Below are 115,343 nucleotides of genomic sequence, written 5' to 3'. Positions count from 1 at the left end.
TCAATGGCTGCCTCGGTTCCAATTTGCTCGTTACCATGGATTTGCGTCGTAATTAAAATTCTTTTTTTGTTTGGATCCGCATCACCGAATTTCACCAAATACAAAGGATCGCCTTGATCGGCTTCGGTCTTATATCCATCTAATGTATGATTGGAATATCCTACAACCTCTAACTTCATTTTCCCTTTAGATGATGCTTCAAGTTTTTGTAGAGTTTTGGCTAGTTCCTCATTTGACATATAACTTGATAATGAGATGTTTTGTTCGTCCTCAATATAAGGTCCGTTTGGATTTGATTGAGGTTCGGCCATTGCTGGTGATGATAGAGTCATGGTTAGAGCCATTGCAGTTGGAATAATTGCCTTTGAAAACTTTTTCATAAAAATACCCTCCAGTATGTAATTGATCCCATTTTTGTTTGTTACTAATAGTAAAAGTTGGGAGTTATTCATTATATTACCAGATGGGGGATTGGTTATTAACTGAAAAGATAGTATATTTAGAAAATTAAATCAATAGTACTTGTATATTATTTCGTTTCGGTAAATATTACCCAATAATTCCTTTTGGAAATTCCAGTCTTTTTTCCTGTTCGTCCTTTTTTAAACAAAAAGTAAGAACTTACTTTCGGGTAAAAAATTGTCGAACTATTATTTTAATTTATGCTATATTAGAGAATAGTAGTTAAAAAAAACTAGAGTTAGTTTCTTATGGCGGTGATTGAATTGAGTGGTACGCATATTTTCCAAACTTCAATAGATTCAAAGTTAATAACTGTTTCCGTTATGAGTAACAAGAGTAACCTGGAACATGCTCATCGAGAAATTGAATTAATTTATATAATAAAAGGTCAACTCCAAGTGAAAATCAAAGGGAATACCTATCACCTGAACAAAGCTGATTTTATCTTAGTGAATTCAAATGATTTTCACTCCTTTCAATCGGAGAAAGATAATTTATTTATTGTTTTTCATTTTAATTATTTGGAATTAAGCTCCCTGCTGGCTCAAAAAAATCTTTTATTCACTTGCAACTCAATGGAACAGGGTGAATCTTTCAATCAGGAACTTAGATTGATCATTGAAGAACTATTATCCGTATATATGCAGCAACGACATGATTCCGAAGTTGAGTCTTTAGAGAAGACATTTAAATTAATTTCATTTCTAAAATTACATTACTTAAAAAGCACAAATCAGTTTGAAATACAGAGCTATTCGACTAGTAAAGGACAAAATGATCGATTATTAGAAATCATTGAGTACATGCAGAGCAATTATCGTGAGCCCTTAACGTTAGAAGAGGTAGCCGATCTGCATTACATTTCGGTTCCCTATTTGTCTAAGTTTTTTAAAAAACAAACAGGAAAAACCTTTTCACAATACGTAAATGAAATCCGTCTAGCCCATGCAGTTAACGAGTTAGTGTACTCCCAGAAGCCGATCACTCGTATTGCTTTAGATAATGGATTTCCAAATTTAGCGGCATTTAACAGAGTATTTAATGAAAGTTATCAATTAAAGCCAGTTGAATATAGAAAGAAAATGTCAGAAACAGCAGAGAAAGAAACAGAATCTACTAATGATATCAGCAATCTAGAAACCAATGAAGCACTTACTGAGCTGCGTCAATATCTTAAAAGTACCGAGGACAAAAGTGTTCAAGCATTACCTCAATCCAGAAGTACTGCGGATAATGAAATGATAAAAGTTGGAAAAACAGAAGCTTTTGTTAAGTATTGGAATCGATTACTCAATATTGGATATGCAAAAGATTTATTGAATTCAGATATGCAAGAGCAAATCAATCTTCTGCAATCGGAAATCGGTTTTACCTATGCTAGATTTTGGGGATTGTTCGGTGATGATATGCTTCTAGAAGATCGCTCTGGAGGAAGTATCACTTACAATTTTTCCAATGCTAACAAATTATTGGATTTTCTCATTAAAAATAAATTAAAACCCTTTATCGAAATGGGTCCTAAACCAAAAATCATTCAAAAAGCCATTGGGGAGACTCTTGTAATCCAAACGATAAGCAGTGAAAGGACACTGGAGGAATGGCATAATCTAGTGACGGCGTTTTTGCTGCAATGCATCGAGCGTTATGGTAATGAAGAAGTCGAGACATGGTATTTTGAATTGTGGCGACCAATGGATGAACTTAATAGTAAAGCAGAGGAAGAAAAAGATTTCTTAGCTAAAATGAAGAATAATCAAAATCAAGATCCTCAATTTGGTGAGTATTTTAAAATATTTAGTGAATTTAAAAAGACGGCACAAGAACTTGTACCTAATGCAAAGATTGGCGGTTGTGGGTTAAGTATGGACTTAGAGGGTGACAAATTGGATATGTTACTGGAACAATGGAAACAGGAAGAAATACAACCAGACTTTCTTTCCATTTATCTTTATCCAATTGAAATCGATCGTGATAAATACCGCGTTCCTATTAAAAATTTACATTCCACTAATCCTCATTATGTACTAAACAAGTTGAATGATGTGAGGAAATCTTTGAAAAAAGCAGGGTTTGAGAATTTAGAACTGAATGTGACTGAATGGAATATCTCAATCTCCAATCGTAACTATCTTAATGATAGCAGCTTTAAAGCATCCTACATGGTTAAAAATATTGTTGAAAATTTAAATCAAAATCAATTGAAAATGATGGGATACTGGTTATGTTCTGATATTTTTAGTGATTTTAGGGATTCGAAAAACATTCTTCATGGCGGCGCCGGGCTAGTGACGAAAAATGGTATCAAAAAACCGAGTTTCCATGCATTTGTCCTATTAAAACAATTAGGAGAGATCTTAGTGGCTAAAGGTGACAATTTTATTGTTACAAAAAAGTCAGGTGATCGCTATCAAATATTATGTTTTAATTATAAACATTTCAATTATTCTTATTACTTACATCCCGAGGGTAGTACAGGAATCCACGAGCAATATGATATATTTGAAAATAATGAGCCTCTAAACCTTTCATTGGAAATTCAAGGTATCGCGAATGGTAAATATCGTGTAAAAGAATTAAAACTGAATCGCATTCATGGTAGTGTACTAGATGAGTGGTTAAAATTTGGTGCGGTAGATGACATCAAATCGGATGAAGTGGATTATTTTAAGCAAATCTGTGTTCCTTATATGAAAGTAGAGCATTCCCTTGTTGAGAATCATTCGATTGTTTTGAGAGGGGAACTTCAACCCCATGAGGTGCGGTTATTTGAGCTAAATTTGTTATTTGGCGAGAGATGATTTTCGGTTATATGAAAAAAGAGGGTAAAAATCTTCTTAGATTTTTACCCTCTACCATTTTTTAAGCGATTTCGACAGTTCTAACTTTACGTCCCGCCAAGGGGACAGGTATATAGGCTGTACGAACAACTACATCTAAAGCTACCTCATGATTCCCCTTAGATAACCCACCTTCTTTGAGTACTCTTACTGTTAACGGTTCACCGTATTCCCATTTATAGGAAGTGACGGTTTCCATTTCATCTAAAGTAAACCAATCTATTTCATCAACTGAGCATACAATATGTTCACGTGCAATCTTTTCACCATCGACTGCAACGCCAATATCATTGACCATGCTTAGAGGAATGCCCCTGTAATAGGTAATATTGGTTTTCAATTCAAACCCAGTAACGTGACCAGTTTCTACTATATTTCTACAGGTATCTTCTAGGAAAACATTATTATCAAACATATCAATATACCTCCTGACCTTCTAATTTCTTAATTTCTTTTCGAATAAGCGCCTGGTGTGCCAAAACTTGCTCTTTTTCCTTCATTGGATTTCCAGGGAGTACCCAGCGGTTTCCTTCATATTCTGTAGAAACATAACCATCATAGCCTTTATCATGCAGATATCGCAGAATGCCTTTATAATCTATCGAATACTCTTCTCCAGTTTCTGTCATTTCAAATAATTTAAAGTGGAAATGTTTAATGTACGGCATATATTCATCTAACACAGTGAATGGATCATTTTCATATCCATCTGCCATATGTGCAAAGAAGTAATCAGCATCTGATTTTAATAATGGTTTTAAATCATCAGGGAATCCACCATTTTCAAGATATACTTTCCTTGGGTCTTTCCCTTGCTCGAAAATGTGATTGATATATTCAATTACTTCCTGGTTTGTTCCCAATTGCTTGCAATAATCAGCCATTACTCTTGGCAGCCTGCGGCAGAAAATCCCCGTATCGATTACCAGACCAACATAAGGAGAATTTAATCTCTTCATTTCTTTAATAAAATCTTGAGTTTTCTCAACATCAAAGCTTAAACCTGCATGAATTTCCAATGCTAACGTCACATTATATTTTTCCGCATACGGCAATAATGGTTCGATAACAAATGCTGGTACCATGGACACTAAACGTATCAGCCTAATCCCTAATCGATTGGCAAGCTTTATTTCTTCAATAAGTAGTTCAACACATTCTTTTTTCGTTAATTCGCGATTTTTGTATAAGTTTGTATTTAAGAAGACATCCGCAATTACTGGCTTCATTTTATAGGTAGATACTAGTCGATCCCATTCCGTTATAGTTTCTTCTGAAGGATGCGGAGTGTTATGCATCATTTGATCCGGAATAATTTCAATTCCTTCCACTGAATTCTCTGCTAAAAATTTAAAGATATCCTCTAGGCTCATCCGCTTATTTAAATATTCATCCTGCAAACTATACAAACTTACGCATGTTTTTATGTTGTTCATAAAAAATCTCCTTTGTTAATTATTTTCCTTATTTAATGTCGCTTACATATGTATCATAACTTGTGTTTCTCCTCATTCCTTTTCATTATTTATCATTGCAGATATAGATTTTCGTCTCCTTTTTGTGTCTATCTACTATTCATTAGCAGAGGTTAAGAATCGCATGTAAATTTTTAACCTCTTATGGTTATAGGTGTTTAAAAGAAAACAAATTGAATAAAAAACTGCCAATAAAGTGGTTAAGAGGTGGAGAGAAACTTATAAACGTAACCATTAAAATAAAATTGTAAGCGCAAATCAAAAATAAAAAGTTATATAGATTGTAAGCTCCAATAAATAAGAGAAGAGGTTTTTGAAATGATGCAACTTGGAATCATAGCGTCACCAACGGAGGAAAGTTTTCAACGTGCCAAGCAAAAAGGACTGGATTTTATTGAGGTTTGTGTGAATGAAGGGCAAGATGTGGATGCCTTTTATCAGAATAGAGGAAATTTACTAAAGTGGAAAAATGAATACGGTGTTTCAATTGAATCAATAGGCAGATGGAAGTCTTTACGTATTGATGAAAAGGGAAGTGTCAAAGAAGAAGAATTAGAGAGATGTTACAGATTAATCGATGTTGCTAGTGAATTAGGATGCACCAATTTTGTTAGCGGATGTAATTACGTCGAAGAATTATCCTTTTATGAAAACTGTACAGCTGCGATAACCTTTTTTTCACTGCTTATTGATTATGCTAAACCAAAAGGGGTAAAAATTTCTACTTACAACTGCCGAAAAGTAAACTTTGTCCATAACCCTGAAGTTTGGAAAATCGTTCATGGGCATTTAAAAGACTTGGGGATTAAGTTTGATCCATCTCACAGCAGATACTTCGGTGGGGATTATTTACAGGAAACGTTAGATTGGGGAGATCGTTTCAACCATGTTCATTTAAAGGGATCCATGATCATTAATGGCCAGAGAGTGGATGACCCGCCTGCAGGGCTGGATCAAACGGATTGGAAAACATTTATTTCTTTACTAAGAGTGAAAGGGTATTCTGGCGGTCTGAGTATTGAACCACATTCACCAGTTTGGACAGGAGAATTAGGCGAAAAAGGAATCGATTTTACCATCGAATACATGCAGAAACTTGCATTTTAAAGCAAAAGGAGAGGATTAAATGAATAACCGGAAATTAAGATATGGGTTAATTGGTGCGGGGAGTAACGCGGAGAGAAAACATTTAAATAATTATATGAATCTCCCTAATATTGAATTAGTCTCCATATGTGATGTGAATCTAGAAAATGCTAATAAATTAGCCAAAAAATATAATATCAACACCGTTTATAGCAATTATGAGGATATGATTACTACAGAAAATTTAGATCTTGTCAGTGTTTGTACACCGAACTATCTGCACGCAGAAATTTCTATTTACGCTCTATTAAAGGGTGTAAATGTTCATTGTGAGAAACCCCTTGCCGTTAATGCAATCGAAGCGAAAAAAATAGTGGAGGCAAAAAATAAATCTGGGAAAAAGGTAATGGTCGGTCTAAATAACCGATTTACAAATGAAGCAGTTTATTTAAAGAAGTATATTGATGAGGGGTTCTTGGGAGAAATCTATCATGCCAAGGCTGGTTGGATTAGACGGAGCGGCATACCAGGAAGGGGAACCTGGTTTACAAATAAAGATTGTGCCGGCGGCGGAGTAATGATCGATTTAGGGGTTCACTATCTAGATTTAGCATTGTATCTTATGGGTATGCCAGAACCTTCTTATGTGACTGGAGCTACTTATAATAATTTTGACCACACGACAAACCGTAATCGCAATGGATATAAGGGGAATCCGAAGGGAATCTTTAATGTTGAAGATTCTGCACTGGGCTTTATTGGTTTAAAAAATGGAGCAACTGTTAATTTCGAATTCAGCTGGGCATCTAATATTGAAAAAGACAAACAGTATGTAGAAATACTCGGAACAAAAGGTGGAGTTTCACTTATTAATGGGGAGCTGAAGATCCATTCTGAATTATTGGATACTTGTGTTGATATTTCTCCCATTCTAAATCCAAATATTAAATTAATGAATGAATTCGAACATTTTACAAATAGTATTCTATCAGGTGAGCCATTAATGGCTCCTGCAGAACATGGTGTTTACACGATGGATATTATTGATCGTTTTTATCAAGCAGCAAATCGGAAAGAACCCGTTTTTTTCGAGAAAGAAGATAAAAATAAAATTCTATTACTTTCTTCATCATTTTGAGGAAAAAGTACCCTTTAGGTTGGATAGAAACAAAATCTATCTATAGGGTACTTTTTTGCTTGAGTATAAAAAATAGAGAGGAATGATTTTGGCTATGGCAGAATTAAACATCCAGGAAAAAATGATAGTGGAGGATTACGAGAATAAGATCAATGAACTAATTGATAAAATGACGACAGAAGAAAAGGTTGGTCAACTAAACCAATCACTTCCATCTATTTTTGGTGCGTTTGGTATGACAAAAGACGAAATCATAGAGAAATTAGTAGAAGGTGAGATTTCCTATGAGGATTTTCAGGCCATGGAGAGAGATTATCATAAAGATGATGTTAGAAAAGGTTTGATTGGTTCTATGGGAGGGATCACCGGAGCTGAACTTTCCATTGAATTACAAAAAATTGCAATTGAGGAGTCTAGATTAGGCATTCCACTTCTTTTTGGTTTGGATGTGATACACGGTTATAGGACGATTTTTCCGATTCCACTTGCAGAAGCATGTAGTTGGGATATGGAATTAATAGAGAAAACTGCAGAAATTGCAGCCAAAGAAGCCTCAGCAGCAGGTATTCATTGGACTTATGCCCCAATGGTTGATGTTTCAAGAGACCCTCGTTGGGGAAGAGTAGCAGAAGGCGCCGGGGAGGACACTTATCTCTCTAGTGTGATTGCCCAGGCAAGAGTAAAAGGATTTCAAGGTGAGAAACTTTCTGATCCTGATAGAATACTTGCCTGTGCTAAGCACTTTGCTGCTTATGGAGCTGCTATTGGCGGCCGTGATTATAATACAGTGGACATGTCCCTTCAAACTCTTTATGAGGTTTATCTTCCTCCTTTTGATGCAGCTGTAAAAGCGGGTGTTGGAACATTTATGAGTGCATTTAACGATTTAAATGGTATCCCCTGTACTGTAAACAAGTTCCTTTTAACAGATGTATTAAGAGAGCAGTTTGGGTTTAAGGGGTTTGTTGTAAGTGATGCCAATTCAATAGCAGAAGTAGTGGTTCATGGGGAATCAGTTGATCGGAAAGAAGCTAGTAAGAAGTCTTTATTAGCAGGGCTGGAGATGGACATGAGTCAAGGTACATATCTAAAAGATTTACCTGAACAAATCAATAACGATGATATACACGAAGAGGCATTAGATGAAGCAGTTCGACGTGTTTTACGCATTAAGTTTCAACTAGGACTCTTTGATAACCCATATAGAACGAATAGTGAACTTGAAGAAAAAACATTACTTGCTCCTGAACATGTAGAGGTGGCAAGAAAGATGGCGCAACGTTCCATCGTTTTATTGAAGAATGAAAATAAGATCCTTCCATTAAAGAAGGATCTTAAGAAAATTGCTGTCATTGGGCCATTGGCCGATAATAAGAAGGAAATGTTGGGTACGTGGGCGATCACTGGTGAATCAGAAGATGTGGTTACTGTCCTGATGGGAATCCAATCAGCGGTCGATAAGGATACAGAAATCGTTTATTCCAAGGGCTGTGAAGTAACAGGTGATGAAGATTTAGACTTTAATACTGCCGTACAAATAGCAAACGAATCGGATGTCATTATTGCAGTTGTGGGTGAGAGTGCTGACATGAGTGGAGAAGCTTCGAGTCGTATGGATCTTAACTTGCCAGGTCGCCAGGAAGAGTTATTAAAGGCATTACATCAAACAGGTAAACCAGTTGTAGTTGTCCTAATTAATGGTAGACCACTATCAATTCCTTGGGCTGCTGAAAACGTGTCTGTCATTGTTGAAGCATGGCAATTGGGGATTGAGAGCGGTAATGCGATAGCGGATGTTTTGTTTGGGGATTATAATCCAAGCGGTAAACTAGTAGCTACTTTCCCATATTCAGTTGGCCAAGTCCCCATTTACTATAATCATCCTAAAACGGGAAGACCCGCTAGTAAAATAAAATTCACATCCAAATATATAGACGGTCCATCTGAGCCATTGTATCCTTTTGGCTTTGGATTAAGTTATACTACGTTTAAATATGAAAATCTGCTAATATCAGCTTCTGAAGTTACGAAGGAAGGTAAAGTTACAATTAGTGTAGATGTGCAAAATACAGGGGACCGGTCCGGAGAAGAAATAGTACAGCTTTATCTAACAGATGTTGTTGCAAGTAGAGTAAGACCGATTAAGGAGTTAAAAGGATTTAAAAAAATAGAGTTTATGCCAAGCGAGAAGAAAACAGTAAGTTTTGAGTTTGAGATCAGGAATCTTGGTTTCTATAATGATGCAATGGATTATATTATTGAACCTGGTTTATTTAAAGTAAGCATCGGTCCAAACTCGAAAGAAGGACTTGAAGGAGAATTTATAGTAGTAGATTATTAATCTTTTTTAACCGTTAGTGATCCTATAGACGCAGCTATTTAACTTATGTTAAATGGCTGCGTTTTTTATTGTTATTATCCAAATATTTATTATTCATCTAAGCTATTTAATAATGTGATAAAATAGCTAGAAAAGCGATTCGAATGGACTATTTCTAGTCAATAGTTTCTGAATTTTGAAACAAAAGATTAAGAATTACCATTAAATTTTTATCCTCATTAATATGAAAGCCCTTTAAATCTTAAAGAGGTTAAAATATTGAAGTTATATGTGTAATATTATGAAGGCGCTTGCATATTCGGTAAGTTAATATAATTTTAACAGTAGCTACTGTAATGAGAAATACTCAATTTGGGGTCAGTACTTTAAATTAGGAGGAGTAATATGGCAAATGCAGTGGTTCAGCAAACAAATGAGATAGTTGCACCTCAGAATACTGAAAAGCTTAGTTTTATAACAAAGTTAAGTTATGGATTTGGAGAGTTTTCTGCTAGCGTTGTGTGGAGCTTAGCGTCATCCTATCTATTATTCTTTTATACGGATGTTTTCGGTATCGCAGGTGGTGTGGCTGCTATCATTTTACTAGTTGCTAGGGTTTGGGATTGTTTCGTAGATCCAATACTTGGCCTAATCATGGAACGCACGAAAAGCAAACACGGACGTTTTAGACCATATATCCTTTATGGGGCATTTGCACTTTGTGCCCTAAATATATTAGCTTTTTACACCCCGGATTTACCAATGACGGGCAAGATCATCTATGCTGGAATCACCTATTTATTATTAGGTACTGTTCACTCGGTGGTTAATGTCCCATATGGTGCACTAGCAACCGTCATGACTAGAGATACGAATGAAAGAACAAATTTAAACTCTTATCGAGGAGTCTTTGGACAGGTAGCTGGTATTCTAACAGGTGCAGCGGTTATGCCTCTAATTACTCTATTAGGTAATGGTAACCAACAAAACGGTTTTTTCTTTGCAGCAATTGTTTTATCACTAGTTTCAGCACCACTTTTATACTTAACCTTTAAAAACTGTAAGGAAGTTATTGAGCCTGTTAATGAGGAAAGACCATCATTAAGGGATTCTCTGAAGGCTGTAAGTTCCAATAAACCGTTAATGTTGATTTTAGTAAATCTATTTACTGTTTTAGTGGGACTATTTGGAAGAATCGGTACGCTAACTTATTACTGTATTTATGTATTACATCGCCCAGATCTAATCGCTGTTTTATTTACTCTATTGTCTGTCTGTGGAGCAGTTGGGGCCATTATCCTTCCGTTCATAGCAAAGTTTTTAGAAAAGAAAACAATTATGATTACTGGCACAACCATTACAGGAATTGCCTTTATGGCCATGTATTTTACAGCGACTACTAATATCACAATGATCATTGTATGGACAATCATTGCAAGTTTACCAATTGGTTTTGCAAGCCCGATGGTATTTAGTATGGTTGGTGACTGTATCGATGAACATCAGGTGAAAACTGGAATTCGTGCTGATGGTGCAATCTATTCCGTTACAAGTCTTTCAACCAAAATTGCAAGCGCTATCGTAGGAGCTGCAGCTGCCTCTATTCTTGGAGCAATCGGTTATGTCGCCAATGCAGAACAAACCCCTGAAGTAGTGAACGGAATTAACGTGTTGGTAAACCTGGCACCTGGTATTATCTTTATTCTATCAACAATTCCGATGTATTTTTATAAAATTTCAAAGGCAAGGGCTATGGAAAATACAAGCGAACTTTTAAGAAGACGAAATGAATTATTAAATTAAGAAATTTATGCTTATAGGCTGCACAAATTGTGCAGCTTATTAAGCATTAGGAGGTTTCACCTTGGGACAAGCCGTACATGATTTAATCAATTATAATAACGAAAACTATATCTTACCTTTTCTTTGGATGAGAGGCGAAGAGGAAGAAGTAATTAGAGAAGAAATTGCTAAAATCTATGAATGCGGAATAAGGGCTGTTTGTGTAGAGGCAAGGCCGCACCCTGATTTTGCAGGTCCTGGCTGGTGGCATGACCTCGATATCGTCATGGACGAGGCAAAGCAGCGAGGTATGCGTGTTTGGGTGTTAGATGATGCCCATTTTCCAACTGGATATGCCAACGGCTTAATTGAAAACAAATATCCAGAACGAAAGAAAACCTATATAAATTTTAATACGTTGGATATATTAGGAGCCCAAAATGAGGTAACGGTACATATTCCGCCAATGTTAAAACCAAAGAGTTCATGGCTTGATATTGGTAAACCGAAAGACAAAGAAGAGCAGAAAAACAATAAGTTAATAAGTATTGTTGCAGCAAAGTTAGTAACAGACGGGATTATTAATGAAGAGTTAATTGATTTAACGGACAGTGTTGAAGGTGATTTCTTAACATGCACCTTGCCAGAAGGTCCATGGAGACTTTATGTCGTTTATGAAACAAAAACAGATGGCGGCAACCCGAAATATATTAATATGATCGATAAAGAGTCCGTTAGTACTCAACTTGAAGCAGTATATGAACCCCATTATGCACGTTACAAAGATGAGTTTGGAAAGACATTTGCCGGGTTCTTTTCAGATGAGCCAGCATTCGGTAATGTAAATGGATTTGACTTTAATGAATCAATTGGTAGAAAAGATATGCCATTACCTTTGAGTGAAGAGGCAAAAACTATGCTTTCCGATGCTCTTGGAGAGAATTGGCGATTGTACTTGCCCTATTTATGGAATAGCTCTAAAGAAATGAATCAAAGTGTCCATACTCGATATACCTATATGGATATCGTTACTCGTTTATATGAAAAGAACTTCAGTAATCAACTAGGAAAATGGTGTGAAGATCATTATGTTGAATACATTGGCCACGTTATTGAGGATAATGATCAGCATAGCCGATTAGGAAGTGGTGCGGGGCATTTTTTTAGAGCTTTGTCCGGCCAGCATATGTCGGGAATTGATGTCATTGGCGGTCAAGTGATTTTTGGCGGTGCCGGTCTGGAGAGAAGGGGAGTCTTCAAAGGGGATGGTGAATTCTATCATTATACATTAGGTAAGCTAGGTTCTTCCTATGGTCATCTCGATCCGAAGAAAAAGGGGAGAACCATGTGTGAACTTTTCGGTGCTTATGGATGGAAGCTTGGAGTCAGGGATATGAAGTATATTTTGGACCACTTGATTGTCCGTGGAATCAATTATCTTGTTCCACACGCTTTTTCGATGCGAGAATACCTTGACTTTGATTGTCCGCCGCATTTTTACGCACGTGGCCATAATCCGCAGTTCAAGCATTTTGCCCATCTCATGCAATATGCGAACCGCTTATGCCATCTTTTTAATGGTGGTACCCACGTTGCCCCTGTTGCTGTTTTATACCACGGCGAGAGTGAATGGACCGGGGAATATATGAAAATGCAAAAACCAGCTAGAGTGCTAACCGAAAATCAGCTTGATTTTGATTTTGTTCCAATTGATATCTTACATGATTTAACTTCCTATAACGGAAAGGTAGAAAATCAACAGTTAAAAATTAATGGTGAAGGGTTTAATTGTTTAGTGATACCGTATAGTCAATATATTACAAAAGAGTTGGCTTCTTTTATTAAAAATTCAGATGGCTTAGAAATTATTTTTGTAGATGGCAGGCCAGAAGGGATTTCTAATGTAGTAGACCAAACTGAAGCTGGAGAACTATTACGAGTAACGGAAGAATGTAAGGTGATACCATTAAGCAATTTGGCGAATGAACTGAAAGATTTAGGAATTTATGATATTCAATTAAAGAAGCCGTTTAAGGATTTAACTTATTTGCATTATGTGAAAGAGAATAATATTTACATGTTCCAAAATGAATCCGCACATGAGACCTTTAGCGGCGAGATTGAATTATCGCTTGGAGAGTCTGCCCTTGTTTATAACGGTCTTGAAAATAAATTTGAAAAGCTGCCAGTTAGAAAAGAAAATGGAAATGATATTATTTATTTAGAGTTAAAACCATATGAATCATGTGTTGTATTTGCAAGTTCTGAGGAACAAGCCGGCAATTTCGAAACATATATTCCATTCTCTACTAAACTTTCTAGTTGTAAAAATAGCCTAGATTTATCATCTGATTGGAATTATTCTTTGGTCAAGAACAAAGAATATCCGAATTTTGGTGAAGGAAATCTCATGAAGGAACTCATTCCGATTTCGAAACAAGATCCAACTTTTACGGGTATCATTAGGTACGAAAAAACCTTGGAAATAGAGGAAATATCAAAGCAGGGGATATTAGCTTTTGACCATATTTATGAAGCAGCAGAGTTATGGATCAACGATGAATATGTAGGTATAAAGGTTTGCCCGCCATATGTATTTGAAGTGGCAAAATACTTAAGGAAAGGTACCAATACCATTCGTGTCGAAGTAGCCACTACATTAGATAGAGATCGTTTCAATCATCCAGAACCACCATTTATTGTTTGGCACGACGCAATTGATCCAACAGGAATGTTTGGAAAAATATCTCTAAGGACGTAAAGATAGGTGAGGTGTGATACAGAGTGTATCGCACCTTTTTTCTGTTTCTATCATCGTTTTTCAAATAGATTAAAAATAACAGTCTAATATTTATCCTATTTATATTTTTGATAAAAGAAAATGATAAAAAAGACGAAAATCTATACCTGATAAGGTTAATTAAAGAAAGGGAACATCTGAGAAAAGAGGTTAAGATATATATGTAAGCGGAATCAATAGATAAAACTTGATAGAAACATAGGAGGAGGAACAGACAGCATGAAACTTGGATTCAACAGTGCGATTTTGAGTGAATGCAGCTTTGAAGAAGTAATTGATTATGCAGCTGAAAACGAATTTTCATGTGTGGAGATATGTGCATGGCCGATAGGGAAAGCAGCTCGGAAATATGCGGGTGTTACCCATATCGATGTTGATAACTTAGATGTGGATTACATCAGAAATTATAGCGAAGCAAAAGGAATCAAAATTTCCGCCATTGCTTATTATCCCAATGCATTAGATGAGGATCGAGAAAAAAGTGATTACTATGCAGTCCATATAAAAAAATGCATCGAAGCGGCTAAGAAGCTTGATATTAACATGGTAACTACCTTTATTGGCAGGAACCAAAAGAAAACAGTAGAAGAAAATTTGGAAATAATGACATCTGTTTGGAAGCCTATCGTGGAGTACGCTGAAGAACTGGGAGTGAAAATTGCGATTGAAAATTGCCCGATGTTATTTACTACCGATGAGTGGCCAGGCGGACAAAACTTAATGACGACACCAGCCATCTTCCGACGCGTGTTTGAAGCTATTCCAAATAAAAACTTCGGATTGAATTTTGATCCATCGCATTTTGTATGGCAGCAAATGGATTATATCAAGCCAATCTATGAATTCCAAGAGCGGATTTTCCATATCCACTTCAAAGATATAAAGGTATACGAGGATCGATTAAACGATGTAGGAATCATGGCAACACCGCTTGAATACATCTCACCTAAATTACCAGGTCTAGGGGATGTCAATTGGGGGAAATATGTATCTGCCTTAACAGATATCGGTTACCACGGATATGCCGTCATTGAAGTAGAGGACAAAGCATTTGAAGATTCACTTAAATCTAAAAAAGATTCTATTAAAATTAGTAAAAACTATTTGAGTCAGTTTTTTGCTTAAATAGCTTATCAATATATTAATCAAATAAATCAATTAATAATGAAGAAAAAGGAGAAGGATAAATTATGGGTAAATTAAAAATCGGTATTATTGGATGCGGTGGCATTGCAAATCAAAAGCATTTTCCAGCATTATCACAATTAAAAGATATGAATGAAATCGTTGCGTTTTGTGATATCGTCATTGAACGTGCTGAAATAGCAGCGAAAGAATTTGGAACACCAGATGCCAAGGTTTACGAAGACTATCGTGAGCTATTGAAGGATGAATCGATTGATCTTGTACATGTTCTTACACCGAATGTGAGCCATAGCCCAATTACGGTTGCAGCCTTTGAAGCAGGCAAGCATGTTATGTGTGAAAAACCAATGGCTCATACTACAGAAGCAGCTCAAAAAATGATTGATGCTTGGAAAAAATCTGGCAAGAAATTTACCATTGGTTATCAAAACCGCTTCCGTCCAGAGGTACAATCTCTTCATAAAGCTTGTGAAAAAGATGAGCTTGGAGATATATATTTTGCAAAAGCACATGCCCTACGCCGCCGTGCCGTACCAACTTGGGGAGTGTTTCCTGATAAATCTCAACAAGGCGGCGGTCCATTAATCGATATCGGTACACATGCTCTCGACATTACTTTATGGATGATGGATAATTACAAACCAGTTTCTGTAACAGGTTCTGTTTTCAATAAATTAGGTCATTTACCGGAAGCGGTTGAAGGAAATATGTTCGGTCCATGGGATCCAGAAACGTTTGAGGTAGAGGATTCCGCATTTGGATATATTAAAATGGAGAATGGAGCAACGATTTTCCTTGAATCGTCATGGGCGCTTAACGTTTTAGAATCTAGAGAGGCGGCTACTACTCTTTGCGGAACAAAGTCTGGAGCACAAATCAATTCCGGAATGAGCTTCCGTACCAATGAGTTAGTTTATAATTCTTCACGCAATGGTATGTTAACAGAAGAGAAAAACTCCGCAGGCGGTGCGATTGCGTTCTTTGAAGGCGGATCAAATAAGCCAGAAGTACTAGAAGCAAAACAATGGTTAGAGGCTGTTAAATATGATAAAGAACCACTAGTAAAACCAGAACAAGCATTTGTAGTAACGAAAATTTTAGATGCAGTTTATAAATCAGCAGAAACTGGTAAGGAAATTGTTTTTGAGGAAGAGACTGTATTAAGCTAATAGGAGGTGCAAACATGGCATTTAGTATGAAACTGCCATTCGTCGATGTCGTTTGTGGTGATAGTCTGAAAAACACATATGTGAATGGGAAAAAGCTGGGATATGAATTCCAAATCCGTTTAAGTAACTATCGTGGACATTATTTATCTTGTATTGAGGAGTTTGCTGTTACGGTAAATGGGAAGGAAGTAAATCCAGATCATCTAACTTTTTCTCTTAACGGCAAAGAATTTACCGTAGGACAACTTCCAAGTCTAGTTTCAGAGTTTTGGAATTTAATAGAACCAGCCACAATTAATGTTTACCAACCAGGGGGACTGTCAGAAGGGGAACATCAAATTGATGTAAAGTTGATGCTGCGGATCCCTTATATGGCAGTTCCAGGAAGAAAGATTGAACGCGAATATGCCGTACTAGATTCTTGTGGCAGAAAAACTCTAGCGATAAGAGAGGAGGTTATAGCCAAATGAGTAACATTAAGTTAGGTGTTTCTTTATATAGCTTCACAGATGAGTATGTCAAAGGCAAATTTACATTAGAAGACTGTGTCCGTACAGCAGCTGAATATGGAGCAGAAGGATTTGAATTGGTAGGGACCCAAATGCTGCCTTCTTATCCATATGTAAGTGACAAAGTGTTAAATGAATTTAAAGCGATGACGAATCACTATGGAATTGAATTTGTGTCTTACGGAGCAAATGCGGATAGGGGCTTGAGATCTGATCGCGATTTGACGGATGATGAATTACTGCAATCGGCCATTATTGATTTAAAAACTGCCAATAAATTGGGCTGTAAGATCATGCGTGCCCAGTACCTGTTATCGCCGTCCGCATTTGGCAAATTAGCTCCTTACGCTGAAGCTTATGGGATTAAGGTAGGAATTGAAATTCATAATCCTGAGACACCAACATCACCAAATATTCAAAAATATGTAGAAGTAATTGAGAAAACAGGATCTAAGTATCTTGGATTTGTCACTGATTTTGGAACTTTTGCAACTCGACCAAATAAACCACATTGGGATGAGGCATTAGCTAATGGAGCTCCTCTTGAATTGCTGGAAATGGCTGCGCAATTACGCTATGGTGGTGTGCCTAGAGAGGAAGCAAGACAACAGTTGCTTGATGCTGGCGCCAATGGTCCGGTAATGGGTGCACTTCAGGGAATGTATGGGTTTGTTACATTCTATAACGAGCCTGATTTGGATGGATTAAAGAAAATCATGCCATACAATATCCACTTCCATGGAAAATTCCATTATATTGATGAGAATCTTGAGGAAGCGAGTATTCCGTACCAGGACATTTTACCAATTATCCAAAATTCTGATTTCGACGGTTATATTATGGCAGAATACGAGGATCATTTATCTGGTAGGGCTTTACTAATGACGAAACGTCTTTTGGAAATGGAAAGAAAAATACTAGTTAAATAATTTGAGAGAATACAGGTGAATTTCACCTGTATTCTTTACTAAGGCGGAGAAAAATGAAGAAATTAATTGGAATCGATTTAGGCGGCACAACAGTAAAATTTGCCATTTTGACAGAAGAAGGAGAGGTCCAACAAAAATGGAGTATTGAGACAGATATTCAAAATGAGGGAAAGAATATCGTTCCTAGTATTATTGAATCTATTAATCACCGTCTTGAATTATATGGTCTTGTAGCGGATGAATTCCTGGGAATTGGAATGGGTTCACCTGGTACGGTTGATCGTGAAAGAGGGACTGTTATTGGAGCATATAATTTAAATTGGAGTACTTTGCAGCCAGTGAAAGAATTGATTGAAGCTGGGACAGGAATTCCATTTTTTATCGATAATGATGCGAATGTAGCAGCTTTGGGTGAGCGCTGGAAGGGTGCCGGTGAAAATGGTGCAGATGTTGTCTTTGTTACACTAGGAACAGGTGTTGGCGGCGGAATTATTGCAGATGGGAATCTGATTCATGGCAAGGTTGGGGCAGGAGGAGAAATTGGTCATATTAATGTAGAGCCAAATGGCTATCATTGTACATGTGGAAATCAAGGTTGTTTGGAAACAGTGGCCAGTGCAACAGGTGTAGTACGTTTAGCGAGAGATTTTTCAGAAAAATATGCTGGTGAATCTGAATTGAAGTGGTTAATTGATGATGGACAAGAAGTGACGGCAAAGACGGTGTTTGATCAAGCAAAGCGGGGAGATAAATTGGCTTTAATTATTGTAGACAAATTTTATTATTATTTAGGACTCGCTTGCGCGAATATTGGGAATGTCTTAAATCCTGAAACCATTGTGATCGGCGGGGGAGTTTCAGCCGCAGGAGAGATGCTGTTAGAAGGGGTGGAAGAATATTTCCTTAAATTTGCATTCCCAACGGTTAAAACAAGTACAAAATTAAAACTAGCCCAACTAGGAAATGATGCAGGTGTCATCGGCGCGGCATCGTTGGTTAAAGAATCCAGCAAGAGTTAACAAATAAAAGATGCCAACTATTCAGTAAAGAATGAATTGGCATCTTTTTTATTGTCTGATGCTAGGAAGTCCTCAGACAAAATTAGAAATAGTTATTAATGCATTGGATTCATCGCTGAATGGTTGACGACCACTCGGCGGATAAAGAAGGCTAGGGCGAGACCAACCAGTGTCACGATCATAGCAAACAAGAACACATGCTGTGAGCCCGCCGTCATAGCGTTAGCCATCTCGGTCTGTTGAGTCGGTGCAGAGGAGTTATGCAAATAGTTCTCCATTCCAGTCGTAAGAATGATGATTGCGATAGCTGTACCAATCGCACCCGCAACCTGCTGCAATGTGTTCATGACGGCTGTTCCGTGTGGGTATAGCGCAGGTGGCAGCTGGTTCAGGCCGTTAGTCTGTGCTGGCATCCATACCATTGAAATGCCGATCATTAATCCGATATGAAGGACGACGATAAAAGCGACCGATGATGTGGTCGATATGCTGGAGAAAAACCATAACGTTACCGCAACGACAACAAGTCCGGGAATAACGAGCCACTTCGGTCCATACTTATCGAATAAACGTCCCATCCGTGGTGATAAGATACCATTTAGCGCGCTGCCCGGCAACAACATGAGCCCGGCAGTAAACGCAGACAGTTTCATACCATTTTGAAGAAACATTGGCAGAATAATCATGCTCGACAAAATGATCATCATACACGAGAGCACCATAAGTAATCCTACATTGTACATTGGATACTTGAAGACGCGCAGGTCCATCATCGGGTCGCTCATAGTCATCTGCCGTAGTGTGAACAAAACGAGCGCGATTAATCCGATAGCAATCGAAGTAATCACGACTGTGCTGGTCCAACCCTCGGATCCTTCTCCTGCTTTGCTGAAACCGAAGACAATCCCTCCGAAGCCGATGGTTGATAATACAACAGACAGTAGATCAATCCGAGGCTTCGTTACGTCGGTGACGTTTTCCAAATATTTCAGCCCTACCAACAGCCCAATGATCAAAAATGGCAGCGAGAGCCAGAAGATGTAGTGCCATGTAAAATATTCGATTAGGAGACCAGCAACCGTAGGTCCGGTTGCTGGCGCGAACATGATGACAAGTCCGACGAAGCCCATCGCGGCTCCACGCTTCTCCGGTGGATACACGACGAGGATCGTATTGAACATGAGCGGAATCAAAAGACCCATGCCTGCCGCCTGTAGAACGCGAGCGACCATAAGCATTTCAAAGTTGAACGCGAGCGCCGCAATGACTGTGCCGACAATAGAGCTCACAAGCGACCCGATAAACAATTGCCTCGTTGTAAACCATTGAAGCAGCAGCCCCGTCATCGGCATCAGAATGCCGAGAGTAAGCAAAAATCCCGTCGTCAACCACTGTGCGGTCGCAGCCGAAATTTGAAACACATCCATTAAATTACTAATCGCAATGTTAAGTGCCGTCTCGCTGAACATACCAACAAAACCGCAAATGAGCAGCGACGCCATAATGGCACGCGTGTTGTATTGCTTCATTAACCATACCCCTTCTCTCTCTTGAAAAATTTCTATTTACGTTCCCCTGTAATCGGGCCGTTATTTGATACAATACAGGGCAAAATTCTCCTAGTCAATAAATGAGTTTGTAGCTTTTATTGTAAAAAAGTATCAATTGTATGGATAAGAATTATACATTAATTTTTATCCTATATTTTTAAATAAAGAAATGGACGATAAAAGAAACAAAAATCTACATCTATGAAGTTAATTTAACGAGAGGATTAAGTGATAACAAACGGTATGATTAAATGTAAGCGGAATCATTTATTGAATAATTAAAAAAGGAGAGACAGTTGAAATGACTAATCAGGTGGGGGTTAATAGGAAACCAAAACGAGGAGTTTCACTTTATAGTTATGCTGGAGAATATGGTGTAACGATGAGTTTGGAAGATATGTTTGCTGAAATGGATGATATGGGTGCAAGGGGATTGGAAATCCTAGCAAACTCGCATATTGAAGGCTATCCAAATCCTAGCGAAGAATGGTTGGAAAATTGGGACAGATTGATTAATAAATATAATATCGTACCGGTTGAATATGGACATTGGGTAGATTCCCGCCTATATCAGGGAAGAAATCTTACTCCAGAAGAATCATATGAAATGTTGGTGCGAGATTTCAAGCTGGCCAATAGACTCGGATTTACCGTTCTTCGTACAAAATTAGGTGTAATCGATGACGATCTTACTCCTGTAGAGAATTGGAGAGAGTTTATTAAAATGGCTCTTTCAATGGCAGAAAAATATAATGTGCGCATGTGTCCGGAAATTCATGCCCCTACGCTTCTAAAATCCAAGATGGTGGATGATTATGTCGAGTTTATTAACGAGACGGGAACTAAACATTTTGGACTGAACATCGACTTCGGTGTTTTTACAACCCAGACTATACCAGTCAGTGAATGGGGCCCGGACGAGTTTATCATGCCTGAGAGCGATCACAGCCCGGTAGAGGATATGATTCCGTTACTGCCTTATGTATATTGCTGTCATGCAAAATTCGTGAAGATGTCAGATGATTTCAAAGAGATGACGATTCCGTACGAGAAAATTATTAATACTTTAATAGAGCACAAATGGGACGGTTATTTGGTAAGTGAGTATGAAGGTCCAAAGAAAAATGTGACTGGCTATGCTGTTGAACAGGTTCGGAAACACCATGTCATGATGAAAAGAATATTGGGAGAATAGGAGAGAAGCGAATGTTAGAAAAACCTTGTATTCAATCGAGAGGATTTAAAAATGTGGAACGTGAGGGAGAAATCGTGGGCTTTCAGGTTAACATTAGATCCCTATATTATCGAGGACTCTGGCTTTCTCAACTGCGCCCAGCTACAGTTACTGTTAATGGGGAAACTTTTTTGGGAGAGCAAATTACCTGGACCATCAATGGAGTTACCTATGCACAAGCAGAAATGGCCGAACTCGGGGATGTTCACTGGGGGCTATTAGAACCAGCCACTCTTACAGTTGCAAAAGAAGGCGGTCTGGAATCAGGAAACCATGAAATTGAAGTCAACTATACCTATAGCTGCTCTTATTTTCCTCCAGTGGCGGATACTGTTCTTGGTGGAACGCATAAAAGAACTTTGATTTTGGTTTAATCAATATTAAGTGCTCTAGGTGACCAAAACAAGGAAACGGAACCGGTGCTAGGATTGTCAATAGGGCCATTGGCGACCGGAACGGGAAACGGAATCGGTGCTAGGGTCGTCAATAAGGGCCATTGGCGACCGAAACGGGAAACGGAATCGGTGCTAGGGTCGTCAATAAGGGCCATTGGCGACCGAAACGGGAAACAGAACCGGTGCTAGGGTCGTCAATAAAGACCATTGGCGACCGAAAACGAAACGGAACCATTCCCAAATCACCAATAAGCATACTTGAAAGTTTCATAGTTTATCATGTGTATTTTTCTGGGTCTTATTCTTTAATTCAAGAAACAGTATCCCGAGTAGAGGGTGTGAAAGTAGATGGAAATCGTACAAACAAAGTATGGGGGAATTTCAGGTTTAAAAGAAAATGGCTATACCGTTTATAAAGGTATACCATATGCAGAACCCCCGGTTGGAGAACTTCGATTTCGTGCACCAGTGGAAGTAAAACCGTGGGACGGTATTTATCAGTCAGATACCTTTAAAAGCAAATGTATGCAAAGTGAATTGCCGCCAGAAATCCATTTTTATATTAAAGAGTTTTATTCAAAACCAGAGTTTATGCCGGAATGCAGTGAAGATGGACTTTATTTAAATATCTGGACCCCGGCAAAGGATTCTTCTGAAAAATTACCCGTTGCCATTTGGATCCATGGCGGTGGTTTTTTAGGTGGTTTTGGTTCGGAAATGGAGTTTGACGGAGAAGCATTTTGTAACCAGAATGTCATTTTAGTCACGATTAATTATCGTCTCAATGTATTTGGTTTCCTTGCTCATGAATGGTTGTGCGAGGAAAATGACAAGGGTGTATCCGGAAATTATGGAATATTCGACCAAATCATGGCGTTAAGATGGGTGTACGAAAATATTGAGAGTTTTGGGGGAGACCCTGAAAATATTACCATTTTCGGACAGTCAGCCGGTGCAATAAGTGTGCAGACGTTAATTTCCTCAGACCTTACAGGCAACATGATAAAGAAGGCTATTATGCAAAGCGGCGGCGGCTATAAGAATCCACTAATTCAAGGCAAAAACCTGCAGGATGCCAAACAAATCGGAGAGGACTTTGTCCAATTTGGGAAAATAAACAGTTTGAAAGAACTACGTGAAAAAACAGCAGAAGAGTTATTGTTCCTAATGGATGAATTCTTAAAGCAAAAAAGGCAGGCCGGAGAAAAAGGATTACTTTTTACACCGATCGTGGATGGATATGTATTAACTGACGGATATGATCAACTGGTGGAAAAAGGAGAAATAAAAGAGATCTCGTATATGTTGGGATGCTGTAAGGATGATGTAACCGTTACAACTGAAGGTGGAGAAAACTCACCGATTTATCAGGGATGTATCGGCTTTAGTCATAAGTTAGAGGAAATCGGTAAACAACCAGCATATGTTTACTATTTTAATAGAAATCTTCCCGGTGACGATAGTGGTGCTTTTCATTCCGGAGAACTATGGTACATGTTTGGCACATTAAAAAGGAATTGGCGCCCAAATTCGGCAGCTGATTTTGAACTATCAGAAAGAATGGTTACCGCTTGGACCAACTTCATAAAAAATGGCGACCCTAACACTAACAATAAAATTGAATGGATGCCATATACCAGCAATAACCCATATGTAAAAGAATTTGATGTGAATTCAGACTAATCGCTTTTTAATATAGTTTAATAGATATCAAATGGCACAGTGGGAAAAATATAAAAGAGGCGATTTATATGGAGATAAAACAGTTAAAAAATCCAATTTTACCAGGTTTCTACCCCGATCCTTCCATCTGCAGGGTAGATGATGATTTCTATATGATAACATCAAGTTTCTCCCTATTCCCGGGGGTTCCCATTTTTCATAGCACGGATCTTGTGAATTGGGAACAGATTGGGCACATCCTTGATCGAAAGTCACAACTCCATACGACGGCAGATCATATGACAGCCGGAATCATGGCCCCAACACTTCGTTATCATGACGGCATCTTCTATATGATTACGACAAATGTCAGTGACAAGTGGAATTTTATTGTCACTGCTAAGGATCCTCGAGGGCCTTGGTCAGATCCGTATTGGCTAGAGGGCTGCCCGGGCATTGATGCTTCTTTATTTTTTGACGAAGACGGAAAGGCATACATCACCGGGACCAGAGGCGATATCAGTGAGGATGGAACACATGGAAATCAAGAAATCTGGATCAGTGAAATTGATCTGGTCAATCTGCGCCTTGTTGGCGAGAAACGGACCATATGGGGGGGAGCCTTAAATAATTGCGCTTCACCTGAAGCTCCTCATATTTACAAAAAGGATGGATATTATTATTTAATGATTGCTGAGGGAGGTACGGAACACTTCCATGCAGTCACGATCGCAAGAAGTAAAAATATTTTTGATTATTATGAGGGCTATGCAGGAAATCCGATTTTGACGCATCGACATCTAGGGAAACAGTATCCAATCTGTAATGTTGGCCACGCTGATTTCGTTGAATTGAAAAACGGAGAATGGTATGCCGTAATTCTAGCTTCCCGCCTGATTGAGGGATATCATAAAAACCTTGGCAGGGAAACCTTTATCGCACCAGTCGTTTGGGAGGACGGTTGGCCTGTCATAAGCCCTGGTACAGGAAAAGTAGAATGGAGTTATCCTGCCCCTGAATTGCCTGCTTCTACACCAAACCCAAACTTAGCAAGGGACGATTTTGGGAGCGAAGAGCTAGGAATGGATTGGGTTTTCTTTGGTACGCCTTATGATGATTTTCATACACTCTCAGACAGTAAGTTGTCTTTGAGATTACTGCCACGTTCCATGAGCCCTGAGCTGCGCAAAATTGACCTAGCTGCAACTAATATTAATAAGGACGTTCCTAGTTTGAGCTTTATCGGACGCCGACAATTGCATGCTAGCTTTCGGGTCTCTGTTAGATTGTGTTTTGAAGCATTAGCGGAGAACGAGACAGCAGGCCTTGTTGTAATGCAGGCGTCTAACCATCAAATCCGATTTGAGCGGTCATTTGAAAAAGGGAAACAAATACTGCGGTTGATCCAGTGTACTAGCGAGCTTAACGGATACCCGCACCAACCGCATTTTAAAGGTGTAACAACGGAAACTGAGCTTTCTACTACTGAGGTGGATGGTGGAGACATCATTCTCAGCATGATTGCAGAAGGACAAGCTTATAGCTTTTATTATGGCAAAGTGGATGGAAGCCTCGACTTACTTTACAAAAACGTAGACGCGAGAAAAATAAATCCGGAGATTGTTGGCGGCATGGTAGGGACAATGCTTGGCATGTTTGCTAGTTCGAACGGCCAGGAAAGCAACAACTATGCGGAGTTTGATTGGTTTGAATATAAAGGAGCCGAATAATAAGAGAAAAATTGTTAAAAAGAGAGATTAAAAATCACAATTAGATTTTTAATCTCTTTGTTTTTAAAAGAAATTTGAAAAAAACAAAGATAAAGATTGCACTATTAAGAGATTAAAAAAGTGAAATGAAATGAGTGAATAGGCAGGTAAAATAAATAAGTAAGGTTTTAAGTTTTTAGAACAGGAGAAAGTGAATGCAAAGGTTTAATTTGTTAAAGGCAAAAATGAATATGCCGTTACTAATTCTAATGATAAACACATTTATTGCTTTAGTAGGGGTTGGGTTAGCGATTCCGGTTCTTCCCAAATTTATTCTAGAGATCGGAGCCAGCGGTAAAGATATGGGGTACCTCGTAGCAGCAACGGGACTAACTCAGTTTCTTTTTTCACCTCTAGGTGGGAAGCTTTCAGACCAATATGGTCGGAAAAAAATTACGATTATAGGGTTAGCAATCATTATGGTGTCCCAATTTCTGTTTAGTGTAGGTACCGACCTATGGCTCCTCTATTTATCACGTTTCATTGGGGGAATCGGTGTAGGATTGCTTATTCCAGCTACTATGGCGTATGTGGCAGATGTAACAACAATAGAAAAACGCGGGAAAGGGATGGGGTTACTTGGTGCTTCCATTTCGCTGGGTTTTGTTATTGGACCAGGAATTGGTGGATTTCTAGCAGAATTCGGTATACGTGTACCGTTCTATGCTTCAGCACTAGCCGCTGGAATCGCCATGATCGTCTCTTTATTATTTTTACCTGAGTCATTGTCAAAAGCACAACAGCGTGTGTTTAGAAATTCATCGTTGGAACAAAACGGAATGATTCATGACATCAAAAGGTCTTTTAAAGTGTCTTACTTTGTCCTCTTACTACTTATTTTCACCATGACGTTTGGCCTGGCAAACTTTGAAACGATCTTTGGAATATATGTTAGTGAGAAATATGAGTATACACCTAAAGATATTTCCATCATCATGACTATCGCCGCTTTGACTGGGGTTATCATTCAGGCGCTTTTGGTAGATAAGCTTCTTCAACGTTTTGATGAGATTCGAGTAATTAATATTTGTTTCTTCTTATCTGCTGTAACCATGGTTCTTATTTTAATTTCTGGGAATTTTTTATTCATGTTATTTATGAATATTTTGTTTATCTTATTTACTTCCATTCTTCGCCCAGCCATTAATACCTTGTTATCAAAGATGGCAGGAAGTGAACAGGGTTTTGCTGCGGGTATGAACAATGCCTATAGCAGTTTAGGAAATATTATCGGCCCCTCATTAGCGGGAATTTTATTTGATGTATCATATAATGTTCCATTTATATTTGGTGCCGTAATTTTGTTAGGCAGTATTATCATGTGTGTGGCATGGAATCAGAGAGCAAGACAAAATTCTGACTTTGTTTCGATTTTAAGTGGACAAAAATAATCTCAAAAGGAGAAGAAAATATGACCATCGAAATTGGATTAAATTTATTCTCAGTATTTAAAGAACTAAACGAAGATTACTTCGGAACCTTGGAAAAGGTAGCAGAAATGGGATATAAAAATGTCGAGTTGATCACAGTAAATTTTTCTACAGGAAAGCGGTATACCGATACTTTTTCTCTTCCGGTAATTAAACAAAAGTTAAGTGAATTAGGGTTAAAAGCTTTTTCAGCACATGAAGGTGTTGCTCCAGGAAGTGCAATTATGGATGCCGATTGGGATCGGATTATTCAAGAAAATGCAGAACTTGGATGTCAGTCGATTGTTTTCCCAATGGCAATGATTTCAGGACGTGAAGACACACTTCACGCAGCAGAAGATCTAAATCTAATTGGAAAGAAGTGCAAAGAAGCGGGTTTAAATTTTTACTATCATAACCATGCACATGAGTTTAAGAGAATAGAAGAAACATCATTATTTGAACTGCTCGTAGAAAATACTGATCCAGCACATGTGAAATTTGAGTTAGACCTCGTATGGGTGATGAGAGGTGGACATGATCCGTTGGTATTACTTGAAAAACTGGGTAATCGTTGTGATATGGTCCATCAAAAGGACTTAGGTAAGCACGTAAATCCAGTTAAAATTTTTGTGTCTTCACCACAAGGAAACACTTTAGATACGATGAAAATCTACACAGAGTATGTGAAACCAACTGATTTTGTTAATCTAGGGACCGGACTTGTAAATTTTCAGGAGACCTATCAGAAGTTACATCAATTAGGATACATCCGTTATGCCATTGTAGAAAATGAGGGACAGCTTGGAGATAAATTCTCCAGTATTGAGAATGATTTAAAAGTCATGGAGAAATACGTACTTGGACTTATAAAAAATTAATTGCTTTAGACAACCTATTAGTGAGCAAGGTAACCGCAAAGTTATAGCAAAACCTTTTGCGGTTTTTTTAAATTTTTCCACATCTACTTTTTTATTAATAGTGGGGAGGACGCATGAAATATCCATACGAAAGTGTTGTTTTAAATGAGGAAATACCGATGTTTATTTTGATGAACAGTGTGAAATATGTTGCCATGCATTGGCACGACCGAATCGAATTTTTATTTGTTCTGAAAGGGCGAATTCATGTTTATGTCGGTAGAGAAGAGTATCATTTGCAAAAAAATGACTTGCTGCTTATAAATAGCAATGAAGTTCACGGCGTTGAATCAAGTGAAGATAACAAGCTATTAGTCCTCCAAATCCCAATTTCTTTTATTAAAAAATGGTACAAGAACATTGAAAAAGAAACGTTTCTCTGCCAATCCTTTCAATATGTGGAACAATCCGAGTTTAATGTCATTCGATCATTAATTGCCCAATTGATGATTATCTTAAGAACTAAGGGAGAAGGATTCGACGTAAAAATTCATTCTATCTTGTTAGATATCATTTACAGCCTTATTTGCAAATTTAGAGTGAAAAATAATGAGCAATTACATAGAAACAGCAAAAAGGATATAGAACGCCTTACTAGGATCACGAGTTATATTCAACAGAATTTTATGCATCCACTCACATTAAATGAAATGGCAGAAAATGAAAAACTAACGGTTCCTTACCTATCAAGGTATTTTCAGCATCATATGGGACAACCGTTCGTAAAATATTTAAACGGGATACGCTTGGAACATGCAGTCCGAACCATGCTGGAAACAGATTGGCCCATTATTCAGATTGCAATGGAGTCTGGCTTTTCTAATTTAAATACCTTTCATAAACTTTTTAAAGAGACCTTTCAAACTACACCCTATCAATATCGAAAAAAACACTCCTATAACTCTGTCAAAACTTGTCAAATGAAAAATGGCATTGAAGGTTATCAATATGATGAAGAAGATGACCTTGGTGATTTGTATGATTATTTAATATTTTCTGAAAAAGATAAAAATTGATATTATTTTTAACAAAAAACTGAACGTTTTCACCATCATTCCCCCCTATAATAATCTTTAAATAAACCGCTTACATAAGGTGGGTTTATGAAATTACTAGAAAAAGGGGTCATTAAATGAAAAAACTGATTAGTATTATTCTGGTTTGTTTTTTACTTCTACTTTCAGCATGTACTTCGAACGAGGAAAGTTCGACAAATGAGAGCTCCGGTAAGGGAGGAGTTTCTGAGATTAATATGGTATTGTTTTCGGGCTCCGTACCTAAAGATTTACAACTAGTACAAGATGAAATCAACAAGATTACGGAGGAAAAGATTAAGGTAAAAGTTAAATTAACACCGATTAATATTGGTAACTACGTTCAACAAACCAATTTAATGTTGTCTAGTAATGAAAAAGTAGATTTAATGCTCCTCGCTTCCTTTTTTGGCTACACCTCCCAAGCATCCAAAGGACAATTATTACCTTTGGATGACCTCGTTGAGAAACTCGGTCCAGATATCAATCAGGTTATGGACAAGGACTTTTTAAACGCAGCAAAGGTAGGGGGGAAATTATATGGGGTTCCAACCCTAAGAGATATGGCTTCGGCCAGCGGGATTAATATGCGCAAAGATTTGGTAGAAAAATATAATATTGATATCAACAAGATCAAAACGCTTGATGATGTAGAAGCCGTCTTGAAAACGATCAAGGAAAACGAGAAAGGAATTACACCGCTTGTGCCATCCAACCCTGGTCAACAGCCAACGATGATCTATAACTGGTTCGACCGTTTAGGTGACGGTTTAGGAGTATTACCTAACTATGATAATAATTTGAAAGTCGTAGACTTGTATGAAACGGAAGAATATGCGGAGTTTGTAAAGAAAATGAGGAAATGGCAGAACGAAGGACTGCTTATGAAGAATCCTTCTACAAATACGGAAACGGGCACCAATTTAGTCAAATCAAATGTAGGTTTTAGTTATTTCAGCCCACAAAAACCAGGTATTGCTTTACAAGAATCCCAAAATACAGCAAAACCTATGGTGACAACTTCACTAGGAGAGCCGGTTGCAACAACTTTTGGTGTCACAACGATGATGTGGGGGATTCCGCAAAGTTCACAGGTGCCAGAAGCCGCGATGAAATTTCTAAATTTAATGTATCATGACGAAGAACTCGTCAATTTGCTGAGTTGGGGGATTGAAGGAAAGCATTATGAAAAAGTATCTGATACGGTCATTAAATATCCTACAGGCGTAGATGCATCAAACAATGGCTACAATTTAAATATGAGTTTTGCAATGGGAAATTCATTCCTCTCTTATGTATTTGAAGGAAATGATGCAGACCTTTGGAAGCAAACGGATGAATTCAACAAAAGAGCGATAAAGTCTAAGGCTCTAGGCTTTAACTTTGACCCATCACCTGTCAAAACAGAAGTCACAGCTGTTACCAATGTCGTAAATAAATATGCTGTTAGCTTGGAATCAGGTGTACTTGATCCTAAAACCAAACTGCCTGAATTTATTAAAAATTTAAAGGATGCAGGTATTGATAGAATTATTGAAGAAAAACAAAAACAAATCGATGAATGGGCGAGAACGCAAAAATAATATTACACAAGGCTTTGAAAACTTAGGGGGCTTTAAACTACTAATTTTTATTTCTAAGAGATTAAAAATCCCAGTTTGGTTTTTAATCTCTTTTTATATCCTTCATAGAAGCAGAAAAATTGGAGCAAGGGGGCAATAAGGATGTCAGAAGTAACAGTGGAGGAATTCAAAACAGATGTCCAATCGATTCCTGCAAAAAAGGTAAACACAAGGTTCATCAAATTAAAAAGGGCTTTACCACTTTTTATTATGATGCTGCCCGGTTTAATTTACTTGTTGGTCAATAATTATCTGCCAATGTTTGGCCTTATGATTGCTTTTAAAGATATTAACTATGCAAAAGGGATATTTGCCAGTGATTGGGTCGGATTTAAAAACTTTGAATACTTGTTTAGCACAAAAGATGCCTTTATCATTACCCGAAACACCATTCTATATAATGGTGGATTCATTATATTAAATACCGTAGTGGCTATCGCTGTAGCAATTATGTTGAATGAAATTAAGAATAAGTTGGTGAAAAGCTTTTATCAAAGTACAATCCTTTTGCCCTTCTTGATCTCGATGGTCATCGTTAGTTATTTGGGATTTGCCTTTCTAAGTGAAGATGTAGGTTATCTAAACAAAACGATTTTACCCATGCTTGGGCTTGAAGGAGTATCCTGGTATTCAGAAGCAAAATATTGGCCTTATATATTAACCTTCATCAACATGTGGAAGGGTGTCGGTTTCTTGTGTGTTATTTACTTGGCAGCAATTATCGGAATTGACCAAGAGTACTATGAAGCAGCTACCTTAGACGGTGCAAATAAATGGCAGCAAATCATTCATATAACCATTCCTTTGATTATGCCAGTCATTATCATGATGACATTATTGTCAATCGGACGTATTTTCTATTCCGATTTCGGATTGTTCTATCAAGTACCAATGAATTCAGGTGCAATCTATGACACTACAAATGTTATTGATACCTATGTTTACCGTGGTTTAATGCAGCTTGGGGATATCGGGATGTCAGCAGCTGCAGGTCTATATCAGTCTGTTGTCGGATTTGTCCTTGTTTTACTTTCGAATTATCTAGTTCGCAGAAAGAGTAAAGAGAATGCATTATTTTAATCTGGAGGTGGAGGGGAATGTATAGGTCAGAACGAATTACACAATGGGTTTCACATTTCTTTTTAATCATACTTGCGGTAGGGAGCATCATTCCATTAATCATTCTATTATCTTCGTCCTTGAGTGAGGAATCTTCCATTTTAAAGGAAGGTTATTCCTTTTTTCCAAAGGAGTTGAGCTTTGCGGCTTATGAGTACTTGCTAACAAATGCTTCAAGTATTTTAAGGGCTTATGGAATTACCATTTTCATTACTATATTTGGAACCTTTATCAGCTTGGCGATGACTGCGTTTTTGGCTTATGCCCTTTCTCGCCGTGATTTACCATACAGAAACATTTTTGCTTTTTTTGTTTTCTTTACATTATTATTCAACGGTGGACTGGTTCCAACTTATCTCATATATACTCAATTTTTTGATATTAAAAATACTATTTGGGCCCTAATTGTTCCTGGGTTACTCATGAACGGATTTAACGTATTATTAATGAGAACATTTTTCATCACTTCCATACCCGAGCCTGTTATTGAATCAGCAAGAATAGATGGTGCAGGTGAATTTCGAACCTTCTTCTCGATCGTTCTACCGCTTTCATTGCCTATCCTCGCTACAATTGGGCTTCTTCAAACCATTATTTATTGGAATGATTGGTTTAATGGACTTATCTATATCACTGACCCATCACTATTCAGTATCCAAAATATGTTGAATAGGATGATGTCGGATATTCAATTTTTAGCAAGCAGCAACTTAGGAAGCAACACAAGTACGGCAGCAGCACAAATTCCTACAACAGCTGTACGGATGGCAATTGCAGTCATTGGAATCCTGCCGATCCTTATAGCCTATCCCTTCTTTCAAAAATACTTGGTTAAAGGCATTGCATTGGGTTCTGTAAAAGGATGATTCATTTGTTTATTTAGATAACAGAAGGTTAAAAATCGCATTCAGATTTTTAACCTCTTTTTTTTATGATAAAAGAAATAACAAAACATGCTTCAAAATTAATATTAATCTGGTTAATAGTTAGAAGGAAGTAAATCACTGAACGTATTAAAATTATAAATGTAAGCGGTACCTGAATATACGAGAAACTAGAATAAGGAGTGTTGTTCATGTTTGAACAATATATGGTTTGTGAAGATGGATTTAGAAATGTCGTAAAAGATGGAGACATAATAGGCTTTGAAGTGAAATTGCGAATTCCCTACTACCGGGGAATTGCACTTTCTTTAATTAACAGCATTGATTTGGAGATTGATGGAGTTTCTTTTTCACGTGAAGAAATGACTTTTTCTGTGGAAACTGGCAGCTTTCCATACAATGAATTATCGACCGTGATCAACAATCGATGGGAATTTGGTGAAAAGGCAACATTGTTCGTTAAGAAAGCAGACGGTTTATCAGAAGGAACTCATAAAGTACACGCCATCGTGAACCTGCGAATATCATATTTGCCTTGGCCGAATATAGGTGAAGACACCAAGAATATTACGCTTGAAGAAGATAAAGTTATAGCATAGAAATGGAGGCAGCGACATGAGTAAACTGCACAATATTAAACGCGGAGTGTCACTTTATAGTTATCAGGAAGAATTCTTTACTAGAAAACTAGATTTAGAGCAATGTATCGCTGAAGTTGCCAAAACCGGTGCAACTGGCATTGAATTGTTACCAGAACAAATGCTCAAAGGATTCCCTAAGCTTACTGATGAGTTCGTGGATCAGTGGTTTGAATGGATGGACAGGTATGGAACGGAACCAATTGCGTACGATGCTTTTTTAGATACCAAATTATTTCCTAATCGTATTTTAACTTTAGATGAATCGGTGGATATGATGGTTCGAGATATAAAAATTGCTAATAAACTAGGATTCAAGGTGTTGAGGACATTAGTTTCCACCCCATTAGAAGTAATAGAAAAAAGTCTTCCCTACGCAGAAGAGTATGGAGTGAAGATTGCTTTGGAAGTACATGCCCCATTTACCTTTGGAACTCCTTGGTTTGAGGAACGAATGGAGTACATTATAAGCAGCGGGACGAAATGGTTTGGAATTATGCCGGACCTTGGCATTTTTGTTAAAAGGGTAGCCCCTGTTATGGAGCAAAGATATGTACGTGATGGAGGGACACCTGAAATACTCAAATTTGTTAGTGATAATTATGCGAATGGTGTAGATAAACATGAGACTTTAGCGGCTGTTAAGAAAATGAAGAATGCGAATGAAGTGGATATTAATTTTGCCGATTTAGCCACTCATTTTGTTTATACTGATCCTAAAATTTTAAAAGATTATATCCCATATATTATGCATGTGCATGGTAAGTTCTATGAAATCACGGAAAATTTTGAGGAACCAAGTATTCCATATAAAGATATTTTGGATGTCTTAATTGAAGGCGGCTATGAGGGATATATCGATAGCGAATATGAAGGAAATCGGCATATTCAGGATTTCATGGAAGTAGATAGCGTAGAACAAGTACGTCGCCATCAAGTCTTATTAAAAAACATACTTGGCAAGTAAATTAGTTTGGAAGTAAGAATTAGAAAAGGTCATCATTTAAGCGAATGACAACCAAACCTCACGAGGTAGAAGGGGAATAGGTCATCATCATGCTGATGATGACCATAATTCAAGAAATAAAAAGAGGAAAAGGTCGTCATCAAGCGGATGACGGCCAAACCTCAGGAGGCAAGAAGTAGAAAAGGTCATCATCAAGAGGATGACGACCAAACCTCAGGAGGCAAGAAGAAGAAAAGGTCATCATCAGGCGGATGACGACCAAACCTCAGGAAGTATGAAGTGAAAAAGGTCATCATCAAGAGGATGACGGCCAAACCTCAGGAGGCAAGAAGTAGAAAAGGTCATCATCAAGAGGATGACGACCAAACCTTAGGAAGTATGAAGCGGAAAAGGTCATCATTGATCCCGTGATGACCTAAACTCCGTCGATAGAAAGTTCATTCATAATAAGTCCACTGACGAACTCTAATCTGTTTATAATTCCTCACTAAAATCCTCCTAATTGTCCTTTTTAACTCTATCATCACGCACCAATCATAAATTAAATTCGTGGTAATCCTCATTTCAGGAAATAGAAGCCGTATTTCGCTTACATTTCGTAAAACTGCAACTGTAACCAACTCTTCATGCCCACAGTCACCACACTGGCATATCTTACCGTTAACATAAATTGAAAATGAGTCACACACTGCACAAGTCATTCCTTTACGCAACTTCTTGAATTCATAATCTGGCAGTACGGTATAAGGATTTTCTTCAATATGAAGGGAAATCAATTTGTCAGCAAGCAGTTTATCCTTTCCGTTTAATTTAGAAGGAATTGCATCTAACTTTCTCATATAGCTATTTAATTGAGTTGGAAAAATAATAGGACTGTCGAGGGGGGCTTGGTATAGGGTAAATTCGGGATTAATAAAAACGACTTGGGCCTCGATTGGAAAGTTATACCCAATATTCTGAAGTAATTGACGGAGCAGGGAATCGCTGCGAATCAATTGGAGAAGTGGATTATTATATTCTTTTTTAGGCTTCTTGTATAAGCGGTTTGTGTTTGGATCAATAAAATAATCCCCCTCGAAATTTTTTATTTCGTAAAAGAAGATTCTACCAGAAGTAATAATCAAGGAGTCTATTTGAAATAAGGTGTTGTTTACCTTAAACAACAGATCATTCAATATATAGCATTCGCATTTGAGCTCTTCGGTTAGTTTATCAAACATGACTTCTCCTTCAAACCCCTTCCTAAGGGTGAAAAAGTGCTGCTTGTCCTTTTCAGATAACATCATCCTTTTATTTAACACTCTTAAAATCTTTAATTCCTTTGATTCAAAACGGGGCTTATAAGCCATATGCCACAACCTTTCTTCTTCTTCAAATCTTATTTTATAAAAAAATATGGACTAGGGTACTAATAAGAAGTGAATATTTGGTTAACTTTACCTCATTCCCTTTATAGGTTAATCCCTAATGATAATTTTTCCTCTCACTGTTTAAGTAATGTTAGTTTAAAAAAAGTTGACCTAAAGGTTTCTTAGAAGTATAATACAAACGTAAGTTTAAAACATAAACAAATGTTTAAAAATATTACTGCTTAATCTAAGAATCATTCATTTGGGGGGAACATCACTTGAAAAAGCGGAATACTGGTATGGCACTATCACTTATACTTGCAGCAGGAACACTTTTAGGTGCTTGTGGAAAAAGTGATAACAACAATGGAAACGATACATCCAAGGGTGGAGAAAAAGGAAAAACATTCTCAGTAGGTATGGTAACTGACATCGGCGGTGTTGATGACAAATCATTTAACCAATCTTCTTGGGAAGGCCTTGAGAAATTTGGTAAAGACAATGGCTTAACAAAAGGCAAAGGCGGCTACGATTATCTTGCATCTAAATCGGATGCCGATTATACAACAAACTTAAATACTCTTGTTCGTCAAGGGTTTGACTTAGTATACGCTATCGGGTTCTTAATGCCAGCATCACTTGAAGAAATTGCAACTCAACAAAAAGATTCTAAATTTGCGATTGTGGATGCTGAAGTAAAGCTGCCAAACGTAGCAAGTATTCTATTTAAGGAGCAAGAGGCTGGATTTCTTGCAGGAGTAGCAGCTGCTCTTTCAACAAAAACTAATCATATCGGATTTATTGGCGGGATGGAAATCCCTGTTGTTGAACGTTTCGAATCTGGTTACTTGGCCGGTGTTAAGGCAGCAAAGCCAGAGGTAAAAGTTGATGTTCAGTATGCAGGTGCGTTTGACAAGGCTGAGCTTGGTCAATCGATAGCTTCTAAAATGTATTCCTCCGGTGCAGATGTAGTCTTCCACTCAGCTGGGGCTACTGGTGTGGGTCTATTTAAAGAAGCTAATGACAGACAGAAAAAAGATCCTAGCAAACAATATTGGGCAATTGGGGTTGACCGTGACCAAGCTGACATGGGTCCAGATGTTGTCCTTACATCAGCATTAAAACGGGTTGATATCGCTGTTAATGACCTTGCAACAAAAACAAAAGACGGCAAATTCCCTGGCGGAGAGGTTGCATTATACGGTTTGAAGGAAGATGGTGTTGGCTTAGCACCTATCAATGCAAAAGCAGAAAACAAAGCAGAAATTGAAGCAACAGTTAAAGAATGGGTCGAAAAGATTAAATCAGGTGCTGTAAAAGTTCCTGAAACAAGGAAAGAATTAAAAACGTTTAATCCAAAATGATAACACTGATTTGGTAAGGACAGGATTAGTGTAATTTATGGGGTGTGTTATATGCCTGAAAGAATGACGGAGAAAGAGATTTTGATTCTCGATTTAATACGAAAGAATCCATATGTTTCTCAACAAGAGCTTGCGGAAATATTAGGGTTATCCAGACCCTCGATCGCTAATATTATTTCTGGTTTAACTAGAAAAGGAAATATTTTAGGCAGGGCCTACATTTTAAGTGAATCACAACGAGTAATTTGTATCGGCGGCGCCAACATCGACCGAAAATTCCATATCAAAGAAAAAGCACAGTTAGGAACTTCCAATCCTATTTATGCCACTCAGAATGCAGGAGGCGTTGCGCGGAATATCGCTGAAAACCTAGGACGGCTTGGGATGGAAGTGTCGCTAATATCGGCATGCGGCGTTGATAAGGACTGGTCAGTCATAGAAGATGCATCAAATCTTTATATGAACCTAGAAACCGTAACCCAGTTTCCTGAAAAATCAACTGGTTCTTACACAGCTGTTTTAGACTCTGACGGAGAATTAGTTATTGCCTTAGCCGATATGGAAGTGTATGACGCAATCACACCTGAATTGCTGCTTAGGCATGATGTATTATTAAGCTCAGCAAAATGTATCATGGTCGATTTAAATTGTCCAAAAGATTCCATTCAATTCTTATGCCATTTTGCTAAGAATCATAATCTACCGATTGTTTTGGTACCTGTTTCTTCACCAAAAATGACTCGATTGCCGGATGTCTTAGACGGTGTTACATGGCTTATTACAAACCGAGACGAATCAGAAACTTATTTTCATAAAGAGATTAAAAATGAAGAAGACTGGAAAGATGCATTAGAAAAGTGGCTATCGCTTGGTATCTCCAATGTAATTATTACGAATGGGAAAGCAGGCTCCATGATTGGGAATAGGGAAGAGGGTATTTTTCATGTTCCACCAATCGAAACTAAAGAAATTGTGGATGTAACGGGGGCGGGAGACGCTTTTTCCTCCGCTGTTATTTATTCTTGGTTAGAGGGGAAATCATTAATTGAAATCGCCAAAACTGGAAGTATGAATGCATCTAAAACATTACAATCACCCTATACAGTCCGACAAGATTTATCAGCAGCACAACTACAAAAAGACATGGAGGAATTATCATGAAACAATATATTACATTTTCTGAAGAAGTACAGACAGCTAAAGAACAAGGAAAACCAATCGTTGCCTTAGAGTCTACGATTATCTCTCACGGAATGCCTTATCCGCAAAATGTTCAGACTGCTCGTGAAGTGGAACAAATTGTGCGTGATAACGGGGCAGTTCCCGCTACGATTGCCATCATTGATGGGAAAATTAAAATCGGATTATCTGATGAAGAGTTAGAAATGTTCGGTAAAAGCTCAGATGTTGCAAAAGCATCAAGACGAGATTTAGCTTATTTGATTGCTACAAAAAAACTTGGAGCAACAACAGTAGCTGCGACAATGATTTGTGCAGAAATGGCAGATATTCAAATCTTCGTTACCGGTGGTATTGGCGGTGCTCACCGTGGGGCCGAAACCACCATGGATATCTCAGCGGACCTCGAAGAACTAGGGCAAACGAATGTTGCCGTTATTTGTGCGGGTGCTAAATCTATTTTAGATTTAGGGTTAACGATGGAATATCTTGAAACTAAAGGTGTACCGGTTATTGGCTATAAAACAGATGTACTCCCTGCTTTCTATACGCGCAAAAGTGAATTCGGATTAAACTTAAGTGCAGATGATGTTGATACAATCGCCTCTACATTAAAAGTAAAATGGGATTTGAGCCTAAAAGGTGGAGCGGTTATTGCTAACCCAATTCCTGAAGAATACGCTATGGATGAGAAAGTAATAAATGCTGTCATTGAATCAGCATTAAAAGAGGCAGAAGAACGCCACATTACTGGTAAAGATGTAACGCCATTCATGCTGGGTAAGGTGAAGGAACTAACTGAAGGAAAAAGCCTAGATGCAAACATTGCTTTAGTTAAAAACAATGCTGTTGTAGGAGCAAAAATAGCTGTAAGCTTTAACGCAATGAAATAATTAAAAGAATAAGAAATGCTTTCTGCTTGTAGATCAAATCTAGCTCTAGATTGGTCTACAAGCTTTTTTTGGTATTCTTCTAATGGTTTTTACTATATTTCGAAATAATCTGATAATATGGTATAATTATTTGATACATATTAAAGATTCGTTGATGATATTGTAAGAGGCGGTGAATATATAATGAGTACATTAGAATATGGTTTACTAGATTGTTTTCAAAAAGTTTGCAGTTCAATTGGGAATTATGAAACAGAAATATCAAACATTATCCTCCTAAGCAATCTCTATACATATCATTGCCATTACGATGTCCATGAAAGAAAAATAGAACTTAATGAAGATAGAATGGACTGGATTAAACTGGTAGATTGGGATGAATATTCTTATTCTAGTTCTTTTTCATTCGGAGACGCCCGATCGGAGTGGATTTATATCCGGCCGATTTCGCGCAAAGGCGAACATAAATATTTTTTGGTCATAAAATATCCGGAAAAAAATAATAAAAAAATACTTCAAATCATAGACCTCCTTGCAAAACAACTAAGTTATCAAATAGTTACACAGCCGAATTTGTCATCTCTTTTTTTACAAAGTACATATCAGCAGCAAATTACAAACACTATTGATGAAGGATATTTGACCGTCGATAAAAAAGGAATCATTACTTTTATCAACAAAACTGGCAAAAATATCCTTGGCCTTGAAGAAAGAGAATTAACAGACCAGCCCCTTGACGACGTCCTGTCTAATTTTTTTCCTTCACCACTTGAAACTCTCGATACAAAGGAAAATTGGGTCAACCGGGAAGTATTTTTTGATTTGCCAAAGGGGAAGATTCATCTTATTTTTTCTGTCATTCCTTTGTTTGAAAGCGGACTTCCGGTCGGTGTTGTTATTACGTTCAAAGAAATGAAAATCATTATGAAAAAGTTAGAAAGTATAGTCAGTATCCAGCCCATTTTTCAATTCGAGGATTTAATCTATAAAAGCCGTGCCATGCATGAATTGGTTAAAACCGCAAAAGTTGCTGCCAAAACTGAGTCGAATATTTTAATAGAAGGGGAAAGCGGTACAGGTAAGGAATTGATCGCTCAATCCATTCATAATCAAAGTCAACGAAAAGGAAAACCGTTTATTGTGATTGACTGTTCCTCGATACCAAGGGATTTGGTAGAGAGTGAGTTATTCGGATATGTAGATGGCGCATTTACAGGAGCGCGCAAAGGAGGCAGGCTGGGGAAATTTGAAGTGGCCAATGGCGGTACCGTATTTCTCGATGAAATAGGAGAAATGCCTTTAGAAATTCAGGTGAAACTGCTTCGTGTTTTACAAAGCCGCACAATCACTCGGGTTGGAGGACATGAACCTATTCCTAGCAACGTTAGAATAATAGCAGCTACGAACCGAAATCTTGAGGCAGAGGTTGAAAATGATAATTTTCGATTAGACCTTTATTATCGTTTAAATGTCCTGCAGCTCACTGTCCCGTCATTAAGGGATAGAGATGGTGATATTCCATTACTTTCCAAGACATTGGTGGAAGTAGCAGCCAATCGAACCAATCGCTATTCACCAAAAATCTCCGTGGATACAATGAAAATACTTGAAAGTTATTCATGGCCCGGAAATATAAGAGAATTAGAGAATTTAATTGAAAGAGCCATCTTAATAGCGCATGATGTGATTGAGCCTGAACACTTGCCTAAAAATATTATTCATGCTGCTCTATTAGATAAACAAAGAACGCATGAAAAACATTTAACGTTAAATCTTACTGAGAAAAATGTGAATTCCTTTAGTGGAATGGAAAAGGATTTAATTATTAACACTCTCCATAATGTGAATTGGAACAAAAGTCAGGCAGCCCGAAAATTAGGGATTTCCAGATCGAACTTATATGAAAAAATTGCAAAATATCATATAGAACCGGTAAAAGAATTTTAATAAGGGGGTATTTTCTAAATGAACCTTCTGACCGGCTTTGTGGTTGACGAGGTTAAAAAGGTTTTTGAGGAGTATAAAAACGACAATGAAGTTGATTCAGAGCTGCAAATAATTGGCTTGGATTTCTCCTACATTTGTCATTATGATCCTGTTTTAAAAGAGGTAGTGGAGGGAAGTGACAGAGGGATTGAACTCCCTATTGATTTTACATTCATCCATAAAACGGCATGCTACGAAAACCGAATCATTGGAATGGATAGGGCCGGACAATTAGGATATCTTTACTCCTCACCGATTATTTTAGAACAAGAAACGAAATTCTTTCTAATTTGCACTGCTCATATAGGCCATGACCCATTTACCCTGCTTATTTTAGAATTGTTAGCTAAGTTTATTAGCACCCGGCTTGAAACACACTTAAAGCTTCAAGAGGTTCATCTTAAAAATGACCATATGAAACAGATAACAGAAACTGTTAGTGCAGGTAGTTTATCTGTTGATAAATTCGGCACCATTCTGTTAATCAATGAAGTCGGAGCGGATATGCTAGGGTTAACGGCTGAAAAAGTGATTGGAATGCCAATTTCTGAAGTTTTGGATAATCAGGCATTTTCATTACATGTCTTGAAAAGCGGTAAGCCGATTATAGACAAAGAAATAAAAATAAAAATTAATAAAGGGCAATATTATTTTCGACTATCTTCCGTCCCCCTCTATGATCATTTGGATGAACCAATTGGGGTTGTCTACCATTTTAAAGATATTAGAAAAGAAGTAGAAATGATTGTGAACACGAAGAGTTTTTTTCACTTTGATGATATTATTTATCAATGTGAAGAAATGGAGAACTTAATCCATTTAGCCCAAAAAGCGGCAATGCAGGACTCAAGTATCTTAATTGAAGGTGAAAGCGGAACAGGAAAGGAACTGATTGCCCAATCCATTCATAATTACAGCAAACGATCCAAGAAGCCATTTGTTGTTATTGATTGCTCAGCGATCCCTAGAAATTTAGTGGAAAGTGAATTATTTGGCTATGAGGATGGTTCGTTTACAGGCTCTCGCAAAGGGGGGAGATTGGGAAAGTTTGAACGGGCCAACGGAGGGACTGTTTTTCTGGACGAAATAGGGGAGATGCCATTAGAAATTCAATCCAAGCTGCTCCGGGTTATTCAAAGCCGGTCAATTACAAGGGTCGGTGGGCATGAACCGATCCCGATTAATATAAGAATCATTGCGGCTACAAATCGAAATTTGGCGCAAGAAGTATCAGAAGGAAGTTTTCGAAATGATTTGTACTATCGACTGAATGTCATTAATTTATTTGTCCCTGCTTTACGTGACCGGAAAGGAGATCTTCCGTTACTCGTTCAGAAATTAATGGAAAAGACAGCAAAACGTGAAAAAAGGGAAGTTCCATACCTTTCAGGTCGGATCATGGAGGTTCTTGAAAATTACACATGGCCGGGGAATATCAGGGAATTAGAAAATACAATGGAACGTGCTGTGATCCTGGCAAATGGAGAAATTGACAATCAACATTTACCAAAGCGTTTGTTGGGAATACAAAATATGAATTCGTCTTCTACTCCCACTCCGAATCAAGCTTTTGTTGACCAAGCATCTTCACAAAAGCCCAAGATTGTCATGGAACGGCACTTAATAATAAACGCGCTTAAAGAGTCAAAAGGGAACAAAAGCAAGGCAGCTAAAAAGCTTGGGATTGCTAGGTCAACTTTATATGAAAAAATGTATCAGTATCAATTACTTTAGGGTTCCATTTACATTTATGTGTTAAAAGGTATCTACTTTTATATTAGCAGTTACAAGCAATGAGTCTCCCTTTTCCAAGGGAGACTTTTATAATCCATTAGCTTACATGAACTTTAATAGATTCATTTTTGGCATTGTTTTCATATTGATAAGCATTTTTTATAGGTACCATTAAGAGGGCGGCAGCTGCAATCAAACCAGGAATAGCAAAGGCGATAAAGTTTAATTGAATTGGTAAAGAAATCGATAGAAGGAATCCTCCTAAAAGGGGGCCGAGCATACCGCCGGTTCTGCCGACTCCTGAAGCCATACCTAATGCTGTAGATCTGATAGATGGCGGATAGTACTGGGAAACATAGGCCTGAACAATATTTTGTGCACCAATGGTTGCAGCTCCGGCAATGGCTACTAACAGATAGATTACTAACGTATTTCCTCCAAATCCTAGGAGTGTCAGAGCCACGGCACCTGAGGCATACATCGGAACAAGCATTTTTTTGGAACCGTATTTATCACAAAGTCTTCCGATTATAAGTGTCCCGATAATGGCTCCACCTTGGAGGGCAATGAGAAAGCCTAAGCTTGAGTTTAATCCATATCCTGCTTCCATCATTAATTTTGGAAGCCAAGTATTCAAACCATAAACCATCAATAGACAACTGAAAAACGCTGTCCAAAACATTACCGTACTAAAGGCTCGGTTCTCCTTAAATAATCCTATTAGAGGAACCTTTGTTTCTTGTGTTTTTAAGTTGATAACCTCATCATTTTGACTAAAATGCGATTCGGGACTTACTTTAGCAAGGGTTGCAATCAATTTTTCTTTTTTGCCTGTACGTATAAGATAGCTGGCTGTTTCAGGCAGCTGTTTATACATGATAGGTAATAGTATTAGAGGAAGACCCGCAAACCAGAAGATAGATTTCCATCCCAATGTTGGCATTAATGTGATCCCTATTAAGGGAGCAAGAATTCCCCCAACAGAATAACCACATAATACGATACTTACAATCATACTTCTCATCGTTTTAGGAGCATAATCAGTTAATAGTGCGATAACATTCGGCATGATTCCTCCCAAACCTAAGCCAGCTAAGAAACGAAAGGTTGAGAAAGTAGTAGGAGTTTCTGCAAAGCCGCAAAAGAATGTAAATAAACTAAACAGTACTAATGTTATCGCAATTACATTCTTTCTGCCGATTCGGTCAGCTAAAGTCCCGAAAAAGATTGCCCCAAACATCATACCAAATAACCCATAGGTACCAATTGCTCCTGCTTCCACTGATGAAAGATTCCATTTTTCTATCAAGGTTGGTAAAACCGTTCCATAGACGACCAGATCATAACCATCAAACAAGATAATGAAAAAACTCCATAATAGTAATCCTAAATGAAAGCGGTTAAATCTGCTGTTTGCAATAACTTCGGTAGAATTAATCGTTGTCATTTTCTTATCCCCCTTCAAAAATAAAATTAGATGATAACGCTTACGAAAATATGAAAAATTCGCCTTTGTTATCGGTTAATACTAATTACACTTTACTTATAGTGAAATCAGTTCTCTATTTAGAAATTATAAACACTAGTTGTTTCAATTTCAATAAAAGATTTATATTTTTCGGAATATTGATACTAAATCGGGTAGATAGAACCATCAAACACACAAAAAAAGCGGGGATTTTCCCGCTTGTTTTTGTTGGTGCCAGCGTGGGTTGCTCAAGAACGAGCTTAGTTTGTTGTACTGATTTCGGACAATTCGAACAGTAGTGTAGTGATTTCGGACAAAAATCTTGGGAAAATTAAATGATTATTTTTCTGAATGCTGTAAATGATAGCGTTTTCCATGTTGGCACGCTTCTTGCAAAATTAGTTAGTATAGGATTCATTCACCTTTTTACTATCTACACAATGCTAAGATTAATATTTTTTGATTTAAGAATCCTAAAACCAAATAAAAGGAGGGGTTTTCATGTCAAACGTAAAAAAGGTTTTAATTGTTGGAGGGGGCATTGGAGGGCTGGCGACAGCTATTGCTTTACAGAAAGCTGGAATTCAAACAGAAATTGTTGAAAAGCAAAAGGAATGGAATGTTTATGGGGTGGGCATCATTCTGCAGTCAAATGCACTTAGGGCCATTGATGCACTCGGGTTCACGGAAGAATTTTTAGCTGTCGGAACGACTCATTCAGCCTTACATATTCGTGACTCACAAGGAAATATGATCTTTGATGCACCTATTCATCCTTCCGGTAAGTTCAACATGACAGGAGGAATACCGCGAAGAGATCTTCACGAAATATTGCTTCGGACTGCCTTAAAACACGGAACTACCATTCGAATGGGCACGACTGTTGAAGTAATTGAAAGTGCGGATAATCTTGTCTATACGACATTTACTGATGGTACCTCTGGGACCTATGATCTTGTTATTGGCGCCGATGGAGTAAGATCGAAAGTTCGTAACATGGTGTTTGGTGAAATTGAACCGAACTTTGTGGGCCAAGCTGTTTGGCGCTACACGCTAAAGCGTCCTAAGGATATTGAGAACATTACGATGTATTATGGACAGAAAGCAAAAGCCGGTATCGTTCCGATGACGAAGGATAGCGCATATGTCTTTATTGTTACGGCAGAACCCGGAAATCCATGGAAACCAGAGGACAAACTGCATGTGCTAATGCGTGAGGCCTTTGATGAATTTGGAGGGTTAATAGCTGAATTAAGTGAGCAAATTACCAATCCAAAAGAAGTCGTTTATCGGCCGCTCGAGACCTTAATTGTTGAGAAACCTTGGTATCGTGATCGGGTGATTTTAATAGGTGACTCTGCTCATGCAACGGTTCCACATTTAGCACAAGGAGCGGCGATTGCCATTGAAGATGCCCTTGTTTTAGCAGAATTGCTTCAAACAGAAGCACCTTTATCAGACATTTTAAATCAATTCATGGAAAGACGTTTTGAGCGCTGTAAATTTATTGTTGAGAATTCAAACACTCTGGTTAACTGGGAACTGCTTCAGTTAGAAGGAAGGTTGCCTACTGAGAATAACCCGAACGCAATTGTCGCACAAAGCCTCATGAAAATGACAGAGGCCATTTAATAGAACGTCCTGGAGTCAAAAAATAATATACGTATGGAGTGTAGTTAAATGTGGCATTATTTTCCTGAACATTATATGTGGTCATACCAAATTGTTAGGATGTTTAGCCAAGCCCACTTTGGCGGTGGTGAAGTAAATGAAATCCTGGAAGCGGCTGGTAATATTACCCTGGGGGATACGGATAGTTTTCACAACGCATGGATGGGAATGGGTAACCGCTCACTAGCTGTTGCCAATGAAGCGCTCGACAAAGAACAGATTGAAACGGCTAGAGCAGCCTATTTACGAGCTTCTAATTATATTCGGACGGCCGAATTTTTCCTTCAGCCAGACGATCATAGAAAAATACCAACCTATTTAAAAGGGGTTGAATCCTTTCGAAAAGGAGCGGAGATGCTGGATAACCCGCCAAGGGCAGTTGAAATTCCTTATGAAAACTCGTTCCTGCCAGGATACTTTTTCGAAGTTCCGGGTAAAAAAGACAGCCCATTAGTTGTTATGTTTGGCGGGCTTGATTCTACAGCTGAGGAACTTTATTTTGGTCCCGCCCAGTTATTAAAGGAACGGGGAATTGCTCTTCTAGCTGTAGATGGTCCCGGTCAAGGCGGAGCATTAAGGTTAAATCATATCTCCTCCCGATACGATTACAATATTGCGGGAACAGCTGCATATGAATGGGCCATTCAAAACCTTGATATCGATGCCAATCGAGTGGGAATTATGGCTGTATCCATGGGCGGCTATATGGCGGCAAGATCTGCAGCCTTTGAACCTCGCTTTAAGGCATGCGCCATTTGGGGGGCTGTTTATGATTATCAATCGGTGTGGTCTAAGCGTCCAGATAATCATCCTTTGGCAAAAATTCTTCTGCATGTTGTAGGTGCGGAAACTATGGCCGAGGCACGTCAAAAGCTAGACCTATTTAATCTTAAAGGGGTGGCTGAAAAAATCACCATGCCAACTTACATTATTCATGGTGAGGATGATCGGCAGGTCTCCGTAGAGAATGCCTACAATCTATATAATCATTTAACTTGTCCAAGATGGTTGAAAATTGTTCCAAAAAGCAGTCCAGGTTCCGCACATTGCCAGGTGGATAACGTAACCGAGACTTACGAAATGTACGATTGGCTCAAGCTTCAGTTGAACGGATAATATCATATTTTTCATTATTAGGAGGAAGAAATCATGCCAAAAAGAAATCACTTTATTTCTCAATTAGCCCACGTCGAACTTTTAAGTCCAAAACCAGAAGAGTCTGTGAAATTTTTCAAAGATATATTGGGAATGGAGGAATCTGGAAGAATCGGTCAATCGGTTTACATGCGTGCCTGGGGTGAGTTTTTTCACCACAGTTTAAAGATCACAGAGGCAAAATCAAATGGAGTCGGACATATTAGCTGGCGAGCGGAAAGTGACGAAGATTTGCACGATGCTGTTCAATATATTGAGAACATGGGCTGCGGAAAAGGATGGATTGAAGGGGACCTAGGACATGGTAAGGCATATCAATATTACTCGCCCGATGGTCATTTAGAAGAAATTTTTTGGGATGTGGAGCTTGCCGAGATACCTGCTCATTTGAAAAGCAAATGGAGATCCCGTCCACAAAAAAATCCAAGCCGGGGTGCCTCTGTAAGACGTTTAGACCATGTGACACTATGGACCAGTGATGTAACCCGTCATACAAACTTCTATAAAGAGTTAGGATTTAAGCATAATGAAGGAATTGTCATTCCAAATGGTACAGAGGTTGGATCCTTACTAGCCGTATCAAGCTTATCACATGAAATTGCCTTATTTGCTGATTTTAAGAAGGAGCATGGACAACTGAATCATTTATGTTTTGCGGTGGAAAATCGAGATCAAGTGCTAGAGACCGCTGATTACGTGGTTGATAACGGTTATAGATTAGAAATGAAACCATTTAAGCATGCGGTGGGTGAGGCGTTTACTACTTATGCGATTGAACCAGGTGGTAATCGGATTGAAATATATGGCGGTTCTCCATTATACTTTGCACCGGATTACGGACCTAAGATTTGGAAGGTTGAGGAAAATCCAAACGATGCCTGGGATGAAGTAAATATTTTTGAATCAGCACAGTTCGATAGTATTAAAGAAAAAGCTTAGTAGTAGTGCAAAAGTGATAAAGGACGTCTTGATAGATGTCCTTTGTTAGTTTAAGAGAATTGGAGAGATGAGACTATGAAATTTATTACTTTTCGAGATCCTAATGGGGAACAACGCGGTGGGTGGCTGAGCGGTGATGGAGTAGTGGATATGCAGCTTGCCGGTCATGGGAAATTACCGGTCAGCATTCGTGAATTGTTGGCTAAACATGAAACCTATATGCCTTTGATTCATTCAATAGAAAAAGATACCCAGCCGAATTATTCAATCGAAGAAATAGAACTAATGACCCCGCTGCCAAACCCTTGTACATTTCGGGATTTTGTAGCCTTTGAAACACATGTAAAAAACGCATCCGCAACACATGATAGCACTGTGGCGCCTGAATGGTATGAAGTACCGATTTTTTATTTCTCAAATCCAAATGCCATGAGGGGACATGGTGAAGAGGTGGCCCGCCCTAAAAAGTGCGTAAAGTTGGATTATGAATTAGAAATGGCTTGTATCATTGGGAAGGAAGGGAAAAACATTCAAGCCCGTGAGGCTGACGAGATTATATTCGGTTATACCATTTTGAATGATTGGTCCGCCCGTGATCTGCAGGCTCAGGAAATGAAGGTTTTACTTGGCCCAGCAAAAGGAAAAGACTTTGCTACATCAATAGGACCGTGGATTGTAACAAAGGATGAATTGCTGCCATACAAAATCGACGACCGCTTCGACTTGGAGATGACGGCCAAAGTGAACGGAGAAGTATGGTCCCATGGGAATTTTAAAGATATTTACTATTCATTCGGACAAATGATCGAGCGTGCGTCAGAGGATGTTACCTTGTATCCCGGTGATATTATCGGCTCAGGAACTGTCGGGTTTGGATGTATTTTAGAATTGGGAACAGAAGAATACCGCTGGCTGGAGCCGGGGGATGAAATAGAATTGGAGATTACGGGATTGGGAGTTTTAAAAAGCAGTATTGTATAAGGGAGATTAATAAACGGAGGTTAAGTTATGTCTAAAATAATAGATTTAAGTGTTTCACTCGAAAAAGAGTTAAAGGATCCACTTCCATTTTCAATTCGCTATGAAACGCATGAGGAGGGTGCCGAATTTGGTGCGAAGCTGGTTGGAGTAACGCCGGATGATTTTCCAGAAAGAAAGGGCCTTGCCGGGGAGTTTCTTACCTTGACAAGTCATGCCGGCACCCATGTCGATGCACCATGGCATTACTGGCCTACATCAGAAGGAAAACGGTCAAGGACAATTGATGAAATGCCGCTGGAATGGTTTTTTAACGATGGGGTTGTCCTAGACTTTACGGATAAGCCAGCGGGTTATGCACTCACTATTTCAGATCTGCAGGAAAAATTGCAAAAAATAGAGTACCAGTTAAAGCCTTTTGATATCGTGATGATTCGTTCTGATGCGGATAAAAAAAGATACGATCGCAACTATAGTGAGATACATGTTGGTGTTTCAGCCGAAGCCACCCTTTGGCTGATTGATCAAGGCATAAAAGTGATGGGTACAGACGGATGGGGCTGGGATACACCCCTTGCCATTCAGGCCGCGGATTATAAAGAAAATCCTCGTCCTGGCGTGCTTTGGGCCGCCCATTTTGCCGGTAAAGAAAAAGAATATTGTCAAATCGAAAAACTAGCAAACTTGGATCAATTACCGCCATATGGTTTTAAGGTATCGGTATTCCCTGTCAAAATTAAAGGTGGAAGCGGTGGCTGGACCCGGGCGGTAGCAATTATCGATTAAAACTACTAATTATTGCTATGGAATTTACAGAGTTAGCTGTTTGAATATCCAAATATATACAAAATTCATATTACTGTAAACAATATTTTATATTTCTCTAACTAATTAGGCTGCCCTATACTATTAATTAGTAAAGCGCTTACGGTTGGTGAAAAAATAGGTTTCCCGTTGCTAGGACCAATAAAGAGGGGTGTTGTTGTGAGTAATAAGAACCAATCATTTTTTAGATATGAAAATAGCCTTCTAATTATCTTATTTTTAATCTTTGGCCTTGTATTTATGGACAGGTTGAGCATCATCTACCTATTTCCATTTGTAGCTGAGGAGCTAAAATTGAACAACACTCAAATGGGAATGATTGTCGGGGCAACTAGCATTGCTTGGGGGATTTCCACCTTGCTTTTTGCCAGTGTTTCCGATTTTATAGGCAAAAAGAAACTTACGCTAATTATTTTCATTCTTGGCTTTTCCATTGCCACTTTTACATCAGGATTAGTGGGAGGATTAAGTTCACTTATACTTGTCCGTTTGTTGATGGGAGTAACGGAAGGTCCGGTTATTCCGTTGGTACAGTCAACCATGATGGCTGAATCAACTCCAAGAAGAAGGGGCCTAAATTTAGGGCTTATCCAAGGTGCAGGTCCATTACTTGGGAATGCCATTGCACCTGTATTAGTTGTTGCGATTGCGGCAGCATCGAATTGGCGTTATTCGTTTTTTGCCCTAGCCATACCGGGGATCATTTTAGCAGTGGTTTTAATATTTTATATGAAAGAGCCTAATTTTAATGTCGACGGTAGCACCACCAAGGACATTAAAATAAAACCAACCTTTCAGGAATACAAAAGTGTATTTAAAACCCGTAATGTTTGGGTAGGTATGCTGATGGCTATTTTTTACATGATGTACTTATTGGTATTTACAGCCTTTATGCCGCTGTTTTTATCTGGAGTATCAAAATATAGCGATGCGCAATACGGGGCCATTTTAGGAATCCTGGGGATTGGAATGTTCTTTTGGCAATTCCTTCTACCATTTTTATCAGATAAACTAGGTAGAAAAACCATCATAGTGCCCGCGACATTTATAGCCATTCTACTCCCGCTAGCGGTTGCGGGATTCCATACGAACTTTGCCCTGCTTGCCATTTCGATCTTTATCCTTAGCCTAGGGTTTGGCGCACAGCCGCTCTATCTCGCTATTATCCCGTCAGAGTCAGTTCCCAGGTTGTTTGCCGCAACAGCAATAGCCGCTGTTGTACTGACCGGAGAAATCATTGGGGGAACAGCAGGACCTGTCATTGCGGGAATCCTGGCTGATAAGTTTACGCTTTACTCACCTTTATGGCTTGCAAGTGGGACAGCGGTTGTTTTCTTTTTGTTATCCTTCTTACTAAAAGAAACGGCACCTGTAAAAGTTTCTAGTAAAATATCAGAAGATTTTGTAACTAATATATCTATATAAGGAAATGTTGCGGACACAGTCAGTTTTGTAACAAAAGGGAACGGTTATTACTCGTTCCCTTTTGTCATATTATTAGATTAATATTAAAACTCTATCTAAATTGTTAATGAATTTCTTTTGGGTTTTTCTTCATGTCGTGGTTTCAGGAAAATGTAAATCAGGACAGACCCAAAACTTACCATAGCCATTACAATTCCCATAGATAGTGCTGGGTCATTTCCTAAACCAGTTAGAGGAGCCGTACTTCCCCCAAAAACGAACGATAATACTCCAAGTAATGCTGCTGCACTTCCAGCTGACCTGCCCTGATTTTGCATGGCTATTGAAGATCCTGAAGTACTTACCATCCCTACACTTGAAACAACAAAGAATAATGGCAGCAAGATTACGTACAGGCCTGCATGAAGTAAAATCATAATCAATAACATAATAGAACCAGCGAAAGCAATGCTTATGCCCACAACAAAAAGTTTTTTCTCACTGACTTGCCCAGCTAATCTGCCAGTAATTTGACTGGAAATAATAATTCCAATACCGTTGATGGCAAATATCAGACTAAAAAACTGTGGAGAGGCACCATAAACATTTTGTAAAACGAAAGGCGAGCCCGATATATAAGCGAACATGGCCGCAAAAATTAACCCTTGTGATAATGCATATCCGATGAAACTTCGATCTAATAGAAGGTTTTTAAATGTTGTCAATGTATGATAAATGCCTCCCTTCGACCTTGATTCAGAAGGTAGTGTTTCAGGCAAACCGAACAGTACAATGAAGAACATACTTAAACCTATTAAACTTAAAACTAAAAATATACCTTGCCATGGAGCCATCCGTAAAAGCTGACCGCCTACTATAGGTGCAAGAATTGGAGCAACACCATTGACCAATGCTATCAGGGAGAAAAATTTAGTTAACTCTGAACCTGAGTATAGATCTCTTACAATGGCACGGGCAATAACAATTCCAGCAGCCCCGGCAAAACCCTGAATAAATCTCAAAATTATCAAAAACCAGATAGATTGACTAAAAGCACATAATAGAGAGGCGATCGTATAAATTATTAATCCAATGAGGAGGGGTTTCATGCGCCCGCGTACATCGCTGAGTGGTCCTGAAACTAATTGCCCTAGAGAAAGACCGAGTAGGAAAAAGGTAAGGCTGAGTTGCACAAGGGAAGTAGTGGTGTGAAGCTCTTTAGCGATATGTGGAAGTGCAGGTAAATACATGTCAATGGATAATGGGCCAAAAGCAGCTAAAGTTCCCAAAATCATGGCCAGCCTTACTCTTTTTGAACGTAACGATGAACTCTTTGTCCTTTCTATATCCCCGAATGAATCATTCATAAATCAATTTCTTCCTTTCTAAAATCATAAATATTGATTAAAATAGAAAAACCTTAGTTAGATTAAATGTTAATAATAAACAATTTTTCATAAACATTCAAATATTTTCTTGGAAGAAAATTAATGAAATGGAGGGCATAGAACGTGGTAGAATTTACAAAAGATTTAAAACCATTACCCGAGGATTTTTATGATCAGCCCACCCTTGAACTAGCAAAGGCATTGCTCGGATGCCTGCTTGTAAAAGAAACGAATGAGGGAGTGTCGGCAGGATATATTGTTGAAACAGAGGCATACATAGGTCCTGGCGATAGGGCTGCACACAGCTACAATAACAGGAGGACGCGAAGAACAGAGGTGATGTTCCAACGTTCAGGACTTGTTTATACTTATTTAATGCATACACACTGCCTTTTCAATGTGGTCAGTGGTGGTGAAGAACATCCTGAAGCCGTTTTAGTCCGCGCACTTGAACCTACGTACGGCCTCGAATTAATGAAAAAGAGAAGAGGTAAGGAAGATTTGCCAAGTCTGACAAATGGACCTGGCAAATTGACAAAATCATTGGGTATTACCGTGGAGGATTATGGTCATCCCCTCACTCTTCCGCCATTATTTATTGCCAAAGGGATTCGTCCAGAAAGTATTTCTGCCGGAAAAAGAATTGGAATTGACAAAACTGGTGAAGCGCGTGATTATCCATGGCGTTTTTGGATTACGAATAATCCATTTGTTTCAAGGCATCAAAAATCTGATTATGTAATTGTTTGAAAAGTAAAAAGGACTTAACTCATTGGTTAAGTCCCTATTATAAATGGATTCGTTTAGTTTTCCTTAGTAAGTATCAGGCTTGCAGCCAATATTTCATTCCTTTCCTAAAGTGTATTCTATCGAAAAGGATTATCCATTTAATCCTTTGATTCGATTTTACTAATATGAAATTTTTAAAATAACGCTCCAAATCAACCTCCCCTCATGATTAAAATGGTTTGGTTCTGATCACCTGGACCGATAAAATCTAATGCGGCAGGAGAAAATACTATAACTTTTCTTTTAACGGCCTCCAAAGGAATTCGGACTGGCTCAAAAACTTTAGAAGCACGGAAAGCGTGTTCTCCGATGCTTATTCGCTTTTTCACCCTCCTTACGAAGGCAATCTTAGTTTTCTGGTCAATTGTGTTCATAGAGACATGGTCTTTCACTTTTTTATCTGATAGTGATGGTTCTTTCTCGGTTTGGAAAACTTCTACTTCCATCGATGCTACTATTCCGATTTCACGGTTATTTACCACTAAAATGAAGTCGTAACCAGTTTTGGTTTTCTTTTGGAGAATTTCAACTTCTTCTGTAATTAACGTGACGAATTCTTCGGGTTGTTTTGTGTGTGAGTCTTGAGAGTTTTCTTTTTCCTTAATGACACGATAAGCTGCTTTTGCGCCAATTCCTTCATCTGTAAAGTCAAAAGGTTGGATACTCTGTGTGCGTACAAGGTATACATCATTAACCTTTTCTTTGCTATTTAATTGGACACATAAAGCAACATCTTCTTTCACCGCCTTTCCCTCACCGTTCGAGAGAATAGGGACATTCATTTTCATTCCTGGAAATTGGACGAAGATGTAGCTGAAGTTTTTCTGGGGCTGCACATCTGAAAGTCTCATAAACTCACAACCTTTCCGATTTGTACAAGTTTTTTTCCTTGTAGTTGTATAATTCAATATCATTCTTCTCAATCCTTTATGAGTATGTAGAGTTTTCATCGTCACTTTCTTATGAAATACGAGGGTTCCCCCTATTTGTTGAGTAATTATGAGGAAATCTACTATCGAAACATGTAAATAATATAAAAACGCTTACAAAAACGACAATTTATAGACTATTCGCTCAATTATGTTACAATAAATTTTATATATTAAAGCACCAAAAATATTATAGGAATCTCTAGCTTCAAAATAAATCTTATAACTTATATAACATGGAGGAAAATTATGAACTTTGTTAGTACACGCGGAAGCGTAAATAAAATTGGCTTTATTGATACAGTCTTAATGGGATTGGCAAACGATGGGGGATTATTAGTTCCAGAGAAAATCCCACAAATTCCTGCAGAGAAGTTAGAGGCAATGTCCAATCTTACTTATCAAGAATTAGCTTATGAAATCTTTTCCTATTATGTTGATAGTGAAATTCCAAAAAATGAGTTAAAGGAATTAATAAAGAAAAGCTATGCTACCTTCCGCCACCCAGAGGTAACACCGGTACAAAAGCTGAAGGATAATATGTATGTATTAGAACTTTTCCATGGCCCTACCTTTGCTTTTAAAGATATTGCTCTGCAATTCTTAGGAAACCTATATTCCTATGTTTCAAAGAAAACTGGTGAAACGATTCATATTCTTGGTGCAACTTCGGGAGATACGGGGGCATCAGCTATTGAAGGCGTGAGAGGAAAAGAAGGCATTCGCATTTGTATTTTACATCCCCACGGTAAAGTAAGTAAGGTGCAAGAATTACAAATGACGACAATTGATGACCAAAGTGTATTGAATTTGGCTATAAAAGGAACGTTTGATGATGGTCAAAGAATCATCAAGGAATTGTTTGCAGATGTAGAGCTAAAAAATAAATATCATCTGCGTGCCATTAATTCCATCAACTTTGTTCGTATTTTAGCGCAGACAGTTTATTATTTCTATGCTTATTTCAAAGTGACAAAAGAAAACAAAGTAAAGAATGTTAATTTCAGTGTGCCAACAGGTAATTTCGGAGATATCTTTGCTGGATACCTTGCAAAGAAAATGGGACTTCCTGTAGGTAAACTAATCGTTGCAACAAATGAGAATAACATTTTAGAAGGTTTTATCCGTGATGGCGTGTACCAGCCTGGTGAATTCCGCAGTACCTATAGCCCTTCGATGGATATCCAGGTTGCAAGCAATTTTGAACGTTACCTATACTACTTGCTTAAAGAAGATCCAAAAGCAGTGTCTGCTGTAATGGAGAAATTCAAGTCAGAAGGAAAAATCGTTGTGAACCAGGAACAACTTCACCGGGTACAAGAAGATTTTGCGGCTCATGGTGTTGAAGGGGAGGAGTGCCTGCAAACCATCAGCGAGTACTATGTTGAAACAAATTATTTATTAGATCCACATACTGCTTGTGGGGTTGCTGCCTATGAAAGATGTAATGATTCTAGTGAGGTTTGTATCACACTTGCAACCGCTCATCCTGCAAAATTTAATGAGTCCATCGAACGTTGCGGTATTAAACAGCCATTCCCTGAGCAAATAAATCAATTGTTTAATAAACCACAGCATCTCAAAGTGGTTGAGGCGGATAAAGATGAAATAACTCGTCAATTAGAAACGCTTTTTCATTTTTCAGCTAAATAAATTCTTTTTATTTTAGTATAAAGAGCAACTATCCCATACTTGTGGTAGTTGCTTTTTTCTATCTTAAAATATTAGATCTGCAGTTACTAATAGACCAATATTAATGTTCCTCTGTCTTCCATTTATAATTGACCCTTTAATTTTATAAATATTATAAACATTATTTATTTTTGTTTTTTTGATATTGACGAAAACTGACCCATATGTGTAAAATACACCTATAGTAATTTTATTGAGGTGTAGTCATGACAAATAACAATAATGAAAAAAATGTTACTCCATCTAAGCACTTTATCCTTCCATTTATATTATTGCTTCTTAGCAGGATGTCACTTCATGGCTATGAACTAATTCAAAAGCTTCAAACTCTCGGTTTTCACACTCTTGACCAAGGAAACTTGTATCGTTTATTGAGACAGCTAGAGAAAGACAATCTTGTGCAATCAGAGTGGCATACAAATGAAAGTGGTCCTGCCAAACGATGTTATTCAATAACTGATACTGGTAAAGGGTTTTTAAAGGGCCATGCAATACAACTTGAGCAATACCAATCCATGCTCGATAAATTTTTCAACATGTACTTTAGTTTTCTTGAGCTCTGCCTTCCTCCATTTCATATGGAGGATAAAATAGAGAAATTAACGAAACAAATGAGGAGGAACGACGATGAGCCAAAAGGTGATTGATCAAAAAGAAGAAGTCCTAAAAAAGGAAGTTAAAAAAGGAGAGGTTAAAAAAGTGGAAGTTTCAAAAGTGGTAGTTCCAAAAGTAGAGAAGCAAAACGAAACAAACTATGTTACCGATTCATTTATTAATATTTTTTGGGGTCAATTTGAAGCTGCAGTTTCTCGTACAAGAGAACTTAGAGAACAACAGCAAGAACTTTACTTAAATGCTATAAAAGAAACAACCAAGTTCAATGGAGTGTACCGCAATACTTTAAAGGGTCTTTTTGAACAAGTTACAACAATAAATAGCGATTTGCGTAAAGGGATATTCCAATACAATGTTATTAAAGGAAATGAATCCACTGAAGTAATGACTGAATCTTTAAATAGTCAAGTAAGTGAAGTAGCTAGTAAATTAGAGGAGCTTTATTTAACTCCAATTAACTCAGCTTTTGATTTAATTGAAAGTACAGAGAAGCGTTTTGAACAAAATAGCGAGGCATTCATCGAATCTACAAATGAAGCACTTAATGCTTGGGAATCTGTCACAGACAACTATTTAAAACAAGCTAGAGAAACTCATGAAAATATTGCACATAGATTGGAAGATAGCGTGCGTGGACTTGTTGCTCCAATTAAATAAGGTACATATTTAAAAGAAAAAACATTCTTTATCGGATGAGCCCTTCTTTGTTAATAGATGCCCTAAAAATCGCACAAAAAAGCAGCTTTACCTTCAAGGCAAGCTGCTTTTTTTTAATAATAATGATTTTACAACTGAGTATTCCAACTTCATATTATTACTTGAAAGTAGGTAATTGAGTAAAGTGGAGTGAGACAAGTATGCATAACCTTAGCACTGAACAATTGCTAGAAGCATTTGATTCTGCTATTAAGTTAAATCTTTGCAAAGACTTTGTTCTGCTATTGGCTAATGAGTTAAACACACGATTTATTAATGAATCATCACCCATAAATGATTATAGAAAAATTTTAAATAAGTATATTAATTCAAATTAAAATTTGAAATTAGTAAAATACTTTTTCTCGTAGATTAGTGGAATTTTTTTCAGTCATAGATTACTTGCACCATAAGAAGGTTCATTAGACTTTTTGATATCGATTTAAAGTGGAGGATTTTTTATGAATGAACAAGAAAAAACTATATTTATGAGTGAACAAGAAAAAACATTAATATATAAAACTTCAAGCATTTTAAGAAAAGATACCAGCATCATGAGACTAAACGATATTATTGAAGAACTTGTTCATGTTATAGAATCAAAAATAAAGACAGATCAAAAATAGGAATGAAGCAATGTTAGGTTTTAAAAGCCCATCCATTTATACATGGATGGGCATTCTTAATTGTCTAGGATATCAACAAAACGTTTTAAACATTCCAAAAAAACTTGTATTTTTATGAAACAGGTTCATTTTTTATCACGGTATACCAGCCAATGGAGATACGCTGCCAGGCTACTACTAATTTTCGAATAATAGCAAAGAATATTTGTAAGGAATGTACATTATTATGACATAGAAGTCCTATTTTACTATATAAAAAAGTGGTTGAGGTAGAAAGAAATGGTAAATATGACTTTCGACGTATATTCACAGTCAGTATACTATAAAGATACTATTACAGAGTATTAATGCCCATATGAACTTACTTATCAATGAAAAGGTAGAATAAACTATGTATTTATAAATCGTGAGGTGGAAAAAAGTTGAAGGCAGATGCTGTTTTTGAAGGTGGTGGAGCTAGGGGAATTGCTTTTATTGGAGCGATTCATGCGATGGAAGAGGAAAAAGTAGAATGGCAAAGATTGGCTGGAACATCAGCGGGAGCTATTATCGCTGCACTTTTGGCAAGCGGTTATAAAAGCTATGAAATTAGAGATCATATGAGTAAACTAGATTTTTCAAAGTTTCGAGGCAGGACGTATTTGAATCGAATTCCTATTTTCGGCTCCTTATTAGAACTAATGTTTCATCTTGGAATTTATAAAAACGATTATTTGGAAACATGGCTGGATTCGCTTCTTACAGAAAAAGGGATTAAAACATTTGCGGATCTTCCAAAAGATAAATTGAAGATAATTGCTTCTGATGTATCGAATGGGCAAATGCTTATTTTGCCAGATGATTTGGAACGCTATGGGATGACTCCTGCTGATTTAAAAATTTCAACCGCTGTTATGATGAGTGCTTCACTGCCATTTTTCTACCGTCCAGTTATTTGGAAATTAAAAGACCGAAAAAAATCCTATATTTTAGATGGCGGCTTACTTAGTAACTTCCCAATATGGATATTTGATACAGACAACCCCCGGTTTCCGACGTTCGGCTTCCGTTTTGTGAAAGAAAAAGTGAACATAGACGCCGTTATACCAACCCCGCTTCACCTTTTTAAAAATATCATTAAAACGATGATTCAAGCCCATGATTTACGATACTTGAACAAGGATGCGATTGAACGGACCATTCAAATTCCAACTGGTGACATCAATGCCACTGATTTTGAACTAGATAAGGATGAAATCGATTTTCTCTATATGTCGGGCTATACTTCCACAAAAGAATTTTTATCGAAGTGGGATTTTGAACAATATAAGATTAAAAGAATGCAAAGACTAAAGAATGAGTAGTAAAAATTTATGGTTGTAAATGAAGCCATGCTTAACCCAAGCACGGCTTTTCTCATCGCCACCATTGCCACCATTTCCTTTGTTCTGTAGCTGCGATTTGCTTTCTGGTTTCTTCATTAAATATTTTACTTCGTTCTTTCTCGAGTTGCTCCGTCCGTTCTACATACTTGAAAATTAGATTAATTTTCTCTTCTTGTTTAGCTTCCCGTACTGCCTTCTCCTTCAAAAGTTTGATTAATTCTACATTTATTTGCTCCAAATGTTCTATACGATCCAATAGCTCAATAGTGTCAGTTTTCTGCTCAAGCTCCCCATCATTAGTTGTCTGTAACGGCACCTCTTCTATAGGGGGTACCAGTTTATATCCTTCAGAGACCCATGTCATCACTGCTTCGGCAGATCGATCCATCGTCATACCCTCTTGGTTACAGAATTCGATTAACTTGCGTAGTGTAATAACATCTTTTTCAAAATATGTTCTATGTCCTCTATTATTGCGCTGAACTGGATACCCATGTCCTTCCAAGAGAGAGGCATACTTCCGTAATGTACTCGCATCAATTCCAAGCAATTCCTGTATGTCACTAGGTGAATATTTGGTCTTCATAACACTGCACCTCCAATTTAACACTTCTATAAATCACTGATAATTTCCTTTCATTAATTAGAAAATCAATCTTCTGTACTAGTTAGATGTTTTCTCTATTTGCAAGTCAATTCAGTCGCTGATAATCAGCAATGAGAATTTTAGGTTAAGCATTATATGGAAGGATATGGCTAAAAAGGTTAGGATGTCAGAGGTATATTCACGAGTTTGGATGACATTCTTTTATACAGCAAAATACACCGTTATTTCGACTTTGTGTGACCTAGGATATCAATGTTAAGATGAAAACTACGTTATAGAACAATTCGCCAAGTGAAAAAAACTGAAAGGAATGATTTTTTATCAATCATTTACAATTAAGTTATACGAGCGAAATGGAAAAAGCGATGCGTAGTGCTCATGGGGTAGGTTATGAAGACTACTGTAGACATCATACAGTGAGAATGAGAGTCGAACAACGCCGTAAAAAGGACTATATTAGGTGTCGTAGAATGACAGCAGATTTAGACAGACTTACTCATTATAATAATCGCTTAAAGGTATGAATGAAAAGGGAAACCAATGTGAATAAACCACACTGGTTTCCCTTTTTTTACTTTTAAGAACTGGCAGTTCTCGATATGGAAAGGTGTGTTTTTTTTACTATTTTTTAATCTGATAAATAGGTGTATCTTAACTAGACAATAAATTCATAGTTAAGTAGACTACAACTAAATCAAAATAGCCGCCTTTTTTTTCGATCAGGATAAAAATTTTGGTCTGCGATTATTGGAAAGCAACAGGAAAATATCCTGCCACCTAAATTACTATAGAGGAGAAATGAACATGTTAGAATTTGATACATCTATGGACCAACTCGCCACGATTAAAGTCATCGGTGTAGGCGGCGGGGGAAATAACGCCGTAAATCGTATGATCGACGAAGGCGTTGAGGGTGTAGAATTTATTTCCGTTAATACCGACGCACAAGCTCTTCATCAATCTAAAGCAGCCGTCACGATGCAAATCGGTACAGCATTGACAAGAGGTTTAGGAGCAGGAGCAAATCCGGAAATAGGCAGAAGAGCTGTGGAAGAAAGTAAACAGCAAATAAAGGAAGTGTTACAAGGCGCAGACATGGTTTTTGTTACAGCAGGAATGGGCGGTGGTACCGGGACGGGCGCAGCGCCTGCCATTGCAGAAATTGCCCGTAATCTTGGTGCCTTGACAATTGGGGTTGTAACACGTCCATTTAAATTCGAAGGGAAGAAGCGTGCGTCTAACGCAGAAAATGGAATTAGTGAAATGAGGGAAGCAGTAGACACTTTGATTATTATTCCCAATGATCGCTTATTAGAAATTGTAGATAAAAAAACTCCTATGATTGAAGCTTTCCGTGAGGCGGATAATGTACTCCGCCAGGGGGTTCAAGGAATTTCCGATTTAATTGCTGTACCAGGTTTAATCAATCTGGACTTTGCTGACGTGAAAACCGTTATGTCCCATAAGGGAACGGCGTTAATGGGAATTGGTATTGCAAAAGGTAATAATCGTGCTGTTGAGGCTGCAGAGAAAGCCTTAAATAGCCCGTTACTTGAAACTTCCATTAATGGGGCTCATGGTGTGATCATGAACATAACTGGGGGAAATAATTTAAGTCTTTTTGAAGTACAGGAGGCAGCTGATATCGTTGCTTCTGCTTCTCATGAAGAACTAAATATGATTTTTGGTTCTGTCATTAACGAAAACTTAGTGGAAGAAATTATTGTGACTGTTATTGCCACTGGCTTCACTGAGAAAGAGGAGCCAACAATACAAATGCCTACAAAGCCAATAGTGGAAGAGATACCGAATACATATCAAAGGGAGCAACGAGTACAACGTAATCCAATAAACCGTAACGAACCAGTGTATGATTATGACAGACACTCAGAACAGACAGAAGAATCTCTGGATATTCCATCGTTCTTGCGTAATCGAAAAAGACGATTTTGATAAAATTAAAATCCCCTACTAGATATTAATAGTCTATCTAGTAGGGGATTTTTTAGCAGGCAGTATTCCGAGATAAAATATTTGAAGTATATTGAAAGGGCCTTCTGGAGCTTGATCAGTACGAATTAATACTTCTGTACTATTTCTATAATTGAATCCATTGATTATTCGAATTTTTATGGCATTTACACCTACCGTACTAATGAAAGACCAACCTAGTATGTTATAATACTATCAAATTAAAAAGAGGTGGGAGTGAATGGTATGATTATTCGAAGCAAAGCGAATGTGGAGCAGTTTTGTGAGAGGTTTGGTGATTTGGGGAGCTGGGATGGTTCGAAACACTACATCACCATAGAAGATGAAGAAAACAACGGAGTCCTTACATTTATGCAATATCCTGATGGCACACTGACTGCTCATCGGAAATACCAAACGTATTGGGACATAAAGGAATTCCCAGTTGATACTAAAGATATTTGGAGATATAGAAAAGTATTAAATAATTATTTGAAAAATATCAATAATTAATATAGGCGACTCTGGTTTTTCGGAGTCGTTTTCACTTTTTAGTAACTCTATTTGTTATGCATTAAACAATTTATTTATGAAAAACTACAAGAGAGCCAACCGGCACAATGAAAGAAAGAGGTGAAAATGTGATTTTAACACATCCTACAGATTATGAAGTACACCTTTTTCATGAAGGAAATTTATACGAGAGCTACAAAGTATTTGGTGCACATCCTGAAACACAAAAAGGAGTAAAGGGTACTCGCTTCTCTGTTTGGGCTCCTCATGCTATTGAAGTGAAGGTTGTCGGAAACTTCAATAAATGGGATGGCAGTAATCATGGAATGACGAAGGTAAATAATGAAGGAATATGGTCAATATTTATTCCCGGCCAACTTGAAAATGAAATCTATAAGTATCAAATTGAAACAGCTGCTGGAAATAAGTTCTTAAAAGCAGATCCCTATGCCTTTTATTCAGAGCTCAGGCCGCACACAGCGTCTGTCATTTACAATATTGAAGGATATGATTGGAAGGATCAACAGTGGTTCAAAAATAAAAAAAAGAAAAGGGCTTACGAAGAACCTCTTGCTATTTACGAGGTTCATTTAGGTTCATGGAGAAAAAAGGTTGAAGAAAGATTTTATACATATAGAGAGTTAGCAGCTGAACTAATACCATACGTGCTTGAGCATCATTTTACACATATTGAAATTATGCCGCTCGTTGAACATCCGTATGATCGTTCTTGGGGGTATCAAGGAACAGGATACTATTCCCCGACAAGTCGATACGGCAGTCCACACGATTTAATGTACTTTATTGATCAATGCCATCAAAGCGGTATTGGAGTAATTCTTGATTGGGTTCCTGGACATTTTTGCAAAGATGCCCATGGTTTGTATATGTTTGATGGACGGCCTGCCTATGAATATAAAGATGTATTTGTACGGGAAAACAAGGTATGGGGAACAGCGAATTTTGATTTGGGGAAAGGTGAAGTAAAAAGCTTTTTAATTTCTAATGCCTTATTCTGGATGAAATACTATCACATCGATGGATTTCGAGTGGATGCAGTGGCCAATATGCTGTACTGGAATGCAGGGGGTATATCACAAAAAAATGAATACGCGGTATCCTTCTTACGAAAGCTGAATGAAGTGGTTTTTGAGAATGATCCGACATTCCTAATGATTGCAGAAGATTCGACAGATTGGCCGCTTGTGACAGGACCTGTCTATGAAGGTGGCTTAGGCTTTAACTATAAGTGGAATATGGGTTGGATGAACGATATTTTGAAGTATATAGAAGCGGAACCTCAGAACAGAAAGTATTTGCATGAAAAAGTAACCTTTTCCTTAATGTATGCGTATTCCGAAAACTTCATCTTACCATTCTCACATGATGAAGTTGTACACGGTAAAAAATCACTGTTAAATAAAATGCCAGGTGATTATTGGCGCAAATTTGCCCAACTTCGCTTATTATATGGGTATCTTATGACACACCCAGGTAAAAAACTCCTATTTATGGGCGGAGAGTTTGGTCAGTTTGCTGAATGGAAGGATTTAGAGGATTTAGATTGGGAGTTACACGATTATGAGATGCACCGTTTATTGCATGATTATTTTAAAGAATTGATGCACTTTTACAAACGTTCGAAAGCATTGTGGGAGCTGGACCACTCAAATGAAGGATTTGAGTGGATTGATGCTGATAATAAAGATCAAAGTATTTTTTCTTTTATTAGAAAAGGAAAAAAAGAAAGCGATCGTCTTATTATCGTTTGTAATTTTACAGAGGTCGTATATGAGAACTACAAAGTCGGGGTTCCATCCTACGCATATTACCATGAAATATTTAATAGTGATGCAGTTTCCTATGGTGGTTCTGGGCAATTAAATAAAAAGAAAATCAAATCAGTCAAAAAACCGTTTCACAACCAGCCAAGTCATCTAGAAATGACCATCCCGCCTTTTGGTATATCCATCTTACGACCAGTGAAAATAAGAAAGGGGAGTATAAGCAATGGGAAAGAAAAAACAGTGCGTAGCTATGCTGCTAGCAGGTGGTCAAGGTAGCCGATTAAGTGCACTAACAAGAAATAAAGCAAAGCCAGCTGTTTCTTTCGGAGGGAAATATCGAATTATTGATTTTCCATTAAGTAACTGTACAAATTCAGGAATTGATACAGTAGGAGTATTAACTCAATATCTGCCTCTTGTATTGCATACCTATATCGGTATAGGAAGCGCTTGGGATTTAGATCGTAATAATGGCGGGGTTACCGTCTTGCCTCCCTATTCAGAAACAGCAGGTCTTAGGTGGTATAAAGGTACTGCCAACGCGATTTATCAAAATTTAAATTATTTAAAACAATACAATCCAGAATACGTCCTCATTTTGTCAGGTGACCATATTTATAAAATGGATTATTCTAAAATGCTCGCGTATCATATTGAAAAGGAGGCAGATGTTTCCATCTCTGTCATTGAGGTACCTTGGGAGGAAGCGAGCCGTTTTGGGATTATGAATACAAATGTGGATTTAGATATTATTGAATTTGAGGAAAAACCGAAGGATCCAAAAAGTAACTTAGCATCGATGGGGATTTACATTTTTAAATGGCCGGTTTTAAGAACCTTTTTAGAAATGGATAATAAAAACCCTGAATCATCCAATGATTTTGGCAAGGATATTATTCCTCTATTACTGGAAGAAAAGAAAAAGGTCGTGGCTTATCCATTTAAGGGTTACTGGAAAGATGTTGGGACTGTAGGCAGCCTGTGGGAAGCCAATATGGATTTATTAAAAGAGGAAACGGACTTGGATCTTTATGACCGGACTTGGAGAATTTATTCTGTGAATCCAAATCAGCCTCCTCAATATATTGCTCCGACCGCTCACATTGAAGAGTCATTAATTAATGAGGGCTGTATTGTAGAAGGGACAATAAAGCATTCTGTTTTGTTCCAGGGCGTTACAGTTGAGGAAGGTAGTGTGATTCAAGATTCAGTAATCATGCCAAATGCTCATGTTGGAAAAAATGCGGTGATTGAACGCGCCATTATCGCTCCAGGAATGACAGTGGAGGACAACGCCGTTATTCGCCCATCAAAGAACAATGATGCCGTCATATTGTATGCGGATGAAGATTAGTTAAAAACCACAGAAAAGGAAGGGCGATTCTATGCCGTGTTCAATGCTTGGAATTATTAATGCAACGAATGAGTTTGACACGTTTAAAAAATTAACTGCTCATCGTTCTTTAGCATCTCTACCGTTTGCCGGTCGATATCGATTAGTCGATTTTATGTTATCAAATATGGTGAACTCGGGAATTACCAATGTGGCTATTTTCACTGGAAAAGAAGTTCGGTCGCTGATAGATCATTTAGGATCAGGCAAACAATGGGACTTGGACAGAAAGCGTGATGGTCTGTTTATCTTTTCCCCTGAGGGCACTTCCAGAATCGAGCGATTTGGTTCTTTTGCCCATTTTGCAAAAAATACTACGTATTTCTTACGCAGTAAGCAAAAATACGTAGTGATTACAAATTGCAATACAATCGGAACCATTGATTTTTGTAAAATATTAGATCACCATATTGAAACAGAAGCGGATATTACCGAGGTGTTTCATAATGGGCAATCGCTGCAAACATATATTCTGGACAAAAGTTTATTACTCTCTCTGTTTGAACAATACAAAAATCAAGGATATTACACGATTTTTGATGTTGTGCATGATAAACGCCATAAATTTAAAATTAATATGTATGAATGGGCTGGCTATATTACTATAATTGACTCTCTCCAAAGCTATTATCAAAATAGTTTGGATTTGCTGCAGCCAACCGTATGGAAGCAGGTTTTTACGAAGAATGAGCCAATCTTTACAAAGGTAAAAGATGAGCCGCCAACACAATATAAAAATGCCGCAAAGGTTACGAACTCCATGATCGCAAATGGATGTATTATTCAAGGCGAAGTAGAAAATAGTATTCTTTTCCGTTCGGTTAAAGTTGGAAAAGGAGCTGTGATTCGTAATTCTATTATTATGCAGAAGTGTCAAATAGGTGAGAATTGTATCCTAGATGGTGTAATATTGGATAAGGATGTCAAAATTGATAATGGTGTACAGCTGGTAGGAAGTAGAGAGACACCTTATCTAGTAGAAAAGGGAACAGTTCAAAAGGGGCGTTGAGAAAAAGTGAAAGTTTTATTTGCAGTATCCGAGTGTGTCCCGTTTGTCAAAACAGGAGGCCTTGCTGATGTAGCGGGTGCACTTCCTAAGGCGTTAAAAAAGTTAGGGACTGAAGTACGTGTTATTTTACCAAATTATAGTTTAATTCCTGAAAAACTTAAAAGTTTATTTCAATTTCAACAAGCGATAAATGTACAGGTAGGATTTCGCAGTCAATACTGCGGTATCCTTACTGCAGAACATGAAGGAATTACCTATCATCTAATTGATAACGAATATTATTTTTATCGTGATTCCTTATATGGGCATTATGATGATGGGGAGCGATTCTCTTTTTTCTCAAAGGCAGTTCTAGAGTGTATTCCACATCTGGATTTTATTCCTGATGTAATCCATTGTCATGACTGGCATACAGGAATGGTGAATTTTGTATTAGATGCCCATTATCGACATATTCCAATATATAAGGATATTAAAACAGTATTTACGATTCACAATTTACAATTTCAAGGGATTTTTCCATATGAGGTAATGAGTGAGCAGTTAGGTTTAGGGCATCAATATTTTAACAGTGAACAACTTGAGTTTTATGGAAATATTAGCTTTATGAAGGGCGGTATCATTGCATCTGATATTGTAACCACTGTCAGCCCAACCTATAAAGAGGAAATTCAAAATCCCTATTTTGGCGAAAGACTTGATGGACTTTTACGGAAATATCGTCATAAGTTAATCGGAATTGTAAATGGTATTGATGATACGGCCTATAATCCTAAAACAGACCGTGATATTGCGGTTCCTTTTGATCTCGATTCACTAGAAGGGAAAGTGGAAAATAAACAAGAATTGCAGCAATATTTTGGACTGCCTGAAAAAGAAAATACGCCAATCATTGCCATGGTCACACGCTTAACAAGTCAAAAAGGCTTAGACTTATTGCTCCATGTATTTCAAAGTATGATTCAGGAAGATATTCAATTCATTGTTCTTGGTTCTGGCGACCCTACATATGAAAACTTCTTAAAGCAAATGGTACATGAATATCCGGATAAAGTTAGAGTATACATAGGCTTTAATGAATCACTGGCACACCAAATTTATGCTGGAGCCGATTTATTCTTAATGCCTTCTCAGTTTGAACCTTGTGGATTAGGGCAGCTAATTGCCTTGCAGTACGGAACAATCCCTATTGTTAGAGAAACGGGCGGCCTAAATGATACAGTCCATTCTTATAATGAATTTACAGGTAATGGGAACGGCTTCACCTTTAGAAATTTTAACGCGCATGATATGCTCCATACCATTAAAAGAGCCATTTATTTTTATCATCAAAAAGAGAACTGGATTAACTTAGTACAAAAAGCAATGAGTCAAGATTACAGTTGGTTACAATCGGCTAAGGAATATAACGAAATTTATGAGGACTTACTGGCAGACTCAAAATAATATGAAACGAAAGGGAGACCAATGTAAATGAACATTGGTCTCCCTTTTTTCCTCAAAGGCTAATAGCTAACCTTCCTAAGTTGTATTTCCTTCACTTTCTGATATTGTTCATCTGGCCACCATGCTCCACAATCATCTGATACAACACATGCAGCACATTTTTGCAGGTCGTAGACCATCATTCCGGTGATGGGAGGGGAATACAGATGGAGAGTAACCATATCCGTATTATTGGAAGCTTTCATTTTATGGATGCCCTTTTTCGGGGCATAAAAATATTTTCCTTTATGATGGATTTCATGAAACAATTCGTTAGGCAGGCCATCTCCATTTACCTCAAAAACAGAATTAATGGAAGTGCCGGCAAGGACTTGTATCCAGCCGTGGGAATTTCCATGATCATGGGGGGCACACTCCAACTCTGACCAATTCATGGCAAGCAGTTCAACTTCTTCATTTTTAAAAAGTAGCTTCCGGTTGTACGGCTTTCCAGGAGATGGTTCTGGTAAGAGAGCAAGATCATCTAGTGTGAGACCCAGTTTTAGTAGAGCGGCTTTTAACTCGACTTTAGTTGGACTTTTTAAAGTCCCCAAAACATTCTGTAGCTTCATTGTCAAAGTCATAAAGCTGTCCTCCTACCGTCGTTTTTTCTTGAAGAGGTTGACCAACATAGGCATAAGCTGACCGTTAACAATAATCACTCCAATAATAATTATGATTCCCCCAGCAACACTTATGAGAAAAACTTTTTCATCTAGAAGCAATACCGCAGCAACCAATGTTGCGACAGGTTCCATATATAGAAACATTGAAACCTTTGAAGCCTCTAACACCTCAAGTGCTTTTCCCCAGTACCAATAAGCAATTCCCGAAACAAAAACCCCAAGAAACAACAAATGGGCCCACTCGGAATAGTTCAGAAGGGAAAGTGATTCCCAACCTTTATTTCTAATAATAAAAGGTGTGGTTAGAATCAAACCTATTAAACTCATATAAAACGTGATTAAGAGTGGAGAATATGGAATCTTTAAGCTTCTTAAAAGCACTGAATAAACCGCCAAATTTAACGTACTTAACATCATGAGAAGGAAGCCAATATTAATAGAAAACTGAAAGGATTGACCACTTCTGGTTGTAGTGACAATTAGGACCCCAGTGATCGCTAGAGCCATTCCAATTGCCTTGGATAAATTTAACCTTTCATGTAAAAAGAGAATGGAAAGGAAAACAGTAAAGATGGGTGAAAATGATATGAGCCAACCAGCAGAAGAAGCGTTAATCGTCAACAAAGCTGTCGCTTGAAGGATTTGATGAACAAATACCCCAAGGATGCCGAGGATCATTAAATGTGGGAAATATGTAAAGGAGACGAGTAACCGCTTACGCTGCAAAAGTAATAGCAAAAGCAAAAATAAGGATCCAATCCCAAACCGCACAACAAGTAACGAATATGGATCCAATTTACCTAGCACAGCCTTCGTCGATACAAAGGAAACTCCCCAAAAACTAATCGACATAGTCGCATACAACGAGGCCGTTAACTTCGATTTATAATAAGTCAAAACAAGAGCATCCCTTTCAGCAAAAAGGTAGTTACTTCATCATATGCTTGTCCTGTAAGAAGATGTTTATACTTTTTCTCAGCAAGCTTGTGTACCTTATTATTTTTCCCAGCTTTGTTCATAAGAAGCAGGATAGAAGAATAACATCAAAATAGTGCGTAGATTACTAAGTGGGAGGAATAAATATGAATGATATCTTTGAGAAAACAGCTAGATTTGAACACCGTTTCTGGCTCCAAATATTAGGTGATCATTCAAGGTTTATATACGAATCGTTATCCCCTAATCAAAAACAGGAAATTGAAACGGCATCAACATTTATTCGAGTATTTGACACTCTTCTGGAGCGTGCAAAATCCGAAGATCTAGGGGAATTAACCAAAGAAGCTGAATCCGAGGTAATAAAATTACGGGAATTTAAATTAGGTTTATTAAGAAATCATCTGATTGGAAAAATAAAAATTCACCTTTCACCTACTTTTATAAATCATATGATAAATGAATTAGAGGAGTATTTAAGAATTTTAGAACACTTAAAGGCTGGGCAAGTCCCACCTATATACCACGAGCTCCACCATCACCTATTGTGGTTATTGGATGCGGCGGGGCATGCAGAAGCAATTTCCACCAATTTAGATGGTGTAGAAAAGAAACTTAAAGAAAAAAGTAATTCATTTATGAAGAATTTTGAAAATTTCTACTTAAAATCCGTGGAACTTGCAGGGTATTTAAGAACCAATTTAGCTTCTTTCCCTGCTTTGGATAAAATGAACTTAGACAGCCAGTTAGAAATTAAGTTATTTCAAACCTTTCTACAGGAAATCGAAGAACTTAGACTAAGTAAGCAAGCATTAGGAATCTTTGCCCCTTTAATGGCGGATCATATGTACCGTGAAGAATGTTATTATCTTATGAAATTAGCAGAATCGGCAAAACTTGATCAACCAAACTGTGATCCTGCTAAACCTAGACTAAAAGAATGAAAACTAAGCAACCATAAAAGAGAGGGGATTAAAGTTGTCCGCTCTCTTTCGGAGTGCCTTTTTTCTTATTAAAAGCAAGTAAACGATTGGATTTGTCGTAAGTCTATTCCAAAATAAACCCATCTAAATCCAGTCCAGCGATACCCTGAGACAGAGTTTCGACCGACATGGGTAGGATAAAACCAAAATTGTTGAAAACCTCTCAGCCATACATAGGTGTATCTGAATAAGCATCCTCTAATACCGCCTGGGTCAACTGCATATGCTGATACTTGTTGTTGAGGAACAAAAGATGGCGGTGGTGAAGTTGGTGGTCCTGCCTCTGAGCCTTGACCTGGTGGTGCAAACGGTGGTGGTGAAGTTGGCGGTCCTCCCATTGGCCCTTGACCTGGTGGTGCAAACGGGGGTTGAAAACCACCAAATTGTCTGTCACCAGGGTGGGAAGGATAATAATTCTCCACATAGTACGGAGTTGAATATAAGTAATCTTCTTGACTATTTTGATAGTTATAATACTGAGGTAGGTAATTAGGATACATAAATTGCACTCCTTTACATTTAAACTCACATCATCCTATTCATAAGTCATTTACCTATCATCTTGTACTTTCGTAAAAGTGTATTTATTTTTCGGTAAACAGATCATTTTCATGACCTATTGGTGTCACATAGGCATTTACCTGCATATGGTAAATCAAGTAAATGCAAATGTTTGCAGGGGGGATCTATTTGTACAGGCAATTTCAAGCACAAACCTATGGTCATGATACTTATTCTGGAAACATTGTGTTGCTTGATATGAGGCAAGGTGATGTTACAGGTGACGGTATAGTGGATTACGTCTATCTATATGGAAGAAAAAACGGTGAAACTGAAATCTTCGCTGATCAAATTACACTCATCATTCAAGATGGGCGTTCGAAACGGATTTCAACTATTAATCTTCAACATAATGCTGGATACAATGCTCAGCTCTTTCTGGGGGATTTTTCTAATGATAATGTATTGGATATTTTGGTAAGTATTGAAACTGGTGGAAGCGGAGGATACGGTATTTTCTATATTTACTCCCTCAGAAATAATATCCCCCACCTATTGTTTGATGTTGAAAAATATAATAAAAGTTATACCTTTAAAGTCAATTATGAGGACTTTTATAAAGTAACTGTAGGAAGCCCTTCATTAGATTTGCTTTTCACACTAGACATTAGTTACAAGGGGTATGATTATCTATCTGAGCTTTATGATGAAAATGGCAAAATAAAACAGCCAGTCAAAGGCGAAGTTCTTGCTGCAACAGCAGTATATCCCATTGTTACAAATTTAAAAAGCCTAAGTTATGATTTACTTGTTCTTCAACGGATTATTGGTACGTCTAATGCGGATACATTAGGTTATGTCGAAAACCTTTTAACATGGAATGGAACTCAATTTATATCCACATCATTGGCAGTAGAGATTTTTGGAACAAAGTTAAGCAGTACCTATTAGTGTGGGGCAGTTATTAATATTATCGTAGGAGGTAAAAGGATGACAAAATTTTTTTCATTTCATGGAACTATCACCATGATTACTGACCTTGTAGGACAAAATGGTGCAGGAGAAGGCTGTAATAAATTAATAACTGTAGAAAACGGTACGGGAGCAATAGTAAATTTCGTGGTCTCACCATCGACTTATTTTGTTGACCATGTAATGGTGGCAGTAGGAGATCGCTTGACTGGTTATTATGACGGAAATGCACCTGCACTACTTATTTACCCTCCACAATATCCAGCACTTGTCATGGTAAAAGATAGCCCATATCAGAATGTAAAAGTAGATTATTTTAATAGTGAATTGGAGAGTAGTGATGGACGGTTACGATTAAATATATCTCCATATACCCAAATACTTTTAACAAATGGGCAGCCCTTTACAAAAAACCCTGCGAACAGAGATCTTATTGTCATTTATGGACCAGCCACAAAAAGTATCCCCGCCCAAACCACACCTTATAGAATTATCGTTTTGTGTTAGGAATGTTAATTACATCTTACTTATTTTTCAAGAACTTTGTACAAGGTTTTTGCCATAATCTATTGTATCAATATATGAGGGTGTTCAATATGAGAAGTAAAAGGGAAATTCAAGGTCAACCACAGACAATGATTGGTCAAGCATGGACCGGTCGACATGTGATCTTACTTCACTGTACAAACAATAATCAATTTATAAATCTTTATAAAAGTTACCATGCTCCAATTGAGCCACCACGTCAAAATTGTGCAGAAACGTTGTCACAATTATTGAGTATCGGTTATCGTATTATGGCGATTACTCCCATCACAGCCAATCACATTCAATATTTACTAGTCCTAGGAGACTAAGACAAAAATGGCCATTCCGATGGAGTGGGTTCATTTTTGTTCCTTCATGATTTTAGATTCTGCATAATATATATTGACAAAGTGATAGAATACTACTAAAATTAGAAATTATTCAACAATAATGTAGTTTGTGAATTTAGATGATTGGTAAATAACTTTTTTAAGTGGGAGATTTTTAAACCTTTGGTTCTTCAATACAAAATTTAATAATAAGCGAGCTATGAATGCTATGGGTCAAACTATAGCAGGAGCAGCTTCTGGAGAGACCGCAGGATATCTGCGGCGCCGAAGGGTTCATAATCTCAGGCAAAAGGACAGAAGAGTACGTATTTTATTTGTTATTCTGACAAAAGAGTGATGAATATTATTTGTTATTCTTATGACTATGAGATTGGAGCTGATCCAATCTCTTTTTTTTATGGTATTTAACCTTATGTTCATCTCTTCACAACTCATTTTTTGCAAAATAAGGAGGAAATGAAAATGGCACAACAAGAATTAAAACGAGATTTAAAAGATCGACATGTACAACTGATTGCGATTGGCGGTACGATTGGGACAGGTTTATTTCTTGGTTCAGGAAGAGCAATCCAGTTAGCAGGACCATCTATCATATTAGCTTATTTAATCGTTGGTATTGCATGCTTTTTTGTGATGAGGGCACTTGGCGAGTTGCTATTATCGAATGCGGGCTATCAATCCTTTACGGATTTTGCCGAAGAGTATATTGGACCATGGGCAGGTTTTGTGACAGGGTGGACGTATTGGTTTTGTTGGATCATGACTGCCATGGCTGATATTATTGCTGTCGGGGTTTATGTGCAATATTGGTTCGATATCCCTCAATGGATCCCTGCATTAATCTGTTTAATTTTATTATTGGGATTGAATTTACTAACCGTAAAGCTATTTGGAGAATTAGAGTTTTGGTTTGCAATCATCAAAGTCATTACCATTCTTGCTTTAATCGTAATAGGGATCATTTTATTGTTTATTGGATTTCAAACCGATTCAGGCACAGTTACAGTCAAAAATCTCTGGGAACACGGTGGTCTATTTCCAAATGGAATATCAGGCTTCTTTCTATCTTTTCAGATGGTTGTCTTTGCATTTGTAGGTGTTGAATTAGTCGGTGTCTCTGCAGCGGAAACATCTAATCCAAGAAAAAATATTCCATCTGCCATTAATAAAATCCCGCTGCGAATATTATTTTTCTATGTGGGAGCCCTATTCATACTTTTATGTATCAATCCTTGGACAGAATTGAATGCTGCCAATAGCCCATTTGTTAAGACGTTTAGCTTAGTAGGTATTCCAATTGCTGCAGGTATTATCAATTTTGTTGTCCTAACATCAGCAGCATCTGCATGTAATAGCGGATTATTTTCAACCAGCCGAATCTTGTTTAATTTAAGTGGTCATAATCAGGGACCTGCTAAATTTGCCAAATTAAATAAAAACCATGTACCAAGTAACGCATTATTTATTTCCACACTTGTTCTTTCAGCCGGTGCTCTTTTAAGTAAGTTGATTCCAGAACAAGCCTTTGGAATCGTGACAACAATCAGTGCGATTTGTTTTATTTGGGTTTGGAGCATCATATTAATTTGTCATTTGCGCTACAGGAAATCACGTCCAGATTTACATGAAAAGTCGATTTTTAAAGCACCGTTTGCACCGTTTATCAATTATGTCGTCCTAACGTTATTTACACTCATTCTTTTTATAATGCTATTTGCCGAAGCAACTCGTACAGCTTTATTATTAACACCTGTTTGGTTCATACTTTTATTCATTTTATATACATTTAAAAAGAAAAATGGTGTCAGCCTAAGATCTCAAAACATACACTCTTCATAATGATGTTTTTTTAGACAGTGAGGAGTGGCGTTATGAAGTTTGAGATGCAAAAGGCGAATTTGCTTGCTGAGAATATTAATGGGTTTATAACATATGTTCAAAAATGTCATGTCAATAAAAACAGCAACAGGTTTACACTGGATAAATTGTATCAAATAAAACTTTTTATTGAAGAGTATAAGTTTCAGATCCTAGCAGATGAATTGATTCGAATTAATAAGTTTGATTGGGATGAAAAGTATACGTATTATTTAGTGGATCAATTTATAAAAGGGCTTAAGATTATTGACGAATACGTAAAAAATCATTACAATGACCTATTTCTGTTGACGGGCAGACTATATACTTTAAATAATCTCAGTGAATCATTTAGTAGGAGGGAATAATGTGATGCCTCTATTCCTTAAAAGACTCTACTAGTTATTTCTTATTGTCACATAAATATTATCATGTTACTATTAGATGAAATTAAATTCCTTTAAATTGGTCCAGAGAGGCCAAAAAGGCGAAAGTAAACTTCATATATACTTTGTTACGTATATGAATGCCCTTTTGTCCTTTGGATGAAAGGGCATTTTATTTTTGCCAACTATCTTTTAATCATAGTCCTGTGAGGCTTGAAAGGAGAACGACAGAAATGGATTATCGCAGAAAAACAGTAGTCGCATCAGTAGCAGGTTTAACATTAGAGGGCATGGATATCATGTTCATCTCCTTTGCCATGTCGATGATTATAGCTCAGTTTCATATTGATATGGTGGCAGGAGGGCTCATTTCTTCTATTACAAATCTAGGAATGCTAGCTGGGGGAGTCATTTTCGGCATATTAGCAGATAAATTTGGGAGAGTTAAAATATTTACTTATACAATTATCCTATTTGCTATCGGTACCGCGTTAACCGGTCTAGCCGTAAATATTGAGCAAGTTTACATCTTTCGGTTTATTGCCGGCTTGGGTGCTGGCGGGGAATACGGAATTGGAATGGCCCTTGTGGCTGAAGCATGGCCAAAGAATAAACAAGGACGGGCTTCTTCTTATGTGAGCATCGGTGCACAATACGGTGTAATTCTCGCAGCTCTCCTAAGCGCAATTATCCTTCCTTCATGGGGATGGAGAGGTTTGTTTTTCATAGGATTGGTTCCTGTTATATTCGCCTTTATCGTAAGAAAGAAATTAGACGAATCTCCTGAGTGGCTAGCTGCAAATAAGAAAAAACAATTGGTACCTAAGGAATGGAAACTAAAGCAATTGTTTGCGACTCCAAGAACTTCAGTAACAACCATTGCTCTAGCAGTCATGGCAACTGTCCAAATTGCCGGTTATAATGGTTTGATGATTTGGCTCCCATCGATGCTGCAACAATCCCAAGGATTATCCGTTTCAAATTCGGCCCTTTGGACGATTAGCACTGCAGCTGGTATGATCGCAGGGATGTTAACATTTGGACAATTTATCGATCGCTTTGGAATGAAACGCTCATATGGAATCTTCTTATTCGCTTCCGCTGTCGCTGTCTTTTTATATGCCTTTGCGTCAGGGAGTGCCGGTTTATTAATCGGAGGTGCAATCGTCGGATTTTTCTCTAATGGTATGTTTGCGGGTTATGGGGCATTAATAAGCAGTTTCTATCCAGTAGAAATTCGAAGCACAGCAACCAACACAATCTTTAACTTTGGTCGAGCATTAGGGGGATTATCTCCTATTTTAGTAGGATATATCCTGCAGCATGCTAATGTTACGGCGGCAATGGGATATCTAGCTTTACTCTACTGTATCTCCTTTATTGCAATGATTAGTTTGAAAAAAGGAGAAACTACTACTCTAGAGCAAAACAAAACATTTTCTAAAGTAGTGTAAATTACAATAAAAAACCTCATTATGCAAGAGGCACGAATCACTTTTGATTTGTGCCTCTTTTTCTTTGGAATGAACTAAATCCCTTTTCTCAACTTTAAATTGGATTATAGAAAAAAAGTAAATTATCATGATAAAATGGACTCAATAAGAAAGGTAAAAAAGGTAATGTAAGTGCAACAAGGAATGTAACAGAATCAATAACATTAAATTACTCTGCAAGATTCAGATTTATAATAGAATATGAAAGGTAACAAACATGAGTATAATCAAGGATTTTTTGCTGCAACTAACAATTATGGTCATTCCCATATTTACTTACTATACATTTATTACGGAGTGGGTAAAGAGTAGTAAAAATAGAAACGTAATCATGTCTATTTTGTGGGGAATATCTATATTATTTTGCATGTCCTTTCCAGTGGATTTTGGTCAAAATGCTCGTATAGAGTTAAGAATTATTCCTCTCTTATTAGGGACCCTTTACGGTGGAGTTTGGCCCGGTATCTTTCTTTCGGCTCTTATCATTCTTTATCGACTTTATTTTGGGATCAGTGTTGGATTTTATAATACTATATTTGTCTTATTATTTTCACTGCCTGTTATCTTGTTTTTTCAAAAATCGTTTGCGAGTTCGAAAAAAGATAGAAGGGTTAAAATGGCAGTTGGTCTTGCCTTTTACTACTGTCTTATTGGGCTTACTATTTTTGGTATTCTCAGAGGTTTTTCCATAGAGTATTTGAAAGTACAGATCATTCATCTTGTCTTCGCGGTGGTAGTTACTTTGTTCTTCACTATCCTAACTGAAACAATTAGGGAGATTCACCAGATGCGATTAGAGATGGAAAACTCGGAGAAATTACGAGTGATAAGTGAGTTAACAAGTGTTTTCGCTCATGAAATTAGAAATCCGATGCAAGTGACACGTGGCTTTCTGCAACTTCTAAACGAACCTGATTTGCCTAGTAAAAAGAAGGAATATATCCAATTATCCATTGAAGAGCTAGATCGCGCCAATGAAATTATCAATGATTTTTTAACTTTTGGAAAACCCGCCATAAATCACCACGAAAGAATCAATGTTGGAAATCAGTTACATCGCGTAGTAAATATTATACAAAGCTACTCCCTAAACTATAATGTTGAAATTAAAACTGATTTTTTTGATGGTTGTTGGATTTATGTTAATCCTCAAAAATTAAACCAGTCTTTGATTAATATTTTAAAAAATGCGATAGAGTCTATGCCGAATGGTGGAATTGTTTGGATTACATGTACTTCAACCGATGATGGAAATATAAAGATAAGCATAAAGGACCAAGGAATCGGAATGACAAAAGAACAAATTGCTAGGCTTGGATCTCCGTTTTATTCCTTAAAGGAAAGTGGGACAGGACTAGGAATGATGGTAAGTTTTCAAATTGTCCGTTCTTTCAAAGGTAAAATTCATGTGAACAGTGCAAAGGGGATGGGGACAGAATTTATTATTCTTTTACCCAAGATAACCTAAAGTAAGAAAACCTATGCCAAATATTCTATTTCTCTACTGAATTTGAGTTTAATTAGAATTAAAAGAGGAGAAACCCCTTAATAAAAGAAAGATCAGAGAAGCCGATTTATTGGCTTCTCTTTTTCTCGATTGCAGATTCGAATGCACAGCAGGTACCAAAACCTTCTGTTTTTACTATTCATCATTAGTAATTTCTTTCAATGACAAAATGAGCCATATCCCCACGATAGATGGTTTTCGAATATTCAATAATCGAACCATCAAGAAGATAAGCAAAGGTATCAAGCACAAAGCAAGGGTCACCAACACGGATATGCAGTTTTTCAGCTGCCTCTTGGTCGGCAATAAACAATTCAAGGTTTTCAATTGTCTTGTTTATTTTTAAACTAAATTGGGTTTCCAATAGTTTATATAATGACGTTTCACAACCATGTTTATTTAAAGCCGGGGTTTTATACCAGGGTAAATAGGCAATTTCAAATTGGATTGGCTCTTCATTTACATAACGTATCCGCTCTAGCGCATTAACTGGTTCTCCTTCTTGAATCTTTAATTGCTCGCTAAGATATTCATCGGCAGGTATAACTTCTAATTGTAATACTTTGATTGATGGTTTCTTTCCCTGCATGGAAATTTGACTCGAAAAGTGTTCAACTGTTGTTGTCAATATTTGTTTTACTTTGTTTGCGGAGACAAATGTTCCACTTCCCCGTTTACGATAGACATAACCTTCCAAAGTTAGTTGTTGTAATGCATTTCGTATGGTTGTCCTACTTACTCCATATTTCTCACAAAATTCTGCCTCAGTAGGCAGCTGTGAGTCGGGTTTATATTCCCCTTCGTTAATCAATTGAATGATTGCTTCTTTTACTTTAAGGTGCAGAGCACTTCCGTCTTTCCCTTCTTCTAACATAATGGTTTTCCCCCTCAATACTTATAGAATAACAAAAAAGCAGCTTAAATGGACTAAAAAAATACAATACACCAATTTGTAATAACAAATTATCATACAAGTAACAAATTCATGAAATTTGTATTGCAAATTGTTTGAATTGTATTTACAATATGATTAAAGAATGTAATCGCTTTCATAAGGGGGATATGAATGAAGATTTTATTATGCTGTTCCGCAGGTATGTCTACAAGTCTATTGGTTTCAAAAATGGAGGTAAGTGCCAAATCTCAGGGAATCAATTGTGAAATTTGGGCAGTTGGTTCTACTGAAATAAATGACCAAATTAATAAAGCAGATGTACTGCTCCTTGGTCCACAAGTTCGCTACATGCTGCCTCAGCTTAAAAAAGCAGGAGAAAAGCAGGGTATTCCGGTAGATTCTATTAACCCCCAGCATTATGGTCTTTGTAATGGAGAAGAGGTTTTAAAACAGGCTATAAATTTAATTAAAGGGGTGTAGTTCACATGATGAATTTTATTGATAAATTTATTATGCCTTTCGCAAATAAGCTTGGAAACAACAGGCATCTTCTTGCTATCCGTGATGCTTTGGTGGGAATGATCGCGATTACGATGATTGGTTCGTTAGCCGTGTTATTAAACAATCTAGGAAAAGTACCTGGTATTGGAAAATATTATGAAAAATTAATGATCTCTCTTTTCGGTGAAACGTGGACAACATTGGGGGGAGATATATGGTGGGGCACCCTCGCTTTTATGACGATATTTGCTGTTTTCGGGATTGCGAATAAATTGGCAAAGTCTTACGGTGACGATGGATTCGAAGCGATGCTTGTAGCAGGTGCAGCCTTCTTTGTTCTGATTCCTCAAGTTGCCAATGTATCAATTACTCCAGAAGGTGGCGAGGCAGTCACCGGTGGAGCATGGGGATTTATTGGCTGGAATTATTTCAATGCTACAGCCCTTTTCACTGGTATTATTGTTGCGATTGTTTCGACAGAAATCTTTGTTCGCCTAGCTAAAATCAAGTTTTTGATCATTAAATTGCCTGATGGAGTTCCACCAGCAGTATCTCGTTCATTTGCAAAGCTTCTTCCAGGAATGGCAACCATCTTTACCATCGGGTTGTTCGGACTTATATTACGCAAATTTATTAGTGATGGCGCTTATTTAAACGATTGGATTAATAGAGTACTCGTTTCACCGCTTACAGGTGCAGTAGATTCGATGCTGTTTGCTATTTTAATCGTATTCTTGGTCCATGGATTTTGGATCCTTGGTCTTCATGGTCCAAACATTCTTGGAGGAATTACAACTCCTTTAATGACCAAACTGGGACAAGAAAATGTCAATATGTATGCACAAGGTGTAGAGGATTTAGGAAAATACCACATTCTTTCAGGGTCATTCTTGGATGCCTTTGTTTATCTTGGGGGTTCTGGTGCAACTTTAGGTTTACTAGTTGCGATGTTTATCGCTGGCCGCAAGCGTAATAAGCAATTAATTGCGTTAGGTACTCCTCCTGGGGTATTTCAAATCAATGAACCTATTCTTTTCGGATTGCCAATTGTATTGAACCCCATCTGGTTCATTCCGTTTATACTAGGACCAATCATCATGACCATAATAGCCTATACATCTATTAGTTTAGGTTTGGTTCATCCAGTTGTTGCTGATATCCCATGGGTGACTCCTGCGATTGTAGGAGGATTACTTGCAACTGGCGGGCATGTATCAGGTGCAATTTTAGCATTAGTGAATTTAGTCATTTCTGTCGCCATTTATTTGCCTTTTGTTATCGCTCAGGGACGAATAGACGCAAGAAGAGAAAAGGGTGAAACATCATCCCAACCTACTGATAGCTTAAATATGTAGATAAAATTCAACAAGAGGTGTTTTAAAATGAAAGACGGTTTAAAAATCGTAACGATAGGCGGGGGATCGAGCTATACCCCCGAACTTATTGAGGGATTTATTAAATATTATAATGAATTGCCAGTCCGTGAATTATGGTTGGTCGACGTGGAAGAAGGCAAAGAAAAGCTCGAAATTGTCGGTGATCTTGCAAAAAGAATGGTTGAAAAGGCAGGAGTTCCAATTAAAATCTATTTGACGTTAGACCGAAAAAAAGCGTTAAAGTCTGCGGATTTCGTAACCACTCAATTTCGCGTTGGTTTGCTTGAAGCACGTATGAAGGATGAGAGTATTCCATTGAAACACGGTGTACTTGGCCAGGAAACAAATGGACCTGGAGGTTTATTTAAAGCACTAAGGACCATTCCAGTCATTCTTGATATTTGCCGAGAAATGGAAGAGGTTTGCCCGAATGCCTGGCTCATAAACTTTACAAATCCTGCCGGGATGGTCACAGAGGCTGTCCTTCGTTTTAGTAATATTGATAGAGTGGTAGGTTTGTGTAATGTGCCTATTGGAATGGAAATGGGCGTTGCAAAACTATTAGGAGTAAAACCTCATAGAGTTAGAATTGATTTTGCAGGATTAAACCACATGGTTTACGGATTAAATGTTTTTGTTGATGGTGTATCGGTTAAGGATCAGGTGATTAACTTAATTAATGATCCAGAGAAAAGCATTACCATGCAAAACATTCATGCCATGGGTTGGGAGCCAGAGTTCCTCCGAGCGTTAGATGTTTTTCCATGCCCGTATCATAATTACTATTATAAATCAGGGGACATGCTTGAAAAAGAATTGAAAAATTATCAAGAAGGCGGGACACGTGCTGAAGTCGTTAAAAAACTAGAAGACGAGCTATTTGAGTTGTATAGAGACCCTAATTTAGCCATTAAGCCGCCTCAATTAGAAATGAGAGGCGGCGCCTATTATAGTGATGCAGCTGTAAGGCTCATACACTCGATGTATACGGACAAACGTGACATCCAGGCAGTAAACACCGTAAATAGGGGAGCAATCTCAAGTCTCCCTTTTGATTCCGCTGTAGAACTCAGCTGTATCATTACAAAGGATGGGCCGAAACCTATTGCTGTGGGCGATTTACCGATACAAGTTCGTGGACTTGTTCAACAAGTGAAATCATATGAAAGGGTAGCGATTGAAGCGGCAATTAGTGGTGATTATGCAACAGCGTTACTGGCCATGACAATAAATCCTTTTGTACCAAGCGATCGTGTGGCAAAAGTCATTTTGGACGAAATGCTCGAAGCACATAAGGAATATTTACCTCAGTTCATTAAGATCAAACCATAATTCAAGAATGACAAAGCTATATTTCTCATTAGGATGATGCTTTGTGTTTTGCAAAAAAATCATTAAGGTGATTAAATCATGATTAAATTAATTGTTAACGCGGACGACTTTGGATTTAGCCATGGTGTAAACCATGGTATCATCGACAGTTATATGTATGGGATTGTAAATTCAACCACGATGATGATGACCATGCCTGGGACTGAACATGCCATTCAATTGGCAAGAAAATATCCAAATTTACGGGTAGGGATTCACCTTGTCCTAACATGTGGGAAACCATTAGTTGACAATGTACCTTCATTGGTTGATGATACTGGTCATTTTAAATCCTTGTCTACATTTAACCCTACAGTAATTTCATTAGATGAACTGGAAAGAGAGTGGACTGCTCAGATCGAACAATTTATCGGTACTGGACTTAAACCAACTCATCTTGATAGCCATCACCATGTTCATACCTTAAAAGAATTAAATCCAGTGATTAAGAGATTATCAGCAAAATTCAAACTGCCAGTAAGGAAGAATGGGTTCGATCCCATTGATGGTGTGGACTCTTTCTCAGACGTATCATTGTTCGATTTCTATGGTGAAGGTGTCAAACCAAATTATTTTACGAAGTTGAAAGAACGTTTTAAAGATGGCATGACTGTGGAAGTGATGTGTCACCCGGCATACCTAGATAATAACCTATTACACGGGTCATCCTATGCTTTTCAGAGATTAACAGAGTTAGAAATTCTGACATCAGTAAAATTACCTAAAGGCATTATTTTAATGTAAACTGTTTGATGTACATATATCAAGACGATAAGTAGAATAGTCTCAATAAGAACCTTGTAGTCACCTATTTAATATTATTAGGTGACTTTTTTGCATGTTCTAAAGGTTAGGAGTTGGCAGGAAATTGCGAATAGTTTGTAAAAAAAGAATAAAAGAGTAATAATGATTTATAATTACTTACAAAGAGAGGATGTATAACCCTTGGAATGGAAACAAGCTTTGAGAAACCTGCTTCCAATAGAACAAATCAGTGAAAATCCAACGATATTAGAACATCACAGCAAGGATGAATCCTATCATCAACCTGTGAAACCAGATATTGTAGTTTTTCCAAAAAATAAGCAAGAGATTTCGGAGATTATGAAAATAGCATACAAGTATCATATACCTGTAGTTCCTTTTGGTGTAGGTTCTAGCCTTGAAGGCCACCCAATCCCAGTTTCAGGTGGGATCTCAATGGATTTTCAGTTGATCAATCATATTATTGAAGTACGGGAGAACGATCTACTTGTAAAGGTACAACCAGGTGTGACTCGAAAACAATTAAATAAAGCACTTAAAAAGTATGGTCTCTTTTTTCCAGTTGATCCTGGTGCAGACGCGACGATTGGCGGGATGACGAGTACGAATGCCTCAGGGACAACCACCGTTAAATATGGTGCCATGAAAGATGTAGTTAGAGGTATTGAGGTAGTTTTAGCAAATGGAGAAATAGTAAACCTGGGCGGATTAGCAGCCAAATCTTCTTCAGGGTATAATTTAACACCTTTATTTGTTGGCTCAGAAGGAACATTAGGAGTTTTTACTGAAATCACTTTAAAAGTTTTTGGAATTCCGGAAGCGACACTTGCATGCAGAGCCGTCTTTCCTTCTGTCGATCATGCGATTAAGGCCGCGAATGCTATGGTCTCATCAGGCATTCCCATAGCCCGTATTGAACTTGTAGATGCTCGTTCTATGAAACAAGTAAATATACATAACGAAACGAAATACCCTGAGCAGCCAACTCTATTTATGGAGTTCCACGGAAATGAAGAAGGGATAAAGGCCGATGTTAAATTTGCAAAAGAATTAGCAGATTTAGAGGGTTGTTCTCAGTTTGAATTTGAAACAGACTCTTTGAAAAAAGCGAAGTTGTGGGAGGCACGTCATACCCTTGCATATGCCTTTAAACATGGTTATCCAGCGAAGAAAAATATGAGTACGGACGTGTGTGTACCATTATCTAAACTTCCGGATGCCATTTCTCATGCAAGTTCGTTACTTGAAAAGTATGGTTTGATTGGCGGCATCGTAGGGCATGTGGGGGATGGAAACTTTCATGCATTAATTATGATTGATCCTAATGACCCCGTTGAATCCGATAAGGCACATACTGTAAATCAAAAAATTGTAGACTATGCGATTGATTGTGGCGGAACAGCGACAGGTGAACATGGAATTGGGCTTGGGAAGATCGACTACCTATATAAAGAACATGCTAGTTCTATACATCTAATGAAAATGATAAAGGACCAGTTTGATCCACTTGGAATATTAAATCCAGGGAAGATGTTTAAATAATATAAGATTCAAATGTTTTCGTAATATACGTCGGTTTTACGAATTTTCCGAAAAATAGGTTGACACTTACGGATAAACCGTGTTATAAACACAATAAGAAATTTTAGTACTTAAAAGTATAAAAGTATGAAATAATATTGAAAAAGTGAAATTTACAGGGGGAAATACTATCATGGAACACCGTAGTAAAATATTAGACTGTACCATTCGTGATGGAGGATTAGTTAACAATTGGGATTTCAGTGTCGAATTTGTTCAGGACTTGTATGAAGGCCTAAGTGCTTCAGGTGTTGAATACATGGAGATTGGTTACAAAAATTCTCCTAAACTTCTTAACGCGACCGAGCCCAACCCATGGAGATTTCTAGATGATAACTTCTTGAAAGAAATTATCCCTGTGAAAAAGTTCACCAAGCTATCAGCTTTAGTAGATATTGGGCGTGTAGATCCCAATGATATTCTTCCACGTGAACAAAGTGTTTTAGATATGATTCGAGTGGCTTGCTATATCCGTGAAGTAGATAAGGGCTTAGAACTTGTTCAAATGTTCCATGATTTGGGTTATGAGACTTCCCTTAACATTATGGCACTATCAAGTGTCCCTGAACAACAGCTGATTAAAGCATTCGAATTGGTGAAGGAAAGTCCTGTCGATGTTGTCTATATCGTTGACTCCTTTGGCAGCTTAGATCCTGTGGATATTGAGCATCAAGTGAAAAAGTTCAAAGAGATGATTCCGAACAAACAACTGGGAATCCATACACATAACAATATGCAGTTAGCCTTTGCCAATACCTTAACTGCACTTCGTAATGGGGTTACCTTCCTGGATTCTTCTGTATATGGCATGGGACGGGCAGCTGGCAACTGTAACACTGAACTTCTCGTTAGCTACATCCAAAAATCAAGCTATGAAATTAAACCAGTACTTGGAGTCATTGAGAAGCACATGCTTGAAATGCGTGAAAAGTGGGAGTGGGGCTATATTATTCCCTATATGGTTTCAGGTGTACTGAATGAACATCCACGTGTGGCCATGGCTTACCGTGATAGTGCTGAGCGAGATAAATTCGTAGATTTTTATGATAAAGTAACATCACCTGAAAGTACAGTGGCTACTACATTAAAATAGTTGATGAATCAAAGTACCTCTTTCGAAGGGGTACTTTTTTATTTTTAGTAAAAGGTATGTTTCCAGAAAGAATTCTGAGTTATAAAAGGATATAATGAAGTTTGTGCGATTCTATGAAGTTCAACAGGGGGGAATGCTGCCTGAAATCCAAAAAAATATCGCTGCAGATAAAAATATTTGGGCTCGTTCTATTACTAGGACTATTTTTAATCCTTCTGCTTACAGTATTTTTCAGTTATATGGAAAGTAAACAAATAGAGGAAAACAGGGGCAGGATGGCGCTGGAAATTTCAAAAACGGTTTCATTTATACCTACGATCATTTCTGCGTTTCAAACTAGTGATCCATCCAAAACAATACAGCCCTTAGCAGAGAAGATTCGAAAAGAAACCGGTGCTGAGTTTGTTGTCATCGGAAACAAAGAGGGGACAAGATTTTCGCATCCTTTACCATCGATGATTGGAAAGAAAATGAAGGGCGGAGATAACCAAAGGGCAATTAAGCAAGGGGAATATTATGTCTCTAAGGCAAAGGGGTCACTTGGCCCTTCAATAAGAGGTAAATCTCCTATTTTTAACAAAAAGGGTGAAGTAATCGGAATCGTTTCTGTAGGATTTCTGCTTGAAGATATCCATCAGCAAATTATGAATAATCTTACCAAGGTACTTCTTGTTTCACTATTTGCATTTTTGGTTTCTCTATTTGGAAGTATCCTGCTGGGAAAAAATATCCGCAAAGATACCCTGGGACTAGAACCGTTTGAAATTGCAGCACTTTATAAAGAAAAGAATGCTGTGCTTCATGGAGTGAAAGAAGGAATTTTAGCTATTGATAAAGAGGGATACATCACGATGATGAATCAGCCTGCAAAGAGACTATTACAAATAAATGGGTCGGTTCGGCATATAAAAGTAGATGGGCTGTTTCCTTCTGATTATTTATATGAAGTTTTAAAATCGGGAAATCCACAAGTTGATAAAGAAATGGTCTGGAAAGATAAAACTGTTATTGTCAACTGTACTCCCCTCTTTGAAGGGGCTGAAATAAGTGGAGTGGTCGCTTCTTTTCGAGATAAAACCGAAATTGAACAAATGTTAAATACCCTATCAGAAGTAAATAGCTATTCGGAAGATCTTCGTGCACAAACACATGAATACACCAATAAATTATATGTGTTATTAGGACTGCTTCAGCTAGGAGAAAATAAACAAGCAATTGAAATGCTCCAATCTGAAACACAGGTGTTGCAATTTCAGAATTCGATTGTTTTTAACCATATCAAAGACACGAAAGTCCAAGCTATTCTTTTAGGAAAATTGGGTAAGGCTTCCGAAAAGAAGATAAAGTTTGAGATCGTATCTGATAGCTTTTTAAAGGAATTGCCACCCCATTTTAAGCTTTCGAACTTAATTGTGATTCTTGGAAACTTAATTGACAATGCCTTTGAAGCTGTCTATGGTATGGATTCTCCTACGGTAAAATTCTTCGCTACAGATATTGGCAGTGATATCATATTTGAGATTGCGGATAATGGGAAAGGAATAACGGATGTAGAAATTCCACTCCTATTTTCAAGAGGGTTTACATCTAAAGAAGGGGCCGAGCCGAGGGGATTTGGTCTTTCCAATGCAGAGGATGCTGTGTTAGAAATGAATGGTATGATTGAGGTGCAGAGTACCCAGGAAAGTGGAACTGTCTTTACCGTATACCTGCCGAAGGAATTCGAGAGGAGTGACAAAACTTGAATAGGATAAAAGTCGCAATTGCAGAAGATGATTTCAGAATAGCCGATATCCATGAGAAATTTTTAAATAAGTTTAAAGAAATCGAAGTGGTTGGAAAGTCATTAAATGGAGAACAAACACTCGAACTGTTACAGGAGAAAAATCCCGACTTACTGATTCTTGATGTCTATATGCCAGACATGCTTGGGTCTGATTTGCTTCCGATCATCCGAGAGCGTTTCCCAAAAATAAGTATCATTATGGTCACAGCTGCGACTGATAAGATTTTCATTGAAAGAGCACTAAGCTACGGAGTAGAAAATTATTTAATTAAACCTGTAAATAGGGAAAGATTTGACGAAGTGATCTTAGAATATATAAAAAAATACTCCCTTCTATCGTCAGGACAAGCCGTAGACCAGAATTATGTAGACCTTTTGTTCGGAAATAATAAGGTTGAAAAGGTGGGGAAGGCTACAGGATTACCTAAAGGAATTGATGAAATTACCCTTGGAAAGGTGAAAAACGCACTACAATTTAAAGAAAAGGGTCTTTCTGCTGAAGAAGTGGGAAAGGAAATCGGTGCTTCCCGAATTACAGCACGAAGATATCTAGAATATCTATCCTCCATAAAAGAGGCAAAAGCGGAAGTGGTGTATGGAATTGTTGGAAGGCCGGAAAGAAAATATTATTCGGTTAAGTGAGGATGCTAATTGGCATCCTTTTTGCATGTTAAGATTGCCGTGAACTAAATGAACAAAATATAGAATAATGTACGATAATAACTTTATTTTGGAAACGTTTTCACTCTGGAATATTTAGATTATTATTAATTTACAAACAAAAGGGGGTAAAATGATGCTGGCAATTTTAGGATTTTTAATGATTTTTATTTTTATGATACTTATTATGACAAGACGTCTATCAGCGATGATTGCATTAATGGTGGTGCCGGTTGTATTTGCGTTAATTGGTGGTTTTGGAAAAGAAATGGGACCAATGGCGCTTGAGGGGATAAAAAGCGTAGCACCAACAGGAATTATGATTCTTTTTGCTATTCTCTTTTTCGGAATTATGATTGATGCAGGCGTATTTGATCCGATCATCTCGACAATCTTAAAAGTAGTAAAAGGGGATCCTGTAAAAATAGCGATTGGAACAGCAGTACTTGCCTTAATAATTTCCCTTGATGGTGACGGAACGACTACATATATGATCACCATTTCAGCGATGCTTCCATTGTATAAACGCATTGGTATGAGACCTTTGGTCCTTGCCGGAATTGCTGTATCTTCTTCAGGTGTAATGAACCTTCTTCCATGGGGAGGGCCTACTGCTAGAGCAATGACAGCACTGCATCTTGAAATGGGGGATATCTTTACACCGGTAATCCCTAGTATGATCGGCGGCGTGTTGTTTGTATTATTTATGGCATACTGCCTTGGTAGAAAAGAGCGTAAACGTGTTGGAGTTTTAGAAATAGATTATAGCACGATGGCTATGATGGCAGCTACTTCTGAGGATGCTTATCTGAAACGTCCAAAACTAATACTTGTAAACTATCTATTAACCATTCTACTTTTAGTTGCATTAATCCAAGAATTACTGCCTTCTACTGTATTGTTTATGATAGGTTTTGCCATTGCGATTACGCTTAATTATCCAAATATAAGTGAACAAAAAGAACGAATCATGCACTATGCGGATAACGCATTATCTGTTGTTTCGATGGTATTTGCTGCAGGGATTTTTACGGGTATTCTTTCAGGAACGAAAATGGTGGATGCCATGGCACATACAATGATTACTCATATTCCCGATGCTCTAGGCTCCCATTTTGCACTCATTACAGCAATAGCCAGTGCTCCATTTACATTCTTTATGTCCAATGATGCCTTTTATTATGGAGTTCTCCCATTGCTTGCTAAAGCTGCAAGTGTGTATGGAATTGATCCAGCAATGATTGGAAGAGCATCACTATTAGGATTACCAGTTCATTTATTAAGCCCTTTAGTACCGTCCACTTATTTATTAGTTGGTATGGTTGGAGAAGATTTCGGCGATCTGCAGCGTACTTTTCTAAAATGGGCATGCGGATCAACAGCAGTGATGATATTAGTTGCGGTTCTATTGTCAATTATTCCAATCTAACAGTTAATTCATAGTCCAAAGACTCGAATAAGAGTTTTTGGACTAAATTTGATTTTAAGGGAGTAGAATAAAGGAGAGTTTTATGGAAGTATTCTTTCTTATTGTATTAAATGTCATTTTGCCTGTTTTTATTTTAATAGGAGCAGGTGTCTTTCTTCATCGAAAATTTAAGTTTGATATGAACACTTTATCAAAGCTAAATACTTATTTTCTCATGCCCTGTGTCAGTTTTGTAAATATTTATCAAAATAATGTTGGCGGAGAAACACTTTTGCATATTCTTGGCTTCTTAGTAATACAATGTTCAAGCTTAATGATCATAAGTAGTCTAATATCTAAAGTGGCGAAATTTGACAATGGTCTGTCTTCCACTTTTAAAAATAGCGTGGTCCTAAATAATTCTGGAAACTTTGGTTTACCTGTCAGTCAACTTGTTTTTCAACATAATCCATTGGGTGCATCCATACAGATTGTCGTCATGATTTTTCAGAATTTGCTAACCTACACTTATGGTTTACTGAATTCTGTTTCTGCTGATCAAAATGGATTGAAAGCAATGAAGGAGTTTCTAAAAAACCCCGTCATATATGCCTTTTTATTAGGATTGTTCCTCCATATGTATCATATTAATATCCCAACTTTTCTATGGACTCCAATAAACAATACTTCCAATGCATTTTTGGCAGTGGCGCTAATTACATTAGGGGCACAAAGTGCTTATTTAAAAATAAGTCGTTTCTCCTTGCCGCTTTTTCTAAGTTTATTTGGTCGTTTAATCCTATCGCCTACCATCGCATTCATCATCATTTTATCTTTAAAACTGGATGGCTCTACGGCACAGGCGTTATTTATAGCAAGCTCGTTTCCTACATCAAGAAACAGTGCACTTTTCGCTTTAGAATATGGAAATCATCCAGAATACGCTGCACAAGTTGTTTTGTTATCTACTTTATTTAGCGGGATTACAGTAACCACAGTTGTATTTTTATCGAAAATTTTATTTTAACTTTGTGAAGACCGTTTATTTATTTAAACGGTCTTGTTGTTGACATACTATATTGTTAAACTCTATAACATTAAATATAATGAGAATAGTTTGATAGTTAAAAAGAATAAACAATCAATCTTAAGAAGAGGGTAATGAATGTATGAATGAGGAGTTAATAAAAACTGCAAATATAAGCTATGAGATGGCTGAGCAAAAAGCTGCTCATTATTTTCATTCCCTTTATAAACAGGTAATGGAAAAGACCTATGTCGAGACACTCTCAAAAGATATCTACTCCTGGAAACGTAACCATATTCGTCATCATTCGCTATTATCCTTCTTTTCACGAGGAAAGGGAAAACCTGATTCTCGCGCTTATCACAATTATATCCAATGGCTCAATTACACTGGTAAACTAGATAATTACTTAGATCGAAGTATTTCTTATATTTTCATGCGCGATATGGGAAAAGCCTTGGATTCTCCAGAGACACAGAACAGGGTCAAACGTGTCGTTGACAGTTTGAAAAATCAACTAATCTATTCTGGTACGCCAGAACGAACTACCCAAAATGAGATGTTTAGTATGGCGGGGTTATACCGTTTGGCACAAAAAGAGGGCATCGAATCCACGTTGATCTGGTTATTTAACAAACTAAAGACTGTGTCTGATAATATTCCAAACGGGATGGATGCCGCAAACGCCGAGCGAAAGCTCATTAAAATCATCGCCGGGGTACTCATGAATGAAATGGAAGAGATGAGTGATGAGTTATCCGCTGAAGAGCGTTCGCAAAAACTTGCTGATGCGATCAGACTGGGGTATTCCTATGGTTTGACCTACCCCTTTATTGACGACCTTCTTGATGCAGGAATCTTATCCATAGAAGAGGAAAAACAATATTCCAATTTGATACGTACCAGCCTAATTACAGGAATCGTGCCTAAATTAGGTGATTGGCCGGATAAAAACGTGAACCTGATCCGATATATTCATTCCGAACTCCGCGATGCATTTGAGTACATAACATCTCGTCTGCGACCAGAAACGAGAAATAAATTTTTCGAGCAGGCCTACGTGTTTTTTCATTCTCAGGAAGTTGACCGTATAAAGGATTTATCCAATCCTAATTATACAAATGAAGAACTATACATCCCAGTCATTTTAAAATCCTCTTCATCTCGATTGATTGTTCGCTCGGTAATTAATGCCCCAGAGGATGAAGGCTTCGATAATCGCACATTCTATTACGGTATATATAACCAGCTTGCTGATGATTTTGCTGATATGTATGAAGACTTGAAAGATGGCAGGGTAACGCCCTATACCTATTATTTAAAATATCATGATCAGCGTACAGATCTGATTAACCCATTTGAATTATATTGGACAGTTATTTCTAATCTGATCCATCAGGTTTATCACTCAGATAGCAAGGCTATAGAGGTGATTCTCGACCGAGCAATAAACGGCCTTAAGCGCTATAAAGAACGTATGGGTACCGATAGATATAACGACGTGATGAAGCTTTTTGCTTATGGGAATCCTACATTCAATCGTGTCATTCAAAAGATGGTACGTAAAGCGGATGATGTTGATTTCTTTGATAAACTTCTTCGAGATCATATGATAACAACGTTGAGGAATCAACGGAACGAGCAGGAAATCTTTAAAGATACGGTTGAAACGATTCGCAAGGAAATCAACCACATCTTAAAAATCCCGAAGACCGAGGATGTTGAGCCGCTTATTGATGCTGCCAATTACAGTCTGGAAGGTGACGGGAAGCGATTAAGGCCAATCATGACTTGGGTTATGGGAGTAAACGAATATGGACTAAATAAGTCAGCCATCGTGCCGCTTTTGAAAGCATTAGAATATTTGCATACGGCTTCATTAATCTTCGATGATTTGCCATCGCAGGATAATGCCTCTACCCGTAGAGGGCGTCCAACCCTGCATCAAGTATTTAACGTTTCTATCGCGGAATTAACGGGCCTCTTCTTGACTCAGAAAGCTATTGAGGAACAAGCATCTCTTGACCAATTTGATTCCAAGGTTGTACTTCAATTAATCCACTATTCGGCTCAGATGACGGCAGTTATGTGTAAGGGTCAAGCCATGGATTTGGATTCTAAAGGGAAACAATTGAGCCTGGAACAATTAAATACAATGTGTTTTTATAAAACTGGTTTAGCATTCGAAGCATCGCTGATCATGCCCGCTATTCTTGCCCAAGTGAAGGAGTCCGAAATAGCCGCCTTAAAAAAGTTCGCCCATCATGCCGGGATTGCGTTCCAGATAAAGGATGATCTGCTTGATGTTGAAGGGGATACGAATTTATTAGGAAAACCAATTGGCAAAGATGCAGAAAACAACAACTCGACTTTTGTGTCTATCCTAGGTTCTGATGAGGCTAGAAGGGAAATGTGGGAACATTATTGTCAGGCGATGGAAGCATTGCAAGAGGTACCGCGCAATATTCCTTTTTTAAAACATTTATTGAATTATATAGTTAATCGTGACCATTGATGGTGGTTTATGTCGAAAATGATAGTCTCTTTTATCCATTCACTTTATAAATTTACTCATATAAAATAATGATAAAAAAGTGGGAATGAAGGGGAATATTTTGAACACAGATCAAGCTTTTGAGTTGTTAATAGAAGCAGGTGTCACTGAAGATACTAGTATTCAAACCGTTAAACGTTGGTTTCGTGAAAGAAAGATTACCTATAAAGGCTCAGGACAGGATAATGGATACATACTTAACAATACAGATCAAGCTTTTCATTTATTAAAGGATGCAGGAGTAGCCGATAGCACCGCTGTTCAAATTGTACGCCGTATGCTGCGAGAGGGACAGATTGAAAAAGTGGGCAGTGGAATTCAGAAACCTACCTATCCGCTAAAAGAATCGGCTTCCAAACGATTACCTAATCGTACTTCTGACCAGGATATGATAATCCGTCAATTAAAAGTAAAAATAAATGCACAGGATGAGCATATAAAGGGAATTGAACATCTGCATCAGACCTCAGTCGCTAGTTTAATTCAGCAAATAGACATATTAAAAAAAGATATGATGAAACTGGAAAAAGAGAAAAGTGAATTCCAAAGGGAAACTAAGAAGTTGCTAAAAGAGAATATTGAGTTGACGAATGAATTGCTAAAGTTAAAAGGTGAAGTATTTAAAGGGAACCAAAAATCTGATCAAGCTGACGACGTTCCTCCTCCTTCTGCTTCTATAACCATGGATTATCGTCAAAAATTGGGTCTATCAAAAATGGCGAGCGATAAAGAGGTATTAACAAAGTATAAAAAACTTTTAAAAATAACACACCCCGATCATGGCGGCAATGCAACGGCGTTTCATTTCATAAAAACAGATTATGATCAATTTAGACATAGTATCAATCTGAAATAGGTTCTAAAGGTACAAGAAATGGATCCTCCTCGTTTGGCGACTGGAACCCTTCATTTTGATGGGACTGGTCGCCAATAATTTTTTTCCTGATTTAGGGGGGGCACTCGAATGAATAAAGTCACCCAAAATGCATAATCGGTACGTAATCACCGATATAATATACCTAGAGGTTAACATCAAGGAGTGGTGGTATGCGGAAAAAAATTAATGGGAAAATAGTACTGGCAACCTTGCTATTAATAGTTTTTGGATTGATATCAATAAATGGCTTTGCAAAAATGGAAAATAATGAATACCCCCACAAAAACCGTATAACAGTATATCTAGCAGGTGATTCAACTGTTTCTGATTATTCAAGTTCATTTGCACCTCGAGCAGGCTGGGGACAATTTATTCATCGCTATTTCGATGATACCATTGTGGTGAAAAATACTGCTACACCAGGTAGGAGTTCAAAAAGTTTTATTGCTGAAAGGCGACTCGAATCCATCTTGAAGCAGATTAAGAAGGGGGATTACCTTTTTATTCAATTTGGTCATAATGACGAAAAAATTAATGATCCGAGCCGTTATACTGAACCGAACTCTACATATAAAATCTATTTAAAACAATATATTGACGGGGCGCGTGCCAAACAAGCTATTCCTGTACTTATTACACCCGTAGAACGAAGGAGCTTTTCCAATGAAGGCAGGTTACGTAATTCACATGGTGAGTATCCAAAAGCTATGAAGGAACTTGGTATGGAAGAACATGTAGCTGTGATTGACCTTACTGCCAAAAGCAAGGGATTGTTTCAAGAGCTTGGGCCCGATAGGACGAAGGAAGTTTTTCTTTGGCTAGAACCTGGGGAAAACAAGAACTATCCAAATGGTGTTCAGGACAACACACATTTTAAGGAGACCGGGGCCAATAAAATAGCGAGACTAGTGCTAGAAGGTATCAAGGAATCTAAGCTAGTTCCACTTCAAAATCACATATTAAAATAAATCAACTATGTAGCTAAATATATTAAAGTGAATCTTTTAAAAAAGGAAGCAGGAACCTTAATAATGGCTCCTGCTTTTTTTTTTCCTTAAACTTAATTGGATAACATTAATACATCCAAGTTTAAAATGTTTATCGCACCTGAGTCTCTAAGTTCTTTTAATCGATCGATTTCAAGGATGTCGATCGTACGGTTTGAGATTTGGATCCATTGTTGATTTTTCCACTTGTTAAGTATTTTATTTACCGTAATTCGCGAGGTACCTATGTAGCGAGCAAACGATGTTTGGTCAATTGAAAAATTACCATTTTCACTTACCAGTTTTAAAAGGAAATGAGCCATTTGCTGTTCTATAGGCGAATTAAGAAAGGCAATAATTTCGGCCAGAATCCTAAATTTATAGATTAATGAATTTGTAAAAATACATGCTGCCTCAGGATGTTCTTTACAAATCATCACTAGGGCTTCATCAGAGAAAAAATAGATTTCAGATTGACAGTTTGAGATGGCAGAGGTTAAATAGGGCTCATTTCTAGCTCCATGTTCCCCAAATAACATACCTTCTGGAACATAATTCACCGTTCGCTCTACACCTTCATGTGAAAGGAGAGTGATCTTTATACCACCCCTAGATAAGTAGAAAAAGCCCTTGCCTTCACTGCCCTGATGGTACACGATTTCATTTTCTTCTACCTCAAGTTTTTTTCCGTATTTTAAAAACGGTCGCCAAGAATAACGGAGATTTTTCATTACAACACCTTACCAAGAAGTTTTTTTAATTCATCCGGTTTTTTTATAAAAAACATTTTCTTATGGATTTCAAGGATTTCTTCTTCTTTCCATTGTTTTAAAATCTTATATAAGGTGATTCTCGTTAAACCAGTGCATTTTGTAAGGTCTTGTTGTGAGAGAGGGACTTCATAATTCTTAAATTCATAACAAATATTTAGAAGAATCACCGCCAATTGTTGCTCGGGTGTGAGATTGTCCAAATATATTTTATCAGCTAGGATGTGCATTTTATGTATGACGGTTTTGATAAAAATATTAAGGATGGAGGGCTGTGCCTTAATTAATTTTTGAAAATGTTCACAAGAGAAAAAATAAAGAATGGAGTCATTTACCGCCGTTGCTGTTGTAAAATGGGGCTGACGGTCCATCGCTTGAACGCCTAATATCTGCCCAGGAATGGCGATGTTTAATACACGCTCTTTTCCAATCGAAGTGGTAGTAGTCACTTTAATTAATCCCTTTTGGATATAATAAAATCCATCCCCTATCGTACCTTGCTGGTAAATAGATGCTTTCTCTTTGAAGAATTGCCTAGTACCAAACTGTAAGCAAGAATCCCAATTGATAGCACTCTCAAACAAGATTGCCAACTAATCAACTCCTAATTGAAATGGTGAAATCTAATCCATAAAACTGTAAATCTAGGAAATATGTAATTAATACAGTGTTATGACTTAGATGTAATTATTTGTTAGCGCTTACATTTAGGTGTAAAAAAATTTATTTGTGTTAACCACTTAACAGTAGTGTAAAAGATTCAAGATATAAAATCAACATTGTGATTGAATTTTAAAAATTCAACCAAAACCATGGTTTACCCAATTTGATTTACGATCCAGTTTTAACTACCAAGAATCAAATAAAGGGAAGAACATTATGGTAGATAAAAAAAAGGAGGGCCAAAGAGGGTTTTCACCTGAGACACAACATAAAGAGACTATTGGAGCAAATAATAAAAGGGGATGGTTGAATGAATCAGGAAGTACAATCAGTAGTAACTCAAGATTTATCTCAAACAAACAATCTAAATGCTAGTAATCTTTCATTGATGAGTATGCCTAAAGCAACCTTACTTGTAGTTGTGTTGTGCTGGTTTGCGATGTTAGCGGATGGATATGATTTAGGAATTTATGGTGCAGTTTTACCATCATTAATGGAGTACAAAGATTGGAGTATGACACCTGCACAAGCAGGGGCTATTGGTAGTTATGCTCTAGTGGGAATGCTTATCGGTGCAATTTGTGTAGGAACAATTACGGACATGATCGGCCGAAAGAAGACATTGGTTTTTTGTATCATTGTATTTTCCTTATCGATGTGCCTTGTTGCCTTATCCACATCTCCTGAGATGTTTGGATTATTCCGATTTATTGGTGGCCTTGGACTAGGTGGGGTAATACCTACAGTATCTGCATTAACAATCGAGTATTCTCCCTTGCAGCATCGATCAAAACTGTACGCTATTATGTATACAGGTTATCCAATTGGTGGAGTCCTTGGAGCATTATTTTCTATGTTTCTTTTGGAGGATTATGGCTGGAGATTAATGTTTTGGATTGGTGTGACTCCACTTATAGTCATTCCTTTTATTATAAAATTTCTACCTGAGTCGATTAGTTTCCTAATAGCAAAGAAAAAGTTGGCAAAAGCTAAAAGTATTGTCCAAAAATATCATCTTCCCGATGAATTTGTCCAAAGCCATATCGAGGATGAGGAAAAAGTCTCCACAAACAAATTTTCGGCAATCGCGAGTCTCTTTGCCAAAAAGAATATTCGGGCAACCATGTTTTTTTGGATCACTTTCTTTTTGGGCCTGCTTATGATTTATGGTTTGAGTACATGGCTGCCAAAAATGATGAGAGAGGCTGGATATCCACTTGGACCGAGCTTAGGATTTTTGCTGATGCTTAATTTATCGGCAGCGATTGGTGCTTTGCTAGCGGGAACTGCAGCAGACCGCTGGGGATCCAAGAAAATCATCAGTGTTTCTTATTTCTTAGCAGGTGTCTCAATTGCGCTATTAAGCATTAAATCATCGATGTTATTGGTGTATTGCTTAGTAGGTGTGGCTGGGTTTGGAACAATTGGGACAACACTAATTCTCAATGCCTATATTTCTAAATATTTTGAAGCAGAAAACAGAGCCACAGCACTTGGATGGGCACTTGGATTTGGCAGAATTGGTGCAATTTCTGGACCCATCCTCATTGGCCTTTTTATGAGCTCAGATTTGGATTTTTCCATCAATTTTTATCTTTTTGCTGTAGCAGGGGTCCTTGCATCCATCACTATATTATTTATTCCTAAAAAAGGGAACCTAAAAATTTAGCATTTATCATTCGAAAAACAGTCCACATCATTTGTATAAAGAATGATGTGGGCCGTTTTATTAATCTGAATAAAATGAAAATTTTATTTTTTTAGTAAAAATGTTAATCAGACTACAATGACTCAGAAATATCAATTCTATAATGAAAATATAAATTCAAAGGAGGATGTTTTATGGGAATTCGTACAGGAGCACAGTATATCGAGGCGTTAAAAGCCCGAACACCAGAAGTTTGGTTATCTGGAAAAAATGTTAAAAATATCTTTGAAGAGCCAGTTTTTCATCAGCCAATTCTTCAAATTGCAAAGCTATATGATATGCAGCATGATGCCAAGTATCAAGAGGATATTACTCATATTTGTGAAGAAACGGGAGAAAGAATCTCGAATGCATTCTTAGTACCTAAAAGCTATCAAGATTTACAAGCTAGAAGAAAGACGTTCGAAGAGTTTGCCAAAGCGACATTTGGTTTAATGGGCAGAACTCCTGATTTCTTAAATGTCGTCGTAACTTCAATGGCGAGTAATTCCGAGTTCTTAGATAAATACAATCCTGAATGGGGAAAAAACATTCGATCCTATTTTAAGCATATCCGTGATAATGACTTGTTTTTAACTCATGCCATCATCAATCCGCAAAATGACCGCAGTAAATCTTCACACGAACAACAGGATATGTTTACCCATCTAGGTGCGGTTAAAGAAACTCCTGATGGTTTAATCGTAAGAGGAGCGAAAATGCTAGCTACCCTTGCACCAATCACTGACGAAGTAATTGTCTATTCTTTTCCTGGATTTATGCCTGGGGATGAACGTTATGCGCTTGCGTTTGCACTTCCATTAGATACGCCAGGTCTTCGCATAATCTGCCGCGAAGCCATGCAAGATGGACAGCGTTCGGTATATGACCACCCATTAGCATCAAGATTCGAGGAAATGGATGCGGTCCTAGTCTTTAATGATGTTTTAGTACCTTGGGAGCGTGTATTCCTTTATAACAATGTAGAAGCAGCCAATTTACTTTACCCGAAAACAGGAATCGCTCAGCAGCCAGCTCATCAGTCTGGTGTAAGAGGGTTAATCAAACTACAATTTGCAACCGAAGTGGCTTGTAAAATCGCCGACTCCATCGGTGTTGATAGTTATCTTAATGTACAAAATGATTTAGGAGAATTAGTCCAATCGGTTGAATCGATTAGGGCATTGCTCCGAATTTCAGAGTATGAACATGAAGTAACTGCTACTGGCGAAGCGATGCCAGCCTATGCACCACTTGAAACCATTAGAGGATTGCTGCCAAAAATGTACCCGCGTGCGATAGAGGTTATGCAAATCATTGGTGCAGGTGGACTATTAATGTCACCTACAGATGCCGATTTCGAGAATCCGGAATTAAGAGAGGATTTAGAGAAGTATTATCTTGGAAGAGAGGGCGTTTCAGCAGAAGAACGTGTCCATCTCTTTAAATTAGCATGGGATTTATGCGGTGAAGCATTCGGACAAAGGGTACTCCAATACGAACGCTATTATACTGGAGATCCAATTCGTAAAAGAGCGATTTTCTATAACAACCACAAAAGGAAAAATTCCTTTGAACTGGCTGATGAAGCCATGAAAATATTTAATCAAAAAAATGAGGTTACTAGCTTATAAACGTCAATTAATAGGAAGAGGAGGTGTGAACGATGCAAACGCTTAAAGATGGAGTTCTGAAACTTGCAGGTTCTGTGATTGCCATTGGTGCATTTGATGGTGTCCATAAAGGACATCAAGCCGTGATTAAGCAAGCAGTGGAAAAGAGTCGGGTTAATCAGGTTCCGAGCGTTGTCTATACTTTCGATCCGCCTCCTCGACATTATTTTAAGGGCGTTCAAATTTTGACACCCATTCAGGAAAAGGTTAGCAGGATCGCGAAGTTAGGTGTTGATTATATAATTGTTGCCAGCTTCGATGAATGGTATGCGACCAGGCCCCCTGAGGATTTTATCTGTGAATTATCTAAGTTAAACCCGGTAGAGGTTACAGTGGGTGCTGATTTCCATTTTGGGAAAAATAGAGAAGGCGATGTGAATTTTTTAGAAAAGTATTTTCATATCAATATCACTCCTCCTGTTTATTGTAAAGGTGGAGAACTTATTTCATCGACGAGAATCCGCCAGTTAATCTCAGAGGGAGATTTCCAGCAGTCCTATTCGTTACTGGGACTATAAACAGTAGAAAAGTAAATGAAACTACTTGATATCACTCAGCAATAGAAGGGAGTTTACACTATGAAGTTATTAGGAATTTCAGGCACCATTATTGGAGCAAAAACTAGTATTGTTGTTCAAAAGGTATTAGAGGAAGTAAAGAAACATCATCCTAACGTTGAAGTAGAATTGCTTGATTTAAGAGATTATGATGTGCAGTTCTGTGATGGACGAAATCCTTCAAACTATACAGGTGACACAAAAAAAGTTCTCGATATTATTAATTCTGCTGACTTCTATATTATCGGAACACCTATATTCCAGGGGTCATTATCAGGGCCACTCAAAAATTTGTTTGATTTAATCAATCCAAAGGATATTCGCAACAAAGTAATTGGTTTTGTCGCAACAGGTGGAACATACCAGCATTACCTTGTTATCGAAAATCAATTGAAGCCGATTGCAGGATTTTTCCGAGCCTTCGTGGCACCAGGCTATGTATATGTCAATAACGACCATTTTAATGAAGAAAATAAAATTATCGATGCTGTGGTTCTTACACGAATTACATCATTAGCCAAAGAAGTGGTCTTTATGCAGGAGGCATTAAAATCAGCAGAGGAAAAATTTGCAACAGTAAATAGATAAGAATTTCTATTAAAAGTTGAGAGGAGAAAATTACTATGACAAACTCTTTAAAACCAATTAACCTTTGGGGATTTATTGAAGAAAATAAGGATTTACTTAAGCCACCAGTAAATAATAAAGTGATTTGGAAGGATTCTGAACTAATGTTTATGATCCTCGGAGGCCCAAATAAACGACGTGATTTTCATGTGGACCCTTCTGAAGAGATTTTTTATCAATTAAAAGGTGATTGCTACGTTGAAATTATTAATGCGCAAGGCAAAAGAGAAGTAATTACCGTGAAAGAAGGAGAAGTATTTCATCTCCCACCTAATGTTCCCCACTCTCCACATCGGGTCGCAGATACCATAGGGATTGTTATTGAACGTGACAGAGCAGACGGGGAATTAGAGGATTTTGTTTGGTTCTGTGATGAATGTGATCATGAAATGCACCGCGTTACCGTTCAATTAACAAATATTGAAGTGCAGGTAAAAGAAGCAATTCATGGATTTAACAGTAATTTAGAACTTCGGACTTGTAAGAACTGTGGTCATATTATGGCTGAAGAAGCGAGTGAATGGAAATGCGAGTAGATTTTCATACACATATCATCCCTGAAAATTTCCCTGATTTTGCGGCGAAGTTCCAAAATGATAAGTGGCCGGTCCTAAAGCCTACATGCTCATGCGGTGCCAATATCATGGTATCCGGAAAGGTGTTCCGTGAAGTGACCGACCAAGTTTGGAGTCCAGAAAAAAGGATTCACGATATGGATGTAGAAAATGTAGATATACAAGTTTTATCGCCAATTCCCGTTACGTTCTCCTATTGGGCACCTATAGAAGAAGCGGTAGCTATGGCTAGACTTCAAAATGACTTCATCGCTGAAACAGTAGCTAAACATCCAACCAAGTTTATTGGTCTAGGGACGGTTCCTCTTCAAAATGTCGAAGAAGCGATTCTTGAACTAGACCGCTGTATACATCAACTTGGCTTAAAAGGGGTTGAGATTGGCACAAATATTAATGGCAAAAATTTAGACAATGAATCGTTAATTGATTTCTTTGCGATGTGTGAGAAATGGAATGTCCCTATATTTATTCATCCATGGGAAACACTGGGCGGAGAACGTTTTTCCTCACATAATTTAATGTATACGGTTGGAATGCCAAGTGAAACAGCACTAGCTGCTGCTAGTTTAATCCTAGGCGGTGTTATCGAGAAATTTCCAGGACTAAAAATTTGTTTTTCTCATGGAGGCGGTTCATTACCTTACATTCTTCCAAGACTTGATCATGGTTGGAATGTGTGGCCACATTTGCAGCTTACGGAAAAGCCACCAAGTTTTTATGCAAAGAAATTTTTCTATGATTCTATCGTAAATAACCCTGTTAATATCAAATTTCTAGTCGAAAAATTTGGTGCAGAACAAGTGATTATGGGGTCGGATTATCCATTCTTACTGCGGGAAACACCACCAGGAAAGATTATTGATGACACACTCAGCCTCAGTGAAGAACAGAAACGTGCGATGTTAGGTGAAAATGCACTTAGATTTTTAAATTTACCAGTTAATCTACTAATTTAATCGGAAAAGAGGATGAAAAGATGATAGACAAAGTGATGACTCCAGAAGAGAGATTAGAGGAACTTGGAATAAAGCTGCCGGCTCTCCGCCCCGCATCTGGTAATTATGTTAGCTGTGTACGAACAGGGAATCTAATTTTCACATCAGGACAAGGTACTGATGAATACCGGGGAAAACTTGGTGAGGATGTATCGATAGAAGTAGGCTATCAAGCAGCAAGACAATGTATGCTTAATCTATTAGCAGTAATCAAGAATGAACTCGGCGATCTTAGCAAAGTGAAACGAATTGTCAAAATCCTTGGTATGGTCAACAGCACGACTGATTTTAAAGACCATCCTAAAGTCATGAATGGATCCTCTGATTTGTTGGTGGAAGTGTTTGGTGAAAAGGGAAGGCATGCGAGATCAGCAATAGGGATGGCACAACTGCCACACAATAATACTGTCGAGGTTGAGATGATTGTTGAAGTTGAGGATGGTGACAAAGGTGAGTAACATTTTAGAAAAACAACTTCAAATTAACGATGCCAAGTTGTTTATCAATGGAGAATATGTAAGCGCTGTTACAGGGGAAACCTTTGACACGCTTAATCCAGCTACCAATCAAAAATTAGCTTCTGTTGCAAGTGCAAGTGAGCAAGATGTAGAAAGAGCGATACAGGTTGCCAAGCGTACCTATGATAGTGGTATTTGGAGTAAAATGCCAGTCGAAGAAAGAGCAAAGATCCTGTGCCGAATGGCGGATCTTGTCATGGAACGAGTCGAGGAGTTAGCACTAATTGAGACATTAGATGTAGGTAAACCGATTAGAGAAAGCAGGGATTTTGATATCCCGCGCGCCGCATCTAACTTAAGATTTTTTGCAGAAATGGCCAAATACGTCAACAACGAGCATTACGAACAATCGAAACATATGAGTTATACCAAATATGCACCAGCAGGTGTCACAAGCTTGATCATTCCTTGGAATTTACCATTCATGCAAATGACATGGAAAGCATCTGCTGCGTTAGCGGCTGGTAATACCGTGATTGTTAAACCAGCATCCTATACACCACTAAGTGCAGTCATGTTAGGTGAAATTGCCAACGAAGCAGGATTACCACCGGGCGTGTTGAATATACTGACAGGCCCAGGTGGAACAGTAGGAACGGCAATGACTACTCATCCATACGTTCGCAGAATTTCCTTTGTAGGGGAAAGTTCCACGGGTAAAACGGTAATGAGAAATGCAGCATCACAACTAATTCCAGTATCATTAGAATTGGGTGGAAAATCAGCCAATATCGTATTTGAGGATGCAGACTTAGATGAAGCCGTCGCGGGCTCGATTGAAGCGATTTTTAGAAATCAAGGGGAAATCTGTTTAGCTGGTTCTCGATTACTAGTGCAAGAATCGGTTTATGATAAATTCCTTGAAAAATTTGTTGCAGCTGCAAAGAACATCAAAGTGGGCGATCCATTGGATGAATCGACGGATATGGGTGCGCTTATATCAAAAGGTCATCTTGAAACGGTTGATAACTACGTGCAAATTGGAATTTCTGAAGGTGCGAAACTTGCTGTAGGCGGTAAGCGTGTGGCAGGATTGTCACAAGGAAACTTTTACGAGCCAACCGTGCTCTATGATGTTAATAACAAGATGAGAGTCGCACAGGAAGAAATCTTTGGCCCGGTATTAGTCGTCATTCCATTTAAAACGGAAGAAGAAGCGATACAAATCGCCAACGATTCAATTTATGGTTTGGCAGGAGTGGTTTGGTCAAATGATTTAAGGCGTGCACATCGAGTAGCTTCTCAAATCGATTCAGGCTTATTTTGGATCAATTGCTGGTATTATCGTGATTTAAGAACACCATTTGGTGGATCAAAGGCGAGCGGAATTGGTCGTGAAGGCGGACGTCATAGTTTTGAATTTTACACAGAAGCCAAAACCATTACAATGAAATTATAAAATAAAGTAAAAGGTGGCTGAAAGGCCACTTTTTAACTATTAATATAGAAAAGGAAGGTGCAGGAAGAAATGGAAGTATTAGTAGAAGGAATTGCGAAAGAATTAATCGATGCAGAAAGTCATCAATATTCTGTCGCTCCACTTACGGAACGTTATTCGGAGCTGACTGTAGGCGATGCCTATCAAATCCAACTAGAGGTCATCGATAAAAAGTTAATAGCAGGACATAAAGTAATTGGGAAAAAGGTTGGGCTTACAAGTATTGCGATGCAGCAAATGTTAGGCGTGGATGAACCTGATTACGGCCACCTGTTAGATACTATGAAAATAGCAGATGAAGCAACTGTGAAAATTTCTGAATTTATCAGTCCAAAGGTTGAGGCGGAAATCGGTTTTATTTTGGAACATGACTTGGTTGGTCCAAATGTGAACTATCTAGATGTGTTAATGGCTACCAAATATGTAGTACCTACTATCGAGATTATTGACAGCCGTATTTCTGATTGGAAAATCAAATTGGTTGATACAGTGGCTGATAATGGCTCCTCAGCAAGAGTAGTAGTCGGGGAAAAGCTGAGCACCATTGAAGGATTGGATTTGCGAACTCAAGGAATGGTCCTATATAAAAATGAAGAGCTTGTCGCTACAGGGGCTGGGACGGCCGCTTTAGGACACCCGGCACAAGCAGTCGCATGGTTAGCCAATAAATTACATGAATTCGGGATTACTCTTAAAGCAGGTGAGTTAATTCTTCCAGGTGCACTTTCTGGTGCTATTGCCGTAAAAGAAGGCGACATGATTGTAGCAGATTTTGGCCCATTAGGAACTGTTTCTGTAACATTTGAGTAAGAGAGTTTTTCACCGAATAAAAAAAATAAAAAAAAGTGGAGGTTCCATTATGTCACTGTTGCAAGGAACAGAACAAGAAATCGTAAACTATCTATTAGCTGCAGAAAAAGACAAGCGGGAAGTTGAAAAAATTACCACAAATTATCCAACTCTAACATTTGAGCATGCCTATGAAATACAACAAAAACTAATCGAGCAAAAAGAAAAGGAGGGGCTCCGCCGAATTGGTGTAAAACTCGGTTTAACAAGTAAGGCAAAGCAGGAGATGATGGGTGTTCATGAAGCCATCTACGGGTATTTAATGGATGATATGCTTGCACCTGAATGGGAACCAGTTATATTTAGCAGTTTCATACATCCTAAGGCAGAACCAGAAATTGCATTCTTGATTAATGAAGATATCCAAGGAACTAGCGTTACCTCCGACGATATTTTAAAGGTGACAAAATATGTAGCACCAGCGATCGAGATTATTGATAGTCGTTATTTAGATTTCAAGTTTACACTAGTAGACGTTGTTGCTGATAATTGTTCTTCTTCAAAATTTATTGTAGGCAACAAATGGGTGTCGCCGGATGCGCTAAATCTGAAAGATATTGGTGTATACATCTCTAAGAATTCAGAGGTTGCAACTACTGGGACCAGTGCGGCTGTATTAGGTGATCCAGCTGCTGCGGTTGCTTGGGCTGTAAACAAGCTTGGTGAAACTGGGCAGGGATTAAAGAAAGGCGATATCGTGCTTAGTGGCGCAATAACGGAAGCTATTAGTTTTCAACCAGGGGATACAATTTTGGCACAATTTGCGGAACTAGGCAGTGTTTCTTTTACTAGCAAATAATCAGACTGCTTCATAATTTATATAACTTGTTGTGGAAGAGCGGAGGAGATACATATGCATATAACTTTAGAATATGCAAAACAATTAGACATAGAAGATGGCCTTAATAGATTTAGAGAAGAGTTTTACCTAAAGCCGAATTCTATTTATATGGATGGTAATTCATTGGGGCTATTGTCGAAACGATCGGAGCGGACGCTCTTAGAATCTCTAAATGATTGGAAAGAGCATGGAATTGACGGATGGACAACCGGAAAGCACCCTTGGTTCTTTTTATCGGAAAAACTAGGAGAGATGATGGCTCCGTTAGTCGGTGCTGCAGCGAATGAAGTGATTGTTACGGGTTCCACAACGGTGAACTTGCATCAACTAGTTGCTACTTTTTATAAGCCGGAAGGAAAGCGGACAAAAATTTTGGCTGATGAATTAACCTTTCCATCAGATATATATGCGCTTCAAAGCCAGCTTCGCATTCATGGATTTGATCCAGATACACATCTTGTTCGAGTGAAAAGCCGAGATGGGCGCTTTTTAGAGGAAGAAGATATTATCGAAGCGATGACTGATGAGATTGCACTCATCATTTTACCAACTGTACTCTATCGAAGCGGCCAAATCCTGGACATGAAACGGTTGACGGCTGAAGCGAACAAAAGAGGGGTATTAATTGGTTTTGATGGATGTCATTCGATTGGAGCAATTCCGCATTCGTTTAGTGAATGGGGCGTGGATTTTGCCTATTGGTGCAATTACAAACATTTAAATGGTGGTCCGGGAAGTGTGGGCGGTTTATATGTGAATTCTAAACATTTTGGTACAGCCCCAGGTCTGGCTGGCTGGTTCGGATCGAAAAAAGAGAAACAATTTGATATGGAGCACACGCTAACACCGGCTGATTCCGCAGGAGCCTATCAAATTGGGACACCACATGTTTTAAGTCTTGCCCCGTTACTAGGAGCATTGGAGATTTTTGCAGAAGCAGGAATTGAAAATATTCGTGCTAAGTCATTAAAGATTAATCAATTTTTAATGGACCTACTAGATCAAGAGGCAGCAGGCATGGGATTTACAATTGGAAACCCAGTTGAGGATTTCCGCCGCGGGGGTCATGTAAGCTTAGAGCATATAGAAGCAGCGCGAATTTGTAAAGCGTTGAAAGAAAATGGGATCATTCCAGATTTCCGTGCTCCAAATATCATTCGTCTTGCTCCAGTTGCGCTTTATACCACATATGAAGAGGTTTGGGAAGTCGTCCAGATGCTTAAGAAAATCATGACAGAAAAGCACTATGAAAAGTTTAAAAATGAACGTGAAGTCGTTGCTTAACTAAAGGGTCGAGGAGGAATTATATGGCGAACAATAATTTGAATAATGGAAATGGATCAGGTTTAAAGCGTGAATTAAAAACCAGTCAACTGACTATGATTGCGATGGGTTGTGCGATTGGAACAGGTCTTTTCCTTGGCAGCGGTCTTGCGATTAGTACTGCTGGCCCAAGCGTATTAATCAGTTACGCGATTGGTGCCTTCATTGTTTTACTTTTAATGGGATGTTTATCAGAAATGACTGTGGCCCATCCAACTTCAGGGTCGTTTGGAACCATATCTGAGAAGTATATAAGCCCGTTCGCAGGTTATCTGGTCCGCTATTCGTATTGGATTGCAAACGTTTTAGCGGTTGGAGTAGAGGTAAGTGCAATTGCGGTATATATGAAGTATTGGTTTCCAGATGTTCCTGGGTTTGTCTGGATTTTATTGTTCGCCGCTGTCCTAATTTATGTAAATGCAACAAGTGTCAATACTTTTGCAACTTTTGAGTATTGGTTTTCGATGATCAAAATTAGTGCCATCGTTGGATTCATTCTCCTTGGAGCATATGTTTTCATTGGAGGGTCGGCTAAACCGGAAATGGGACCTGAGAACTTCGTTAATGAAGGTGGTTTCTTACCTTTCGGCATGTGGGGAATGTGGGTCGCTATCTTTATTTCTCTATTTAGCTTTTTAGGGACGGAATTGATCGCCGTTACTGCTGGAGAGGCGAAGGATCCAGATGTTGCAGTACCAAAAGCTTTGAAAGCAACTGTTTTCCGTTTATCGACATTTTATATTATTACTATTGGCATTATGTTAATGATTGTTCCGTGGAAATCAGCTGGAGTTGAGGAAAGTCCTTTCGTAAAAGTGATGGAACTCTTAAATATTCCGGGTGCAAGTGGAATTATGAATTTTATTATTTTAACAGCGGCTCTCTCGGCCATGAATAGTCAGCTTTATGCTTCAACACGAATGATGTTTTCTCTATCACGAGGAAATTATGCACCTGCATTTTTAGGTAAAATAAGCAAAAAGGGAGTACCGTTAAGTGCTCTTGCCATTTCTACATTAGGGATTTTTCTTGCTGCAGCTGTTAACGCATTATTACCTGACTCGTCGTACGCCTTTATGATGGGAATCTCCATGTTTGGTGCTATCTTCACATGGTTTATGGTTTTTGTTTCACACTTGTTTTTCAGAAAAAAGTGGGAGAAGTCAGGAGGCCGGAAATTGCCAGTTAAAATGCCTGGATTTCCTTACATGACGCTATTAGGAGCGGTCCTTCTGCTCAGTTTAATGATTACCACTTGGTTTACAGGTTTTAAAATCATGCTTCAATTCGGTGTTCCATGGTTGTTATTTTTAACTGCTGCCTATTTTATTCTTAATAAAAGCAAAAAGAATCCTGAAAAGAACAAGTCTGATGCAATTCTTAATAAAAAAGTAAATTAACGTTATAAATACTCATAAATAACTTAACTAAATTAGAATGCTGGAGGTCTAATACCGTGAATTCACAAGAAAAGAACACTAAACATGAGCTGGAGAAGGAGATTCAAACCGATTTTCAAAAATCGATGTCCTATGGGGATTATCTTCATCTTGATAAAATCTTATCAAGTCAACATCGGTTATCCGATCACCATGATGAAATGTTATTTATCGTTATCCATCAATCAAGTGAATTATGGATGAAACTAATCATTCATGAATTGACAGCAGCAATTGAGTATATACAAAACAATGATTTGGAGCCATCATTCAAAATTCTATCGCGTGTTTCCAGAATTCAACAGCAATTGATTCAGTCATGGAGTGTACTTTCGACTTTGACACCTTCTGAATATTTAGAGTTTAGGGATAAATTGGGTCAATCATCAGGATTCCAGTCTTATCAGAATCGTTTGATTGAATTTGCCTTAGGAAACAAAAATGCTCATACACTAGCAGTCTACCAACATCAAACAGAACTATACGAAAAAATGCAAGAAGCCCTTCTTCAACCAAGTATCTATGATGCTGCTATAAATGCTCTAGTTGCACGTGGTCTGCCTGTTGATCATGAGGCTCGACATCGGGATTTGTCAAAAAACTATGAACCAAATGCGAGTGTCGAGGAAGCGTGGCTAACCGTCTATCGAAATGTGGATCAATACTGGGACCTTTACGAATTGGCAGAGAAGTTAGTCGATATCGGCAACCAACAGCAATTATGGCGATTTAATCATATGAGTACAGTGGAAAGAATCATTGGTCATAAGCAGGGGACAGGTGGGTCGTCTGGTGTGACTTATTTAAAAAGAGTACTAGACCAACAATTTTTCCCTGAGCTTTGGAGTTTACGGACAAAGCTATAAATTGATGGTAATGATGGCAAAAACCGCGAAACCTTATTTTTTATGAGGTATGCGGTTTTTTGTTTTTTTAATAGAGAACGCCCAGATGCAGTAGTTGGAAATTTTCTAGAAGGACGCGTGGCCATTTTTATGAGTAGAACTTCTTATAACATCTATTTTTTTCGTATATGTATGACTCTTAGCCTATTTTGTAATAATTTTAATTAAAATGTAATGTGTACAAGCCCCTCTGACATAGGATACACGGATGAGTATTATGTCGTAGGGAGGGGTTAGTTTTGCCCAGAAAGTGGTTAGTATTTTTGGTGTTTGCTTTTTTTATGTTGTCTAGTTTTTTTGTTGGTGTCCCAACAGGTTCAGCCGCCTCTAGTGGAAAATTGATTATTATTAACAAGACTATCAATCGGCTCGCGTACTTTGAAAACGGTGTGTTTAAGAAGCAGTTTAAAGTTGGAACTGGAAGAAAAAAATCATATACACCAGAAGGCAAGTTCAAGATTGTAGTTAAGATTAAGAATAGGCCATACTATAAGGGCCATATTCCAGGTGGAGATCCACGCAATCCTCTCGGAAATCGCTGGCTAGGATTAAATGCTCGCGGTACATGGGGAACAACCTATGCGATTCATGGAAACAACAACCCCAGTTCTATTGGAGGGTATGTTAGCAGTGGGTGTATTCGCATGTACGATAACGAAGTCGAATGGCTGTATAGTCAAGTCCCAACGGGCACCCCAGTGATCATTACCTCTTCTGGGAAATCATTCAATGCGATTGCATCTGCCAATGGCTATAAAGTGAAGGGCGGGGCTAGTGCACCATCTGTTCCTGTTAGTACCACTGGAGAAATCCTTAAGAAAGGCAGTCGGGGCCCAGCCGTCCAAGAACTTCAGCGTAAGTTGACGTCCCTTGGGTATAGTACAAAGGGTGTGGATGGTGTCTTTGGAGCAAACACAGATACTGCCGTGCGCAAATTTCAAAAAGCTCGTAAATTAACAGCGGATGGGATTGTTGGTCCAGCAACCAAAAAAGCTCTCGGAATAAAATAATATTAAAGAATTGCTTATGAAGTTGCTCAAATTATTGAGCACTCTTTTTTTTGAATTGATACAGTTTTTTTCGGAAAGTTTACATAAATTTACACAAATTATATGAACATAGAGTATAACCTAAATTTGTTGGAGGGAATAGGTATGAGTCGACTGGACAGGCTCAAGATGGAAAAAGTGGAACCAAAACATTGGCGGCAGTTCAATGAATTATTACGTTATGTTTTCCAAGTAACTAAAAAAGACCTACAGACGGTGGGCTGGGAGGAGCGTGAAATTGCATTAGCAAAACTGCCTGTTTTAGAGCAGGCTGATGTGTTAGGCTGGTTTGATGGTGAAAAACTAATCTCTCAAGTTGCTGTTTATCCCTTTCAAGTTAACATATATGGTCGAACCTTTGAGATGGGCGGATTGACTGGGGTTGGCACCTATCCGGAATATGCGAATTTAGGATTAATGAATAAGTTGATCTGGCAGGCACTGGCTGATATGAAAGATAGAAATCAATCAATTTCTTATTTATATCCCTATTCATTGCCTTTTTATCGTAAAAGGGGATGGGAGATTATTTCCGATAAGATGACCTTTGAAATCAAAGACTATCAATTACCAAAAGTGAAGAAAGTTTCTGGTTACGTCGATCGGCTAAATACAGAGCATTCAGATATCAAAACCGTTTACCAGCTTTTTTCAAGAAGGCGGCATGTAGCCATGATTCGAAACAATTTAGCTTGGGAAGAATTCTGGAGATGGGAATTGGATGAATTAACCGCCGCCGTTTATTATGATCGTTCTCATCAGCCACAAGGGTATTTACTTTACTGGATTTCTCAAGATGTACTGCATGTCAAAGAAATGATCTATATGAATGAAGAAGCGCGAAACGGACTTTGGAACTTTATCAGTGCCCATTTCTCCATGGTGACGAAAGTTGTCGGGAATATTTTCACCAATGATCCTTTGGCTTTCTGGTTGGAAGACGGGGATATTAAAGAAACCATCGCTCCCTATTTTATGGCACGTATTGTTGATGTCACACAGTTTATCGAACAATTCCCATTTAGTGCACCGGGCACTGACATTCACATGACGATTAAAGTGGATGATCCAATTCTAGAGTGGAATCAAGGAATATATACATTTCAAGTATCCGCTGTAGGACAAGGGGAGCTAAGAAATAGCGACGGACAGCCAGATGTTACTGTTACGATTCAGACACTAACAACGATGTTGCTCGGATACAAACGGCCGTCCTATTTGGCAGCAATCGGTCGCCTTTCTTGTAATGAGCAAACGGTGGAGATTTTAGAGAATTTAATTGAACGAGAGACGCCATATTTCTCTGATTATTTTTAAAATACTTTTATTTTCCTCTTTCCAAATAGGAAGAGGAATTTTTAAATTATTAGAAGTTTAAAATAAATATTCCATTATGGGGTAAAATTGGTTTATTATAATGAAATAATATTTTTATTTAAAAAGGAGTTTATTAATGAATTTTTCTGCAAAACAAATTGTCTTTATTAGTTTTATGTTATTTTCTATGTTTTTCGGGGCTGGAAACCTAATCTTTCCACCATTTTTGGGGCAGTCAGCGGGGGATCATCTCTGGACAGCTCTTGCTGGTTTTATTATTTCAGCAGTTGGACTGCCGATTTTAGGGGTTGTTGCTGTAGCTAAAGCAGGAAGCTTTAACGAACTTAACCAACGAGTTCATCCTTTTTTTGCCTTTATCTTTCCATTTCTAATCTACATCGCAATAGGACCTGGACTGGCGATTCCCCGGGCAGGTAGTCTGGCATTTGAAATGGGATTAGCTCCTTTTTTACCAGAAAATCTTGTCACCAATCCAATATCATTGTTTGTATATAGCATTGTTTTCTTTGGATTAGTCGCGTGGTTATGTATGTTTCCTTCTAAACTGATTGACCTTTTTGGGAAGTTATTGACTCCAATCCTTCTGGCTTTAATCGCTATTATTTTTGTTAAAAGCTTAATTGACCCAATTGGTTCATTTGAAACACCAAAGGATAATTATATTTCAAATCCTGTCTTTCAAGGGTTTTTAGATGGATATTTAACAATGGATGCGCTAGCGGCTTTAGCATTTGGTATTGTAATAGCCAACACATTAAAAGCACAAGGTGTGGTCGATGACAAAAAAAGATCTATATATATGATGTACGCTGGATTAGGTGCAGGTTTGCTGTTAACCGTTATTTACCTGATCTTAGGATACTTAGGGGCTGCAAGCGCATCTTTAGGAAAAACAGAAAATGGGGCACAAATTTTGGCAAATGTAATGACACATTTATTTGGTCAGAGCGGGACATTTATTTTAGGATTGGTTTTTACCATTGCCTGTTTTTGTGTATCCATTGGTTTAGTCACTTCCTGCAGTCAGTTTTTCGCAAATGCAATTCCAAAAATAAATTATAAAATATGGGTAATGATCTTAGCAGTTCTTAGTACTGCCATTGCTAACTTAGGATTAACGCAAATCTTAAAAATCTCCGTTCCGATACTAGGCTTGATCTACCCTATTGCCATCGTGATTATTTTATTAGGTCTTTTTGATGATTTATTTAAGAATTCCCGTCAGATTTATATCACTGTTGTTAGCTTTGTTGCTCTTTTTAGTATCATCGATTCGATTAATAAGACATTCCTCTCGAATAAATGGAGTGGGGCACTTGAAATTCTACCCTTTTATTCAGAAGGTATTGGATGGTTGGTCCCAGCCTTAATTGGATTAATAATTGGCTATCTAATAGGATTATTTAGTCGAAAACCATTGGAAGCTTAAACTCACAATCAAAAACACGGCTAATATCAGCCGTGTTTTTGAATATAACTTTCACTTTATAAGAAAACTAGGATTGCTTTTTGTCGGTTTTTTTCTCAGTTAGGGCACGGTAAATTTGGGTATACATACTGCCTTGAACAATATTTTGGAGAAAAAAGTCTCCAATCAATTTTAAGTATTCTTCATCCTCAAACATTTTCTTGTTTTGTAATTCCATTTCAGCCAAGCCTTCATATTTGGTAAGAAGGGCATATGTATGATCTTCACCAGAAACAGGTGTTAAGATCTCGACATTATGATCATAATTTTCATTACGGAACGTCTTAATTTCCTTTAAATTTTCAATTCCTTCTTTAAATTTATCTTGTTTAATCTCAAATGTCTGGTAGACAAAAATTGCCATTAACAGCATCCCCTAATTAAGATTTTACAAACGTAAATTTAAATTTCCCTGAGATTACTAAATTTATTCTACGCCATTTAAAATGGTGCCTCCCCGTTTTAAATGGAAATATTTCATTCCACTTAAAAATCTTCTCTGGAGAATAATATCAATAGTAAACCATAGCTTTGAAAGGATTAGGTGAACTAATGACTTCATATCAACCAGGACAAGTCGTCTATATTATTATTCGGAATCCACATGCTCAAGATGTTGCTAATGTTCAACAAGCAGCGGTTGTCCAGAATCCTGAAAACCCTGATCAACTTTCACTTTTTGTTTACGAAACTTATTATCCTTTAACAGAGGAAGTGGCAGTTTATTCATCTGCAGAGGAAGCTGAATATGCCTATCAAGATGCGTTTGGATTAACAGAGATGGAGGGGTATTATGGTTAAACCCTTTGTACCACAGCTTGTATATGTTGAGCCAAGCGCACTTGAGTACCCGCTTGGCAAAGAGCTAATTGCAAAATTTGAAAAAATGGGAATTGAAATTAGGGAAACAACATCACATAATCAAATTCGAAATTTACCTGGTGATAATGATTTTCAAAAATATCGTACCGCAAAATCAACACTGGTGGTCGGAGTACGAAAAACATTAAAGTTTGATACGTCCAAACCTTCTGCGGAATATGCAATTCCATTTGTAACCGGCTGTATGGGACATTGTCATTATTGCTACTTACAGACAACAATGGGAAGTAAACCTTATATTCGTACCTATGTAAACCTTGAAGATATTTTCGAGGCTGCTGAAAATTATATGAAAGAACGGGCGCCCGAACCAACTAGGTTTGAAGCCTCATGTACATCTGATATTGTTGGTGTTGATCATCTAACCCACACATTAAAAAAGGCGATTGAGTTCTTTGGACAATCGGAATATGGCAAACTTCGTTTTGTAACTAAGTTCGCCCATGTGGATCATTTACTTGATGCAAAGCATAATGGGAAAACCCATTTTCGCTTTAGTGTTAATGATGAATATATTATTAAAAATTTTGAACCGGGTACATCGAGACTGCCAGAACGGATCGAGGCAGCAGGTAAGATTGCTGGTGCTGGATTTCCATTAGGTTTTATTATCGCACCGATTTATCTCCACGAGGGCTGGAAAGAAGGCTATAAAGATATGTTAGAAAAGCTGGAGGCGGAGCTTCCAGATTCAGCTAAAAAGGACTTAACTTTTGAAATGATTCAACATCGGTTTACAAAACCCGCGAAGCGTGTCATTCAAAAAAACTACCCGATGACAAAACTAGAACTTGATGAGACCAAACGAAAGTGGAAATGGGGCCGCTACGGGATTGGTAAATTCGTCTATACAAATGAAGAACAAGAAGATATAAAGGATACTTTAGGCGGATATATTAACACCTTTTTCCCGCAGGCAAAAATAGAATATTTCACATAGAAAAAGAGGGATTCTGGAGAATCCCTCTCAGATTGTCGACAAAAGGGGTTCGGAATGTTTACATTCCGAACCCCTTTTGACTTTTTCACTGTTTTTCCACCTA

The 115,343-nt window shown here is 37.8% G+C and carries 106 protein-coding genes and 1 riboswitch (1 of these 107 running past the window's edge); of the genes, 90 read left to right on the top strand and 16 right to left on the bottom strand.

Going from position 1 to position 115,343, the window contains the following annotated elements:
* Nucleotides 1-380, bottom strand: partial view of a M14 family zinc carboxypeptidase gene (locus FS608_RS15110; protein ID WP_186328743.1) — the start only. Its footprint begins 928 nt before the window's first position; only the first 380 of its 1,308 coding nucleotides appear in the window; its start codon is at nucleotides 378-380; its stop codon lies beyond the left edge, outside the window.
* Between the two features lie 330 nt (nucleotides 381-710).
* Between FS608_RS15110 and FS608_RS15105 the strand changes: the two genes are divergently transcribed.
* Nucleotides 711-3,260, top strand: coding sequence for a GH39 family glycosyl hydrolase (locus tag FS608_RS15105; RefSeq protein ID WP_144552369.1), 2,550 nt, complete (start codon nucleotides 711-713; stop codon nucleotides 3,258-3,260).
* 61 nt (nucleotides 3,261-3,321) lie between these two features.
* Here the strand turns inward: FS608_RS15105 and FS608_RS15100 are convergent, their stop codons facing one another.
* Nucleotides 3,322-3,714 (bottom strand): C-glycoside deglycosidase beta subunit domain-containing protein, encoded by a 393-nt coding sequence (locus tag FS608_RS15100; RefSeq protein ID WP_144552368.1) that lies wholly within the window; start codon nucleotides 3,712-3,714, stop codon nucleotides 3,322-3,324.
* A 1-nt stretch (nucleotide 3,715) separates the two neighbouring features.
* A complete protein-coding gene (locus FS608_RS15095; RefSeq protein WP_144552366.1) occupies nucleotides 3,716-4,735 on the bottom strand; it encodes a sugar phosphate isomerase/epimerase family protein in 1,020 nt (339 codons plus the stop codon).
* A gap of 357 nt (nucleotides 4,736-5,092) precedes the next feature.
* Here FS608_RS15095 and FS608_RS15090 point away from each other — a divergent pair, with 357 nt between their 5' ends.
* From FS608_RS15090 to FS608_RS15045, 10 genes are all read left to right on the top strand, one after another.
* Nucleotides 5,093-5,881 (top strand): sugar phosphate isomerase/epimerase family protein, encoded by a 789-nt coding sequence (locus FS608_RS15090; protein ID WP_144552364.1) that lies wholly within the window; start codon nucleotides 5,093-5,095, stop codon nucleotides 5,879-5,881.
* A 19-nt stretch (nucleotides 5,882-5,900) separates the two neighbouring features.
* A complete protein-coding gene (locus tag FS608_RS15085; protein WP_144552362.1) occupies nucleotides 5,901-6,998 on the top strand; it encodes a Gfo/Idh/MocA family protein in 1,098 nt (365 codons plus the stop codon).
* Nucleotides 6,999-7,080: 82 nt separating this feature from the next.
* A complete protein-coding gene (gene bglX, locus FS608_RS15080) occupies nucleotides 7,081-9,339 on the top strand; it encodes a beta-glucosidase BglX (RefSeq protein WP_222127358.1) in 2,259 nt (752 codons plus the stop codon).
* 384 nt (nucleotides 9,340-9,723) lie between these two features.
* On the top strand, nucleotides 9,724-11,121 hold the full coding sequence (locus FS608_RS15075; RefSeq protein ID WP_144552360.1) for an MFS transporter: 1,398 nt from the start codon (nucleotides 9,724-9,726) through the stop codon (nucleotides 11,119-11,121).
* A gap of 61 nt (nucleotides 11,122-11,182) precedes the next feature.
* On the top strand, nucleotides 11,183-13,861 hold the full coding sequence (locus FS608_RS15070; protein WP_222127357.1) for a sugar-binding domain-containing protein: 2,679 nt from the start codon (nucleotides 11,183-11,185) through the stop codon (nucleotides 13,859-13,861).
* 258 nt (nucleotides 13,862-14,119) lie between these two features.
* Nucleotides 14,120-15,025 (top strand): sugar phosphate isomerase/epimerase family protein, encoded by a 906-nt coding sequence (locus FS608_RS15065; RefSeq protein ID WP_144552358.1) that lies wholly within the window; start codon nucleotides 14,120-14,122, stop codon nucleotides 15,023-15,025.
* Nucleotides 15,026-15,090: 65 nt separating this feature from the next.
* Nucleotides 15,091-16,215, top strand: coding sequence for a Gfo/Idh/MocA family protein (locus FS608_RS15060; protein ID WP_144552356.1), 1,125 nt, complete (start codon nucleotides 15,091-15,093; stop codon nucleotides 16,213-16,215).
* A gap of 14 nt (nucleotides 16,216-16,229) precedes the next feature.
* Nucleotides 16,230-16,685 carry a C-glycoside deglycosidase beta subunit domain-containing protein gene (locus FS608_RS15055; protein WP_144552354.1) on the top strand — a complete coding sequence of 152 codons (456 nt, stop codon included), beginning with the start codon at nucleotides 16,230-16,232 and terminating at the stop codon, nucleotides 16,683-16,685.
* Nucleotides 16,682-17,653, top strand: coding sequence for a sugar phosphate isomerase/epimerase family protein (locus tag FS608_RS15050; protein ID WP_144552352.1), 972 nt, complete (start codon nucleotides 16,682-16,684; stop codon nucleotides 17,651-17,653). The genes FS608_RS15055 and FS608_RS15050 overlap by 4 nt, the downstream gene beginning before the upstream one ends.
* 53 nt (nucleotides 17,654-17,706) lie before the next feature.
* A complete protein-coding gene (locus FS608_RS15045; protein WP_144552350.1) occupies nucleotides 17,707-18,672 on the top strand; it encodes an ROK family glucokinase in 966 nt (321 codons plus the stop codon).
* Nucleotides 18,673-18,767: 95 nt separating this feature from the next.
* Here FS608_RS15045 and FS608_RS15040 read toward each other — a convergent pair whose 3' ends face one another.
* Entirely contained in the window at nucleotides 18,768-20,201 is a 1,434-nt protein-coding gene (locus FS608_RS15040) for a DHA2 family efflux MFS transporter permease subunit (RefSeq protein ID WP_144552348.1), read from the bottom strand.
* A gap of 322 nt (nucleotides 20,202-20,523) precedes the next feature.
* Here FS608_RS15040 and FS608_RS15035 point away from each other — a divergent pair, with 322 nt between their 5' ends.
* From FS608_RS15035 to FS608_RS31275, 14 genes are all read left to right on the top strand, one after another.
* The gene (locus tag FS608_RS15035) at nucleotides 20,524-21,417 is read left to right on the top strand and encodes a sugar phosphate isomerase/epimerase family protein (RefSeq protein WP_144552346.1); all 894 of its coding nucleotides are present in this window, start codon (nucleotides 20,524-20,526) and stop codon (nucleotides 21,415-21,417) included.
* An 11-nt stretch (nucleotides 21,418-21,428) separates the two neighbouring features.
* Nucleotides 21,429-21,830 (top strand): C-glycoside deglycosidase beta subunit domain-containing protein, encoded by a 402-nt coding sequence (locus FS608_RS15030; protein WP_144552344.1) that lies wholly within the window; start codon nucleotides 21,429-21,431, stop codon nucleotides 21,828-21,830.
* Between the two features lie 45 nt (nucleotides 21,831-21,875).
* Entirely contained in the window at nucleotides 21,876-22,040 is a 165-nt protein-coding gene (locus tag FS608_RS30305) for a hypothetical protein (protein ID WP_186328742.1), read from the top strand.
* A gap of 159 nt (nucleotides 22,041-22,199) precedes the next feature.
* The gene (locus tag FS608_RS15025; protein ID WP_144552342.1) at nucleotides 22,200-23,534 is read left to right on the top strand and encodes a carboxylesterase/lipase family protein; all 1,335 of its coding nucleotides are present in this window, start codon (nucleotides 22,200-22,202) and stop codon (nucleotides 23,532-23,534) included.
* Nucleotides 23,535-23,602: 68 nt separating this feature from the next.
* On the top strand, nucleotides 23,603-25,243 hold the full coding sequence (locus FS608_RS15020) for a glycoside hydrolase family 43 protein (RefSeq protein ID WP_144552340.1): 1,641 nt from the start codon (nucleotides 23,603-23,605) through the stop codon (nucleotides 25,241-25,243).
* 194 nt (nucleotides 25,244-25,437) lie between these two features.
* Nucleotides 25,438-26,673: an MFS transporter gene (locus tag FS608_RS15015; RefSeq protein ID WP_144552338.1), complete on the top strand. Its 1,236-nt coding sequence runs from the start codon at nucleotides 25,438-25,440 to the stop codon at nucleotides 26,671-26,673.
* Nucleotides 26,674-26,693: 20 nt separating this feature from the next.
* Nucleotides 26,694-27,572 carry a sugar phosphate isomerase/epimerase family protein gene (locus FS608_RS15010; protein ID WP_144552336.1) on the top strand — a complete coding sequence of 293 codons (879 nt, stop codon included), beginning with the start codon at nucleotides 26,694-26,696 and terminating at the stop codon, nucleotides 27,570-27,572.
* Between the two features lie 113 nt (nucleotides 27,573-27,685).
* Nucleotides 27,686-28,627 carry an AraC family transcriptional regulator gene (locus tag FS608_RS15005; RefSeq protein WP_144552334.1) on the top strand — a complete coding sequence of 314 codons (942 nt, stop codon included), beginning with the start codon at nucleotides 27,686-27,688 and terminating at the stop codon, nucleotides 28,625-28,627.
* Between the two features lie 116 nt (nucleotides 28,628-28,743).
* Nucleotides 28,744-30,228 (top strand): ABC transporter substrate-binding protein, encoded by a 1,485-nt coding sequence (locus tag FS608_RS15000; RefSeq protein WP_144552332.1) that lies wholly within the window; start codon nucleotides 28,744-28,746, stop codon nucleotides 30,226-30,228.
* A gap of 249 nt (nucleotides 30,229-30,477) precedes the next feature.
* A complete protein-coding gene (locus FS608_RS14995; RefSeq protein WP_144552621.1) occupies nucleotides 30,478-31,347 on the top strand; it encodes an ABC transporter permease in 870 nt (289 codons plus the stop codon).
* A gap of 17 nt (nucleotides 31,348-31,364) precedes the next feature.
* Nucleotides 31,365-32,252 (top strand): carbohydrate ABC transporter permease, encoded by an 888-nt coding sequence (locus FS608_RS14990; RefSeq protein WP_144552330.1) that lies wholly within the window; start codon nucleotides 31,365-31,367, stop codon nucleotides 32,250-32,252.
* 209 nt (nucleotides 32,253-32,461) lie between these two features.
* The gene (locus FS608_RS14985; RefSeq protein WP_144552328.1) at nucleotides 32,462-32,869 is read left to right on the top strand and encodes a C-glycoside deglycosidase beta subunit domain-containing protein; all 408 of its coding nucleotides are present in this window, start codon (nucleotides 32,462-32,464) and stop codon (nucleotides 32,867-32,869) included.
* Between the two features lie 16 nt (nucleotides 32,870-32,885).
* Complete coding sequence (locus FS608_RS14980; RefSeq protein WP_144552325.1) at nucleotides 32,886-33,875, top strand: sugar phosphate isomerase/epimerase family protein; 990 nt, start codon at nucleotides 32,886-32,888, stop codon at nucleotides 33,873-33,875.
* A 279-nt stretch (nucleotides 33,876-34,154) separates the two neighbouring features.
* Nucleotides 34,155-34,286, top strand: coding sequence for a hypothetical protein (locus FS608_RS31275; protein WP_260871694.1), 132 nt, complete (start codon nucleotides 34,155-34,157; stop codon nucleotides 34,284-34,286).
* A gap of 26 nt (nucleotides 34,287-34,312) precedes the next feature.
* On the opposite strand, the gene FS608_RS14975 is transcribed toward FS608_RS31275, so the two are convergent.
* A complete protein-coding gene (locus tag FS608_RS14975) occupies nucleotides 34,313-35,224 on the bottom strand; it encodes a nuclease-related domain-containing protein (protein ID WP_144552323.1) in 912 nt (303 codons plus the stop codon).
* A 278-nt stretch (nucleotides 35,225-35,502) separates the two neighbouring features.
* On the opposite strand from FS608_RS14975, the gene FS608_RS14970 reads away from it, so the two are divergent.
* The 5 genes from FS608_RS14970 (at nucleotide 35,503) to FS608_RS14950 (ending at nucleotide 42,380) form a co-directional block, all read left to right on the top strand.
* The gene (locus tag FS608_RS14970; protein ID WP_144552321.1) at nucleotides 35,503-36,588 is read left to right on the top strand and encodes a BMP family lipoprotein; all 1,086 of its coding nucleotides are present in this window, start codon (nucleotides 35,503-35,505) and stop codon (nucleotides 36,586-36,588) included.
* A gap of 51 nt (nucleotides 36,589-36,639) precedes the next feature.
* Nucleotides 36,640-37,749 carry a carbohydrate kinase gene (locus FS608_RS14965; RefSeq protein ID WP_144552319.1) on the top strand — a complete coding sequence of 370 codons (1,110 nt, stop codon included), beginning with the start codon at nucleotides 36,640-36,642 and terminating at the stop codon, nucleotides 37,747-37,749.
* Nucleotides 37,746-38,660, top strand: coding sequence for a pseudouridine-5'-phosphate glycosidase (locus FS608_RS14960; protein ID WP_144552317.1), 915 nt, complete (start codon nucleotides 37,746-37,748; stop codon nucleotides 38,658-38,660). The genes FS608_RS14965 and FS608_RS14960 overlap by 4 nt, the downstream gene beginning before the upstream one ends.
* Before the next feature lie 183 nt (nucleotides 38,661-38,843).
* Nucleotides 38,844-40,607: a sigma-54 interaction domain-containing protein gene (locus FS608_RS14955; protein ID WP_144552315.1), complete on the top strand. Its 1,764-nt coding sequence runs from the start codon at nucleotides 38,844-38,846 to the stop codon at nucleotides 40,605-40,607.
* 18 nt (nucleotides 40,608-40,625) lie between these two features.
* Entirely contained in the window at nucleotides 40,626-42,380 is a 1,755-nt protein-coding gene (locus FS608_RS14950) for a sigma 54-interacting transcriptional regulator (protein WP_144552313.1), read from the top strand.
* A gap of 97 nt (nucleotides 42,381-42,477) precedes the next feature.
* Here FS608_RS14950 and FS608_RS14945 read toward each other — a convergent pair whose 3' ends face one another.
* Nucleotides 42,478-43,827 (bottom strand): MFS transporter, encoded by a 1,350-nt coding sequence (locus FS608_RS14945; protein WP_144552311.1) that lies wholly within the window; start codon nucleotides 43,825-43,827, stop codon nucleotides 42,478-42,480.
* A 522-nt stretch (nucleotides 43,828-44,349) separates the two neighbouring features.
* Between FS608_RS14945 and FS608_RS14940 the strand changes: the two genes are divergently transcribed.
* The 6 genes from FS608_RS14940 to FS608_RS14915 all read left to right on the top strand — a co-directional run bounded on the left by FS608_RS14940 (nucleotide 44,350) and on the right by FS608_RS14915 (nucleotide 50,841).
* The gene (locus FS608_RS14940) at nucleotides 44,350-45,480 is read left to right on the top strand and encodes an FAD-dependent monooxygenase (protein ID WP_144552309.1); all 1,131 of its coding nucleotides are present in this window, start codon (nucleotides 44,350-44,352) and stop codon (nucleotides 45,478-45,480) included.
* Nucleotides 45,481-45,528: 48 nt separating this feature from the next.
* Nucleotides 45,529-46,635 (top strand): alpha/beta hydrolase family protein, encoded by a 1,107-nt coding sequence (locus FS608_RS14935; RefSeq protein WP_144552307.1) that lies wholly within the window; start codon nucleotides 45,529-45,531, stop codon nucleotides 46,633-46,635.
* Nucleotides 46,636-46,668: 33 nt separating this feature from the next.
* Nucleotides 46,669-47,613 carry a VOC family protein gene (locus FS608_RS14930; protein WP_144552305.1) on the top strand — a complete coding sequence of 315 codons (945 nt, stop codon included), beginning with the start codon at nucleotides 46,669-46,671 and terminating at the stop codon, nucleotides 47,611-47,613.
* 75 nt (nucleotides 47,614-47,688) lie between these two features.
* Nucleotides 47,689-48,594 (top strand): fumarylacetoacetate hydrolase family protein, encoded by a 906-nt coding sequence (locus tag FS608_RS14925; RefSeq protein ID WP_144552303.1) that lies wholly within the window; start codon nucleotides 47,689-47,691, stop codon nucleotides 48,592-48,594.
* 27 nt (nucleotides 48,595-48,621) lie between these two features.
* Nucleotides 48,622-49,377 (top strand): cyclase family protein, encoded by a 756-nt coding sequence (locus FS608_RS14920; protein WP_144552301.1) that lies wholly within the window; start codon nucleotides 48,622-48,624, stop codon nucleotides 49,375-49,377.
* 198 nt (nucleotides 49,378-49,575) lie between these two features.
* Nucleotides 49,576-50,841: an MFS transporter gene (locus tag FS608_RS14915; protein WP_144552299.1), complete on the top strand. Its 1,266-nt coding sequence runs from the start codon at nucleotides 49,576-49,578 to the stop codon at nucleotides 50,839-50,841.
* Nucleotides 50,842-50,936: 95 nt separating this feature from the next.
* On the opposite strand, the gene FS608_RS14910 is transcribed toward FS608_RS14915, so the two are convergent.
* Nucleotides 50,937-52,187 (bottom strand): multidrug effflux MFS transporter, encoded by a 1,251-nt coding sequence (locus FS608_RS14910; protein ID WP_144552297.1) that lies wholly within the window; start codon nucleotides 52,185-52,187, stop codon nucleotides 50,937-50,939.
* A gap of 144 nt (nucleotides 52,188-52,331) precedes the next feature.
* Between FS608_RS14910 and FS608_RS14905 the strand changes: the two genes are divergently transcribed.
* Nucleotides 52,332-52,958 carry a DNA-3-methyladenine glycosylase gene (locus tag FS608_RS14905; RefSeq protein ID WP_144552295.1) on the top strand — a complete coding sequence of 209 codons (627 nt, stop codon included), beginning with the start codon at nucleotides 52,332-52,334 and terminating at the stop codon, nucleotides 52,956-52,958.
* A gap of 191 nt (nucleotides 52,959-53,149) precedes the next feature.
* Here the strand turns inward: FS608_RS14905 and FS608_RS14900 are convergent, their stop codons facing one another.
* Nucleotides 53,150-53,785, bottom strand: a complete 636-nt coding sequence (locus FS608_RS14900) for a hypothetical protein (RefSeq protein WP_222127356.1) — start codon at nucleotides 53,783-53,785, stop codon at nucleotides 53,150-53,152.
* A 390-nt stretch (nucleotides 53,786-54,175) separates the two neighbouring features.
* Between FS608_RS14900 and thrC the strand changes: the two genes are divergently transcribed.
* From thrC to FS608_RS14875, 6 genes are all read left to right on the top strand, one after another.
* Complete coding sequence (thrC, locus tag FS608_RS14895) at nucleotides 54,176-55,579, top strand: threonine synthase (RefSeq protein ID WP_144552291.1); 1,404 nt, start codon at nucleotides 54,176-54,178, stop codon at nucleotides 55,577-55,579.
* Nucleotides 55,580-55,824: 245 nt separating this feature from the next.
* On the top strand, nucleotides 55,825-56,265 hold the full coding sequence (gene phaQ, locus FS608_RS14890) for a poly-beta-hydroxybutyrate-responsive repressor (protein ID WP_144552289.1): 441 nt from the start codon (nucleotides 55,825-55,827) through the stop codon (nucleotides 56,263-56,265).
* The gene (locus FS608_RS14885) at nucleotides 56,246-56,890 is read left to right on the top strand and encodes a hypothetical protein (protein ID WP_144552287.1); all 645 of its coding nucleotides are present in this window, start codon (nucleotides 56,246-56,248) and stop codon (nucleotides 56,888-56,890) included. The genes phaQ and FS608_RS14885 overlap by 20 nt, the downstream gene beginning before the upstream one ends.
* A gap of 200 nt (nucleotides 56,891-57,090) precedes the next feature.
* Nucleotides 57,091-57,267, top strand: a complete 177-nt coding sequence (gene sda, locus FS608_RS14880; protein ID WP_144552285.1) for a sporulation histidine kinase inhibitor Sda — start codon at nucleotides 57,091-57,093, stop codon at nucleotides 57,265-57,267.
* Nucleotides 57,268-57,390: 123 nt separating this feature from the next.
* A complete protein-coding gene (locus FS608_RS30300) occupies nucleotides 57,391-57,555 on the top strand; it encodes a hypothetical protein (RefSeq protein ID WP_186328741.1) in 165 nt (54 codons plus the stop codon).
* Nucleotides 57,556-57,977: 422 nt separating this feature from the next.
* Nucleotides 57,978-58,898 (top strand): patatin-like phospholipase family protein, encoded by a 921-nt coding sequence (locus tag FS608_RS14875; protein WP_144552283.1) that lies wholly within the window; start codon nucleotides 57,978-57,980, stop codon nucleotides 58,896-58,898.
* Between the two features lie 52 nt (nucleotides 58,899-58,950).
* Here FS608_RS14875 and FS608_RS14870 read toward each other — a convergent pair whose 3' ends face one another.
* Complete coding sequence (locus FS608_RS14870; protein WP_144552281.1) at nucleotides 58,951-59,505, bottom strand: MerR family transcriptional regulator; 555 nt, start codon at nucleotides 59,503-59,505, stop codon at nucleotides 58,951-58,953.
* A gap of 374 nt (nucleotides 59,506-59,879) precedes the next feature.
* On the opposite strand from FS608_RS14870, the gene FS608_RS31910 reads away from it, so the two are divergent.
* The 7 genes from FS608_RS31910 (at nucleotide 59,880) to glgA (ending at nucleotide 67,645) form a co-directional block, all read left to right on the top strand.
* Nucleotides 59,880-60,050, top strand: coding sequence for a YuzK family famiily protein (locus FS608_RS31910; RefSeq protein WP_483861890.1), 171 nt, complete (start codon nucleotides 59,880-59,882; stop codon nucleotides 60,048-60,050).
* Between the two features lie 280 nt (nucleotides 60,051-60,330).
* Complete coding sequence (ftsZ, locus tag FS608_RS14865) at nucleotides 60,331-61,479, top strand: cell division protein FtsZ (RefSeq protein ID WP_144552279.1); 1,149 nt, start codon at nucleotides 60,331-60,333, stop codon at nucleotides 61,477-61,479.
* A 264-nt stretch (nucleotides 61,480-61,743) separates the two neighbouring features.
* A complete protein-coding gene (locus FS608_RS14860) occupies nucleotides 61,744-62,010 on the top strand; it encodes a hypothetical protein (protein ID WP_144552277.1) in 267 nt (88 codons plus the stop codon).
* A 128-nt stretch (nucleotides 62,011-62,138) separates the two neighbouring features.
* Nucleotides 62,139-64,073, top strand: coding sequence for a 1,4-alpha-glucan branching enzyme (glgB, locus tag FS608_RS14855; protein WP_395947782.1), 1,935 nt, complete (start codon nucleotides 62,139-62,141; stop codon nucleotides 64,071-64,073).
* Nucleotides 64,021-65,151 carry a glucose-1-phosphate adenylyltransferase gene (locus tag FS608_RS14850; protein ID WP_144552273.1) on the top strand — a complete coding sequence of 377 codons (1,131 nt, stop codon included), beginning with the start codon at nucleotides 64,021-64,023 and terminating at the stop codon, nucleotides 65,149-65,151. Before glgB ends, FS608_RS14850 begins: the two co-directional genes overlap by 53 nt.
* 43 nt (nucleotides 65,152-65,194) lie before the next feature.
* On the top strand, nucleotides 65,195-66,199 hold the full coding sequence (locus FS608_RS14845; protein WP_395947781.1) for a GlgC family sugar phosphate nucleotidyltransferase: 1,005 nt from the start codon (nucleotides 65,195-65,197) through the stop codon (nucleotides 66,197-66,199).
* A 6-nt stretch (nucleotides 66,200-66,205) separates the two neighbouring features.
* Entirely contained in the window at nucleotides 66,206-67,645 is a 1,440-nt protein-coding gene (glgA, locus tag FS608_RS14840) for a glycogen synthase GlgA (RefSeq protein ID WP_144552268.1), read from the top strand.
* A 59-nt stretch (nucleotides 67,646-67,704) separates the two neighbouring features.
* Here the strand turns inward: glgA and FS608_RS14835 are convergent, their stop codons facing one another.
* Nucleotides 67,705-68,268 (bottom strand): cysteine dioxygenase, encoded by a 564-nt coding sequence (locus FS608_RS14835; protein ID WP_144552266.1) that lies wholly within the window; start codon nucleotides 68,266-68,268, stop codon nucleotides 67,705-67,707.
* 12 nt (nucleotides 68,269-68,280) lie between these two features.
* Nucleotides 68,281-69,207: a DMT family transporter gene (locus FS608_RS14830; protein WP_260871693.1), complete on the bottom strand. Its 927-nt coding sequence runs from the start codon at nucleotides 69,205-69,207 to the stop codon at nucleotides 68,281-68,283.
* 185 nt (nucleotides 69,208-69,392) lie between these two features.
* Here FS608_RS14830 and FS608_RS14825 point away from each other — a divergent pair, with 185 nt between their 5' ends.
* Nucleotides 69,393-70,190 carry a DUF2935 domain-containing protein gene (locus tag FS608_RS14825; RefSeq protein ID WP_144552264.1) on the top strand — a complete coding sequence of 266 codons (798 nt, stop codon included), beginning with the start codon at nucleotides 69,393-69,395 and terminating at the stop codon, nucleotides 70,188-70,190.
* Nucleotides 70,191-70,258: 68 nt separating this feature from the next.
* Here FS608_RS14825 and FS608_RS14820 read toward each other — a convergent pair whose 3' ends face one another.
* Nucleotides 70,259-70,729 (bottom strand): hypothetical protein, encoded by a 471-nt coding sequence (locus FS608_RS14820; protein ID WP_144552262.1) that lies wholly within the window; start codon nucleotides 70,727-70,729, stop codon nucleotides 70,259-70,261.
* Nucleotides 70,730-70,919: 190 nt separating this feature from the next.
* Here FS608_RS14820 and FS608_RS14815 point away from each other — a divergent pair, with 190 nt between their 5' ends.
* The 7 genes from FS608_RS14815 to FS608_RS14785 all read left to right on the top strand — a co-directional run bounded on the left by FS608_RS14815 (nucleotide 70,920) and on the right by FS608_RS14785 (nucleotide 77,784).
* Nucleotides 70,920-71,681, top strand: a complete 762-nt coding sequence (locus FS608_RS14815) for an FG-GAP repeat domain-containing protein (protein ID WP_144552260.1) — start codon at nucleotides 70,920-70,922, stop codon at nucleotides 71,679-71,681.
* 39 nt (nucleotides 71,682-71,720) lie between these two features.
* Nucleotides 71,721-72,209, top strand: coding sequence for a hypothetical protein (locus tag FS608_RS14810; protein ID WP_144552258.1), 489 nt, complete (start codon nucleotides 71,721-71,723; stop codon nucleotides 72,207-72,209).
* Between the two features lie 89 nt (nucleotides 72,210-72,298).
* A complete protein-coding gene (locus FS608_RS14805; RefSeq protein WP_144552256.1) occupies nucleotides 72,299-72,559 on the top strand; it encodes a hypothetical protein in 261 nt (86 codons plus the stop codon).
* Nucleotides 72,560-72,806: 247 nt separating this feature from the next.
* Nucleotides 72,807-72,887, top strand: a riboswitch (glycine riboswitch).
* A gap of 155 nt (nucleotides 72,888-73,042) precedes the next feature.
* The gene (locus FS608_RS14800; RefSeq protein ID WP_144552254.1) at nucleotides 73,043-74,419 is read left to right on the top strand and encodes an amino acid permease; all 1,377 of its coding nucleotides are present in this window, start codon (nucleotides 73,043-73,045) and stop codon (nucleotides 74,417-74,419) included.
* 32 nt (nucleotides 74,420-74,451) lie between these two features.
* Nucleotides 74,452-74,805, top strand: coding sequence for a hypothetical protein (locus tag FS608_RS14795; RefSeq protein ID WP_144552252.1), 354 nt, complete (start codon nucleotides 74,452-74,454; stop codon nucleotides 74,803-74,805).
* 251 nt (nucleotides 74,806-75,056) lie between these two features.
* Nucleotides 75,057-76,277, top strand: coding sequence for an MFS transporter (locus tag FS608_RS14790; protein WP_144552250.1), 1,221 nt, complete (start codon nucleotides 75,057-75,059; stop codon nucleotides 76,275-76,277).
* A 256-nt stretch (nucleotides 76,278-76,533) separates the two neighbouring features.
* Nucleotides 76,534-77,784 (top strand): sensor histidine kinase, encoded by a 1,251-nt coding sequence (locus FS608_RS14785; protein ID WP_144552248.1) that lies wholly within the window; start codon nucleotides 76,534-76,536, stop codon nucleotides 77,782-77,784.
* A 184-nt stretch (nucleotides 77,785-77,968) separates the two neighbouring features.
* On the opposite strand, the gene FS608_RS14780 is transcribed toward FS608_RS14785, so the two are convergent.
* Nucleotides 77,969-78,697, bottom strand: coding sequence for a GntR family transcriptional regulator (locus tag FS608_RS14780; RefSeq protein ID WP_144552246.1), 729 nt, complete (start codon nucleotides 78,695-78,697; stop codon nucleotides 77,969-77,971).
* Nucleotides 78,698-78,889: 192 nt separating this feature from the next.
* Between FS608_RS14780 and FS608_RS14775 the strand changes: the two genes are divergently transcribed.
* The 14 genes from FS608_RS14775 to FS608_RS14715 all read left to right on the top strand — a co-directional run bounded on the left by FS608_RS14775 (nucleotide 78,890) and on the right by FS608_RS14715 (nucleotide 94,685).
* Nucleotides 78,890-79,198, top strand: a complete 309-nt coding sequence (locus tag FS608_RS14775) for a PTS sugar transporter subunit IIB (RefSeq protein ID WP_144552244.1) — start codon at nucleotides 78,890-78,892, stop codon at nucleotides 79,196-79,198.
* 5 nt (nucleotides 79,199-79,203) lie between these two features.
* Nucleotides 79,204-80,574, top strand: a complete 1,371-nt coding sequence (locus FS608_RS14770) for a PTS sugar transporter subunit IIC (RefSeq protein ID WP_144552242.1) — start codon at nucleotides 79,204-79,206, stop codon at nucleotides 80,572-80,574.
* 27 nt (nucleotides 80,575-80,601) lie between these two features.
* The gene (locus FS608_RS14765; RefSeq protein ID WP_144552240.1) at nucleotides 80,602-81,927 is read left to right on the top strand and encodes a 6-phospho-beta-glucosidase; all 1,326 of its coding nucleotides are present in this window, start codon (nucleotides 80,602-80,604) and stop codon (nucleotides 81,925-81,927) included.
* 78 nt (nucleotides 81,928-82,005) lie between these two features.
* Nucleotides 82,006-82,710 (top strand): chitin disaccharide deacetylase, encoded by a 705-nt coding sequence (gene chbG / locus FS608_RS14760; protein ID WP_144552238.1) that lies wholly within the window; start codon nucleotides 82,006-82,008, stop codon nucleotides 82,708-82,710.
* Between the two features lie 201 nt (nucleotides 82,711-82,911).
* Nucleotides 82,912-84,273: an FAD-binding oxidoreductase gene (locus FS608_RS14755; protein ID WP_144552236.1), complete on the top strand. Its 1,362-nt coding sequence runs from the start codon at nucleotides 82,912-82,914 to the stop codon at nucleotides 84,271-84,273.
* A 172-nt stretch (nucleotides 84,274-84,445) separates the two neighbouring features.
* Nucleotides 84,446-85,405: an aldolase catalytic domain-containing protein gene (locus FS608_RS14750; protein WP_144552234.1), complete on the top strand. Its 960-nt coding sequence runs from the start codon at nucleotides 84,446-84,448 to the stop codon at nucleotides 85,403-85,405.
* Between the two features lie 94 nt (nucleotides 85,406-85,499).
* The gene (locus tag FS608_RS31270; protein WP_260871692.1) at nucleotides 85,500-85,655 is read left to right on the top strand and encodes a hypothetical protein; all 156 of its coding nucleotides are present in this window, start codon (nucleotides 85,500-85,502) and stop codon (nucleotides 85,653-85,655) included.
* Entirely contained in the window at nucleotides 85,645-87,150 is a 1,506-nt protein-coding gene (locus tag FS608_RS14745; protein WP_260871691.1) for an ATP-binding protein, read from the top strand. The genes FS608_RS31270 and FS608_RS14745 overlap by 11 nt, the downstream gene beginning before the upstream one ends.
* Nucleotides 87,147-87,833, top strand: a complete 687-nt coding sequence (locus tag FS608_RS14740) for a response regulator (RefSeq protein WP_144552232.1) — start codon at nucleotides 87,147-87,149, stop codon at nucleotides 87,831-87,833. Before FS608_RS14745 ends, FS608_RS14740 begins: the two co-directional genes overlap by 4 nt.
* 154 nt (nucleotides 87,834-87,987) lie before the next feature.
* Nucleotides 87,988-89,280: a CitMHS family transporter gene (locus tag FS608_RS14735; RefSeq protein WP_144552230.1), complete on the top strand. Its 1,293-nt coding sequence runs from the start codon at nucleotides 87,988-87,990 to the stop codon at nucleotides 89,278-89,280.
* An 82-nt stretch (nucleotides 89,281-89,362) separates the two neighbouring features.
* Nucleotides 89,363-90,286: an AEC family transporter gene (locus tag FS608_RS14730; RefSeq protein ID WP_144552228.1), complete on the top strand. Its 924-nt coding sequence runs from the start codon at nucleotides 89,363-89,365 to the stop codon at nucleotides 90,284-90,286.
* Nucleotides 90,287-90,428: 142 nt separating this feature from the next.
* Nucleotides 90,429-92,801, top strand: coding sequence for a polyprenyl synthetase family protein (locus tag FS608_RS14725; protein ID WP_144552226.1), 2,373 nt, complete (start codon nucleotides 90,429-90,431; stop codon nucleotides 92,799-92,801).
* A gap of 100 nt (nucleotides 92,802-92,901) precedes the next feature.
* Nucleotides 92,902-93,696, top strand: coding sequence for a J domain-containing protein (locus FS608_RS14720; RefSeq protein WP_144552224.1), 795 nt, complete (start codon nucleotides 92,902-92,904; stop codon nucleotides 93,694-93,696).
* 278 nt (nucleotides 93,697-93,974) lie between these two features.
* Nucleotides 93,975-94,685: a rhamnogalacturonan acetylesterase gene (locus FS608_RS14715; RefSeq protein ID WP_144552615.1), complete on the top strand. Its 711-nt coding sequence runs from the start codon at nucleotides 93,975-93,977 to the stop codon at nucleotides 94,683-94,685.
* 92 nt (nucleotides 94,686-94,777) lie between these two features.
* On the opposite strand, the gene FS608_RS14710 is transcribed toward FS608_RS14715, so the two are convergent.
* Together FS608_RS14710 and FS608_RS14705 are read right to left on the bottom strand one after the other, a co-directional pair.
* The gene (locus FS608_RS14710) at nucleotides 94,778-95,434 is read right to left on the bottom strand and encodes a Crp/Fnr family transcriptional regulator (RefSeq protein ID WP_144552222.1); all 657 of its coding nucleotides are present in this window, start codon (nucleotides 95,432-95,434) and stop codon (nucleotides 94,778-94,780) included.
* Complete coding sequence (locus FS608_RS14705) at nucleotides 95,434-96,066, bottom strand: Crp/Fnr family transcriptional regulator (protein ID WP_144552220.1); 633 nt, start codon at nucleotides 96,064-96,066, stop codon at nucleotides 95,434-95,436. The genes FS608_RS14710 and FS608_RS14705 overlap by 1 nt, the downstream gene beginning before the upstream one ends.
* A gap of 458 nt (nucleotides 96,067-96,524) precedes the next feature.
* On the opposite strand from FS608_RS14705, the gene FS608_RS14700 reads away from it, so the two are divergent.
* The 16 genes from FS608_RS14700 to brnQ all read left to right on the top strand — a co-directional run bounded on the left by FS608_RS14700 (nucleotide 96,525) and on the right by brnQ (nucleotide 113,379).
* On the top strand, nucleotides 96,525-97,805 hold the full coding sequence (locus FS608_RS14700) for an MFS transporter (RefSeq protein ID WP_260871701.1): 1,281 nt from the start codon (nucleotides 96,525-96,527) through the stop codon (nucleotides 97,803-97,805).
* A gap of 173 nt (nucleotides 97,806-97,978) precedes the next feature.
* The gene (locus tag FS608_RS14695) at nucleotides 97,979-99,457 is read left to right on the top strand and encodes a 4-hydroxyphenylacetate 3-hydroxylase family protein (RefSeq protein ID WP_144552216.1); all 1,479 of its coding nucleotides are present in this window, start codon (nucleotides 97,979-97,981) and stop codon (nucleotides 99,455-99,457) included.
* Nucleotides 99,458-99,489: 32 nt separating this feature from the next.
* Entirely contained in the window at nucleotides 99,490-100,014 is a 525-nt protein-coding gene (locus tag FS608_RS14690; RefSeq protein WP_144552213.1) for an FAD synthetase family protein, read from the top strand.
* A gap of 60 nt (nucleotides 100,015-100,074) precedes the next feature.
* Nucleotides 100,075-100,641, top strand: coding sequence for an NADPH-dependent FMN reductase (locus tag FS608_RS14685; RefSeq protein WP_144552210.1), 567 nt, complete (start codon nucleotides 100,075-100,077; stop codon nucleotides 100,639-100,641).
* Nucleotides 100,642-100,676: 35 nt separating this feature from the next.
* A complete protein-coding gene (locus tag FS608_RS14680) occupies nucleotides 100,677-101,216 on the top strand; it encodes a 3-hydroxyanthranilate 3,4-dioxygenase (RefSeq protein WP_144552207.1) in 540 nt (179 codons plus the stop codon).
* Complete coding sequence (locus FS608_RS14675) at nucleotides 101,201-102,211, top strand: amidohydrolase family protein (RefSeq protein ID WP_186328740.1); 1,011 nt, start codon at nucleotides 101,201-101,203, stop codon at nucleotides 102,209-102,211. The genes FS608_RS14680 and FS608_RS14675 overlap by 16 nt, the downstream gene beginning before the upstream one ends.
* A gap of 23 nt (nucleotides 102,212-102,234) precedes the next feature.
* On the top strand, nucleotides 102,235-102,708 hold the full coding sequence (locus FS608_RS14670; RefSeq protein WP_144552611.1) for a RidA family protein: 474 nt from the start codon (nucleotides 102,235-102,237) through the stop codon (nucleotides 102,706-102,708).
* A complete protein-coding gene (locus FS608_RS14665) occupies nucleotides 102,701-104,167 on the top strand; it encodes an aldehyde dehydrogenase (protein WP_395947780.1) in 1,467 nt (488 codons plus the stop codon). The genes FS608_RS14670 and FS608_RS14665 overlap by 8 nt, the downstream gene beginning before the upstream one ends.
* Nucleotides 104,168-104,236: 69 nt before the next feature.
* Nucleotides 104,237-105,016, top strand: coding sequence for a 2-keto-4-pentenoate hydratase (locus tag FS608_RS14660; RefSeq protein ID WP_144552609.1), 780 nt, complete (start codon nucleotides 104,237-104,239; stop codon nucleotides 105,014-105,016).
* 49 nt (nucleotides 105,017-105,065) lie between these two features.
* The gene (locus FS608_RS14655; protein WP_144552202.1) at nucleotides 105,066-105,854 is read left to right on the top strand and encodes a 2-keto-4-pentenoate hydratase; all 789 of its coding nucleotides are present in this window, start codon (nucleotides 105,066-105,068) and stop codon (nucleotides 105,852-105,854) included.
* Between the two features lie 54 nt (nucleotides 105,855-105,908).
* Nucleotides 105,909-107,180, top strand: coding sequence for a kynureninase (gene kynU / locus FS608_RS14650; RefSeq protein WP_144552199.1), 1,272 nt, complete (start codon nucleotides 105,909-105,911; stop codon nucleotides 107,178-107,180).
* Between the two features lie 23 nt (nucleotides 107,181-107,203).
* Nucleotides 107,204-108,619, top strand: coding sequence for an amino acid permease (locus FS608_RS14645; RefSeq protein ID WP_144552196.1), 1,416 nt, complete (start codon nucleotides 107,204-107,206; stop codon nucleotides 108,617-108,619).
* Nucleotides 108,620-108,675: 56 nt separating this feature from the next.
* Nucleotides 108,676-109,524 carry a tryptophan 2,3-dioxygenase gene (gene kynA, locus FS608_RS14640; protein WP_144552193.1) on the top strand — a complete coding sequence of 283 codons (849 nt, stop codon included), beginning with the start codon at nucleotides 108,676-108,678 and terminating at the stop codon, nucleotides 109,522-109,524.
* A gap of 278 nt (nucleotides 109,525-109,802) precedes the next feature.
* Nucleotides 109,803-110,573 (top strand): L,D-transpeptidase family protein, encoded by a 771-nt coding sequence (locus FS608_RS14635; RefSeq protein ID WP_313958716.1) that lies wholly within the window; start codon nucleotides 109,803-109,805, stop codon nucleotides 110,571-110,573.
* Nucleotides 110,574-110,717: 144 nt separating this feature from the next.
* The gene (locus FS608_RS14630; RefSeq protein ID WP_144552190.1) at nucleotides 110,718-111,929 is read left to right on the top strand and encodes a GNAT family N-acetyltransferase; all 1,212 of its coding nucleotides are present in this window, start codon (nucleotides 110,718-110,720) and stop codon (nucleotides 111,927-111,929) included.
* A gap of 136 nt (nucleotides 111,930-112,065) precedes the next feature.
* Nucleotides 112,066-113,379: a branched-chain amino acid transport system II carrier protein gene (gene brnQ / locus FS608_RS14625; RefSeq protein ID WP_144552188.1), complete on the top strand. Its 1,314-nt coding sequence runs from the start codon at nucleotides 112,066-112,068 to the stop codon at nucleotides 113,377-113,379.
* 67 nt (nucleotides 113,380-113,446) lie between these two features.
* Here the strand turns inward: brnQ and FS608_RS14620 are convergent, their stop codons facing one another.
* The gene (locus tag FS608_RS14620; protein ID WP_144552185.1) at nucleotides 113,447-113,782 is read right to left on the bottom strand and encodes a hypothetical protein; all 336 of its coding nucleotides are present in this window, start codon (nucleotides 113,780-113,782) and stop codon (nucleotides 113,447-113,449) included.
* Between the two features lie 188 nt (nucleotides 113,783-113,970).
* Here FS608_RS14620 and FS608_RS14615 point away from each other — a divergent pair, with 188 nt between their 5' ends.
* On the top strand, nucleotides 113,971-114,219 hold the full coding sequence (locus FS608_RS14615; RefSeq protein ID WP_144552182.1) for a transcriptional regulator SplA domain-containing protein: 249 nt from the start codon (nucleotides 113,971-113,973) through the stop codon (nucleotides 114,217-114,219).
* Nucleotides 114,212-115,240: a spore photoproduct lyase gene (gene splB / locus FS608_RS14610; RefSeq protein ID WP_144552179.1), complete on the top strand. Its 1,029-nt coding sequence runs from the start codon at nucleotides 114,212-114,214 to the stop codon at nucleotides 115,238-115,240. Before FS608_RS14615 ends, splB begins: the two co-directional genes overlap by 8 nt.
* Nucleotides 115,241-115,343 lie beyond the last annotated feature (103 nt).

It is taken from the genome of Bacillus sp. X1(2014) (assembly GCF_007678255.1).
This window is presented reverse-complemented; position numbering and strand designations above follow the sequence as displayed.

Coding starts and splice junctions, on each gene's coding strand:
- FS608_RS15025 (WP_144552342.1), top strand. CDS start 22,200: ATGGAAATCGTACAAACAAAGTATGGGGGAATTTCAGGTTTAAAAGAA.
- FS608_RS14680 (WP_144552207.1), top strand. CDS start 100,677: ATGACAAACTCTTTAAAACCAATTAACCTTTGGGGATTTATTGAAGAA.
- FS608_RS14985 (WP_144552328.1), top strand. CDS start 32,462: ATGTTTGAACAATATATGGTTTGTGAAGATGGATTTAGAAATGTCGTA.
- FS608_RS31270 (WP_260871692.1), top strand. CDS start 85,500: ATGAAGTTTGTGCGATTCTATGAAGTTCAACAGGGGGGAATGCTGCCT.
- FS608_RS14980 (WP_144552325.1), top strand. CDS start 32,886: ATGAGTAAACTGCACAATATTAAACGCGGAGTGTCACTTTATAGTTAT.
- FS608_RS14675 (WP_186328740.1), top strand. CDS start 101,201: ATGGAAATGCGAGTAGATTTTCATACACATATCATCCCTGAAAATTTC.
- FS608_RS14745 (WP_260871691.1), top strand. CDS start 85,645: ATGGAAAGTAAACAAATAGAGGAAAACAGGGGCAGGATGGCGCTGGAA.
- kynU (WP_144552199.1), top strand. CDS start 105,909: ATGCATATAACTTTAGAATATGCAAAACAATTAGACATAGAAGATGGC.
- FS608_RS14790 (WP_144552250.1), top strand. CDS start 75,057: ATGGATTATCGCAGAAAAACAGTAGTCGCATCAGTAGCAGGTTTAACA.
- FS608_RS14730 (WP_144552228.1), top strand. CDS start 89,363: ATGGAAGTATTCTTTCTTATTGTATTAAATGTCATTTTGCCTGTTTTT.
- FS608_RS14660 (WP_144552609.1), top strand. CDS start 104,237: ATGGAAGTATTAGTAGAAGGAATTGCGAAAGAATTAATCGATGCAGAA.
- chbG (WP_144552238.1), top strand. CDS start 82,006: ATGATTAAATTAATTGTTAACGCGGACGACTTTGGATTTAGCCATGGT.
- FS608_RS14800 (WP_144552254.1), top strand. CDS start 73,043: ATGGCACAACAAGAATTAAAACGAGATTTAAAAGATCGACATGTACAA.
- FS608_RS15050 (WP_144552352.1), top strand. CDS start 16,682: ATGAGTAACATTAAGTTAGGTGTTTCTTTATATAGCTTCACAGATGAG.
- FS608_RS14900 (WP_222127356.1), bottom strand. CDS start 53,785: ATGAAAATGAATGTCCCTATTCTCTCGAACGGTGAGGGAAAGGCGGTG.
- FS608_RS14925 (WP_144552303.1), top strand. CDS start 47,689: ATGAAATTTATTACTTTTCGAGATCCTAATGGGGAACAACGCGGTGGG.
- FS608_RS14695 (WP_144552216.1), top strand. CDS start 97,979: ATGGGAATTCGTACAGGAGCACAGTATATCGAGGCGTTAAAAGCCCGA.
- FS608_RS15055 (WP_144552354.1), top strand. CDS start 16,230: ATGGCATTTAGTATGAAACTGCCATTCGTCGATGTCGTTTGTGGTGAT.
- FS608_RS14685 (WP_144552210.1), top strand. CDS start 100,075: ATGAAGTTATTAGGAATTTCAGGCACCATTATTGGAGCAAAAACTAGT.
- brnQ (WP_144552188.1), top strand. CDS start 112,066: ATGAATTTTTCTGCAAAACAAATTGTCTTTATTAGTTTTATGTTATTT.
- FS608_RS15095 (WP_144552366.1), bottom strand. CDS start 4,735: ATGAACAACATAAAAACATGCGTAAGTTTGTATAGTTTGCAGGATGAA.
- FS608_RS14770 (WP_144552242.1), top strand. CDS start 79,204: ATGATGAATTTTATTGATAAATTTATTATGCCTTTCGCAAATAAGCTT.
- sda (WP_144552285.1), top strand. CDS start 57,091: ATGCATAACCTTAGCACTGAACAATTGCTAGAAGCATTTGATTCTGCT.
- FS608_RS14820 (WP_144552262.1), bottom strand. CDS start 70,729: ATGTATCCTAATTACCTACCTCAGTATTATAACTATCAAAATAGTCAA.
- FS608_RS15090 (WP_144552364.1), top strand. CDS start 5,093: ATGATGCAACTTGGAATCATAGCGTCACCAACGGAGGAAAGTTTTCAA.
- FS608_RS15105 (WP_144552369.1), top strand. CDS start 711: ATGGCGGTGATTGAATTGAGTGGTACGCATATTTTCCAAACTTCAATA.
- FS608_RS15100 (WP_144552368.1), bottom strand. CDS start 3,714: ATGTTTGATAATAATGTTTTCCTAGAAGATACCTGTAGAAATATAGTA.
- FS608_RS14785 (WP_144552248.1), top strand. CDS start 76,534: ATGAGTATAATCAAGGATTTTTTGCTGCAACTAACAATTATGGTCATT.
- FS608_RS14850 (WP_144552273.1), top strand. CDS start 64,021: ATGGGAAAGAAAAAACAGTGCGTAGCTATGCTGCTAGCAGGTGGTCAA.
- FS608_RS15035 (WP_144552346.1), top strand. CDS start 20,524: ATGACTAATCAGGTGGGGGTTAATAGGAAACCAAAACGAGGAGTTTCA.
- FS608_RS14845 (WP_395947781.1), top strand. CDS start 65,195: ATGCTTGGAATTATTAATGCAACGAATGAGTTTGACACGTTTAAAAAA.
- FS608_RS14775 (WP_144552244.1), top strand. CDS start 78,890: ATGAAGATTTTATTATGCTGTTCCGCAGGTATGTCTACAAGTCTATTG.
- FS608_RS14995 (WP_144552621.1), top strand. CDS start 30,478: ATGATGCTGCCCGGTTTAATTTACTTGTTGGTCAATAATTATCTGCCA.
- FS608_RS14975 (WP_144552323.1), bottom strand. CDS start 35,224: ATGGCTTATAAGCCCCGTTTTGAATCAAAGGAATTAAAGATTTTAAGA.
- FS608_RS14780 (WP_144552246.1), bottom strand. CDS start 78,697: ATGTTAGAAGAAGGGAAAGACGGAAGTGCTCTGCACCTTAAAGTAAAA.
- FS608_RS15000 (WP_144552332.1), top strand. CDS start 28,744: ATGAAAAAACTGATTAGTATTATTCTGGTTTGTTTTTTACTTCTACTT.
- FS608_RS14990 (WP_144552330.1), top strand. CDS start 31,365: ATGTATAGGTCAGAACGAATTACACAATGGGTTTCACATTTCTTTTTA.
- FS608_RS14710 (WP_144552222.1), bottom strand. CDS start 95,434: ATGAAAAATCTCCGTTATTCTTGGCGACCGTTTTTAAAATACGGAAAA.
- FS608_RS14725 (WP_144552226.1), top strand. CDS start 90,429: ATGAATGAGGAGTTAATAAAAACTGCAAATATAAGCTATGAGATGGCT.
- ftsZ (WP_144552279.1), top strand. CDS start 60,331: ATGTTAGAATTTGATACATCTATGGACCAACTCGCCACGATTAAAGTC.
- FS608_RS14935 (WP_144552307.1), top strand. CDS start 45,529: ATGTGGCATTATTTTCCTGAACATTATATGTGGTCATACCAAATTGTT.
- FS608_RS14825 (WP_144552264.1), top strand. CDS start 69,393: ATGAATGATATCTTTGAGAAAACAGCTAGATTTGAACACCGTTTCTGG.
- FS608_RS15015 (WP_144552338.1), top strand. CDS start 25,438: ATGCAAAGGTTTAATTTGTTAAAGGCAAAAATGAATATGCCGTTACTA.
- FS608_RS14750 (WP_144552234.1), top strand. CDS start 84,446: ATGGAACACCGTAGTAAAATATTAGACTGTACCATTCGTGATGGAGGA.
- FS608_RS14645 (WP_144552196.1), top strand. CDS start 107,204: ATGGCGAACAATAATTTGAATAATGGAAATGGATCAGGTTTAAAGCGT.
- FS608_RS15065 (WP_144552358.1), top strand. CDS start 14,120: ATGAAACTTGGATTCAACAGTGCGATTTTGAGTGAATGCAGCTTTGAA.
- FS608_RS14945 (WP_144552311.1), bottom strand. CDS start 43,827: ATGACAACGATTAATTCTACCGAAGTTATTGCAAACAGCAGATTTAAC.
- FS608_RS14630 (WP_144552190.1), top strand. CDS start 110,718: ATGAGTCGACTGGACAGGCTCAAGATGGAAAAAGTGGAACCAAAACAT.
- FS608_RS14965 (WP_144552319.1), top strand. CDS start 36,640: ATGCCTGAAAGAATGACGGAGAAAGAGATTTTGATTCTCGATTTAATA.
- FS608_RS14910 (WP_144552297.1), bottom strand. CDS start 52,187: ATGAATGATTCATTCGGGGATATAGAAAGGACAAAGAGTTCATCGTTA.
- FS608_RS15005 (WP_144552334.1), top strand. CDS start 27,686: ATGAAATATCCATACGAAAGTGTTGTTTTAAATGAGGAAATACCGATG.
- FS608_RS15010 (WP_144552336.1), top strand. CDS start 26,694: ATGACCATCGAAATTGGATTAAATTTATTCTCAGTATTTAAAGAACTA.
- FS608_RS31910 (WP_483861890.1), top strand. CDS start 59,880: ATGGAAAAAGCGATGCGTAGTGCTCATGGGGTAGGTTATGAAGACTAC.
- FS608_RS30300 (WP_186328741.1), top strand. CDS start 57,391: ATGAATGAACAAGAAAAAACTATATTTATGAGTGAACAAGAAAAAACA.
- FS608_RS14655 (WP_144552202.1), top strand. CDS start 105,066: ATGTCACTGTTGCAAGGAACAGAACAAGAAATCGTAAACTATCTATTA.
- FS608_RS14700 (WP_260871701.1), top strand. CDS start 96,525: ATGAGTATGCCTAAAGCAACCTTACTTGTAGTTGTGTTGTGCTGGTTT.
- FS608_RS14930 (WP_144552305.1), top strand. CDS start 46,669: ATGCCAAAAAGAAATCACTTTATTTCTCAATTAGCCCACGTCGAACTT.
- FS608_RS14715 (WP_144552615.1), top strand. CDS start 93,975: ATGGAAAATAATGAATACCCCCACAAAAACCGTATAACAGTATATCTA.
- FS608_RS14920 (WP_144552301.1), top strand. CDS start 48,622: ATGTCTAAAATAATAGATTTAAGTGTTTCACTCGAAAAAGAGTTAAAG.
- FS608_RS14690 (WP_144552213.1), top strand. CDS start 99,490: ATGCAAACGCTTAAAGATGGAGTTCTGAAACTTGCAGGTTCTGTGATT.
- FS608_RS15020 (WP_144552340.1), top strand. CDS start 23,603: ATGGAGATAAAACAGTTAAAAAATCCAATTTTACCAGGTTTCTACCCC.
- bglX (WP_222127358.1), top strand. CDS start 7,081: ATGATTTTGGCTATGGCAGAATTAAACATCCAGGAAAAAATGATAGTG.
- FS608_RS14870 (WP_144552281.1), bottom strand. CDS start 59,505: ATGAAGACCAAATATTCACCTAGTGACATACAGGAATTGCTTGGAATT.
- FS608_RS15030 (WP_144552344.1), top strand. CDS start 21,429: ATGTTAGAAAAACCTTGTATTCAATCGAGAGGATTTAAAAATGTGGAA.
- FS608_RS15040 (WP_144552348.1), bottom strand. CDS start 20,201: ATGAAGCAATACAACACGCGTGCCATTATGGCGTCGCTGCTCATTTGC.
- FS608_RS14860 (WP_144552277.1), top strand. CDS start 61,744: ATGATTATTCGAAGCAAAGCGAATGTGGAGCAGTTTTGTGAGAGGTTT.
- FS608_RS14805 (WP_144552256.1), top strand. CDS start 72,299: ATGAGAAGTAAAAGGGAAATTCAAGGTCAACCACAGACAATGATTGGT.
- FS608_RS14940 (WP_144552309.1), top strand. CDS start 44,350: ATGTCAAACGTAAAAAAGGTTTTAATTGTTGGAGGGGGCATTGGAGGG.
- FS608_RS14955 (WP_144552315.1), top strand. CDS start 38,844: ATGAGTACATTAGAATATGGTTTACTAGATTGTTTTCAAAAAGTTTGC.
- FS608_RS14615 (WP_144552182.1), top strand. CDS start 113,971: ATGACTTCATATCAACCAGGACAAGTCGTCTATATTATTATTCGGAAT.
- FS608_RS14950 (WP_144552313.1), top strand. CDS start 40,626: ATGAACCTTCTGACCGGCTTTGTGGTTGACGAGGTTAAAAAGGTTTTT.
- FS608_RS14810 (WP_144552258.1), top strand. CDS start 71,721: ATGACAAAATTTTTTTCATTTCATGGAACTATCACCATGATTACTGAC.
- splB (WP_144552179.1), top strand. CDS start 114,212: ATGGTTAAACCCTTTGTACCACAGCTTGTATATGTTGAGCCAAGCGCA.
- phaQ (WP_144552289.1), top strand. CDS start 55,825: ATGACAAATAACAATAATGAAAAAAATGTTACTCCATCTAAGCACTTT.
- thrC (WP_144552291.1), top strand. CDS start 54,176: ATGAACTTTGTTAGTACACGCGGAAGCGTAAATAAAATTGGCTTTATT.
- FS608_RS14620 (WP_144552185.1), bottom strand. CDS start 113,782: ATGGCAATTTTTGTCTACCAGACATTTGAGATTAAACAAGATAAATTT.
- FS608_RS14835 (WP_144552266.1), bottom strand. CDS start 68,268: ATGACTTTGACAATGAAGCTACAGAATGTTTTGGGGACTTTAAAAAGT.
- FS608_RS15045 (WP_144552350.1), top strand. CDS start 17,707: ATGAAGAAATTAATTGGAATCGATTTAGGCGGCACAACAGTAAAATTT.
- FS608_RS14960 (WP_144552317.1), top strand. CDS start 37,746: ATGAAACAATATATTACATTTTCTGAAGAAGTACAGACAGCTAAAGAA.
- FS608_RS14765 (WP_144552240.1), top strand. CDS start 80,602: ATGAAAGACGGTTTAAAAATCGTAACGATAGGCGGGGGATCGAGCTAT.
- FS608_RS15060 (WP_144552356.1), top strand. CDS start 15,091: ATGGGTAAATTAAAAATCGGTATTATTGGATGCGGTGGCATTGCAAAT.
- FS608_RS14795 (WP_144552252.1), top strand. CDS start 74,452: ATGAAGTTTGAGATGCAAAAGGCGAATTTGCTTGCTGAGAATATTAAT.
- FS608_RS14735 (WP_144552230.1), top strand. CDS start 87,988: ATGCTGGCAATTTTAGGATTTTTAATGATTTTTATTTTTATGATACTT.
- FS608_RS14885 (WP_144552287.1), top strand. CDS start 56,246: ATGAGCCAAAAGGTGATTGATCAAAAAGAAGAAGTCCTAAAAAAGGAA.
- FS608_RS15085 (WP_144552362.1), top strand. CDS start 5,901: ATGAATAACCGGAAATTAAGATATGGGTTAATTGGTGCGGGGAGTAAC.
- FS608_RS15075 (WP_144552360.1), top strand. CDS start 9,724: ATGGCAAATGCAGTGGTTCAGCAAACAAATGAGATAGTTGCACCTCAG.